100 protein-coding genes and 1 pseudogene (2 of these 101 cut by a window edge) are annotated in these 115,343 nt (G+C 45.2%); 47 read left to right on the forward strand and 54 right to left on the reverse strand.

Translation table 11 applies throughout. The features are described 5' to 3' along the window. The 4 genes from H6F98_RS17345 to H6F98_RS17360 form a co-directional block, all read left to right on the forward strand. On the forward strand, window positions 1-1,470 hold the 3' portion of the coding sequence (locus H6F98_RS17345) for a prolyl oligopeptidase family protein (protein WP_192220059.1). 603 nt of this gene lie to the left of the window's left edge; 1,470 of the gene's 2,073 nt are visible here — the last part of the coding sequence; its start codon lies off the left edge, out of view; the stop codon is at window positions 1,468-1,470. A 67-nt stretch (window positions 1,471-1,537) separates the two neighbouring features. After that, the gene (locus H6F98_RS17350; RefSeq protein ID WP_192219948.1) at window positions 1,538-2,284 is read left to right on the forward strand and encodes a Uma2 family endonuclease; all 747 of its coding nucleotides are present in this window, start codon (window positions 1,538-1,540) and stop codon (window positions 2,282-2,284) included. Window positions 2,285-2,527: 243 nt separating this feature from the next. After that, window positions 2,528-2,908 (forward strand): MerR family transcriptional regulator, encoded by a 381-nt coding sequence (locus H6F98_RS17355; RefSeq protein ID WP_192219949.1) that lies wholly within the window; start codon window positions 2,528-2,530, stop codon window positions 2,906-2,908. Between the two features lie 128 nt (window positions 2,909-3,036). Next, window positions 3,037-4,017, forward strand: a complete 981-nt coding sequence (locus tag H6F98_RS17360) for an aldo/keto reductase (RefSeq protein WP_192219950.1) — start codon at window positions 3,037-3,039, stop codon at window positions 4,015-4,017. Between the two features lie 18 nt (window positions 4,018-4,035). Here H6F98_RS17360 and H6F98_RS17365 read toward each other — a convergent pair whose 3' ends face one another. The 3 genes from H6F98_RS17365 to H6F98_RS17375 form a co-directional block, all read right to left on the reverse strand. After that, window positions 4,036-4,908, reverse strand: coding sequence for an ABC transporter permease (locus H6F98_RS17365; RefSeq protein ID WP_192219951.1), 873 nt, complete (start codon window positions 4,906-4,908; stop codon window positions 4,036-4,038). Window positions 4,909-5,035: 127 nt separating this feature from the next. Next, window positions 5,036-6,046, reverse strand: coding sequence for an ABC transporter permease (locus tag H6F98_RS17370; RefSeq protein WP_192219952.1), 1,011 nt, complete (start codon window positions 6,044-6,046; stop codon window positions 5,036-5,038). Window positions 6,047-6,158: 112 nt separating this feature from the next. Next, window positions 6,159-7,820, reverse strand: a complete 1,662-nt coding sequence (locus tag H6F98_RS17375) for an ABC transporter substrate-binding protein (RefSeq protein WP_192219953.1) — start codon at window positions 7,818-7,820, stop codon at window positions 6,159-6,161. A 616-nt stretch (window positions 7,821-8,436) separates the two neighbouring features. Here H6F98_RS17375 and H6F98_RS17380 point away from each other — a divergent pair. The 3 genes from H6F98_RS17380 to H6F98_RS17390 all read left to right on the forward strand — a co-directional run bounded on the left by H6F98_RS17380 (window position 8,437) and on the right by H6F98_RS17390 (window position 13,400). Further along, the gene (locus tag H6F98_RS17380) at window positions 8,437-10,269 is read left to right on the forward strand and encodes an ABC transporter ATP-binding protein (protein ID WP_192219954.1); all 1,833 of its coding nucleotides are present in this window, start codon (window positions 8,437-8,439) and stop codon (window positions 10,267-10,269) included. A 21-nt stretch (window positions 10,270-10,290) separates the two neighbouring features. Further along, entirely contained in the window at window positions 10,291-10,710 is a 420-nt protein-coding gene (locus H6F98_RS17385) for a hypothetical protein (RefSeq protein ID WP_242058583.1), read from the forward strand. Window positions 10,711-10,946: 236 nt separating this feature from the next. After that, a complete protein-coding gene (locus tag H6F98_RS17390) occupies window positions 10,947-13,400 on the forward strand; it encodes an iron uptake porin (protein WP_192219956.1) in 2,454 nt (817 codons plus the stop codon). A 275-nt stretch (window positions 13,401-13,675) separates the two neighbouring features. On the opposite strand, the gene H6F98_RS17395 is transcribed toward H6F98_RS17390, so the two are convergent. Next, the gene (locus H6F98_RS17395; RefSeq protein WP_192219957.1) at window positions 13,676-15,472 is read right to left on the reverse strand and encodes an NFACT family protein; all 1,797 of its coding nucleotides are present in this window, start codon (window positions 15,470-15,472) and stop codon (window positions 13,676-13,678) included. Between the two features lie 310 nt (window positions 15,473-15,782). Here H6F98_RS17395 and remA point away from each other — a divergent pair, with 310 nt between their 5' ends. Continuing rightward, window positions 15,783-16,046 (forward strand): extracellular matrix/biofilm regulator RemA, encoded by a 264-nt coding sequence (gene remA / locus H6F98_RS17400; protein WP_192219958.1) that lies wholly within the window; start codon window positions 15,783-15,785, stop codon window positions 16,044-16,046. An 18-nt stretch (window positions 16,047-16,064) separates the two neighbouring features. Beyond that, entirely contained in the window at window positions 16,065-16,616 is a 552-nt protein-coding gene (gene gmk, locus H6F98_RS17405; protein ID WP_192219959.1) for a guanylate kinase, read from the forward strand. Window positions 16,617-16,719: 103 nt separating this feature from the next. On the opposite strand, the gene H6F98_RS17410 is transcribed toward gmk, so the two are convergent. Both H6F98_RS17410 and H6F98_RS17415 read right to left on the reverse strand, forming a co-directional pair. Beyond that, the gene (locus H6F98_RS17410; protein WP_192219960.1) at window positions 16,720-17,151 is read right to left on the reverse strand and encodes a hypothetical protein; all 432 of its coding nucleotides are present in this window, start codon (window positions 17,149-17,151) and stop codon (window positions 16,720-16,722) included. A gap of 226 nt (window positions 17,152-17,377) precedes the next feature. Next, complete coding sequence (locus H6F98_RS17415; protein WP_192219961.1) at window positions 17,378-17,974, reverse strand: HD family hydrolase; 597 nt, start codon at window positions 17,972-17,974, stop codon at window positions 17,378-17,380. Window positions 17,975-18,302: 328 nt separating this feature from the next. Between H6F98_RS17415 and H6F98_RS17420 the strand changes: the two genes are divergently transcribed. Beyond that, window positions 18,303-18,767 carry a regulatory protein RecX gene (locus H6F98_RS17420; protein WP_192219962.1) on the forward strand — a complete coding sequence of 155 codons (465 nt, stop codon included), beginning with the start codon at window positions 18,303-18,305 and terminating at the stop codon, window positions 18,765-18,767. 298 nt (window positions 18,768-19,065) lie between these two features. Then, complete coding sequence (locus H6F98_RS17425) at window positions 19,066-19,437, forward strand: hypothetical protein (RefSeq protein ID WP_192219963.1); 372 nt, start codon at window positions 19,066-19,068, stop codon at window positions 19,435-19,437. A 137-nt stretch (window positions 19,438-19,574) separates the two neighbouring features. Here H6F98_RS17425 and H6F98_RS17430 read toward each other — a convergent pair whose 3' ends face one another. Both H6F98_RS17430 and H6F98_RS17435 read right to left on the reverse strand, forming a co-directional pair. Continuing rightward, window positions 19,575-19,736, reverse strand: coding sequence for a hypothetical protein (locus H6F98_RS17430; protein WP_192219964.1), 162 nt, complete (start codon window positions 19,734-19,736; stop codon window positions 19,575-19,577). A 38-nt stretch (window positions 19,737-19,774) separates the two neighbouring features. Next, entirely contained in the window at window positions 19,775-20,059 is a 285-nt protein-coding gene (locus H6F98_RS17435; RefSeq protein WP_192219965.1) for a hypothetical protein, read from the reverse strand. Window positions 20,060-20,241: 182 nt separating this feature from the next. Between H6F98_RS17435 and H6F98_RS17440 the strand changes: the two genes are divergently transcribed. From H6F98_RS17440 to H6F98_RS17460, 5 genes are all read left to right on the forward strand, one after another. Then, a complete protein-coding gene (locus H6F98_RS17440; protein ID WP_192219966.1) occupies window positions 20,242-21,159 on the forward strand; it encodes a LysR family transcriptional regulator in 918 nt (305 codons plus the stop codon). Between the two features lie 45 nt (window positions 21,160-21,204). Next, a complete protein-coding gene (locus H6F98_RS17445; RefSeq protein WP_192219967.1) occupies window positions 21,205-22,098 on the forward strand; it encodes a LysR family transcriptional regulator in 894 nt (297 codons plus the stop codon). Window positions 22,099-22,110: 12 nt separating this feature from the next. Beyond that, entirely contained in the window at window positions 22,111-22,365 is a 255-nt protein-coding gene (locus H6F98_RS17450) for a hypothetical protein (RefSeq protein ID WP_242058584.1), read from the forward strand. Between the two features lie 2 nt (window positions 22,366-22,367). Then, a complete protein-coding gene (locus tag H6F98_RS17455) occupies window positions 22,368-23,117 on the forward strand; it encodes an aspartate/glutamate racemase family protein (protein WP_199348607.1) in 750 nt (249 codons plus the stop codon). 120 nt (window positions 23,118-23,237) lie between these two features. After that, complete coding sequence (locus H6F98_RS17460) at window positions 23,238-24,179, forward strand: DMT family transporter (RefSeq protein WP_192219968.1); 942 nt, start codon at window positions 23,238-23,240, stop codon at window positions 24,177-24,179. Between the two features lie 117 nt (window positions 24,180-24,296). Here H6F98_RS17460 and H6F98_RS17465 read toward each other — a convergent pair whose 3' ends face one another. Together H6F98_RS17465 and H6F98_RS17470 are read right to left on the reverse strand one after the other, a co-directional pair. Continuing rightward, window positions 24,297-24,953, reverse strand: a complete 657-nt coding sequence (locus tag H6F98_RS17465) for a hypothetical protein (RefSeq protein ID WP_192219969.1) — start codon at window positions 24,951-24,953, stop codon at window positions 24,297-24,299. 167 nt (window positions 24,954-25,120) lie between these two features. Next, window positions 25,121-27,025 carry a response regulator gene (locus H6F98_RS17470; protein WP_192219970.1) on the reverse strand — a complete coding sequence of 635 codons (1,905 nt, stop codon included), beginning with the start codon at window positions 27,023-27,025 and terminating at the stop codon, window positions 25,121-25,123. A gap of 189 nt (window positions 27,026-27,214) precedes the next feature. On the opposite strand from H6F98_RS17470, the gene H6F98_RS17475 reads away from it, so the two are divergent. Beyond that, window positions 27,215-28,537, forward strand: a complete 1,323-nt coding sequence (locus tag H6F98_RS17475; RefSeq protein ID WP_192219971.1) for a hypothetical protein — start codon at window positions 27,215-27,217, stop codon at window positions 28,535-28,537. A gap of 333 nt (window positions 28,538-28,870) precedes the next feature. On the opposite strand, the gene H6F98_RS34125 is transcribed toward H6F98_RS17475, so the two are convergent. Together H6F98_RS34125 and H6F98_RS17485 are read right to left on the reverse strand one after the other, a co-directional pair. After that, the gene (locus tag H6F98_RS34125) at window positions 28,871-29,998 is read right to left on the reverse strand and encodes a calcium-binding protein (protein ID WP_192219972.1); all 1,128 of its coding nucleotides are present in this window, start codon (window positions 29,996-29,998) and stop codon (window positions 28,871-28,873) included. Window positions 29,999-30,112: 114 nt separating this feature from the next. Continuing rightward, entirely contained in the window at window positions 30,113-31,735 is a 1,623-nt protein-coding gene (locus H6F98_RS17485) for a calcium-binding protein (protein WP_192219973.1), read from the reverse strand. 377 nt (window positions 31,736-32,112) lie between these two features. On the opposite strand from H6F98_RS17485, the gene H6F98_RS17490 reads away from it, so the two are divergent. After that, window positions 32,113-32,586, forward strand: a complete 474-nt coding sequence (locus tag H6F98_RS17490) for a GFA family protein (protein ID WP_192219974.1) — start codon at window positions 32,113-32,115, stop codon at window positions 32,584-32,586. Window positions 32,587-33,053: 467 nt separating this feature from the next. On the opposite strand, the gene H6F98_RS17495 is transcribed toward H6F98_RS17490, so the two are convergent. The 5 genes from H6F98_RS17495 to H6F98_RS17515 all read right to left on the reverse strand — a co-directional run bounded on the left by H6F98_RS17495 (window position 33,054) and on the right by H6F98_RS17515 (window position 39,360). Beyond that, window positions 33,054-34,733, reverse strand: a complete 1,680-nt coding sequence (locus H6F98_RS17495) for a mechanosensitive ion channel family protein (RefSeq protein ID WP_199348609.1) — start codon at window positions 34,731-34,733, stop codon at window positions 33,054-33,056. A gap of 309 nt (window positions 34,734-35,042) precedes the next feature. After that, window positions 35,043-36,164 carry an AI-2E family transporter gene (locus H6F98_RS17500; protein WP_192220062.1) on the reverse strand — a complete coding sequence of 374 codons (1,122 nt, stop codon included), beginning with the start codon at window positions 36,162-36,164 and terminating at the stop codon, window positions 35,043-35,045. 176 nt (window positions 36,165-36,340) lie between these two features. Continuing rightward, a complete protein-coding gene (locus H6F98_RS17505; RefSeq protein WP_192219975.1) occupies window positions 36,341-37,168 on the reverse strand; it encodes a carbohydrate ABC transporter permease in 828 nt (275 codons plus the stop codon). A gap of 17 nt (window positions 37,169-37,185) precedes the next feature. Continuing rightward, window positions 37,186-38,076, reverse strand: a complete 891-nt coding sequence (locus tag H6F98_RS17510; RefSeq protein WP_192219976.1) for a carbohydrate ABC transporter permease — start codon at window positions 38,074-38,076, stop codon at window positions 37,186-37,188. A gap of 30 nt (window positions 38,077-38,106) precedes the next feature. Then, a complete protein-coding gene (locus tag H6F98_RS17515; RefSeq protein WP_192219977.1) occupies window positions 38,107-39,360 on the reverse strand; it encodes an ABC transporter substrate-binding protein in 1,254 nt (417 codons plus the stop codon). Between the two features lie 210 nt (window positions 39,361-39,570). Here H6F98_RS17515 and H6F98_RS17520 point away from each other — a divergent pair, with 210 nt between their 5' ends. Then, window positions 39,571-39,714, forward strand: coding sequence for a hypothetical protein (locus H6F98_RS17520; RefSeq protein WP_192219978.1), 144 nt, complete (start codon window positions 39,571-39,573; stop codon window positions 39,712-39,714). A gap of 290 nt (window positions 39,715-40,004) precedes the next feature. Continuing rightward, entirely contained in the window at window positions 40,005-42,833 is a 2,829-nt protein-coding gene (locus H6F98_RS17525; RefSeq protein WP_192219979.1) for an adenylate/guanylate cyclase domain-containing protein, read from the forward strand. A 185-nt stretch (window positions 42,834-43,018) separates the two neighbouring features. Here the strand turns inward: H6F98_RS17525 and carB are convergent, their stop codons facing one another. Then, a complete protein-coding gene (gene carB / locus H6F98_RS17530) occupies window positions 43,019-46,279 on the reverse strand; it encodes a carbamoyl-phosphate synthase large subunit (RefSeq protein WP_192219980.1) in 3,261 nt (1,086 codons plus the stop codon). Window positions 46,280-46,546: 267 nt separating this feature from the next. Here carB and H6F98_RS17535 point away from each other — a divergent pair, with 267 nt between their 5' ends. Then, entirely contained in the window at window positions 46,547-47,158 is a 612-nt protein-coding gene (locus H6F98_RS17535; protein WP_192219981.1) for a tetratricopeptide repeat protein, read from the forward strand. Window positions 47,159-47,230: 72 nt separating this feature from the next. Here H6F98_RS17535 and priA read toward each other — a convergent pair whose 3' ends face one another. Further along, complete coding sequence (gene priA, locus H6F98_RS17540; protein WP_192219982.1) at window positions 47,231-49,759, reverse strand: primosomal protein N'; 2,529 nt, start codon at window positions 49,757-49,759, stop codon at window positions 47,231-47,233. Between the two features lie 751 nt (window positions 49,760-50,510). Between priA and H6F98_RS17545 the strand changes: the two genes are divergently transcribed. Next, window positions 50,511-51,635, forward strand: coding sequence for an RpoD/SigA family RNA polymerase sigma factor (locus H6F98_RS17545; RefSeq protein WP_192219983.1), 1,125 nt, complete (start codon window positions 50,511-50,513; stop codon window positions 51,633-51,635). 64 nt (window positions 51,636-51,699) lie between these two features. Here H6F98_RS17545 and larB read toward each other — a convergent pair whose 3' ends face one another. The 8 genes from larB to H6F98_RS17585 form a co-directional block, all read right to left on the reverse strand. Continuing rightward, a complete protein-coding gene (gene larB, locus H6F98_RS17550) occupies window positions 51,700-52,485 on the reverse strand; it encodes a nickel pincer cofactor biosynthesis protein LarB (RefSeq protein WP_192219984.1) in 786 nt (261 codons plus the stop codon). A gap of 102 nt (window positions 52,486-52,587) precedes the next feature. Beyond that, window positions 52,588-53,196: a PIN domain-containing protein gene (locus tag H6F98_RS17555; RefSeq protein WP_192219985.1), complete on the reverse strand. Its 609-nt coding sequence runs from the start codon at window positions 53,194-53,196 to the stop codon at window positions 52,588-52,590. After that, a complete protein-coding gene (locus H6F98_RS17560) occupies window positions 53,180-53,665 on the reverse strand; it encodes a hypothetical protein (protein ID WP_192219986.1) in 486 nt (161 codons plus the stop codon). Before H6F98_RS17560 ends, H6F98_RS17555 begins: the two co-directional genes overlap by 17 nt. Before the next feature lie 88 nt (window positions 53,666-53,753). Then, on the reverse strand, window positions 53,754-55,565 hold the full coding sequence (locus H6F98_RS17565; RefSeq protein WP_192219987.1) for an ABC transporter substrate-binding protein: 1,812 nt from the start codon (window positions 55,563-55,565) through the stop codon (window positions 53,754-53,756). A 69-nt stretch (window positions 55,566-55,634) separates the two neighbouring features. Then, entirely contained in the window at window positions 55,635-57,419 is a 1,785-nt protein-coding gene (locus tag H6F98_RS17570; RefSeq protein ID WP_192219988.1) for an ABC transporter substrate-binding protein, read from the reverse strand. 67 nt (window positions 57,420-57,486) lie between these two features. Continuing rightward, window positions 57,487-59,298, reverse strand: coding sequence for an ABC transporter substrate-binding protein (locus H6F98_RS17575; RefSeq protein WP_192219989.1), 1,812 nt, complete (start codon window positions 59,296-59,298; stop codon window positions 57,487-57,489). A 92-nt stretch (window positions 59,299-59,390) separates the two neighbouring features. Next, on the reverse strand, window positions 59,391-61,172 hold the full coding sequence (locus H6F98_RS17580; protein ID WP_192219990.1) for an ABC transporter substrate-binding protein: 1,782 nt from the start codon (window positions 61,170-61,172) through the stop codon (window positions 59,391-59,393). A gap of 155 nt (window positions 61,173-61,327) precedes the next feature. Then, on the reverse strand, window positions 61,328-61,972 hold the full coding sequence (locus tag H6F98_RS17585; protein ID WP_192219991.1) for an SH3 domain-containing protein: 645 nt from the start codon (window positions 61,970-61,972) through the stop codon (window positions 61,328-61,330). Between the two features lie 290 nt (window positions 61,973-62,262). Between H6F98_RS17585 and H6F98_RS17590 the strand changes: the two genes are divergently transcribed. Next, window positions 62,263-63,555: an ATP/GTP-binding protein gene (locus tag H6F98_RS17590; protein ID WP_192219992.1), complete on the forward strand. Its 1,293-nt coding sequence runs from the start codon at window positions 62,263-62,265 to the stop codon at window positions 63,553-63,555. Between the two features lie 67 nt (window positions 63,556-63,622). Then, window positions 63,623-64,150 (forward strand): RloB family protein, encoded by a 528-nt coding sequence (locus H6F98_RS17595; RefSeq protein ID WP_242058585.1) that lies wholly within the window; start codon window positions 63,623-63,625, stop codon window positions 64,148-64,150. A gap of 42 nt (window positions 64,151-64,192) precedes the next feature. Here H6F98_RS17595 and H6F98_RS17600 read toward each other — a convergent pair whose 3' ends face one another. Then, complete coding sequence (locus H6F98_RS17600) at window positions 64,193-64,822, reverse strand: DUF4352 domain-containing protein (protein WP_192219994.1); 630 nt, start codon at window positions 64,820-64,822, stop codon at window positions 64,193-64,195. Window positions 64,823-65,071: 249 nt separating this feature from the next. Continuing rightward, on the reverse strand, window positions 65,072-66,910 hold the full coding sequence (locus tag H6F98_RS17605; RefSeq protein ID WP_192219995.1) for an ABC transporter ATP-binding protein: 1,839 nt from the start codon (window positions 66,908-66,910) through the stop codon (window positions 65,072-65,074). 91 nt (window positions 66,911-67,001) lie between these two features. Here H6F98_RS17605 and H6F98_RS17610 point away from each other — a divergent pair, with 91 nt between their 5' ends. Further along, window positions 67,002-67,598: a GNAT family N-acetyltransferase gene (locus H6F98_RS17610; RefSeq protein ID WP_192219996.1), complete on the forward strand. Its 597-nt coding sequence runs from the start codon at window positions 67,002-67,004 to the stop codon at window positions 67,596-67,598. A gap of 437 nt (window positions 67,599-68,035) precedes the next feature. Here H6F98_RS17610 and H6F98_RS17615 read toward each other — a convergent pair whose 3' ends face one another. Together H6F98_RS17615 and H6F98_RS17620 are read right to left on the reverse strand one after the other, a co-directional pair. Continuing rightward, window positions 68,036-69,103, reverse strand: a complete 1,068-nt coding sequence (locus H6F98_RS17615; RefSeq protein ID WP_192219997.1) for a Fe(3+) ABC transporter substrate-binding protein — start codon at window positions 69,101-69,103, stop codon at window positions 68,036-68,038. Window positions 69,104-69,409: 306 nt separating this feature from the next. Further along, a complete protein-coding gene (locus H6F98_RS17620; RefSeq protein ID WP_192219998.1) occupies window positions 69,410-70,078 on the reverse strand; it encodes a Fe2+-dependent dioxygenase in 669 nt (222 codons plus the stop codon). A 204-nt stretch (window positions 70,079-70,282) separates the two neighbouring features. Here H6F98_RS17620 and H6F98_RS17625 point away from each other — a divergent pair, with 204 nt between their 5' ends. The 3 genes and pseudogenes from H6F98_RS17625 (at window position 70,283) to H6F98_RS17635 (ending at window position 72,155) form a co-directional block, all read left to right on the forward strand. Then, window positions 70,283-70,618, forward strand: coding sequence for a hypothetical protein (locus tag H6F98_RS17625; RefSeq protein ID WP_192219999.1), 336 nt, complete (start codon window positions 70,283-70,285; stop codon window positions 70,616-70,618). Window positions 70,619-70,851: 233 nt separating this feature from the next. Continuing rightward, window positions 70,852-70,998: pseudogene (locus tag H6F98_RS17630) on the forward strand (DUF167 domain-containing protein); the annotation flags it as partial. A 182-nt stretch (window positions 70,999-71,180) separates the two neighbouring features. After that, window positions 71,181-72,155 carry a 50S ribosomal protein L11 methyltransferase gene (locus tag H6F98_RS17635; protein ID WP_192220001.1) on the forward strand — a complete coding sequence of 325 codons (975 nt, stop codon included), beginning with the start codon at window positions 71,181-71,183 and terminating at the stop codon, window positions 72,153-72,155. A 102-nt stretch (window positions 72,156-72,257) separates the two neighbouring features. Here H6F98_RS17635 and H6F98_RS17640 read toward each other — a convergent pair whose 3' ends face one another. Both H6F98_RS17640 and H6F98_RS17645 read right to left on the reverse strand, forming a co-directional pair. Continuing rightward, a complete protein-coding gene (locus H6F98_RS17640; RefSeq protein ID WP_192220002.1) occupies window positions 72,258-73,139 on the reverse strand; it encodes a M48 family metalloprotease in 882 nt (293 codons plus the stop codon). Window positions 73,140-73,306: 167 nt separating this feature from the next. Next, a complete protein-coding gene (locus H6F98_RS17645; protein WP_192220003.1) occupies window positions 73,307-73,516 on the reverse strand; it encodes a hypothetical protein in 210 nt (69 codons plus the stop codon). Between the two features lie 75 nt (window positions 73,517-73,591). Between H6F98_RS17645 and ubiG the strand changes: the two genes are divergently transcribed. Further along, window positions 73,592-74,347, forward strand: a complete 756-nt coding sequence (gene ubiG, locus H6F98_RS17650) for a bifunctional 2-polyprenyl-6-hydroxyphenol methylase/3-demethylubiquinol 3-O-methyltransferase UbiG (protein WP_192220004.1) — start codon at window positions 73,592-73,594, stop codon at window positions 74,345-74,347. 61 nt (window positions 74,348-74,408) lie between these two features. Here ubiG and H6F98_RS17655 read toward each other — a convergent pair whose 3' ends face one another. Beyond that, entirely contained in the window at window positions 74,409-76,358 is a 1,950-nt protein-coding gene (locus H6F98_RS17655) for a protein kinase domain-containing protein (RefSeq protein WP_192220005.1), read from the reverse strand. Window positions 76,359-76,788: 430 nt separating this feature from the next. Between H6F98_RS17655 and H6F98_RS17660 the strand changes: the two genes are divergently transcribed. From H6F98_RS17660 to ftsH3, 3 genes are all read left to right on the forward strand, one after another. Next, window positions 76,789-77,169 carry a surface-adhesin E family protein gene (locus H6F98_RS17660; protein WP_192220006.1) on the forward strand — a complete coding sequence of 127 codons (381 nt, stop codon included), beginning with the start codon at window positions 76,789-76,791 and terminating at the stop codon, window positions 77,167-77,169. Window positions 77,170-77,219: 50 nt separating this feature from the next. Next, on the forward strand, window positions 77,220-78,020 hold the full coding sequence (locus H6F98_RS17665; protein ID WP_192220007.1) for an aminotransferase class IV: 801 nt from the start codon (window positions 77,220-77,222) through the stop codon (window positions 78,018-78,020). Between the two features lie 257 nt (window positions 78,021-78,277). Beyond that, window positions 78,278-80,116, forward strand: coding sequence for an ATP-dependent zinc metalloprotease FtsH3 (gene ftsH3 / locus H6F98_RS17670; protein ID WP_192220008.1), 1,839 nt, complete (start codon window positions 78,278-78,280; stop codon window positions 80,114-80,116). Between the two features lie 341 nt (window positions 80,117-80,457). On the opposite strand, the gene H6F98_RS17675 is transcribed toward ftsH3, so the two are convergent. Together H6F98_RS17675 and H6F98_RS17680 are read right to left on the reverse strand one after the other, a co-directional pair. Next, on the reverse strand, window positions 80,458-81,504 hold the full coding sequence (locus tag H6F98_RS17675; protein ID WP_396812347.1) for an AI-2E family transporter: 1,047 nt from the start codon (window positions 81,502-81,504) through the stop codon (window positions 80,458-80,460). Window positions 81,505-81,526: 22 nt separating this feature from the next. Beyond that, the gene (locus H6F98_RS17680; protein WP_192220010.1) at window positions 81,527-83,593 is read right to left on the reverse strand and encodes a cation:proton antiporter; all 2,067 of its coding nucleotides are present in this window, start codon (window positions 83,591-83,593) and stop codon (window positions 81,527-81,529) included. A 387-nt stretch (window positions 83,594-83,980) separates the two neighbouring features. On the opposite strand from H6F98_RS17680, the gene uvsE reads away from it, so the two are divergent. Beyond that, on the forward strand, window positions 83,981-84,898 hold the full coding sequence (uvsE, locus tag H6F98_RS17685; protein WP_192220011.1) for a UV DNA damage repair endonuclease UvsE: 918 nt from the start codon (window positions 83,981-83,983) through the stop codon (window positions 84,896-84,898). A gap of 47 nt (window positions 84,899-84,945) precedes the next feature. Here uvsE and H6F98_RS17690 read toward each other — a convergent pair whose 3' ends face one another. After that, a complete protein-coding gene (locus H6F98_RS17690) occupies window positions 84,946-85,191 on the reverse strand; it encodes a hypothetical protein (protein ID WP_192220012.1) in 246 nt (81 codons plus the stop codon). 144 nt (window positions 85,192-85,335) lie between these two features. Between H6F98_RS17690 and H6F98_RS17695 the strand changes: the two genes are divergently transcribed. From H6F98_RS17695 to H6F98_RS17710, 4 genes are all read left to right on the forward strand, one after another. Continuing rightward, a complete protein-coding gene (locus H6F98_RS17695; RefSeq protein ID WP_192220013.1) occupies window positions 85,336-87,612 on the forward strand; it encodes an NACHT domain-containing NTPase in 2,277 nt (758 codons plus the stop codon). A 61-nt stretch (window positions 87,613-87,673) separates the two neighbouring features. Then, complete coding sequence (locus tag H6F98_RS17700) at window positions 87,674-87,931, forward strand: FitA-like ribbon-helix-helix domain-containing protein (RefSeq protein ID WP_192220014.1); 258 nt, start codon at window positions 87,674-87,676, stop codon at window positions 87,929-87,931. Next, a complete protein-coding gene (locus H6F98_RS17705) occupies window positions 87,928-88,356 on the forward strand; it encodes a type II toxin-antitoxin system VapC family toxin (RefSeq protein WP_192220015.1) in 429 nt (142 codons plus the stop codon). The genes H6F98_RS17700 and H6F98_RS17705 overlap by 4 nt, the downstream gene beginning before the upstream one ends. A gap of 11 nt (window positions 88,357-88,367) precedes the next feature. Next, window positions 88,368-88,586, forward strand: coding sequence for a type II toxin-antitoxin system HicB family antitoxin (locus H6F98_RS17710; protein WP_192220016.1), 219 nt, complete (start codon window positions 88,368-88,370; stop codon window positions 88,584-88,586). A 37-nt stretch (window positions 88,587-88,623) separates the two neighbouring features. On the opposite strand, the gene H6F98_RS17715 is transcribed toward H6F98_RS17710, so the two are convergent. From H6F98_RS17715 to H6F98_RS17725, 3 genes are all read right to left on the reverse strand, one after another. Next, on the reverse strand, window positions 88,624-89,487 hold the full coding sequence (locus H6F98_RS17715) for an HIT family protein (RefSeq protein WP_192220017.1): 864 nt from the start codon (window positions 89,485-89,487) through the stop codon (window positions 88,624-88,626). Between the two features lie 153 nt (window positions 89,488-89,640). Continuing rightward, window positions 89,641-90,498 carry a neutral zinc metallopeptidase gene (locus H6F98_RS17720; protein ID WP_192220018.1) on the reverse strand — a complete coding sequence of 286 codons (858 nt, stop codon included), beginning with the start codon at window positions 90,496-90,498 and terminating at the stop codon, window positions 89,641-89,643. 228 nt (window positions 90,499-90,726) lie between these two features. Beyond that, a complete protein-coding gene (locus H6F98_RS17725) occupies window positions 90,727-92,016 on the reverse strand; it encodes a glycoside hydrolase family 10 protein (RefSeq protein ID WP_242058586.1) in 1,290 nt (429 codons plus the stop codon). A gap of 664 nt (window positions 92,017-92,680) precedes the next feature. Between H6F98_RS17725 and H6F98_RS17730 the strand changes: the two genes are divergently transcribed. Then, the gene (locus tag H6F98_RS17730) at window positions 92,681-94,036 is read left to right on the forward strand and encodes an FAD-dependent oxidoreductase (protein WP_192220019.1); all 1,356 of its coding nucleotides are present in this window, start codon (window positions 92,681-92,683) and stop codon (window positions 94,034-94,036) included. Window positions 94,037-94,053: 17 nt separating this feature from the next. Further along, window positions 94,054-94,209, forward strand: coding sequence for a hypothetical protein (locus H6F98_RS17735; protein ID WP_192220020.1), 156 nt, complete (start codon window positions 94,054-94,056; stop codon window positions 94,207-94,209). Between the two features lie 101 nt (window positions 94,210-94,310). Here H6F98_RS17735 and H6F98_RS17740 read toward each other — a convergent pair whose 3' ends face one another. Together H6F98_RS17740 and H6F98_RS17745 are read right to left on the reverse strand one after the other, a co-directional pair. Continuing rightward, the gene (locus H6F98_RS17740) at window positions 94,311-94,883 is read right to left on the reverse strand and encodes an outer membrane beta-barrel protein (RefSeq protein ID WP_192220021.1); all 573 of its coding nucleotides are present in this window, start codon (window positions 94,881-94,883) and stop codon (window positions 94,311-94,313) included. Window positions 94,884-95,015: 132 nt separating this feature from the next. Then, complete coding sequence (locus H6F98_RS17745; RefSeq protein ID WP_192220022.1) at window positions 95,016-96,065, reverse strand: PD40 domain-containing protein; 1,050 nt, start codon at window positions 96,063-96,065, stop codon at window positions 95,016-95,018. Window positions 96,066-96,333: 268 nt separating this feature from the next. Between H6F98_RS17745 and H6F98_RS17750 the strand changes: the two genes are divergently transcribed. Next, the gene (locus H6F98_RS17750; protein ID WP_192220023.1) at window positions 96,334-98,649 is read left to right on the forward strand and encodes an AAA family ATPase; all 2,316 of its coding nucleotides are present in this window, start codon (window positions 96,334-96,336) and stop codon (window positions 98,647-98,649) included. A 99-nt stretch (window positions 98,650-98,748) separates the two neighbouring features. On the opposite strand, the gene H6F98_RS34130 is transcribed toward H6F98_RS17750, so the two are convergent. Continuing rightward, window positions 98,749-98,874 carry a hypothetical protein gene (locus H6F98_RS34130; RefSeq protein ID WP_277927593.1) on the reverse strand — a complete coding sequence of 42 codons (126 nt, stop codon included), beginning with the start codon at window positions 98,872-98,874 and terminating at the stop codon, window positions 98,749-98,751. Between the two features lie 11 nt (window positions 98,875-98,885). On the opposite strand from H6F98_RS34130, the gene H6F98_RS17755 reads away from it, so the two are divergent. The 4 genes from H6F98_RS17755 to H6F98_RS17770 all read left to right on the forward strand — a co-directional run bounded on the left by H6F98_RS17755 (window position 98,886) and on the right by H6F98_RS17770 (window position 100,771). After that, window positions 98,886-99,023, forward strand: a complete 138-nt coding sequence (locus tag H6F98_RS17755) for a hypothetical protein (protein WP_192220024.1) — start codon at window positions 98,886-98,888, stop codon at window positions 99,021-99,023. Between the two features lie 71 nt (window positions 99,024-99,094). Next, window positions 99,095-99,406 carry a BMC domain-containing protein gene (locus H6F98_RS17760; RefSeq protein ID WP_192220025.1) on the forward strand — a complete coding sequence of 104 codons (312 nt, stop codon included), beginning with the start codon at window positions 99,095-99,097 and terminating at the stop codon, window positions 99,404-99,406. Window positions 99,407-99,572: 166 nt separating this feature from the next. After that, entirely contained in the window at window positions 99,573-99,935 is a 363-nt protein-coding gene (locus H6F98_RS17765; protein WP_192220026.1) for a carbon dioxide-concentrating mechanism protein CcmK, read from the forward strand. An 80-nt stretch (window positions 99,936-100,015) separates the two neighbouring features. After that, window positions 100,016-100,771, forward strand: a complete 756-nt coding sequence (locus H6F98_RS17770) for a TIGR04283 family arsenosugar biosynthesis glycosyltransferase (protein WP_192220027.1) — start codon at window positions 100,016-100,018, stop codon at window positions 100,769-100,771. Window positions 100,772-100,850: 79 nt separating this feature from the next. Here H6F98_RS17770 and phnC read toward each other — a convergent pair whose 3' ends face one another. The 7 genes from phnC to H6F98_RS17805 all read right to left on the reverse strand — a co-directional run bounded on the left by phnC (window position 100,851) and on the right by H6F98_RS17805 (window position 107,356). Continuing rightward, window positions 100,851-101,585 (reverse strand): phosphonate ABC transporter ATP-binding protein, encoded by a 735-nt coding sequence (gene phnC, locus H6F98_RS17775; RefSeq protein ID WP_192220028.1) that lies wholly within the window; start codon window positions 101,583-101,585, stop codon window positions 100,851-100,853. Window positions 101,586-101,642: 57 nt separating this feature from the next. Beyond that, window positions 101,643-102,119 carry a GNAT family N-acetyltransferase gene (locus tag H6F98_RS17780; RefSeq protein ID WP_192220029.1) on the reverse strand — a complete coding sequence of 159 codons (477 nt, stop codon included), beginning with the start codon at window positions 102,117-102,119 and terminating at the stop codon, window positions 101,643-101,645. Between the two features lie 57 nt (window positions 102,120-102,176). Beyond that, complete coding sequence (gene phnE / locus H6F98_RS17785) at window positions 102,177-103,031, reverse strand: phosphonate ABC transporter, permease protein PhnE (RefSeq protein WP_192220030.1); 855 nt, start codon at window positions 103,029-103,031, stop codon at window positions 102,177-102,179. Beyond that, window positions 103,028-103,975, reverse strand: a complete 948-nt coding sequence (locus tag H6F98_RS17790) for a phosphate/phosphite/phosphonate ABC transporter substrate-binding protein (protein WP_192220031.1) — start codon at window positions 103,973-103,975, stop codon at window positions 103,028-103,030. Before H6F98_RS17790 ends, phnE begins: the two co-directional genes overlap by 4 nt. A 129-nt stretch (window positions 103,976-104,104) precedes the next feature. After that, window positions 104,105-104,452, reverse strand: coding sequence for a hypothetical protein (locus tag H6F98_RS17795; RefSeq protein WP_192220032.1), 348 nt, complete (start codon window positions 104,450-104,452; stop codon window positions 104,105-104,107). Window positions 104,453-104,563: 111 nt separating this feature from the next. Next, a complete protein-coding gene (locus H6F98_RS17800; protein WP_192220033.1) occupies window positions 104,564-106,840 on the reverse strand; it encodes a glycosyltransferase in 2,277 nt (758 codons plus the stop codon). A gap of 330 nt (window positions 106,841-107,170) precedes the next feature. After that, window positions 107,171-107,356: a hypothetical protein gene (locus H6F98_RS17805; RefSeq protein ID WP_192220034.1), complete on the reverse strand. Its 186-nt coding sequence runs from the start codon at window positions 107,354-107,356 to the stop codon at window positions 107,171-107,173. A 142-nt stretch (window positions 107,357-107,498) separates the two neighbouring features. Here H6F98_RS17805 and H6F98_RS17810 point away from each other — a divergent pair, with 142 nt between their 5' ends. Beyond that, on the forward strand, window positions 107,499-108,326 hold the full coding sequence (locus H6F98_RS17810) for a nucleotidyltransferase domain-containing protein (protein WP_192220035.1): 828 nt from the start codon (window positions 107,499-107,501) through the stop codon (window positions 108,324-108,326). A gap of 49 nt (window positions 108,327-108,375) precedes the next feature. Here H6F98_RS17810 and H6F98_RS17815 read toward each other — a convergent pair whose 3' ends face one another. The 3 genes from H6F98_RS17815 to H6F98_RS17825 form a co-directional block, all read right to left on the reverse strand. Beyond that, complete coding sequence (locus H6F98_RS17815) at window positions 108,376-109,287, reverse strand: phosphatidate cytidylyltransferase (RefSeq protein WP_192220036.1); 912 nt, start codon at window positions 109,285-109,287, stop codon at window positions 108,376-108,378. A gap of 144 nt (window positions 109,288-109,431) precedes the next feature. Next, window positions 109,432-110,034, reverse strand: coding sequence for a precorrin-6Y C5,15-methyltransferase subunit CbiT (gene cbiT, locus H6F98_RS17820; RefSeq protein WP_192220037.1), 603 nt, complete (start codon window positions 110,032-110,034; stop codon window positions 109,432-109,434). 277 nt (window positions 110,035-110,311) lie between these two features. Continuing rightward, complete coding sequence (locus tag H6F98_RS17825; protein ID WP_192220038.1) at window positions 110,312-111,820, reverse strand: aminotransferase class I/II-fold pyridoxal phosphate-dependent enzyme; 1,509 nt, start codon at window positions 111,818-111,820, stop codon at window positions 110,312-110,314. Between the two features lie 383 nt (window positions 111,821-112,203). Here H6F98_RS17825 and H6F98_RS34135 point away from each other — a divergent pair, with 383 nt between their 5' ends. Further along, window positions 112,204-112,488, forward strand: a complete 285-nt coding sequence (locus H6F98_RS34135) for a gamma-aminobutyric acid A receptor, epsilon-like protein (protein WP_192220039.1) — start codon at window positions 112,204-112,206, stop codon at window positions 112,486-112,488. Window positions 112,489-112,544: 56 nt separating this feature from the next. Beyond that, on the forward strand, window positions 112,545-113,636 hold the full coding sequence (ychF, locus tag H6F98_RS17835; protein ID WP_192220040.1) for a redox-regulated ATPase YchF: 1,092 nt from the start codon (window positions 112,545-112,547) through the stop codon (window positions 113,634-113,636). A gap of 269 nt (window positions 113,637-113,905) precedes the next feature. Here the strand turns inward: ychF and H6F98_RS17840 are convergent, their stop codons facing one another. Continuing rightward, window positions 113,906-115,343, reverse strand: partial view of an acetate--CoA ligase family protein gene (locus H6F98_RS17840; RefSeq protein WP_396812371.1) — the 3' portion only. It continues 494 nt past the right edge of the window; only the last 1,438 of its 1,932 coding nucleotides appear in the window; its start codon lies beyond the right edge, outside the window; its stop codon occupies window positions 113,906-113,908.

The following is a 115,343-nucleotide window of genomic DNA, read 5'->3' on the forward strand; positions in this document are numbered from 1 at the left end:
TTAGAAGACATTAACTATTATCATAAGCTCTACTATCACAAGCTAGGTACATCACAGTCCGAAGATGTTCTGGTTTATCATCGCCCTGACCAAAAAGAATGGATGTTTGGGGCTGGTGTTACAGAAGATGGTCGCTATCTGATTATTTCTGTTGATCAAGGAACTGACCCAAAAAACTTAGTTTTCTACAAAGACTTGGCAAATCCAGATTCTCCAGTAGTGGAACTGATTAGTGAGTTTGAGGCTAACTATAGCCTTATTGATAATGATGGTTCAGTCTTCTGGTTTCGCACGGATTTAGATGCTCCTCGTGGTCGGGTGATTGCTATTGATATCAACAATCCAGCACGGAACAATTGGCAAGAAATTATTGCCCAAACGGCTGAAACTCTTGAAGGGGTTGGCGTACTCAATAATCAGTTTGTTGCTGACTACCTGCAAGACGCTCGTTCTTCGATTAAGATTTTTAACCTAGATGGTTCTTTTGTTCGAGAGGTAGAATTACCAGGAATTGGTTCTGCTGGTGGTTTCGGTGGCAAGCGCTATGATACTGAAACGTTCTATACCTTCACGAGTTTCACAACACCACCAACCATTTATCGATACGACATGGTGAGTGGTGAAAGTACAATTTTTCGCAAGCCAACTGTAGACTTTAACCCAGACAATTATGAGACGAGACAGGTTTTTTACAGCAGCAAAGATGGTACGCGAGTACCAATGTTTATCACTTACAAAAAGGGATTGCTGCTAAATGGAAATAACCCAACTCTTCTGTATGGCTACGGTGGTTTCAATATCTCCCTAACACCTAGTTTCTCCGTTGGTAGAGTGGTGTGGATGGAGATGGGTGGGGTCTATGCAATGCCTAACCTACGCGGTGGTGGTGAGTACGGCGAGGAATGGCATCAAGCTGGAACAAAACTGAATAAGCAGAATGTTTTTGATGATTTTATTGCGGCGGCTCAGTGGTTAATTAAAAACGGGTACACTGCTCCTGAGAAAATTGCGATCGCAGGTGGAAGTAATGGTGGTTTGTTAGTGGGTGCTTGTATGACTCAGCGTCCAGATTTATTTGCTGCCGCTTTACCCTCTGTGGGTGTACTCGATATGCTGCGCTTCCACAAGTTTACAATTGGCTGGGCGTGGTGTTCAGATTACGGTTCCCCGGAAAATCCAGAAGAGTTTGAGGCGTTATATGCCTACTCGCCGTTGCATAATCTCAAAACTGGAACAGCTTACCCAGCAACGATGATTATTACGGCTGATCATGATGACCGTGTAGTTCCTGCTCATAGTTTCAAATTTGCGGCGGCTTTGCAAGCAGCTCATGCTGGGGAGAAGCCTGTGTTAATCAGAATTGAAACGAAGGCAGGACATGGTGCAGGCAAGCCAACGTCTAAGATTATTGAAGAAATTGCGGATGAGTGGGCTTTTTTGGTGCGATCGCTAAATATAGAAGTTAGCTAAACGCATTGATACACTAGGTATCTATAGAGCAATTCACATTAATATCTTCGCACTTAGGGTCAAGCCAATGGTTCTCGAAATCCCAGCTAGCAAAACAGAACCAACCGTCACCTGGGAAGCCCTACCAGCCGACTTCTTTTTACCCGATGACCCCGTGGAAAATATTCAACAGCCCGCTCTTGCCGCCGCCCTCACTGATGCACTGGGGGCCGCCGGACGCATCCAGCCAGAGATGCTGATTGGCTCAAACTTCGGGCTAGTTGCAAACGTGAATAAGAAAACTGTGGTCAAAGCACCGGACTGGTTCTATGTGCCCGAAGTGTATTCCGTAGCAGAGGGTACTATTCGCCGCAGCTACACCCCAAACTTAGAGGGGGCACCTGTTGCTATTGTCATGGAGTTCCTCTCCCAAGAAGAGGGCGGTGAACTGTCGGTGCGCTCGACCCCACCCTATGGCAAACTCTACTTCTACGAACAGATTCTACAAATACCCACTTATGTCACCTACGATCCCTACGAACCCAGCTTGGAAGTACGGTGTTTGCAAAATGGACGATATGCTTTACAAACAGCCGATGCCCAAGGGCGGGTGTGGATTCCGGAGTTAGAACTGTTTCTGGGGATATGGTTAGGGGAGCGTCTCCAGCAAACCATGAACTGGCTGCGTTGGTGGGATGGCGCAGGCAATTTACTACTGTGGAGTGCAGAACAAGCAGAACAAGAACGTCAACGGGCAGAACAAGAACGCCAACGGGCAGAGACATTAGCCACTAAGTTGCGTGAGCTTGGAGTTGATCCAGATCAGCTCACCTAAAGCAAGCAACTTATAGAAGAAGGCAAAAGGCAGAAGGCAGTGGACGGAAGGTTTATTAGTATTACGTGGTTGTTTGGGCTGTCAAATCTGTCCTCAACTTTATGGCGACAGTTATAAAACCAATTTAGACGAGCCAGATGTTTTCTGTGGCAAACAAGGCTTGACATCTATAGAAGAACTCGCTACATTCAAATTAACGTTAACGTCAAGGTTGAAACAAGCCAACAAAAGGTGACTGACAAAATGCGGATCGGGGAGCTTGCCGAAAAAGCTGGCGTTACGCCTCGAACAATTCGTTACTACGAAAATTTGGAGCTGCTTGGTCCAAGTGAACGTGAAGGCAAAGGCTTTCGCTACTACACAGAGGTTGAACTTGCTCGACTCCGCAAGATTGATGCGCTCAAATCCCTTGGACTCACCTTGGAGGAAATTGGTAGCATTCTTGACTTGTTCTTTGAGGAGCCAACAGTGTTGCAGGGTAAGCAGAAATTGCTGGAAATGCTAGTCGCTCACCTCAAGGAGACTGATGTCAAGCTCGAAGCCCTAGCGCAGTTTCGTTCTGAATTACAGGCTAATATTGCCAAAATCCAGAACTGGATCGACGAGCAAACCAAAAGCCAGTAATTTTTTTAGACCTAATTTAACGTTAACGTCAACGTTTATACTCAATAAAAAGTATGAATTGAGATTGGTACTGCGAGAATTACCGATTCAGAAGGATTTCGTTAATTGAGAAAACAAGGAGAAAAAACATGAAAAACCGCAAACTCGGAAACCAAGGTTTAACTGTTTCGGAACTGGGACTCGGATGTATGGGAATGTCTGAGTTCTATGGGGCAGGTGATGAAACCGAGTCGATTGCAACGATTCACCGTGCGCTTGAACTCGGTGTGACTCTGCTGGATACTGCTGATATGTATGGTTCTGGCGCGAATGAACAGCTTGTCGGTAAGGCAATTGCGGATCGACGCGATCGCGTTGTGTTAGCCACAAAGTTTGGTATTCTCCGGAGTGAAGACCAGGGATTTCGTGGTGTCAATGGTAGCCCTGAGTATGTGCATCAAGCCTGTGATGCGTCACTACAACGGCTTGGAGTAGATTACATTGACCTCTACTACCAGCACCGAGTCGATCCAACTGTACCCATTGAGGAGACAGTTGGGGCAATGGCTGAGTTGGTACAGCAAGGCAAAGTACGCTACCTGGGTCTGTCAGAAGCCTCTGCCAACACCATACGCAGGGCGCAAACTGTCCATCCGATTACGGCTTTGCAGTCAGAATACTCACTTTGGAGTCGCGATCCAGAAGACGAAATTCTCGCAGTTTTGCGTGAGTTAGGAATTGGCTTTGTTGCTTATAGTCCACTTGGGCGCGGGTTTCTCTCAGGCAGCATTACGAGTCCAGATGATTTGGCAGCAGATGATTTCCGCAGAAGTTCACCAAGATTCCAAGGCGAGAACTTTTACAAAAATCTCCAACTCGTTGAGCGAGTCAAGGAAATTGCGGCGGAAAAAGGCGTTACTCCTGGGCAACTAGCACTTGCCTGGTTGCTTGCCCAAGGTGACGATATCGTACCAATCCCCGGAACAAAACGTCGAGCTTATCTTGAGGAGAATATTGCAGCAACGGAGATTGAACTTACTCAAGAAGACCTTCAGCGTATTGACGAGGTTGTGCCTAAGCAGGTTGTCGCTGGCGATCGCTACTCCGACATGAGTACTGTCAACCGTTGAGGCTTTTGAAGTGCTGAGTTAACGGTTCCCTCGCGGATCGAAAGCATCGCGTAAACCGTCACCCAACAGGTTAAAGGCTAGGACAGTCAACGTGATAAATAAACCAGGGAACAAGATAGTCCAGGGTGAAGAGAGAGAATAACCAGCTTTAAAAGCATCCGAGAGCATCGTACCCAATTCAGGTGTCGGCGGCTGTGCGCTTAAGCCCAAAAAGCCTAACCCAGCCGCTTCTAGAGTCGCTGTACCGATTGAAAGCGTTGCCTGTACTACTAGTGGGGCGAGGCTTGCGGGTAAGATGTGGCGAAAAATGATGTGCCCGGACGTTGCCCCAAATGCTCTTACTGTCTGGACAAATTCTTGTTCCCTGAGCGAGAGTACCATGCTACGAGTGAGTCGAATGAAAATCGGGATTTGTACCAGTCCCACAGCAATCATCACACTGGATACACTGGGACCCGTTACTGTAACAACTGTGATCGCTAAAAGAATTGAGGGAAACGACAGCAAGATATCAGTCAACCAACCAATCAGCGTTTCCAGCCAGCCCCGGAAGTATCCCGCAACCAGCCCTAACAGAACACCGATAATCAGCCCTAGCAATACGGAGACTAAACCAATAAACAGTGAAGTGCGTAACCCGTACCACACTAAGTCGAGGATATCTCGTCCTAAACCATCCGTACCGAACCAATGGGCAATACTTGGGGCTTTTAGACGCGCCGCATAATCTCGGTCTGTTGCTGGATCATACGGATTGATAATAGGAGCGAGTAGCGCCATCAACACGAGTGCAGTCGTTAAGACAAGCCCAATTTTTCCTGAAATCGATTTTGACAATCGTGCGATCGCATTCCAGGTAGTTTCACTCCAAGCGTTTGCCGCAATAGTCATAAAAATTAGTCGTTAGTTGTTAGTTTTTGGTTGTTAGTAGCAAAGATAGACAGTCAGTCATCAGCTTTTTTGTTTTCCTTAATTCATGAACTCTTTCCAACAACTAACAACCAACAACCAATAACCCTTACTGATACTGAATCCTGGGGTCTAATAAAGCGTAGGATAAATCAACAATGAGGTTGATTAGTACAAAAGCAACCGCGACAAAAACGACTCCACCTTGCACAACTGGATAGTCCCGGTTCAGAATTCCTTCGTAAATCCATGAACCAATTCCAGGCCAAGAAAAAATAGTTTCTGTAAGAATAGCTCCCCCTAAGAGTGTCCCAAATTGTAAGCCAATGATTGTTACCACTGGCAGTAAAGCATTCTTCAGTGCGTGCTTGAAAATTACCCAACGCTCAAGCAGCCCCTTTGCCCTTGCTGTGCGGATGTAGTCTTGTGAGAGTACTTCCAGCATTGCGCTACGGGTGATTCGCGCCAGAATTGCTAAGGGAATTGTGCCTAAAGTAAGCGCTGGTAAAATCAGGTGTTTCAAGACATCTTGCAGTGCCTTAAAATCGAACCGAAGTAAGGCATCTAATACATAAAAACCTGTGATCGGTTTAAAGCTAAATCCAGCATCAATACTTAGTCGTCCACTCGGCGGTAGCCAATTGAGGTTAACGGCAAACAGGTAAATTAGGAGTAGCCCTAGCCAGTAAACGGGTAGGGACACACCGAGAAGAGAACCGCTCATCGTCAGGTTATCGACAAAGCTATTCTTACGAACGGCTGCCAAAACGCCAGCAGGAATCCCTAAAATGCTAGCTACTAACATCGCGGCAACAGATAACTCAAACGTTGCTGGCCAACGGATTCTGATTTCTTCTGCAATTGGAACTCCAGTAATGATACTGGTGCCGAAATCTAGACGGATTAAATCCCACAGAAATTTGAAGTACTGTAGCGGCAAAGGTTGATTTAGACCCATACGTTCTCTTAAGGCTTCGACTTGCTGAGGCGTTGCGCGATCGCCCAGCATTGTAAGCGCTGGGTCACCTGGAATTAAGTGCAGGAAGGCAAAAACTAATAACGTAATTCCTAAAATGACTGGCAGCAGGTTAAGCAGACGTTTAGCAATATATCGACCCATGACAATTAGTTGTTAGTTGTTGGTTGTTGGTTGTTAGTCGTAAGTAGTTAAGAGCCAGATTTCAATATTACTAACTACCAATAAATAACTAATAACTAACAACCAATAACCATTACGACTTGGTTACTTCTTCTAAAGGCTCAGAACCCAGGGGGCTGGGAGTCCAACCCGTGACATTCTTGCGTTTAGCGAGAAGGGGTTGTGAGTGAACGATTGGTATACGTACTGCCTCTTTGTTGAGGATTTCATCTACTTGTTTGTAGATTTTTGCTCGTTCTGCTTTATCGCCTTCGGCACGTCCTTCATCCAAAAGTTTGAAGACTTGCTCATTTTTCCAAGTTCCCAAGTCTTGGGTAGCACCTGGCCCAAAGTGAGCATAGTAGAAGTTGTCGGGGTCGCCGTAGTCACCTGTCCAACCAAGCATAAAGGCTTGGAATCCAGGGGGTTTATTACGGTCTTCAAGGTAGGCTGCCCAGTCCTTCGTTTGGAGGGTGACTCTAATCCCAATCTGACTCAGTTCCGCAGCAAAGGCTTCTGCAATCGGTTTTGGGTTGGGGAAATAGGGTCTACTGACTGGCATATACCACAACTCAAGGTCAAAGCCATTGGGAAAACCGGCTTGATCTATAAGCTGCTTTGCCTGTTGTGGATTGTATTGATAGTCTTGAACTTGGTCGGACTGGAACTCTGCTAGAGAAGGTGGGGTAAAGTGAGGGTCGTTTTCACCTAACTCGCCCCAGAAGGCTTTGACAATCTCTTTTTTGTTGATTGCTTGCGCGATCGCTTGTCGCACTTCTGGTTTGGCAAGCGGTTCATAGCTAGGATTCAAAGCAAGATAGCCAACGTTTAAAGAAGGACGCTTGACGGCTTCTAAATTTTGGTCGCTTTGAAGTTCTCTCAATTGGTCAGGGGTGAGATCGACCGTGAAATCAATTGTCCCTGCCCGTAATTGAGCTAACCTTGCTGCTGGGTCAGTGATAAAGCGCATTACCAATTGATTTGATTTTGGTAAGCCTTGCTTCCAGTAGTTAGGATTCTTTTCAAGAACGATGCGATCGCCACTTTGCCATTCCTTAAACAGAAAAGGACCCGTTCCCACAGCCATTGCGGAAGGCGTACCGTAGGAAGCGCCAGCTTTTTTGATCGCATCAGGACTCGCTATACCAAAGTAGCCAGATGCGATCGCATTTGGGAAAGCCGCAAAGGGTTGCTTGAGAACAAACCTAACGGTGTCGGTTCCCTCTGCCGTCACCGCTTGCAGCAGGGAGTTCGGAGATGATTTAAAACCTCCGAACAAATCTGTCCAAATCTCGAAAGTTTTTCCAGCATCACGGTAGCCAAACTCGCTCTTATCGTCCCACCACCGTTCGATGTTAAATCTTACTGCTTCAGCATTGAAGTCAGTACCATCATGAAACTTGACTCCTGGTCTAAGCTTAAATGTCCATGTTTTGCCATCCTCTGAAGCCGTCCACTCCGTCGCTAGACCCGGTTCAATCTCAGTCGTACCTGGCTTAAACTCAATCAGGCGATTGTAGATTTGGTCTTGAACCATGACGGAGTTGCCGTCCGTGATATTGCCTGGGTCTAAGCTTGTTGGTTGTCCGCCTGCACCGTAAACCAACGCTCCGGCTGGTGTGGCGGCTGGGCTAGTTGCTGGAGATGGGTTGTTGCTAGTTTGGCTGGATGGGCTATTACAATTTGAGAGAACAATCGCTAAGCCACAAGCCAGAATCGCCAACAAGATTGACTGCGTTCGCTTCCAATACCTCATTGCATCAGCTCCTTTTTCGAGCAGATTTTTAGCGAGGCGCATGAGTCAAGGATACTACAAATATTACTAATCAAAATCATCTTGATCTGTCGTTAATACAAAGGTAAGTTTCTAATGCTGGCTTACAAGAGTTGCTTAGATTCAGCTTGAGTAATATTGCTTTAAAACCCTAAATACAATATCAGCTTTATGAATTCAAGATTGTAAACTATAACACTGCTCTTCGACCTTTCTAGGTTGATTTAAGTTTAAACATCTTAATAAGAGGCTTGGAGCGGGTGGCTCTAGTGGTTGCTGTAAAATATATCTAAGAGTACAGCTATTTTGACTTTGGTTATGGTAATCATACAGTTTCATTCATCTTCTCTACACTAATAGCTAACCAATCTAAGTGAAGCTAGCGAAACAAAGCATCTACAAATTTGCGACCAAAGCCTCATAAATTGCAGTATTTGATACAAATACAATCAAGGCGTATAGCTTTACTCTTCCATAATGAATTTATACCTTATCGATTTGAGAAACGGCATAGTTAAGCCGATATGATTTAAGAAATAGACGTATTAATATGCAGTTTTAGTTTTGGTTAATAGTTGTTGTAAACAAGTAGAGTATTATGAATACCCCTATTCTTGAAGTTCGTAATCTTTATGTTGAGTTTCCTTCTTCAGGTGAGATAGTACGAGCCGTGAAAGATGTATCCTTCAACCTCGCACTTGGAGAAACAATAGGGATTGTTGGCGAGTCAGGTTCCGGTAAATCGGTAACGTCGCTAGCTGTAATCGGACTGCTGCCGACAGCCGCTAAGGTGACAGGAGAAATCATATTTCGGAATCCCCGCACTCCTAATGCCAATCCCGTCAATCTGCTGACACTTTCTGCTCAACAAAGGCGGACGTATCGAGGTGGGTTAATCTCAATGGTATTTCAGGAGCCTTTAACCTCCCTCAATCCGGTTTATACCTGTGGAGAACAGGTTGTGGAGGCAATCTTACTCCATGAACAAGTTTCTCAAAAAGAAGCGTATCGAAAAGCGATCGCTCTATTTGATGAAGTCAAGCTACCCAACCCCAAAGAGATGATGAAGCGCTACCCTCATCAACTCTCAGGTGGTCAACAACAACGGGTAATGATTGCCATGGCACTCAGCGGCAACCCTGCAATCCTGATTGCTGATGAACCAACGACAGCGTTAGATGTCACAATTCAGGCAACGATTTTACAACTGCTGCGAGAACTACGCGACCGTCGTGGAATGTCAATTCTCTTCATTACTCACGATATGGGAGTAGTAGCGGAAATCGCTGACCGTGTGGTTGTCATGTACCGAGGTCAAGCAGTAGAAACAGCTAAAGTCTATGACCTCTTTGCTAATCCTCAACATCCTTACACGCAAGGATTACTCAACTGTCGCCCACGTCCAGACCAACGACTAAAACGCTTGCCAACCGTGGCAGATTTTATGAAGGTGACAACCAATGCATCAGGAGAATTAGAAATCGTTTCTCAAATCCATAGCCAAGAAGAAAAGGAATTATTACTCGCAGAAGTATCCAGTAGTGCAGTGATAGAACGTTCTCAACAACTGCAACAGCAACAACCTTTACTATCTGTGCGTCACCTCACTAAAGAATTCCCAGTGCGGAGCGGGTTGTTTGGTAAAAAAACAGGATTCAAAGCGGTAGATGATGTCAGTTTTGAGGTCTATCCAGGCGAGACTTTGGGCTTAGTGGGAGAATCAGGCTGTGGCAAAACTACATTGAGTCGTTGCGTTCTGCGTTTGATTGAACCAACGTCTGGTGAAATTATTTTTGATGGCGATTCAGTTTTGGAACTTGATGCTAAGCCACTACGCCACCTCCGCCGCTACATGCAAATCATTTTCCAAAATCCTTATGGTTCTCTAAATGCTAGGCAAACCATCGGAGATGCATTGATGGAACCGATGCAAATTCATAAACTAGGTGGTTCTCCACAGCAACGCCGACAACGCGCAATTGACTTACTCGAACGAGTTGGATTAGGGGAAAGCGCGATGAATCGAATGCCACATGAGTTTTCCGGTGGTCAGCGACAGCGGATTTGCATTGCTCGTACCCTTGCCTGTGAGCCACGGTTTATTATTTGTGATGAGTCAGTCTCGGCACTCGATGTTTCAGTGCAGGCGCAAGTTCTCAATCTCCTCAAAGACTTGCAGCAAGATTTTGGATTAACTTACATCTTTATTTCCCACGATTTGAGTGTAGTGAAGTTTGTCAGCGATCGCATTATGGTCATGAATCGGGGAAAAATTGAAGAAATTGGTTCGGCTGAATCCATCTACAATTCTCCTGAGCAAGACTACACTCATCAGTTAATTAAAGCAATTCCTGATACAAAATTAGAGGATATTCAAGCTAGACAATCAAGCCGTGCTACCGTGGCAGCGAAAGGAGTAGAGGCGAGTTAGATGCACGGGGCGACAAAATTGATGTTTAGCGTTGCGTTGGTGGTTGTTTTAGTCATGACGCTGACAGCTTGTGGTGCAAGTACACCACCTTTGGGGTTAGCACCGAGTAAGCAACTGGTGGAAAAAGCGATCGCGTTTCAAGTCAATCAATCTCAACAGCAGCTAACTCAACAATTACAATCCTCAGCGCAAAAATTTGAAATTACGCAGGTAAAGCTGAAGCAACTAGAACCTCTCTTCGTTGAGAATTTACCTACATACCATATCTTGGGTACCTACACACTCAACGTTAAGCTACCGCAACGGCAACTCGTTCAGGAAAACAATCCTTTTAATATCTATCTACAGCGCCAGAGAGAAGGTAAAACCTGGCGTTTAGCCCTACGCCAAGACACTGGCAAAAACACTCAACCGACTTGGCGCACCTACCTGATTCCGTGAAATTTTGCAGACAACTGTAATCTTTCCCAAATCTTTCCCAAGCTGTAGTAATCTCTTTTTTTCAAATACGCTTAAGTCTTTGTAAAGCCTGATTGTGGTAGGGCAACTTTAGTTGAAACTTGTCCTAGGATTACGTTCAAGTAGCGAAAGCTGTGTATTCATTCTCTAGACGAACTCTTGCAGTGAGAGTTGGCTACATCAATCGTGAACGTTTTGAGTGGGTGTGAGGATAAACAATGATAAATCAAGTATTGTGGCAACGTTGGCTAGTTAACCCAGCTATTTTAGGAGGAGCGATTGTTGCTTTATGGGGCGAGTTGCCCTTTACATCACTTGGTGTCACGCCAGCCTTTGCAATCGAACCTGTTGTAGATACGGCTACTCAAATACCATCAGCAACAGTTACAACTCAGCCTCAAACCGTTGAAACCTCAGTTTCTGTCACTTTACCAACAACGGCATCGACCTCGGAGACCACACTAGAGAACCCTGCTTATTCAGCAACGCTAGAAACAGACAAAACAGACACATCTATTGCACCAACAATTACAGCAACCTCAGAACGTGAAGAAAACTCAGCTAAGTCACCACTGCTAGAAACAGAGACATCTGTGGAGGTTTCTGAGGTACCTGTAGAGGTTAAGGATACGACTCTACTTGAACAAATTGATAACTACAGCAATGAAGCTGGCGTTAGTAGTGTTGAGCAAGTTACCAATGTCTCTCAGCTACGGGATGTTTCTCCCAATGACTGGGCATTTGAAGCGTTGCGATCGCTTGTTGAACGTTATGCTTGTATCGCTGGCTATCCAGATGGTACGTTTCGCGGCAATCGGGCATTAACTCGCTATGAGTTTGCCGCAGGTTTAAACTCCTGTTTGCAACAGATTGAGCGTCTCATTGCTGCCAATACTAGTGAGTTTGTTAGCCGCGAAGACTTAGAAACACTACAACGGCTTATTCAAGACTTTGAAGTAGAACTTGCTGCTTTAGGGACGCGAGTTGATACCTTGGAAGGGCAGGTTGCTTTCCTTGAGGACAATCAGTTTTCTACCACGACGAAGCTTGAGGGAGAAGTGATTCTGGGGTTTGCAGATATCCTAACCGGAGACAATGTCCTTGGTGAAGATGTCGATGACATTGCGGTTTTTGGCAGTCGAACCCGTCTGAACTTTGAAACGAGCTTCACAGGTCGAGATCGATTAAGAACACGATTGGAAGCCCGTGGACTAGAAACCTTCACGGAGCGAACTGCGACGTTCGAGGGAAATTTGGCATTTGCCGATGCCGATGCGGATAATGATGTCGAACTTGAGGAGTTAACGTATACCTTTCCTATTGGTGAAAGTACAGAAATTTTCATTGCCGCTAATGGAGGAGACGCTGAGGACTTTGCCAGCACTGTCAACTTCTTAGATGGCGATGGTGGTTCTGGTGCGCTGACTCGCTTTGGTACTCGTAATCCTATCTACTATCTTGTTGAAGGGGCGGGTATTGGGCTTCGGCAACAACTGGGCGATTCACTAGAGCTGAGTTTGGGGTATTTAGCAGGTGATGCTAACAATCCTGATGACGGCGGTGGTTTATTTAATGGCCCTTACGGTGCCCTCGCACAATTAGTTTATAAGCCAAGCGATCGCTTTCAGATTGGCTTTACTTACATTAACTCCTACAACCGTGAAACCCTTACAGGTAGTCCAGCTTCTAACCCTCGGACAACACTTCGCACCCTCGGAGATCAACCTGTAAACGTTAACTTTCAGCCCGCCCCTGTACCGACAACCCCAATTACTTTTCTCGCCAATCAACAAATCCCCCTTGGCACAGCACTGCCAACCGGAACAACACTTCCTGCCGGAACAACACTTGATGCACCAACAACGCTACCCATTGCGATCACGATTCCTCGACCGGGACCAATACCAGGAGTAATAACCGTTCCCGCCGGAACTACAATTCCTGCTGGAAGCTCCCTTCCACAACCAATCACACTTCCCATAGACTTTGTACTTCCAGCACCGATAACGCCTTCAGCCGATATAGTTCTTCAACCACCAACAACACCTCCTCTTGACCCGATTGTTTTTAACGGCACCATAGGCGAGTTACTGGCTGAACCTAGCTTTGCTGGGATTCCTTTGGGTTTTGACCTCGACATCCCAGTTGTTAGTAATTCTTACGGAATAGAGTTCTCCTGGCAGGCTAGTAAAAAATTTGTTCTGGGTGGCTGGGTCGGTTACACGACATCAATCAACTTATCAACAGGAAATGGTTTAATTACTCGCGGCAGTTTTAATAGTATCAATGGTGCGATTACCTTGGCATTCCCCGACTTAGGTAAAAGAGGTAACCTAGCAGGGATTATTGTAGGTGTGGAGCCAATAGTCCTTGACACAGATATTGATGTCAATCAAGGCTTACAAGATTTAGTCGATCCAGCCAATTTAAATCCCGCCTTAATCGCTGCTGGAGTTGCCTTGTTAAACTCGGCACCAGCAATTCTAGATGTATTAGACGATTTTGATGAGCCAGACCCCGATGTCTCACTGCACGTTGAGGCGTTCTACCAAATGCAGTTGACCGATAATATCTCAATTACGCCTGGGATTATTTGGATCACAGCTCCTGGTTCTCTCGCTACCAACTCTGACTTGGTGATTGGCACTATCCGCACCACGTTTAGTTTCTAGCGATTGTTAGTGGTCATCAGCGGAGCCATCAGCGATCAACTCGAAGCTGACCGCTGATGGCTGACCGCTTTCTGCTATGTGCACATCAATTTATGAGCAATTTGTATCAAAAAAGACCAGCTATAACGGTAGCTGGTCTGATAATAATTAAAAATTATGTTGTCGCTCTACATAGAGAAAGCCCAAGCTGCGCGTTCCCAATTCGGCAGCAGTAAGATTTCTTTGTACTTATCGTAACAGAAAACACGATTTTTCTGTAACCAAAATTTACAGTTTTATAGGGTGTCATCCTCCAAAAGATAGTTGTTGCCTTTTTGAGGACGCCCCCAAAGGATTCGTTCTCGTTTATAAATCGCCATGCCAGGTTTAGCTCCCTTTGGCTTATAGACGTGCTTGGGTTCTGTGTAGACAACTGGAACTTGGTCGCTCTGACGCGCTTGGCTGTAGTGCGCGGCGAGATCTGCGGCAAACTGTAAATCTGCTTCATCAGGTACAGTTCCCGCCTGTAGACGCATGAGGACATGGCTACCAGCAATTTCTTGAGTGTGGAACCAGAGGTCATAATCACCAGCCGTGCGAAAGGTGAGTTGGTCATTCTGTCGATTGTTTCGACCAATCAACAACTCAAACCCACTAGGTGTTCGATACCGATGTGGCTCAGAGACATTGCTGACCTCGCGACTACGTTGTTCTGGGGCATCGAGATAGCGTTGCCCAATCAGTTCCTCGCGAATTTCTTGCAGTGTCTGTAAATCTTCGGGAGTCGCGTAAGTATCGAGTTGGTTTAAGGATGCTTCTACCTGTTCTAAATACTGAATTTCTTCTTGCACATCCTTGAGCAGTGGTTCAACGGCTTTGCGAGCACGTTTGAGCTTTTGGTGGCGCTTGTATAGGGCTTGGGCATTTTGAACAGCATTCTTTTCTGGATTCAAAGGAATCGTCACTGGCTTGCCAGTATCAAAGTCAGCTAGGGTAATGCTCTTCATCCCCGGTTCCCACTCGTGGAGGTGCGCCATTAGTAGGTCAGCTTGTTGTCGTTGCTGGTCGGCTTGGTCAGATTGCTGCAACCGTTCTTCAAAGGTAGAGGCTTTCTGGCGTAATTTTCCTAAAATATTGCCGAGCTTCTGCGTGAGTTGGTGACGCAACTGGGCAAATTCTTGTTGGTTGAGTTCAGCAGTGTAGTAGGAATCCAGTAAGGATTGAACATTCGACACTGGCTCAATCATCCCCCAGCCTAAAACGGTGTATCCCTGAGTTGTCCAGCCAGGTTGGAACTGGGAGGAGTGCGAAGACGTGTCTACTGTTGCAGATTGACTCCCACCGATGTCTTCCCCATTCCCCATTACTTGCAACCATTCTTGCCAACGCTGAAATAGCCGTTGCCAGTCGGAGGTATCAAGGCTCTCGGTAGATTGGTCAGGGTTTAAATCGGCAGCTTGTGCCATCGAACGCACTAGTGCTGGACTTAAACCCCGGTAACTTTTGAGCAATTGACGCTGTAGCGCTCCAGGTACGAGACTCACTCGTTCTTGCCACCGCTCTTGGGATTCGCTCAAATTGGGGGACGTACCAGTAAGGGCGGGTGGTCGTTCGTAGGGTTGACCTGTTTGAATCGGGCGAATGCTGGATTGCTGGGAGCTGACTTGATGAGCAACAGTGATAATCAGATTATCGGCACCTGTGAGGATGACGTTACTGTATTTGCTTATAATTTCGACGTAGAGGTGGAAGCTGGCTGCTTCTCCGGGGCGTCGAGCAAATTGCAGGTCTAGTACACGCTCCCACGGTGCGATCGCTTCTATCCCAATTAGAGCAAGACCTGTTAACTGGTGCCGTAGTTGGTCACTAAAGGTAAAGGTATCTGGTGTTCGGGGGGGTGGGTCACTTAAGCCAATTCGAGCGGCTTGGGGGTGCCAGCAAATTGTTAGCCAACCTCGACTCTTGAGGGTACGCAAGCCAATAGCAATCGTAAAGCGATCGCGTTGATATACCTGTTCAGTGCGTCCTGGCACCCACTCAGAACGCAGCTCACAACAAGCCGCCATCAGGGTAGTAAAGTCAACCGGTTGCATCTACAAGCCGTCTTTTTATTAGTTATGTGAAGCATCTATCTACTTCCATCCTCGCAGATCGATGACTTTGGTTCCTGATTTAGTGGGTGGATTTCCCCTCTGTATCTATGTACAAACCCTTATAAATTTGCCACAAGCGATAAGCTGTTCACCAAAAAAAGCTGACGGCTGAACGCTGATGGCTGATAGTCAAAACCTAAAAATCCGGCTTTTTTGTGGATTTTAGCCTTGTAAGCCTAAATTATTGTGGATACCATGGAGGTTAAATCTCTAAAATCGCTCGTATTGCGGCTCTCGCCGTTAGCTCTTCATGGACATTCAACTGATTAACATCGGTTTTGGTAACATCGTGTCGGCAAACCGAGTCGTTGCGATTGTCTCTCCAGAGTCTGCTCCGATCAAGCGCATCATTACAGATGCACGCGATCGCGGACAGTTAATTGATGCCACATACGGGCGTCGCACTAGAGCTGTAATCATCACTGATTCCAGCCATATCATCCTCTCAGCCATTCAACCGGAAACCGTTGCTCATCGCTTTGTTATTAGCAAAGATGGTCCCAGCAGCAATTAAACCTCTCATTTAGTCAAAATGCAAGTAGGTAAACTCATTGTCTTGACAGGTCCTAGTGGGGTTGGTAAAGGGACTCTACTGCGATCGCTTTTGCAACGTCACCCAGAACTGTATCTTTCCGTCTCAGCAACAACACGCCAACCTCGTCCCGGCGAAATCGACGGACAACACTATTACTTTGTCAACCGTGACAAGTTTGAACAAATGGTGAGTGCAGGAGAGCTTTTGGAGTGGGCGGAGTATGCGGGTAATTACTATGGGACACCCCTTACCCCAGTAGAACGCCAAATTCAACTCGGTCAGTCCGTAATTTTAGAAATTGAAGTGGTTGGGGCAAGGAAAATCTATCACACGTTCCCGACTGCCTTACGCCTTTTTATTTTGCCCCCGTCTTTAGCGGAACTAGAACAACGGATTCGGGGTCGGGGTCAGGATAGTGAAGAAGCGATCGCTCGACGATTGTCCCGTGCAAAAGCTGAAATTGAGGCCGCTGATGAATTTGATGTTCAAATTGTCAACGACGACATGGAGCAGGCGTTGCTTCTCATCGAGGCTGCTATTTTTGGATGATGGTTTTCAGTAGGGAAAAGGGAATAGTTCACGGTGACGAGAAAATCTTCCTTTTTCCCTTGCTGCCCTTAAAATGATTCAGCAACATCAATAAAAAAGCCGCTTAAACTAGGTTCCAGTTATGCGGGTCTTTGAGCTGCTTTATGAAACCTCGTGCAATTAATAAACTAGAAGTCCGAGTTTTCAAGCCAGCTTTGATTAAGTAATATCCCGGCTTAGCTTGTATTCCTTCATACTCGGTTCCCACTCTCCAGGCTCTGCCGCAGTATGTTCTACCTCCTTTTATCGTTACTAAGAGATTTTTTCCTGCCTTTTGTTCAACAGGTAGCATAAAAATCGCATAAACATTATGCCGACCATTCCAAGGTTTAACAATAACTTGGTAAGGGTGACCATACGTTTTTCCTGCCTTAAAATTCGCTAATACAGGTTCTGGACAACTCGATTGGTCATTGAATTTTCTATAGAAAGCAAAAATAATACAGGCAACAAATAAAATTGCTATCAGAGCCAAATAAAATTTGTTAACTTTCATGCAAGTATGCTATGTATTCCCTTAAATTTAATGACACCAGGTATTAGTAGCTACACTCTACACATCAGATTTTTAGGTTTCTGTCAAAGTTTATGCAAGGTGTATAAACTTTTGTTCACGAGTCCATTCAAACATAGCAAACTACTCTTGTGAGGTCACCTTAGGCAAATAGCCGAAAATCAAGTTATTTGGCTGAATCTTGGCAGGATTGTTTATTTTTAACGATTTATGGTGCTGGTTTTAGATACCCAGCGTTTACAGATTCTTCAAGAACTTGTTCTACCAAAGTCCAAAGTTGAGGCGCACCCGTTTTAATCGGCTTCATGCGCTCGATAACCTTGTCAAGCGTAATCCCATGAATTCGCCAAGTACCACCTGCTGTTTGCTGATTATGCAATAGTGGCTGCAAGCGATCTAACGCTGTGGCAAATTGAGCTTCTGATGTCTGTTGGGCTTCAAACTCTTCCCAAAGCGATCGCAATTCTATACCTTGTTCAACAGGAAGCTGTCCAAACAATCGTGCTGCTGCCTGTTTCTCCCGTTCCGCTTTGCCCAAGTTACCTTGAACATCGTAGCAAAATGTATCTCCAGCATCGATTTCTACTAAGTCATGAATCAATAACATTTTAATAACTTGTAGAACATTCACTGGTGCTGGTGCATACTCACTTAGAAGCATTGCCATCATTGCTAGGTGCCACGAGTGTTCAGCACTGTTTTCCCGCCGTGAACTATCGGTTAGAAGCGTTTGGCGTAAAACTCCTTTTAGTTTGTCAATTTCGACAATAAATTGAATTTGTTGAGAGAGTCTGTTGTCCTGCATATTTTTAGAGTCTATTAATAAAACGCTGCTTCTACAGCGTTAGGGATCAGAATATCACTTGTCAATTTTTTTATGGTCAAATCTTGAAGTAATTGATAAATAATCTTCTGCACGAACTCACACTATGTTCCCTACAAAAAGCTAAGACAGAATAGAGGAAATTGGCATTCAAATTTCTCGTTAAAGATAATCATTTTCTCTGAATTACGAGTAATTGGTTGTTTAACCCAACATCAATTTGCTAGTATTAAAAAATCTTCATCATCTCATTTTGCTATTTTTAGCATAAAAAAATCAAATAATCAAACTTAATAATAAATTTAAGGAAATGATTTGTATAGACTATTTCTACCAACTTTTGTCTCGACGAGAATACAGCGCTTATGAACTTATAAAAAAAGCGAAAGAAAAAGGATTTGAACAAAACGATATTACAGAGGCGCTTCAGGAACTTCAAAGTAAAGAGTATCAGTCTGACACACGTTTAGTTGAGAGCATGATTTCCTCCTATCAAGGTAAGTATGGCAAATCTGTGATTAAGCGTAAATGCCGTGAAAAGGGAATTAATGCTGATGTATTTGAGCAAATCTGGGAATCACAAGCAGAGAGTGAGGAGCCAGGAGAACTGGACGATTTAAAAGCGAAGGTGATGCGAAAGTACAAGATTGATGATTTTTTTTCCATCGAACCCAAGACGAAGCGTCAGTTATGGAATTACCTTCAGTATCGGGGGTTCAATCCTAGCGAACTTTTGATTCAGTGGCAGAGGGAACAAGAAGAAGCGGTTGAGTAACTTCAATAAATTATGTAAATTGTACATCAGTCGCAGGCTTAACTACTATATGTATGACTCACTTCGTTACTATATCCCCACAGGTAGTGGTAAGGTGTCATAATTACCGATATCCTAAAAGCAGATCGTCCGCGAACAGAGAAATTGATAGTAGCGCGAAGCGGTGAGGATGTGCGTCAGGCTTCTGATAGTTGTCGCTCTACTCTCTACCTGAGTTTCCCATACGCCTATCCTCTGGATTATTTCATCGCTAGAGAAGCATCTATGGAAAGACGACAATAACTACATAGAGTGCATTATGTTCGCCAAACGTCCCAACACTGAGCCAGACAACTTAGTAATTTTTCCCGCTCAACCTCCCAGAGTAGAGCCGACTTGGCCGGACTATGAGGAATTGTTCTCCCCAACCCAAGTAGAAGCAACAGAACCATTGTGGGAGTTGAGCCAGACCGTCATTAACCGCCGCTGCTACTACAATCAGTATTGGCCCAAGAACACGGTGTTCCGTATCAAAGATGTTGATCTTGAAAATCACACCGTTTATTTGAACTTAATTTATCGCTGGGTGAATGCAGGGCAAGTCCAGCTCATCAAAAATCCCATGCCTCAACAGCCCCCTAAAGGCTTAGAACTAAATTATCTAATTGATGACGATTGCTCTGATTTTTGATGAGTTAGTCGTCAGCTTCAGGGAAGTAGAAACGTTCCACCGGAACGTCTCTAGGACTCGTGTCACTAGCTAACGCTGATGGCTGAAACTGACCTTTTCGTGTGGAGCGAATTAAATCCAAAAGAGCTTATTTTGCTTTACTGGCGGTAAGCAATAAAATTCCCGTAGTAGCAGCTAAAGCGCCAGAAAGTAATGAGAGGATGTACTATCTTACGAGTGACTCCCAAGAGCTTAGACTGAGACTTTTCAAGCTCAGGAGAACTCGCTTTCAAAAGGTGGTCATAAGTTGAAAGTTTCATGTTTTAAATCTCCTGTACTTTACAATTTAAGTTTTGAGTTACTGGTAATAACGTTGCTCAACCCAAACACGCATTTCAGCTTCAGAATCCCGTGTTACAGAGCTATTAGTCACTGGGTCGTAAGCATACCAGTGAGTATTTTCAAAGCGGTCAGTGCTTTGCCAAATTTTCAGCTCTTGCCCTAGAATCAGAGATTCGACTAGATGCTGCCAAATCCTATTTAGCCGTAAAAATAGTCCTGATTTCTTGGTTGGCTCTTGTTCAGTTTCCTTGAGAAGAAGTTCTAGGCTTTCTCTATCGGAATAATTGGTGGAGTTTGTCATAGAGGCTTACCTCAGAGGAGTTCTTCCTGTCTTTTTTCTTACAAATTAAGCTTAACTATTGTTTAATTGACCATCAAAGCATAATTTGCATAACGTGTATGAATAAAATCGATAGATAGATATAGCTGTCGAATTTAGATTGAAATACTTATTCATAATTCAAACAAGTTGCCATCACCCATATGAGTGAAATTAATCCATACAAGTTGAAAATCTCTCAGATGCGAGCTTTAGTTGCCGTAGCGGACTACGGTAATTTCAGTGAGGCAGCCTTGCAATTGGACTTATCGCAATCGGCAGTCAGTCATGCGATCGCCAGTTTGGAAGACGAGTTGGGGGTACTCTTGCTCATCAGGGGGCGTCAGGGAGCGCAGTTAACGCCAGTAGGGGAGCGAGTGATTACTCAGGCGCGTCAGGTGCTTTGTCTACTAGAAGAAATCGTGAAGGAAGCCAATTTAGAAAAAGGCTTAAACGGCGGTAGTGTACGCATTGCCACGTTTCGCAGTGTCGCTACACATATCCTGCCTGTTGTGATTGCCCGGTTTCGGCACAGCTTCCCCCAAATTGCTGTGACAATCATCGAACATCTCGATCATGCAGGAGTGGAGCAAGCGATGCACGACGGGCGGGCTGACATTGGCTTTACGCTTCTTCCTGCTAGTGAGGAATTTGAGACTTGGGAACTTTTGAAGGATGAGTATGTTGTCCTGCTACCGCCGACTCCAAGACTCAGGAAAACTCAAGTGACTTGGGAACAATTAGAAAGCTACCCATTAATCTTGCCCAGTCCCACGGATGCCTTCTATATCCAGCTTCACAATCACTTGCACACTTGGGGATTTCCTCTAAGAGTCACTTATGAGGTTAATGAAGACTCAACGATTGTCAGCATGGTTGTCCAAGGTTTGGGGGCAGCGATTCTCCCCCGACTGGCTGCCGAACCATTACCAGCAGGAGTGCAAGTGTACAGTTTACCCGTTCCCTTAGAGCGAGTCATTGGGGTAGCGATTCTTAGCAATGTGCTTCATACTCCTGCTGTCTTCGCCTTTCTAGATGCCCTAAGAAATGTGGGGCAATTTAGCGAGAAAGCAGCAGTTTAAGGTGGGTAAAGGCAAATCTTGTGAATGAAATTCAGGAGAAACTTGATGAAGCTCTCTCAAATTCGTGCTTTCGTCGCCGTAGCCGATCATTGTAACTTTAGTGAAGCGGCACTGCACTTGGATTTGTCTCAGTCAGCCGTCAGTCATGCGATCGCCTCTCTAGAAGAAGAGTTAGGGGTGCAGTTACTGGCGCGAGGACGTCATGGGGCAAATTTAACGCCAGTTGGGAGACGAGTCATTGAACAGGCGCGTCAGATGTTACAACTACAAGATGCGATCGCAAAAGAAGCAAACCTAGAAAAAGGCTTACAAGGGGGAACAGTAAGGCTTGCAGCGTTTCGTAGTGTCGCGACTCATATCCTGCCAAGTGCAATTGCTCGATTTCGGCGCAAGTTCCCAAAGATTGCCGTAACAATTATTGAACACTTCGATCATGTTGGTGTGGAACAAGCGTTGCGCGAAGGGCGTGCTGATATTGGCTTTACTCATATTCCAGCTACTGATGAATTTGAGGTATGGGAAATTGTGCGAGATAACTATGTTGTCCTGCTACCGCCGACACCTAAATTAAGGAATTCCCAGTTAACTTGGGAGCAATTAGTGAGCCATCCATTAATCTTTCCTTGCGCCAACGATACCTGTTATACCCGGATTCACAACCATTTCCTAGCTTCAGGATTCCAACCGAATATTGCTTACGAAGTCAACGAAGATTCAACAATAGTCAGTATGGTAATGCAAGGCTTAGGAGCCGCAATTATGCCCCTACTTGCTGTTAAACCAGTACCAACAGGAATTCAGGTGTGTAAATTACCCGTTCCCTTAGAGCGAGTAATTGGCACAGCGGTTCTTTCTAACGCGCTTCATACTCCCGCTGTCTTCGCTTTTCTAGATGCCTTGAAGAATGTAGGTCAATTTAGTGAGAAAGCAGCAGTTTGAGGAGCTAATCACTTGATTCCGAATGGAGAAAAAATGCTCTTACCGCTGGAACAAATTATCGTCCCCCCTGGACATCAGTTGTTATTGAGAAATGTTAGTTGGCAGCAGTTTCAAGATATTTTAGAAAGCTTGGGTGAAAGTCGCAGTGCGAGACTTTCTTATAGTCAAGGAATGCTGGAAATTATGACTCCACTGCCAGAACATGAAGATGAAAAACTAATTATAGGAGATTTTGTCAAGGCAATTCTTGAAGAAAGTAGAGAATGAGTATGAAAGTTACTGAACCTAGAAAGCATGAAGTCATTTCGATGAAGACGATTGGATTTCTCGGAGGCATGAGCAGCCAAGCTACTGCTGAATATTATCGCTTAATCAATCAAGAGGTGAAGGCAATTAGGGGTGGACATACAGTTGCAGAAATACTGATGTATAGCGTGAATTTTCAAAATATTGAAGCATTTGTACGGAACGAGCAATGGGAAGATGCGGCTAACTATTTGGTTGACAAAGCGCTGAGGATAGAACGGGGAGGAGCAGATTTTCTCATTATTGGAACAAACACAATGCATCGGGTTGCACCACAGATTGCTTCTGCCATTAAAATCCCCTTAGTCCACATTATTGATGTCACTGCCGAAGCAATTCTAAGGCTCGGACTTAAGACTATCGGTATCCTAGGCACTAAACCAGTCATGGAGGCAGATTTTTACAGAAACAGATTCAAAGAAAAATTTGATATTGAACTGATTGCACCTTCAGACAGAGAGCGCGAACGAGTTGATACAATTATTTTTGATGAATTATGTCACGGTATCATTTCACAAAAGTCTAGAGATGAATACATTAGTGCGATGCAAAATCTTGCTGATAGAGGAGCCGAGGGAATTATATTAGGCTGTACTGAAATTGATTTATTAGTAACAGCAGAGAACTTTTCGGAGTTACCGCTATTTGACACAACAAAGTTACACGTACACAAAGCAGTTAATCTTTGCTTGGGAATCGAAGAAATCGTCTAACTTTGGCAGATAAGCATAGTTTATCAAAGCCTGGTATTTCTCTGGTGTTGTCAGCCACGTAAAAGGGAAAAACCTTTAACGTCAGTAGAATCAGACTATACTTCATGGTCAATTTCAGCGGTGCTTGGCTTTCTGATCGTTTTGCTGTCGTCTGTCTTTTTCTGTTTTCAAAATGTAATTGTCAGGGTTCTATTTAATGAATACCCAATTCTGGGACTCTTTCAAACTGGAGGTTTTGTTACACCTACCCCGCAAAACTCATTTCTCTTGATGTTCATGCGGATGCTGTTAGTCGTGCCGTTGATGGCATTCCTTGCTCCAAAGCTCTATCCTCCGACTTGGAAGGATATTAGACAGTTAGGGAATCTAGAACAACGCACACTTCTACTGCAATCAGTGGGATGTGGGATTCTCATGTTTCTCTATTTAGTCCTGCTCTACATTTCTATCGGACTGATTCCTGCGGGCATTGCTCTAACTCTCTTCTTTAGTTATCCCGTTTTCACTACTCTATTTTCGTGGCGGCTGTTTGGGAGTCGCCCGACTCTCTTTCGTTGGAGTGTGATGGGGTTGATATTACTGGGCAGTTCCCTAACACTGCCCCATTCCCAGACGGCAAATGGATTTAGCTCACTTGGTGTCATCACTGGGATTGCTTCTGGGATAACGTATGCTCTTTATACCGTCATTGCTCAAAAAAGCTTTGAAACGATACATCCTGTTCCCTTTACCTGGATCAGTTTTACTACCACATTAGTCTTATCGGCAGCCAGTCTTCTGATTTGGAATGTGCATGAGGCTCAGCTTGCTTGGCTTCCCCTCTGGATTGGCGGACTTCTGTCTGCGATCGCAACTTTTGCTGGACACCTGCTGAACAACTTTGGTATTCGCCGCATCGGTGCTGCGTCTGCCTCAATGATCAGCGCTAGCAATCCAGCACTCACAGTCATTTTGGCTTGGTTAACAATTCAGGAAACGCTAAATGGTTTGCAACTTGTTGGAGTCGTTATTGTGACATCGAGTGTTGCACTGCTGAGTCGAGAACACCGTTCGTCAAAGTAACGTCGTAGCAATTTGATGTTTTGGTTCATGGCTTAATTCCCCGTACCTCAGAGGACATAACAAGTGACCAATCTAGAAAAACCCCCGTGCAAGCTGCTTATCAGCAAGGCGTAAGCGTTATTGCACTCGCTTATCCAGCACAGACGCAATAGTTTGTAAGGATGTGAGGGGAGTTGTGCGATCTGGGTGAATAATAAAAACCGTATTCAACGTTGTGTCTCTGCGGAAGATGGCAACATCAGTGTTTCCAACATTCTGAATGCTTCCTCTAAACCCGATTGCTGAATTACCAACCCCAGTCAGCTCTATGAATTGTAAGTCTGTTGGTTTTTCCTGACCAAGCACTTGTGTTAATGTGTCTGGACTACTCAACATGGCATCTAAGAAGGCTATACCAAGCGGAGAGCCAGGTTCGCTATTTACAAATACATTAGCAAGCGGTGCTGAAGATACACAAACGAGTTCAACAATCTCTGTATCCTTTTGAAGTGCAAAAGCATTTCCTTGGCTTTCGGAAGGAGTACAATTTCCGATCGCTACTCCTGAATATTCGGTGAATCCAGTTGGTAAATCATCAAGGGTTAGTAATTGTATGGGTGGATTAGCTGCCAATGCAGATTCATTGAGAGTTGAGAAAGTAAACACACAACTCAACAAGATAGCGAGAGTAATTAGTAGCTTTTTCACCATACTGTGACTCTGTGATTGATATTCAGACGGATGCGAGCGATCTTCCTCATTCAAGAGTGCAACTGCGTCTTGTGGCTGCGTCATCTAGCAAAGTTCCTATCTTGCTACTTTTTGCAATGCTTTTACCTCAAATTTAAGGCTTCAGTAAAGTCTGTGTCAGAAACAGACAACACCAGCCAAAAAGCGATCGCTTCCTCTAATTGTCAGATGCAATCCTACAAAGTGCGCTCATAAGCAAATAATGAGCTACTTCACCCAATTAATTTCTGCCAGTTACGCAGGATTCGTACTCGTTCGACGCGATTGAGCACACGCGCAACTAATTCTGGTTCCACAATCGGTTTATTCACGTAGTCATCTGCACCAACAGTAAATACTCGATGTAGTGTTTCTGCATCAGTACGAGCGGATAGAAATAGCACAGGTAAATCACTCCAGTTCGGGTCGTTGCGGACTACCTGACATAAATCAATACCACTTAATTCCGGCATATCTACATCCAGAATCAGCAAATCAGGTGCAGTTTGCTCCAGCGTCTGCCAAAACTGCTGGGGATCATTGAGTAAAGTAAGCTGGAATCCCCAAGGCTCTAGTAAAGTTCGCAAAAATTCTAGTAACTGAAGGTCATCGTCAACAATCAGTAGCTTGACTTCAGGAATGCTCGTTTTTTGCAGCACTTTTGCGATCGCATCTAAAACCTGAGTTGGGGAGACTGGCTTCTGTAAAAAGCTTCGTCCTCCTAAACGCGCCGCTTTGAGGCGCTCGGTAAAGTTCTCTTGCGCTGTAAAAACCACAACAGGAATAGGTGGCTGATAGCTTGCCAATTCTACTAACAGACTGAAACCGTTCTCGGCGGAGTCAGGGAAGCACAGATCGAGTAATACCACATCGGGTTGAGATAAAGCGATCGCGTCTCTCGCTTGAGTAAGGTTAGTCGCTACCTCTGCTTGCATTCCCCTCGCTATCGCTTCTGATTGCAACACCAGAGCAAGGGGTGCATCGTCATCCACGATTAATAACCGAGTTTGTGGCTTTCCATCCGTCGGTTGAGGTGCAGGAGCAGTGCTTCCCGTATCCTTTAACGTAACTGCTGGTTGCTCTAAGGCTTGCCGTAAGGCGACAAGCAGCCCAGAAAGTTGCTCCAACTGAACCGGATTCAGTCCTTCCTCAGCTTGAAGACTCTGTTCAATCTCACGCGACAGACGAGACGCTTCGACAAAGCCAAAACTACCCAGTGAGCCTACTAATGTGTGAGCTTCCCTTACCGCCTGTTGTTGCAATGCTTCCGTGAACGTACCTTCCCGTGATCGCATTACTGCTTGCTCTAAAATTGTGATGCGATCGTAGTACTTGCCCTTAAATCGCTCCCAAATTGTCGAGAGTTCCGGTATAACTGGCGGTTGAGTTTGATGAGCTGCTGTTGTTGAAGAGGGAGCAGGACGTGGGATTGGTGTTGTTTCTACTTCCCGACTTTTAGGTGCTGATTCTGCTGGTTTCAGACGATACCCAAGTCCGTAGACTGTCTCAATCAACTCCGGCGCACCCGCTTTCTTGATTTTCTGACGTAAGCTCTTGATGTGCGCTCTAACAGTATTTTCTGAAGGGGGTTCTTCAAACGACCAAAGATGATCGAGAAGGGCACTCTGGCTGAATATTCGCTGAGTATTGCGTAAAAGAAGCTCTATGAGAGCATATTCCTTAGCCGTAAGACGCAACAGTTCTCCATCGTAAGTCACCTTACAACTACTGGGGTCAAGACGCAGATTTTCCCACTCCAGCAAAGGAGTTCCGATAGAACTGTTACGACGGAGCAACGCTCGAATTCGGGCTAGTAGCTCAGGTACATCAAAAGGCTTGGTTAGATAATCATCCGCGCCGGCATCTAATCCGATAACTTTATCAGTGCTGATATCGTGAGCAGTGAGTAAGAGAATCGGAGTGCGATCGCCTGCTTTCCGGCGCTGCCGACAAAAGCTAATTCCATCTAGCTTTGGCAGCATCAAATCTAGCAAAATCAAATCGTACTCAAATGCTTCTGCTAGTTCCAATCCCTCCTGACCATCTGTCGCCAGCTCAACTAGATAATGCTGATGGGTCAGCGCTTCCTGAAGCAGTTGGGCAATGCTCTCATCGTCCTCTACTAGCAGAATTTTCACAACCGATGGTTACCTAATACCTGTATTTGACAGCAGCATAACAAACAAAGAAAAAGTTGGACATCGCGCAAGAAGTCTCTTTTTGAATGAGGATAAGGAAAGGGGAGAGGTGGGGAGTAAGCCGTACAACTGTCTAAAGTCAGAATTCTATACTTGTAGATAGTAGGGAAATCTTTATTGAGATTAGCTATGGCTCCCGATCCCAAAATAATGAAAGCTGTCGAGCAACTGGGCTACCGCGTCACCGTTGGGGATGTGGCAACCCAGGCTGGATTAAATATCAATCTTGCCCAACAAGGTTTACTTGCCCTAGCCTCCAATGCGGGCGGACATTTACAGGTAGCAGAGTCGGGTGAGATTGCCTACCTCTTTCCCAAAAACTTTCGTTCAGTTCTACGCAACAAGTTCTTACGGTTGCAGTTGCAGGAATGGTGGGAAAAAGTTTGGCGTGTCTTATTTTACCTGATCCGGATTTCTTTCGGAATTGTGCTGCTGCTTTCCATCGTCCTGATTATGGTGGCGATCGCAATTATCGTCATTGGCATTAGTGCAGCTAGCGATAACAACGATTCCGGTGGTGATAGCAGTCATTCCGGGGGGGGCGGCTTCTCCATGCCCTTCTTCTGGTTTGGCCCTGATATCTTCTGGTTTTTCGACCCAGGTTATGATCGGCGCTACTCTCGCCAAGGGGCTGCCTCTCGTTCATCTGAAAAAAAACAGTTAAATTTCCTGGAAGCAATCTTCTCGTTTCTGTTTGGTGATGGCAATCCCAACGCTGATTTAGAAGAACGTCGTTGGCAAGAGATTGCTACTGTAATTCGCAATTCTCGTGGTGCTGTAGCCGCAGAACAGATTGCACCGTATCTTGACAATCTTGGGGAATCGTATCAACGCGAGTCCGAAGACTATATGCTGCCTGTGCTGGCTCGCTTCGATGGGTATCCGGAAGTTAGCCCAGACGGAGAGATTGTCTATCACTTCCCAACCCTTCAAACCACAGCACGACAGCAGTCTGTGCAAGCCGTGCAAGCTTATCTCCGGGAACGGCTTTGGCGCTTTAGTCAGGCAACTAGTGGTCAGGTTATGCTAGCGATCGGGCTAGGTGCTGTGAACTGTGTTGGTGCTTTAATGCTGGGTTCCCTCTTGAGTGGGGGGCAGATTGCCGCACAGTTGGGTGGATTTGTTGCCTTTGTCCAGTCAATTTACTGGTTACTACTAGCTTACGGAATTGGTTTTTTAGCAATCCCACTGATTCGGTATTTCTGGATTCAGCTAAAAAATAAGAGTGTAGAAGCGCGAAATCAAAAACGGCAAGAACAAGCGATCGCACTGAGTCAGGCAGACACTACTGTTCAGAAGAAAATTGCTTATGCTCAGCAATTCGCTGCTCAAAATGTCATTACTGAAGAAAATTTGGTCTACACCAGTGAAAACGATTTACTCGACCAAGAGATAGAGCGCTCAGACCAAATTGATGCAGAGTGGCGACGGCGCTTAGAATCAGGTTCTTGATCGAAGTAGGGGATGATGAGTGTACTGAGGTTTCCGTTACTGCTTCGTTTCCTGTGGCAATACTCCGTTCAAAGGGCTAGCAATATAGCAGTTTTCAGTTGAATGAAGTACAGCAGGACAATAGCAAAGAAGTTCCTAAAGCAATTGTTGAATAAATTGCCGTTGTGGTCAGCCGTAAAGCCTGGTTTTAGGCAATAAAAGCGATCGCGTGCCTCATACAGTGGGGCAGAAAAGCTGACGAATCAAAATCCTCCCATTTCCCCATTTGTCCATCATTCGGTGAAGTGGTCAGAAACTTTTGCCTTGATACACTAGCTTCTGTAGTTATGGTACTTAGGCAAAGATGAAAATATCTGCGTTGGTCATTGCCAAGCCAGTAGAGAGTATGAAGATCTGTACTTGCGCCGTGCCACCAATGCCATCAGCATCAAAGAACAGACCACCTGTAGTGCTGTTGTAGATAAAGCGATCGCTACTATCAGCTGCCGCTGAACCAATGGTGAATTGAGTCTCATTTAGTACAGTTCCCCCAGCCAGTCCACCGCCGAAACCACTAGCTGAGAAACCCAGCAAATCCTCTCCCACCTGAAAATCGGTAATCGTGTCAATGGCTGTAGTGCTGTACTTACGGAGGAAACGGTCAGCTCCAACGCCACCTGTGAGTATATCGTTACCGATGCCGCCGACTATGCGATCATCGCCTCCCTCACCCAGAAGGGTGTCATTGCCCTGCTTGCCATACAAAACGTTGTTGGCATCATTCCCCGTGATGGTGTTGTTCAACTCATTGCCTGTGCCATTGATTGGCTGATCCTGCTCTCCTCCTGCTGGATTCGCTGCTCCTTTGAGCAAAAGGTTCTCCACGTTGGCACTCAAAATCCAAGAGACGGTAGTTTCAACAGTGTCTACTCCAGCATTTACGTCTTCAATGATGCTGTCTGTGACATCTCTAACACGGTAAATATCATTACCCGTTCCGCCATAGAGGAAATCGCCACCACCCGAACCTTCCAAGGTGTCATTACCTGCTAGACCAAAAAGGGAGTTCTGATAAGAATTCCCGATGAGAAAGTTATTTAGCTCGTTGCCTGTGGCATTAACATTGGCATTATTTGCACCACCTAAGATTTGTAGGTGTTCTACATTGGCAGCCAATGTATAACTCACACTTCCCGATGTATTCCCAACATTAAAGATAACCTTGTCTACTAGACCACCATTCACGTCTTCAACAACGTTGTCCAATAGGTTGTCTACGTAATAAGTATCAACACCCGCTCCACCAATGAGGGTATCCGCGCCAGTTCCACCATCAAGGCTGTCATTACCATCATCCCCAAATAGCTCATCATTTCCTGCATTACCATTGAGTGTGTCATTGCCAGCCAGACCTCTAATGATGTCATCGCTGTCGGTACCAAATAAAACGTTATTAGTCGCGTCGCCATTAATAATAGCCATGAGATTTTTCCTTATGTTCAATCGTTCAAAAGCTTGGGAAAAAGTTAGATAATAACTGCCAAAAACAAATTGCAGCTACTGGCAAAACCACTTGCCTTAGTCGAGTAAGAGAGACTATGCGAAGATAAAAATATCCGCGTTGGTCATTGCCAAGCCAGAAGAGAGTGTGAAGATTTTTACTTGTGCCGTGCCACCAATACCATCAGCATCAAAGAACAGACCACCTGTAGCGCTGTTGTAGATGAAGCGATCGCTACTATCAGCCGCCGCTGAACCAATGGTAAATTGAGTCTCATTCAGTACAGCTCCCCCAGCTAGTCCACCGCCGAAACCACTAGCTGAGAAACCCAGCAAATCCTCTCCCATCTGAAAATCGGTAATAGTGTCAATGGCTGTAGTGCTGTACTTACGGAGGAAATGGTCAGCCCCAGTACCACCTGTAAGCGTGTCACTGCCCTTGCCACCAATTAAGGTGTCGTTGCCCGCACCACTCATGAGGATGTCATTACCCGCTTTTCCTATGAGAGTGTCAAGGCTGTAATCTCCCCTAATTTCATTACTGAGTTCGTTACCAGTGCCATACATGGTATCGAGGCTACTAAGCGCATAGAGAGTCAGGTTTTCCACGTTGGCACTAAGTGTCCAAGAAGCAGCAGAGAAAACCAAGTCTATGCCACCATTTGCGTCCTCAACAATGGTGTCGTTGGCATCAGAATATATATCATCGTTATAGATGAGATAAAGATCATTACCATTTCCACCGATAAGGATGTCGTTACCGCCTCCTCCAGTGAGGTCGTCATCGCCATCGCCACCATTTAAAGTGTTGCTGGCATCATTGCCTTGAATGCTGTTGTTGAGAGCATTACCTGTTCCATTTATCGCCGCCTCACCGATCAGATAAAGTGCTTCTACGTTGGTAGCTAGCGTCCAAGTGACGGAAGAGTTAATCGTATCTATGCCACCATTCACACCTTCGATAATTGTGTCGGTGTTATCGCTGATGTAATAAGTATCATTACCATCTCCACCATCAAGGATATCTGAGCCGCCTCCTCCGACAAGACCGTCATCGCCAGCACCACCAAACAGCGAGTTGTTAGCATCGTTGCCAGTAAGACCGTTGTTGAGACCATTACCCGTGCCATTTATCGCTGCATTACCCGTAAGAACTAGACGTTCTAGGTTGCTACCCAGCGTCCAACTGATGCTCGATTCTATAGTGTCGGTATCGTAGTAAGGATTGCTAAACTCAATAACTTGGTCGCCGATGTTGTCAACAATATAGGTGTCGCTACCATTGCCACCCTCCATGCGATCGGCACCCGCACCACCATCGAGAAGGTCATCGCCGAAGCCAGCAAATAGAGAGTTGTTGGCAGAGTTTCCGTAGATGAGGTTGCCTAGATCGTTACCTGTGCCATTTATTGCTGCATTACCCGTAAGAACCAGCTTTTCTAAGTTCTCACCTAGTACCCAAGTAATGCTGGATTCTACGGTGTCGAAACTATTACTATCATTAGGGGCTGTCTCTTCAATCAGATCGCCAATGTTGTCAACAATGTAGGTGTCATTACCATTGGCACCCTCCATGAGATCGGCACCTATACCACCATCTAGAATGTCATCACCCTCTCCCCCATTGAGGGTGTCATTGCCCGCTAAGCCATTTAGGATGTCGTTCTCATCAGTTCCGCTGAGAGTGTCATCGCCATTCGTGCCGTTTCTAGTTGCCATCTTGACATACTCAATTTTGTCCTTTTTTCAGTTAACTAGAATACAAAGCGATCGCACTTCACCCACTTAGGTCACCCGATTGGGTGACCTACAATTTTTTCATCTATCCATAGGCGGATTATTGATTTTAGCAAAGTCTACTTATGCTAAGGAATTAATTTACTTAACCCCCGGCTTAACTGTTTGCTGAGGCAGCAGGTGTGCTTGAACTTAGCTGATTAAACAAAATTATTGGTGATTCGCCAAGTGGTAAGTGATCGTCTATCCGCACGCTATTTAGCGTCAGATTATCAAGGTAGGATAAAAGGCAACTATCTTAAGTTTGAATAAACCCATAAAGTTGGAATTAACTTAAGGGTTACTACCGAGTTTGAAGAATGACAGATGTACTTAGAAAGCCTGTGGCTACTGGCGGTTGTCAGTGTGGAGCAATAAGGTATGCTCTTTATGCCCAGCCAGAGGGTGCTCACTTGTGCCATTGTCGGATGTGCCAGAAGGCGATGGGTAATCTCTTCGCGCCGCTTGCTCCAGTTCGACAAGAAGACTTTGCTTGGACTTGCGGAACGCCAAGATTGTTTCGTAGTTCTTCCGTTGCAGAGCGGGGATTTTGTCCTGAGTGTGGCACACCTTTGTCGTTTCGCGATACCGATAGCGAATGGCTTAGCGTAACAATTGGTAGCCTTGATCAGCCAGATGCAGTGCCACCAGTGATTCATTATGGTGTCGAGCGCCGAGTCGTTTGGCTGCACCTTGCAGATAGGCTACCTGAAGAACGCACAGAAGACGAGCCGTCTAGCAATCGACTTGCCAGCATGGTCAACTACCAGCACCCAGACTACGACAGCTTATAATATCCTCCCCAGGAAGCTAGCACAGTAGTCTCTCAAGGCAAGTCTCAGCATTGATCAACCGATCTATGCATGACTATAAGCCTGTGGCTACTGGCAGTTGCCAAGGTCGAGCAATTTCAAGGCACTCGTGATGAAACTGCAAAAGCCTAAGCGCAGACGTGGAGTAGTTCTCTCTTCACAGGGACAGCAGAAGCTCTCTTTAGCCAGACGGCAATCAGAAACACAATAGAAGAACTAAGCGAACGTACTCGACTATCCGTGAGTACCATCACAAAGGTACTGGAAGCTCGAATTGGAGTTAATAAATAAACCATTGATGCTTTTTTTGCTGCCTTTAGTTTACAGCTAGAGCGGATAAGTTTAACGATACTGCAACTGAATTCCTTAGCCCATTTTCTTGCAAACAAAATTCTTAAAAAAGAGTTTTTCCATTTTTACAAGCTCAAAATCTTTGATAGCAAACGGATTTAATATTCGCGATCGCGATGCTGTCCATTATTGGATGTATCACGATTACCATGATTCTCCTGACTTGGAGCTGTTGACTGCTTTTCTAACCATTGGATAAGGCTATTGGATAACTGACTAAGAGATTCTGTAAGCTGGGGCGAGACTTCTATCGGTAAGTTGCCAGAACGAACGTGCAAGTCTCGCTGAGGAAAGGGAATTTCAACGCCGCGATGACGTAAAATTGCTTCAATCCGAAAGTAGATGTCGCTCTTAATTCGGAATTGCTTACGAGGTTCGTCAATCCAAACCAGCAAATTAAAATCTAGGGAACTTTCGCCCATACCCATGAAGAATACCCTAGGGGCTGGTTCCGCAAGAACGTCGGCATGTTCTTTTGCTGCATCAATCAAAGCACCTCGAACAGTAGTGAGGTTTGAGCCATAGGCAACACCGACTGGTATTTTTAAGCGCGATACAGGAGAGTTGTGTGTCCAGTTAATAACCTCTGATTCAAGGAAACGAGAATTAGGCACAATAATCGAGATTTCATCCAGGGTAAGGATTTCTGTGCTGCGGACGCTGATACGCTCAACGGTTCCCATCTGTTCGCCTAGATCCACAAAGTCACCGACTTTAATAGGACGTTCAAAAATCAGCACCAAACCGCTGATAAATTCCTTGGCGATGCCCTGCAATCCTAAGCCAATACCAACACCTAAGACACTAGCAAAGATAGTTAGGGAACTGAGGTCAAGTCCCCATAGTTGCAGCAGGACAATCGTACCGAGGAAAATGATGCCGTAGGTGGCAATCTGAGCAACAGTTTCCTGGGAACCACGATTTAAGCCTGTTAAGCGTAGGACACGCGATCGCAACAGCTTTTTTGCTGTTCTTGCCAGTATCACTAAACCCGTGAATAGCCCTAGGAGAATTAATAAATCTAAAACTGAGTAGGACTTGTCTCCTAAGGGAATCAACTCAGAGACTAAACTGCCAACAAGAGTATCCTGCATCTGACGGCTTAGTTCCCGTGTTTGGGGGAATAAATTTGTGATGTAAAGGGCTATGAATAGCCACAACGCTAATCGAATGCAAGCAAAGAGAATTCTTACGGCGAGTTCAATTGTCAGGTGTTGGCGGCTATCTTCTGAGTCTTTGACTTCTGGGGGAAGCTTTGGCTGTAGCCAACGCCGCCAAATCCAACCCAATCCCCAACTCAATGCGATCGCAAATAACACACACCCCACGGAAACAAGCATTGCCTTCTGGATATAGGCAGGACGACGTTGCTCTTGTGCCTGCTGTATCGCCTCTTCCAATTGTCCCACCCAAATCTGTGCTTGCTCTTCTGTCGTTCTTCCGGGTGGTGCATCCCCCTGAGTAACGGTAAGTAAGTGAGAGCCATCTACTTGAATAATGGGTAAATCTTGAGTTTCATCAATAGTCACGGATATAGGAGGACTAGGGATTCGGACTTTCTGCTTGAGTAGGCGATTAGCATCCTCCGCTCGTTTTTGGGCACTATATCCTCCAGACGGGCTAACTTCAAACAGGCGGCGTCCATCAAGGACGATGGTAGCAGAGGGAGAGGGGTTGTCCTGACCAAAGACGGGTGTAAACGATAGCAAAACAGCGATCGCCATTGCCACAGCCGCAAGCCGGACAAATCGTCTCGCTAAATATGGGAAGCGAATCATAAAAGTTGTTAGTTGTTAGTTGTTGGTTGTTACAGACTTCAACTATGCCTGATTCCTAACAACCAGTCTTTACTTAATTGCGAAGCCAATAAACCAAACTTTCCTTACATAATCTACAGATAAATCCTTGTGCACCGGAGCTTTAGTGAGGAGGTTTGGGGGAGGCACTCCGTCCCCCAAAAGGGGGGTTTGGGGGGGCTTCCCCCCATTTCCGGGTTCTTCAAGAAACAATATTGTATTTTTTAACTTACATCCCACCCCTTTTAAACCCAACAACCAACAACTGCTTATCAAACCCCTTCATCCATTTCAGCGATTCACAGGTAACGGATTTGCAGTTTCGGGAGTTCGTGCTGTAACCAACGCCTCCTGTTGTTCCGCCAACTGTTTAGGTTTCAGGTAAAGATTTTCCAACAGCACAGCCGCACCAGCCACCCAAGGTGGAACAATTAACGCGCCAATAATGCCTAAAACTTGAGTTCCTCCCAACACAGCCAATAGCTGATACAACGGATGGACTTTCACCGAATTACCAACGAGTAAAGGGTCAAGCACGTAAGTTTCAACATTCTGGATAATCACAAACAACAGTAACACCCAGAAGAACGTTAGCCCACCGTGACCAACTGCAACAATTAAAGCCGGAACTGCACCTAAAATTGGTCCCAAAAAGGGAATCAAATTCGTAAAACCTGCAATTACCCCTAAACCTAGAGCAAACTCTGAAAGCCCCAAAATTCCCAAACCAGCAGTAATTGCAATACCCAAAATTCCCGAAACCAAGACTCGCCCTTGAATGTATCCCCCCATCCGTTGGGTAACTGGCTCGACTTGCGCTTCCAAACGCTCATTCCAAGGATAGGGGAATAAACTGACCAAGCCCTGAATCAATTTCTCAGAACCTGACAACATATAGCCTGAGAGCAACAGGGCAAGAATCAGGGTAAAGAAACCGCCGAGAATCCCTCTAGTGACACTATAAGAACGCACCAACAACTGCTGACTTGAGCGAATCACCCAACCCGTAAGTGCCTGAGGATTGAGTAGTTGGCTAACCGGACTGACTGTTTCTGGATCAGTCAAACCAAAACGAATTGCCAAGTTCTCAATAAGCGATCGCACAACTTCCAGGTAACCGGGTAGTCTCCGAATCAAGCGCTGAATTTGCTCAGCCACTGTCGGCCCAATCAATACCCCTGCACCTGTCAAAAGTCCTATTAATCCCAAATACACCACGATTACCGCTAACCACCGAGGCAACCGCAGCTTTTCGGCACTATCAATAATTGGAGCAAGCGCTGCTGCTACAACTATCGCAATCATTAGTGCTACCAACAAGCTTCGCAGTTGCCACAGTAGCACCAGTAACAAGCCCGTAGTGACAACTAACACCAGGTTAACCAGGGCAACAGTTATACGCTGCTTTGGTATAGTGTTCACCTCTTACTGCCTCCTAATCACAGAGTTTCCCGTAGACCCAAACATCGTAAACTCAAGCTTTGGTCAATTGTGGCAGATTGTAAACTCGTTAGCCTCAGCTATTTGAATGAGCTTTCAGGTCAGCCGCATGATAATATCCCAGAGTATCCGGTACAGGAAAAGAATATCTACTCCTTACCACCTGTAAACGTTACCCCTTTAATAAAATAGCGGTTGAAGAACGCATAAATTAGTAGTGCAGGCAGCGTTAAAACCATAGAAGCCGCCATAATATAATTCCAATAACTAATATATTGCCCCTTAAATGAATTTAACCCCAAGGGAAGCGTAAACATATCCGGGTCAGATAGAATTACAAGCGGCATCAAAAAATTATTCCAAGCTCCCATAAAAATAAAGATAGCTTGGGCAGCTAAAGCAGGTTTTGCCAAAGGCAAGACAATTGAGACAAACATCTCACCCCGACTTAATCCATCTAGCGTCGCAGCTTCCTCTAGCTCTTTGGGAAAATTGAGAAAAAATTGCCGCATCATAAAAATAAATGTGGCATTGACAATATTTGGAATAATCAACCCTTGATAAGAATTAAGCCAGCCAAAATTCTTTAAGATTAAATAGCTAGGAATAAGGGTAATTTGGCTTGGAACCATTAAAACAGCTAAAATCAAGAAAAACCATAGCTGTTTTCCCATGAAATTAATTCGTGCCAAGGCATAACCTGCCATTGAGTTAAATAGAAGATTGAACGCAGTAATACAAATAGCAACAAGAATACTGTTAAACAACCAACGTCCAAATAGTGGCTCTTGAAAAAAGATTGTTCTGTAATTATCTAAAGTAAACTGCTTGGGAATAAAATTCATACCTCCAGAAATGATTTCTGAGAGCGGCTTGAAGGAAGCAGAAAGCGCCCAAGCAAACGGCAAAAAAGTAATAACCGAATACAGAACAAGAGCCGTATAGATAAAAGTTTTCGTTCCAGGTAAATGCTTCATGCTAGCCAGACTGTAGTTTAATTGTCTTCTTTGAATAAATAACGTTGGATAAGTGTAACAACCATGATGATGCTTGCTAGCATCAAGGCAAGAGCAGCTGCATAACCCATATCTAAATTTTTGAAAGCGTACTGATAAATCAGCAATACAACCGTTAAAGTAGAATTATTAGGACCACCAGAACCAGCAGAAAAAATATAAGACTGGTCAAATAGCTGGAATGTACCAATCACACCCATAACAACGATGAAGAATGTTACAGGTTTAAGCAGTGGTAGGGTAATAGAGATAAACTGGTCAAACCGATTTGCACCATCAATCCTTGCTGCTTCATAGAGAGAAACCGGAATGTCTTGTAAAGCAGCCAAGTAAATCACCATATAAAAAGGTGCTGTTGACCAAATATTCATCAACATAATAGATTTTAGAGCAACCATTGGGTCACCAATCCAGTTGTAGGTTGGTAATCCTAGAAAAGCTAAAATATTATTAAATAGACCATTGGAGTTATAAATCCACATGAAGATGAGGGTTAAAACTGCCGATGAAGTAACGGTCGGGAGAAAGAAGATAATCCTAAACAGATTCTTGCCTTTGATTTGAGAGTTAAGAATAAGAGCTAAACCAAGAGCTAAAATCGTCTGAATCGGTACGACAACCGATACATATTCAGCTGTATTTTTTAGAGCAATCAAAACACGCTCATCATCCACCATCCTAAAAAAGCTTTTTAAACCAATAAACCGATAATTTAATTCTCCCAAAATACGGACTTTGTGGAAGGCAATAAATAAAGCATAGATGATTGGTAAAACGACAAATGTTCCAATGACTAAAATTGTCGGAGTCATGAAGGAGTAGCCAGCTAAAGCTTCTCTAAAACTTTCTTTTTTCCAAACTGCTTTCATAGTTGCACTCGATTTAGCGAGATTCCTTGATTAGTTTGCAGCGCGAATTTCCTTGTTAGCTGCTATTTGCGATCGCCTCATTGCTCTCGGTAAGGGTTGTTCACCAATCAAGGCACTGATAAATTGGTTATTGAATTGGGTATAAATAGTTGGAAGATGTTCGCCAGCTTGCCAAATTGTTGCATAACTAGAACCCTTAATAAAGGGAGCATAAAGAGGATTGTTAGCATATCCTAGCTCCGTTAAAACGGATTTACGAGAGGGTAAGCCAATGCCTCCTGTAGATACAGCTTTCATGCCTTCTTTGCTAGTTAAATAAGAAATTAATTGCCAAGCTGCGTCTTTATGTTTGGTTTTTTTATTCATAACGTAAGCGGCTGTAAAAGCAATTGTTCCTTTCTTCCCGTTGATTGTCGGAACTTCTGTTATGCCAAAATCAAGGTTGGGAAATGTCTCTTTCAAGTAAGGGATTGCCCAAGTTCCTTCAATCGTCATCGCCGCTTTGCCTTGACCAAACATATCACTTCCTGAGTTTGCACCGACATCAGAAGGTTGAGCTGAAGAACGCTCTTGGCGATATTGATCAATGACTAATTGCAAGCCTTTTAAGCCTTCGGGTGTAGCAAATGCAGCATAGCCCTTTTGGTCAACAATACTGCCGCCAAAGGCTTTAATCATAAAGGCTAGTCGTGAAAGTTCTGGTGTGATTCCTAAACCATATTGATCGACTCGTCTATCTCTGTTTTTATCAAGAGTAAGTTTTTTTGAATATTGGCGTAATTCCTCCCAATTTGTAGGAGGCTGGGTTATGCCTGATTCTTTAAAAGCGTCTTGATTGTAGAAGAGTGTAAGCGTGGAGAAGTCCTTTGGTAATCCATAAGTTTGATTCTTGAGTTGAAAGGCTTTCAGTAAAGCTGGCTCAAAATCAGCTAAATCAAATTGAGGTGTAATGTAAGGATTAAGAGGTTCTAGCACCTCGTACTTCATGAGTAAAGGCGCTTCAAAAGAATCTAAATAAAAAACATCGGGAGCAGCGTCACCAATTAATCGGGTTTTAATTACATCCATATATTGGTCATTGATGACTTCATGCTTCACCTTGATATTTGGATGTTGGGATTCAAATTTATGCAAAACCTGGTCTAGCAGTTGTTTCTCGGTAGTATTACTTTGCCAACCACTCAGAGTGATGGTGATACCCTCTTGTGTGTTACGAAAGCTACAGCTAGTTAAGGTAATAATTACCAGCAGCAAGAAAATCCAAAAGGAGAGAATTTTTTTCATCGTTAATTTTGCTTAACGGGTAGCATACACAAGCTGAACCCCTATCTTGTCTGAGGTCGAATTTTCTGCTTAATCCCAGTATTTGCTGGGAGTTGTAGTCAAGCAGTGAGATTTAAGTTAGTCAAAACTTCTTTACAAAAAGAGATATGAAGAGAAGAAGTTATTAGTTATTAGCTTATTAGTTCATGGAGAACATTTTAACTTTGTTTGGTGAGGCGACCAGACTTTTTAGGCGATCGCATTGCATTTTGGCTGATGAGTGCGATTTCTTATTCATACCCTCCCAACTTCTCCAGTAATTCTTCCCACATCACGATTTGCTGCTGCAATTGCTTTTCGGGCGATCGCTTGTGACTTCCTGTCCTTGAAACAGTCCTCTTTCTTCTAGCTCATCTCTAAGGAATCGTCTCTGCAACCCTTTGATATCTAAGCATTTGAGTTGATGAAACAACTGATCTGCCCAATATACAGTGGATAGTAGAGCCACTAGCGTTGGAAGCTAAGCAATTCAGAATGCCCTAGCCTAGGATTATCGAGGCTTTTAGCAACTGCCATAATGCAAGTTGTAGGTGCGACAGCTTAGTAACAATATAGATCAGGAGCATCAGTGTCAATGCAAATGCAAACAGAAGCAATTCCTCCAGATGGAAGCCCCACTGCCTAAAAACGAAGCGACGAGGCTCAAGGCACTTCGCCAGCTTCAAATTCTCGATACCGCTCCTGAAAAAGGATTTGATGATATCACCCGTTTGGCGGCGTTAATTTGTGGTGCCCCTACTACATTGGTTAGCTTGATTGATGCCAACCGCCAGTGGTTCAAGTCAAAGGTAGGTCTGGACGTATCGGAAACACCACGTAGTATTGCCTTCTGCGCTCATGCCATTCTGCAACCGGACATTATGATTATTCCGGACGCACGAGCTGATGAACGGTTTGCTACGAACCCACTGGTCACTAATCCTCCCCATATCCGGTTTTATGCTGGTGTGCCTTTGATTACACCAGATGGTCAGGCATTGGGAACGTTGTGTGTAATTGACTATGTTCCACGAGAACTCGAACCTCAACAGATAGAAGCCTTACAAGCCTTAGGTCGCCAAGCGGTAGTCCAACTGGAGCTACGACGTAGTTTAGCGGCTCTGGCACGCACCATTACTGAGCGGCTACAGGGAAAGAAGACGCGCAAGCGATTTTTCAAAAGAATAGCTGGCGGATTGGGAGCGGCAGCGACAATACTGGTTGTGATTGGTGCTATCTCGTACCGGAACACGAGCCGATTTATTGATACGGTTGCGAGAGTAGAAAACAACCAACAGGTTAGTGGAAATATCCAAGATTTACTTTCCCAGCTTACAGAAGCCGAAACTGAGCAGCAGAGCTACCTAATCGCTGGAGAAAAAGCTTATCTGAAATCTTATCAAGCTGCCGTTGCAGACGTTGAGCAAAGCCTCAAGGAACTCCAGCAATTAAGTGCCAAGAATCCCAAACAACAGCAAAAGCTCGATACGCTTGAACCTTTAATTGCCAGGAAACTGGCTTTGCTAAACAAGGGTACTGACTTACGACTCCGGAACTCTGAGGCAGCATTGCAAGTAGTGCTGTTGGCTGAGGGAAAGCAGCTAAGGGATGAGATCCAAAAAGAACTCACACAAATGAAGAACGAGCAAGAGTCTTTGCTCCAGCAGCAGACTGAAATCAGGAGACAGCAAACTGAGCTAATTGCCTTATGGCTCGGCATCTTGCTGGTGCTTATCGTCTTGGCTTGGGTCTACTACTTCATTAATCGAGAAATGGCTGAGCGCCAGAGGGTAGAAGAGACATTAGCAGCAGAGCGTGATTTTGCTTCTGCTGTCTTGGATACAGCGAGCGCTTTGATAGTAGTACTCAATCCAGAGGGGCAAATTATCCGCTTTAACCGAGCTTGCGAAAGGCTTACCCGTTACTCATTCGCTGAGGTGAGAGGTCAGTGTTTCTGGGATTTGTTCATCATTCCAGAAGAAGTGGAGCCAGTAAAAGCAATCTTTGAAGAGTTGCGAAATGGTGAGTTTCCAGACGAGTCAGAAAACTACTGGGTAACAAAGGATGAAGAGCGCCGACTGATTGTCTGGTCGGGTAATGCTCTCAAAAACGCTGATGGTTCGGTTAGGTACTTCATTGCTGCTGGTATTGATATCACCGAGCGCCAGCAGGCGGAAATCGCACTCCGTAGAAGCGAAGCCCAAAATCGAGGTTTCCTAGAATCGCTACAGCAGAGTAAAACCCGATTGCGGAAGCAGCAGACGGCACTGCTGGAACTAGCAAAATGTCAGCCTCTCTACACTGGCGACATCAGTGCAGCTTTTTCTGAGATTACTAAGACAGCAGCACAAACCTTGGACATTGAGCGGGCGAGTGTATGGCTCTACAACAACGACCGCTCGAAGATTCACTGCATCAAACTGCACGAACTTAGTGCCCAACGGTATTCAGAAGGGATGGAGTTAGCGGCTGTTGACTATCCTGGATATTTTCAAGCCTTGCAGTTAGAGCGTGAGATCGCAGCTGATAATGCCTATACTGATTCTCGGACTCAAGAATTTTCGGCATCTTATCTAGCGCCTTTGGGGATTGCCTCTATGTTGGATATGCCGATTCGCCTGGGTGGTAACACCGTAGGAGTCCTTTGTCTGGAACACGTAGGGACACCTCGTCACTGGAAGCTGGAAGAACAGAACTTTGCCAACTACTTAGCGTACATGGCGACTTTGGCGATGGAAGCTAGAAATCGCAAGCAGGCGGAGGAAGCCTTGCTTGTTGAGAAGGAAAAGTCTGAGCGACTGCTACGAAATATCTTGCCGTCTGAGATTGCCTTTCGCCTGAAACACGAGACTGACTCAATTGCTGACCACTTCGCCGACGTCACCGTCCTGTTTGCTGACATTGTTGGCTTTACAAAGTTTTCATCTTGTGTATCGCCCATAGAATTGGTAAAGTTGCTTAACCGAATCTTTTCAACGTTTGACCTACTAGCTGAAAAGCATGGGTTGGAGAAGATTAAGACGATTGGGGATGCCTATATGGTCGTGGGAGGTTTGCCGACTCCTCGTCCCGATCATGTAGAGGCTGTTGCCGAAATGGCGCTGGATATGCAAAGAGAAATTGCCCAATTCAATGCCGAGACGGGTGAGAGGCTCAGCATTCGGATTGGCATCAACACAGGTCCCGTCGTTGCTGGTGTAATTGGCATCAAAAAGTTTATTTACGACTTGTGGGGCGATACCGTGAATACAGCAAGCCGCATGGAATCCCATGGAATTTCCGGCTGCATTCAGGTTACTCAAGCGACTTATGAGCGATTACGAGATGACTATCTGCTTGAAGAGCGAGGGTTGATTCAGGTGAAAGGCAAGGGGGAAATGGAAGTCCACCTCCTTATTGGGAAAAAGTCAAGTACAGGACAAAAGGAACTGTCACAGCGATCGCACTCTAGCTAAGAGGTTCCCTGACAAGTTATAGCAGAAGGCACAAGACAGAAGATTGATTGGTCAAGGTTTCAGTATTTGGCGAGATTCAAGAGTCGCCAAGGCGACTGCTATACTTCACACAAACATATAGTAAGAGCGCACAGCCGTGCGCCCTTACAGATAGTAGTTCAAAAGAATATTTGCGTAGTTCCTTGTTAGTAAATGTAGTCTTGCAATGCCTTCACATCCAACGGCTGTGACTGCAAGGAACGAATGGCTGCCGCCGCCGCTTTTGCTCCAGAAAGCGTGGTAATGATGGGAACTTTGTAAGCCAAAGCTGAACGACGAAGCAAACGCCCATCTACTCGTGCTTCTTCCCCGGAAGGTGTGTTGATAATCAACTGAATCTTCTTATTTTTAATCGCATCCATGACATTGGGACGCCCTTCATGAAGTTTCAAGATCAATTCAACATCTACCCCATGGTCTTTTAGGGCTTTCCTTGTACCTTCTGTTGCGACAATATGGAAGCCTAGCTCCATAAAGTCTCTTACGACTGGGACAACACCGGGCTTATCACGGTCATTCGTTGAGACAAACACGGTACCAGAGAGAGGCAAGTGTTGATTCGCGCCTAATGCTGCCTTGGCAAACGCCTTACCAAAGTCCGTATCAATCCCCATCACTTCACCAGTAGAGCGCATTTCAGGCCCTAGAATTGGGTCTGTACCTGCAAACTTCTCAAACGGCAATACAGCTTCCTTAACAGCTATGTGTTGGAGTATTGGTTCCTTGGTTAAACCCAGAGACTCTAGGGTTTGTCCAGACATAATCCGGGAGGCAAGCCCCGCTAAAGGTACACCCGTTGCTTTGGAAACAAAGGGCACAGTTCGAGAGGCACGAGGGTTGGCTTCTAGGATGTACACTTGGGGCGAATAGCCTTGGGTACCAACAACGGCAAACTGGATATTCATCAGCCCAACTACCTTGAGGGCTTTTGCCAACTGCACTGTCCAAGTGCGAATCTTGTCCACAACAGCGGGTGGCAAAGAAACGACGGGTAAGGAGCAAGCTGAATCACCAGAGTGAATTCCGGCTTGTTCGATATGCTCCATGATGCCGCCAATGACAACCATGCCTGTGTGATCGGCGATCGCATCGACATCTACCTCGATAGCATTCTCCAAGAATTTATCAATCAAAATTGGATGTTCTGGTTCTATCTGCACCGCAAAGGTCATGTAGCGTTCCAGTTCGGCATCAGAGTAGACAATTTCCATTGCTCGTCCACCGAGCACGTAGGAAGGGCGAACCACGACAGGATAGGTAACGCGCTTGGCGATTTCCAGCGCTTCTCCATAACTGCGGGCAAGACCATTCGGTGGCTGTTTGATGTCTAGTTGGCGTAATATTTTTTCAAACCGTTCCCGGTCTTCTGCCGTGTCGATAGAATCGGGAGAAGTCCCCCAAATTTCGGTCTTGAGTGCTTCCTTGGTTTCGGGGCGACTCAAAAATTCTTGCAGAGGAACTGCCAGCTTGAGTGGCGTCTGCCCTCCAAATTGGATAATCACGCCCTCTGGATTCTCCGCTTCAATGATATTGAGAACATCTTCCTTGGTAAGCGGTTCAAAGTACAGGCGATCGCTTGTGTCATAGTCTGTCGAAACCGTCTCCGGATTTGAGTTAACCATTATGGTTTCAAATCCCTCTTTACTCAAGGAATAAGCGGCATGACAGCAACAATAGTCAAACTCAATCCCCTGTCCAATTCGGTTAGGGCCACCGCCTAAAATCAACACCTTGCGGTTATCGGACGGTAGTACCTCTGAGTCTTCCTCATAGGTGGAATAGTAGTAAGGTGTTAACGCTTCAAACTCCGCCGCGCAGGTATCAACTGTCTTGTAGACTGGCACAATGCCCAAATTTTTACGGTAAGCGCGAACTTCGTCTTCTGAAGTTTTGGTTGCAAAGGCAATTTGGCGATCGCTAAATCCCTGCCGTTTAATTCCCCATAACTCCTCTTTGGAGAGCTTTTCTAAGGCAGTACGCTTCAGGAATTTCTCGGTTTCGAGTAACTCCTCCAACTTATCCAAAAACCACGGGTCAATCCCAGTCAGTTCGTAGATTTCCTCCACCGTCATCCCCAGCAAGAAAGCGTGGCGAATCGTGAAAATCCGTTCTGGATTCGGTGTTCTTAAACCTGGGCGGATTTGCTCTAAAGAAGGTAGCTTCTCAGCCTTATCACACCCCCAACCGTAACGCCCCGTTTCAATTGAGCGCAAGGCTTTCTGAAATGACTCGTGAAATGTCCGCCCAATTGCCATTGCTTCCCCAACTGATTTCATCTGCGTTGTCAGCACGGGTTCAGAACCGGGAAACTTTTCAAAGGCAAACCGGGGTATCTTCGTCACCACATAGTCAATCGTCGGTTCAAAAGAAGCTGGTGTCTTTTTGGTGATGTCGTTGGGAATTTCATCCAGCGTGTAGCCCACAGCAAGCTTAGCGGCAAACTTAGCAATGGGGAAACCCGTTGCCTTTGATGCAAGAGCCGAACTCCGGGAAACGCGGGGGTTCATCTCAATGACAATCACATCACCCGTAACGGGATTCACCGCAAACTGGATATTTGAGCCGCCTGTTTCTACGCCAATCTCGCGGATGATTTTAATCGAGGCATCCCGCAGCCGCTGATACTCTTTATCAGTTAGGGTTTGCGCGGGGGCAACGGTGATCGAGTCCCCTGTATGGATGCCCATTGGGTCGAGGTTTTCAATCGAGCAGATGATGACAACGTTATCTGCTAAGTCGCGCATCACTTCGAGTTCGTACTCTTTCCACCCTAGTAGCGATTGCTCAACGAGGATTTGAGAGACTGGCGAGGCATCCAAGCCTACCTGAGCCATTTCTTCATATTCTTCCTGGTTGTAGGCAATACCACCACCTGTGCCGCCAAGAGTATAGGCAGGGCGAATGATTAAGGGATAGCTGCCAATTTCTTCGGCAATTACCTTTGCCTCATCCATGTTATTAACGATTCCCGAAGGACAGACACCGACTCCAATCCGTGCCATTGCTTCTTTAAACAACTGGCGGTCTTCTGCCATCTCAATTGCTGGAAGCTTCGCCCCAATTAGCTCAACGCCGTACTTCTCTAGTGCCCCATTCTTGGCAAGAGTAACGGCGATGTTCAGCGCTGTCTGACCTCCCATTGTTGGTAGCAGGGCATCCGGTCGCTCTTTTTCAATAACCTTCTCCACAATTTCCGGTGTTAGCGGCTCAATGTAGGTGCGGTCAGCGGTTTCCGGGTCAGTCATGATGCTGGCGGGATTGGAGTTTACCAGCACGACTTCGTAACCTTCTTCCCGGAGTGCTTTACACGCCTGAGTGCCGGAGTAGTCAAACTCACTGGCTTGTCCAATGACAATTGGGCCAGAACCCAAGAGTAAAATTTTGTGGAGGTCGTCGCGGCGAGGCATAGTCGATAGTCCGTCGGTGTGTGACAGTTTTAGACCTGACTATTTTAAATGCTCCCACCATCATTATTTGTTGCTGTTTTATCTAAATTTGATGACTTGAGCGATTTGAGTGGGTGGGATGGCGAGAGAAAAGGCTTCCAGATGAAGGGCGATCAACTTCACGGGTAGCGTTAGCGTTGGGGCAGACGATCGCTTTTTCCCTCATGTTCCTAAGCGTTTAGACGTGGGAACAATAAGTGTATAGTCAGGATTAGAGGGTTTTTGCAAGTGTTTAACGCTCAACAAGTGATTGAATCGACTAGTCACTGGGTTGGTATGATTGCGAGTGTTGCGACCATCATCGCTACAATCTTTGGAGTTCTTATCTTTTTCTGTGGCACAGTTGCAGTAACGGATAATCAGGGGACTAGCGGTTGTAGTGGATTTTTAATTTACGATCCATTGTCTAATATGTTGACGTACACTCTTCCAAGTGAAGAGGAAAAAGACTACCTAATCGATAAAATCCACTGCTATCGAGATCAAATTCAGAAGCATCCCAAGAAGGCAACCCTCTACACTAACATAGGAGAAGCTGATCGGCGCTTGGGCGATTTGGAAGCCGCTCGTATTGCTCACAAAACCGCTATAGAGTTAGAACCAACCTTACAAGAAGCCAAGATAGGTCTGGCACTGGTAGAGCAAGACTTGGGTAATACCGCAGAAGCTAATAAGACTATTCAAGAGGCTTTAGCGCAACATAAAAATGCGATCGCTTATCTATTTCAAGGGGCTATTCTTCATAAACAAAACTACATCAATGGTGCAGAGCTAGCGTTTCAACAAGCGATTAGGCTAGATCCCAAGGCGAAAAAGCTGATTAGCATCTGGAAGTTGTGAGATATTAGTTGAGGCTTGTGATTTAGATAAAGCAATTCGGCTCTTACTTGCAAAAATTTAGCCAAGCAAGCATCACATCATATTTAGTGGATCTACATCAATAGTAAGACTGACATCTTTGGGACAAATTGCTCGTAGCTCATTTAAATCTGGCAATTCTACAGATACGTCTGGAGAAAACTTGAGCAAAATTTGCCAACGATAACGACGGGCAACTCGCATGATACTGGCTGGTGCTGGTCCCAATATTTCGTAATCTAACCCAGTAGTACCTAACCAATCTGCTAGCTGTTCTGCGGCATTTTCCACTTGTGCTGCATCCAAACCACTCAACCGGAAAAGAATGAGATGTCCATAAGGGGGATAGTTCAGTGCTTCCCGTTGTTCTAGTTCTGCTTGAATGAAGGATTCATAATCGTGACGCTGTACCGCTTGAATAACTGGATGTTGTGGAGAATAGGTTTGAATAATCACTCGTCCAGGGTCATCGCCACGTCCCGCACGACCTGCCACCTGAGTTAGAGTCTGAAAAGCCCGTTCTGCTGCTCTATAATCTGCTAAATTCAGTAGTCCATCGGCTGAAATAACACCAACCAAAGTTACCTGCGCTAAATCTAGCCCCTTGGTAAGCATTTGAGTTCCAACCAAAAGGTCAGCTTCTCCATTGGCAAAGCGTGTTAACAGTGTCCGGTGCGCTCCCTTGGTTCGGGTAGTATCACTATCAAAGCGGATAAGGCGCAAGTTGGGAAAAGCTTTAGCTAATTCCTGGGCAACACGCTGGGTACCACTACCGAAAAATTTTAAATAGGGAGAACCGCATTCCGGGCAGTTGCGGGGATGGATACGGGTGTAGTTACAGTAGTGACACCGGAGCAACTCAGCCGCGCCTTCATGAGTGTAGTGATAGGACAATGAGACATCACAATGCGGACATTCAACCACATATCCACAACTGCGGCAAGACACAAATGTGCTATGTCCCCGACGGTGGATAAATAAAATTCCCTGTTGTTTCTTAGCTTGCATTTGCTGCAAAGCATTTTGGAGGGAACGGCTAAAAATTGAGCGATTGCCTTGCTGTAACTCCTGCCGCATATCCACTACTTCCACTGGCGGCATCGGTCGCGAGTGAATTCGCTCTGGAAGGGAGAGATAAGAAGTAAGAGTTACGGGGTAAGAGGAAGGTTCTAACTGCTGAGTGCTGAGTGCTGAGTGCTGAGTGCTAACACTCACCCAGGTTTCTAAAGAAGGGGTGGCAGAACCTAAGATTAGGGGGCAGTTTTCTAACTCGGCACGCCACTGGGCGACGGTACGGGCGTGGTAGGTGGGTGCAGGTTGGTCTTGTTTGAAGCTAGAGTCATGCTCTTCATCCAAGATGATTAAACCGAGTTGGGGTAAGGGCGCAAAAATTGCACTGCGGGTGCCAATCACGACTTGTGGCTCACCTGTAAGCATCTGTCGCCAAGTGTCGTAGCGTTCGCCATCGGAGAGGGCACTGTGATAAACGTTAACTTTGTTGCCAAAACGGGCGCGGAAACGGTCTGTGAGTTGAGGAGTTAGACCAATTTCTGGCACTAAGACAAGGGCAGATTTTCCTTGTTCTAGGATAGGTGCGATCGCTTGTAGGTATACCTCTGTCTTCCCAGACCCTGTAACCCCATGCAGTAGAACTTGGGCAAAGCCATTAAGACGATTAATCACCTCTAAAGCCTGACTCTGTGATCGAGTCAAGGCTTTGGCTCCGTCTCCAGCTAATCTTGGTTCTGTCGCTGTGCGTAAGATTTCCCGTTGTTGAATGACAACATAGCCTTTTTGCTCCAGTGCCTTGATTGTTGAAGAACTAGCGTTGGAAATCTGTAGCAATTCTGTCAGCCACAAATCACCGCCACGACGCCTCAGCACCTCCAAAACTTCTCGTTGCCGTCCCGTTAGCTCCAGAGATAACATCCCTGTAGCCAGTGTTACAGCTTGTCTTAATTTTGGACGTGAGGGTTTGGGCTGTTCTAGATAACTTTCAACCCAACCACGTTTAAGTAATTCCCGTAATCCCCGGCTTGCACCTCTCACCTGACGTTGGAGATATTGCCAACTGTAGTCGCCATCGGGTTGAGCTTGGAGCAGTCCCAAGAGTTGACGCGCAGTTGTACCGACAAATGTATCAGCCTGGTTTGGGAGTGCAGAGGGATTGAGGCGAATGCGACGTTGCGATCGCCCTAGCAATCTTGGTGGCAGAGCAACCCGTATCACCGACATCAGTGGCGTGCAGTAATATTGAGCAACTCGCCCCAACAGTAGCCAGTAGGAAGCTGGAAAGAACGCACGACAAATAACGTCTTCGACCTCCCGAATTTTATCTGGTGCCAATCCAGGGGGCGGTGAGTCCGCAATCTGAAATGCGATCGCTCCCATTTGTTGCGCCCCAAACGGGACACTTAAGACATCTCCAGGGTTAACCGATAAGTCTGGCGGTAATCGGTAAGTAAATAGCCCTTGCACTCCGGGACCATCCACCAGCACATCAACCCACTGATTCTGGCTATCACCAAGCTGATAAGACGCTCCACGCTCAGCCAGCACCAGACCCAAATGAGGATTAGTCATATCGTGAACTCTACTTACCAAAACTTCTCGCTGCCACTTGTGGAAGGCTTGTATCAGACTTGTCAATTTTAGCTGGCTTCAGCCGAGAAATCTTTGAGAGTAGAGGAAGCTACAACAGTTGCTCTCACTACGACTCATCGTCCCCTCCTACTGACTCTATGAAAGTACTCGCTTTTCTCACTATTGGTAGAGAGGATAGCCCAAGCGTGTGTGAGATTCTGTGTCTAGAAGCAAAGTTAATTGAAAAAACCAATCATTCAAGCTAGTGGGCAAATATTTGCCTACGTTTCAGTCTCAGTGTCCAAATTTTTATAGGTCTATGGCTGTGAAATGTGAAAATTCTTGTCGGTATCAGGAATTATGACCCCGGCTTAATTGACGGTAGTTCTTCTGTTTCCTGAAGCACACTAGTTTTGTCTAAGCCGTAAAAATACTTAATAATTAGCCTTTTGTAATCAGGGGAACAGCTAACTATTTTACTTCTGATAGCCTTAGAATCAGTGTTTTCGGATTTCTAAAGCTGGGGAGTCAATCATTAAAAGGGTTTTAGAATCTTCCCTTGGATCTAGTTCCGCTTCACGCCTCTCTAGCTCATCCTCCTGCCATTTAGAGTTTCCTGCACTCTTGAGCCACTTTCGGTGTCGCAAACCACTTGCGTCAAGAATCGTTTAATTCTTGTCACCGTATAGCGTTAGTCACAAGAGAGCCACCTTCTCTCAATCTCTCGTACACTCATAACTCGAAGCTCGCCATGAACATTGCTGAATTGAACCAGATTGATAATCTCAAGTCTACAGAAGATACAGATTTTTCTCCTCCTGATAATTTTGAGGTAGAGGAAGCTGACTTGAGTCTTGTAGAAGTTGAATTCTCGGAAGCAGGGGATCATTTGGCAGCCGGACGTGCATCTGGATATCGCAAAACTAGCTCGGATGACACGGTAGGTGCTTTTTTCAAAGAAATGGCACGTTACCCGCTGCTTAAGCCAGAAGAAGAGATTGAACTAGCCAATCGTGTCCAGTTTTTACTGGAAATGGATGAACTCCAACAACGATTGGAGACAGAATTAGGACATAAGCCTAGTAAAGCGGAAGTTGCCAAAGCACTCAATCTTACAGAACGTCAGCTAGAAAGTCGTCTCTACCGCGCTCGTGTGGCAAAGCGTAAAATGATTCGCTCCAACCTGCGCTTAGTGGTATCAATTGCTAAAAGATATTTAAACCGTGGTGTTCCTTTCCTGGATTTGATTCAAGAAGGAGCCTTGGGTTTGAATCGGGCGACGGAAAAGTTCGATCCAAACAAAGGTTATAAATTTTCTACCTATGCATATTGGTGGATTCGTCAGGCGATTACTCGCACGATCGCTAATGATGCTCGAACGATTCGTTTGCCAATTCATATTGTTGAAAAATTAAATAAACTCAAGAAAGCTCAGCGTGACCTCAAGCAAGAACTGCAACGCAACCCCAATGAAGAGGAGCTAGCCCAAGCGTTAGAAATTACACCATCCCACTTGCGTCAGCTACTACAGTTGCGTAGGCGATCGCTTTCTCTCAACCACCGAGTTGGTAAGGGAGAAGATACAGAACTCGTGGATTTGCTCGAAGATAATGATCTGCGTTTGCCAGAGGAGCAGATGAGCGAAACCATGATGCGCCAAGAAATCTGGGATGTCTTAAGTGATGTATTGACAGAAAGAGAAAAAGATGTTATATCACTTCGCTATGGTTTAGCAAGCAGTGAACCCTACACCTTGGAAGAAGTAGGTGGTATGTTCAATCTTTCCCGTGAGCGTGTCCGTCAGATCCAAAGCAAAGCCATGCGTAAGTTACGCCGTCCCCAAGTGGCTCGACGCCTTAAGGGTTGGCTGAATTAAATCCTCTAATCTCAACCAGTAGGGGCGCAAGGCTTGCGCCCCTACAAGTGCTATTGCATGAGAGCTATTGATCAATAGTTGGTTTGAGCTTGTGAGCAGTTCTCAGGATTTGCCCTGCCAAAATCGCTGCCCCAAATCCATTATCAATATTGACAACTCCGATTCCAGGCGCACACGAGTTGAGCATTGTCAGAAGAGGAGCAATGCCGCCAAAACTTGTACCGTAGCCAATACTGGTAGGCACTGCAATCACTGGGCAATCTGCCAAACCTGCGACAACACTAGGTAACGCCCCTTCCATTCCAGCGACGACAATCAGAACATCTGCCTCGGTAACTACGTGTTGATTACTCAGCAAGCGGTGGATACCAGCCACCCCAACATCCCAGAGGCGCTTGACTTGAAAACCACATAATTCAGCCGTTACAGCGGCTTCCTCCGCGACGGGTAAGTCAGATGTACCTGCACAAATAACACTGATAATTCCTGAATATTTAGATTGGATTGTTCCTTGTACTAATGTGCAAATCCGGGCAGTTGGATAGTATTGCAAGCCGGGGACTTTTTCTTGCAGTTTGGTAAAGACATCTGGCTCAATTCGGGTTGCCATAACTAGAGGATTACGCGATCGCATCACCTCCATAATTTGTGCAATTTGTTCAGGCGTTTTCCCTAAGCCCCAAATTACTTCAGGAAAGCCAGTTCTTAAGGTGCGGTGATGGTCGATTTTGGCAAAATCCCCGACTGACTCAAACGCAAGATTTTTCAGTTTGTCTAGGGCACTAGCTGGCGTCACGTTACCAGCAGCAACAGCTTCGAGTAGAGATTGTAGAGCTTCAGGTTGAGTCATTATTACAAAAATTGTTTATTCGGTCACTTTAAATTGATAACTGTTCCCACAACACCTGGTTAGGGAACAGGAGAAAATTATCATTATCCTGTACGAACTAGCTTACAAAGTTGATTGAGAATTCAGCCAACCTAGGAAACTTTCGGTTGTCCTGAAATACTGTTCTACACCAGCGTCCCGCAAAGGCTGCTGAACTTCTAACGCTCCGAATTCTTTGACATTACCACTTAGAAACACCTTAACTTCAGTAGGATGTACGCTTGCATCCTGAAGGATGTTGTACAGAATCAGATTGTCAGTAGGCTCTTTTTCAAAGAAAGCGGTGTTCAAGCTTGTCTGTAACATATTGGCAGTTAGGGCAATGATCTCAGCCTGAGCAGCAAGCTGATCGAGGGCTTGAAATAGACGCTCTTTGATATCGTTAAGTAACCCCCGATTTTCAAGTACAGACTGCCTCACATGGAAAAGGAGAGACTTAGCATAAGGTGAGGTAACGTCTCGTCGTAATTGGCTGATTTGCAGATTCAACTCGTTCTCAAATCGGTTGCGACGCTTTAGCTCCTCCTCTAGCGCTGAAAGAGCTTCCATACAGCAAATGCTGGGGATGGCGATGCGGACTGATGATGGTGGTGTTGAGAGCAAATTGTAGGCTTGAGAGTCGCGTCCTGTAGCAATGCTCATCAAGAAGTTAGTTTCAATATACAGTCTCACCACTTAGTGCTATCCCAGAGTAAGTCGTTCCATCTTCAATCTGCTGTAACAAACCAACTTCCGCTAACTGTTGTGAAGCTGGCGGTGTTTGGGATTTCCAGTGATAGGCTAAGTCACTCAGCCATGCTTCAACTAGCCCCTCTAGGTAATGATGAAATATTCGTATTTCCCCGTATCTGGTTTCATAATGGCTGAGTACAGGGGCAGTCTTAATGTAGCTAACTGGTTCAGACAAATCAGTCCCGTCACAGCGAAAAATCTGAATATCTTCAAAATCAACTAGCATGGCGAAGGGGATCTCTGTATTTGCTGCTTGCAGATACGATTTTACTTTCTCAATGAACCAATCCTTGTGTTGCTTGCCTGCGAGGTGTCTCGCTTTAACCTCAACGAGTAGAATGGTTGTCCCACTTTTGTCTTGGGCAATGATATCAAACGGAATATCAGTGTTCAGTTTTTGGATTTCCATGACCCTAAATCCTACAGCGAGTTGAGTGTCTCTGCCTCATCAGGCTGCTGTTATACCTTCATCCTATGCTAAGTAGATATCAAGCTTGTTAATCGCTGACTTTCAACTCATAGATATTCCAGACAACGCCACCAAGGGCATTGTATTTAACGTTTTGGATGCGATCGCGTACTGCCGACATTGATAATGAATTCACCAGGTAAATCATCGGCAAATACTCTTGCGTAATACGTTGCGTCTCGGCGTAGATGGCTTTGCGTTTTGCTTCGTCTACTGTTTTTGCCCCCTCAACATAGAGACGACCGATTTGGGCCTCCCAATCGTAAACTTCTCTGCCCTCAATCGGTACTTGTCCCTGTTGGGGTTTCTGGTTGAAGGCGTGTAATCCTCCATCTGGTAACCAAACATTAGCCCCATCATGTGGTTCCACACCACCCGTGAAGCCTAAGAGATAAGAGTCCCAGTCTAGGGTGTTGGAAAGTTTATCAACCAGCGTGTTAAATGCGATCGGATTGAAATCGACTTGAATACCAATTTGGCTTAAGTTTTGCTTAATTTGCGCTCCCAATGCTACGCGAGTTTTATTTTCTGCATTGGTAAGTAACGTGAAGCGTACTCGGTTGCCTTCAGCGTCAAGTAATTGTCCTCTATCGTTAAATTTAAATCCTGCTTTTGTTAATAATTCCTTTGATTGCTCAGGATTATAGTCGTAGACTTTTAGACCTTCTTGTTGCGAAATGTAGTAGGGGCTTTGTAAAGAAATTGGTGAATTTTGTAACTCTCCCAAACCACGTAGGGTGTTATTAATCATGCTCTGGCGATCGAGGGCATAGGCGATCGCTTGTCGAAATTCCACTGAATTGAACCAACGAGACTTGATTGGATCAACTAATGGACGTCCCTTTCTTTGACCTTTGTTGAGGTTGAAGGAAAGAAAAAGCGTACCAGGTCTTGCTTCTGCCGTATGAAGCTTAAACTTTCCTCGCTTTTCTTCCCGCTTGAGTAGCCCAAAATGCTCAACAGGCATATATCCCCAACCCTCAGTCAGATCTAAACCCCCAGAACGAAACTGAAGTAAAGCGGTTTCTTGTGATTCAACAATTTGCCAGACAATCCTCTGGATGTAAGGCTGAGGTTTGCCTTGAGCATCTTTGCGCCAGTAGTAAGGGTTTCGCTCCAAAACTACACGTTGACTAGGTGTATAGCTAGCAATGCGATAAGCGCCGTTGACAACAATTTCTTGAGGATTTGCATCTGTTCCCCACGTTGAGGCAAATTTCGGGTTTCCGCTAGCATCTTTAGTAATTACCGATTCGCGGAGAATATGTTTCGGTAAGATAACAATGCCATCTTGTGGTCCAGATGTAATGCGTAAAAAAGGAGCAAAAGGCTCTGGTAGAGTAAATTCAACCCGACGCTCATCCAGCCTTCTAATCTTAGGGAAAGTGCCTGATGTACCAATTTTTAGAACATCTTTTTGATCAGTGGCAATCTCTGGATTAAAAACAATCTCCTCATAAGTAAAGACAACATCATCCGCTGTCAATGGCACACCGTCTGACCACTTCAAGCCCTCCCGTAGGGTAAAAATATAGCGCTGGTTATTGTCAAAACTCTCCCAAGATTCCGCCAAACCTGGCTCAATCTTTCCAGTGAACTCGTTGGCAAAGGTTAACCCCTCAAAGGTGAAAGGAAAAATATTTGGAAACTCGCTTTTTAGGGCGTAGTTGAAGGTTTTTGGATCGCTAATAGTATGTAGCACCAGTTGCGATACTTGAGCCGCTTCTGTTTTTAGCTCTGTTGGGTTACAGCCTCCTAGAGCTAATTCAGGAATCACCCACAAAATCAAGGTTAGTAGTACAGATAACCAACGACGGAGATTCGGCAAGACGGTACTCATATGGCAGTGCTACTCAGCTTTCGACCCATGATAAACTTCTGTCGTTTCTTTGAGAGACAATCTTGACTATTAATCCATCGCTTTCAATTCATAGACATTCCACAGAGTTCCCCCAAGCGCTGAGTATTTTACGCCTTGGATGCGATCGCGTACTGCTGTCAGAGACAGCGGATTCACCAGATGAATAAAGGGTAAGTACTCTTGTGCGAGGCGTTGTGTTTCGGCATAAATTTCCTTACGCTTTGCCTCATCTACCTCCTGTGCGCCTTGGATATAGAGACGACCAATTTCTTCTTCCCAATCTGCTACCTCCCGCCCTTCTATCGGTGGTTGTCCGGGTTGAGGTTTCTGATTGAAGGGGTGGAATTGACCGTCAGGCAACCAGATATTCGCTCCACTATTCGGTTCAATGCCACCAGTAATCAGTCCGAAATAACATTCCCATTCGAGTGTGTTCAGCACCTTGTCGATCATGACGGCAAAATCAATGGGCGTGAAATCGACTTGAATCCCGATTTTACTCAGATCGGACTTAAGCTGCGAACCTATTGAGTCACTGATTCTACTACCTGCTTGGCTCAATAGGGTGAAGCGGACGCGGTTGCCATCTGCATCGAGCAACTGGTTTTTATTGTTGTATTTGAATCCCGCTCCCAGCAGTAATTCTTTTGCCTTTTCTGGATTATAGTCGTAGACTTTTAGACCTTCTTTGGGGGAAAAATAGTAAGGGCTTTGGACAGAGATGGGTGAATCTTGAAATTCACCAAGTCCACGAAAGACATTATTAATCATGGCTTGGCGATCAAGAGCGTAGGCAACGGCTTGTCTAAAGGCAAGCGTGTTGAACCAACGCGACTTAATCGGATCGACTAATGGGCGTCCCTTACGGCGACCTTTATTGAGATTGAAGGTAATAAAATTAGTCCCAAAGTCAGGGCCACCATTTTTAATGGTAAAGTTGCCTCGCTTCTCTTCCCGCTTGAGTAGCTGAAAACTACTAGGAGCAATTTCAAGCAGATCTAAGCCCCCAGAACGAAACTGGATTAAGCCCGTATCGCTCGATTCGACAGTTTGCCAAATTAGGCGTTCAACATAAGGCTGTGGGTTACCCTGAGCATCTTTACGCCAGTAGTAAGGATTACGCCTAAAGATTACCCGTTCATATGGGGTGTAGCTCTCCAATGTATAGGCACCACTGCCAATAATTTTCTTTGGATCTGTATCAGTTCCCCAGGTAGACAGAAACTTCGGCTTTCCGTCTCGGTTGTTAGTGAATACGGCTTCGCGTAGGGCGTGTTCCGGCAAGATTGCTACGCCGCCAACTGTTCGGAGGAAGGGGGCAAACGTCTCTGGCACGGTGAATTCTACACGGCGGTCGTCCAGTTTACGGACTTTTGGTAAAGCACGACTTTCACCAATTCGGAGAACATCTCTAAAATCTGTGGGAATCCGCTCGTTGAAGAAGATGTCATTGTAGGTGAAAACAACATCATCGGTTGTCAGTGGTTCACCATCAGACCACTTCAGTCCTTCGCGCAGGGTAAAGACAATCTGCTTGCTGTCTTCAGAAATTTCCCAAGATTCCGCTAGGGCTGGTTCAATGTCCGCAGTCACTCCATTTTCCGTAATCAAGCCATCGTAAATGTAACCAAAAACGGTGGGTGATGCTTGGTTCATCGCATAGTTAAAGCTTTGTGGATCGCCTGGATTGCGAAACACGATCTGGGGAACTTGGGCAGCTTCGGTTTTAAATTGAGAGAGAGTACAGCCTGAAAGTGCGATCGCCAAAATTGAGGCGAGTAAAACGGAAAACCAACGACGCAGAGTAGTAGTCGAGAACACAGCAGAAATCATGTTGCAGTGCCACTAGGAGTTTTTCGGATGATAGACCAGCTTCCTTTGAGGAGAAATAACCGGGTAATCACTTTATATATTCGTCTGTGAGTTTGAGTTCGTAGAGATTCCACAGACTACCCCCAAGGGATGAGTATTTTATACCTTTAACGCGATCGCGTACAGCCACAAAAGTTAGCGGACTAACTAGATGGATGAAAGGTAAATTCTCTTGGGCGATGCGTTGCCCTTCGGCATAAATCGCTTTGCGTTTGGCTTCGTCCAACTCCTGCGCTCCCTCAACATAGAGACGAGCCATTTCCCGCTCCCAGTCGGCAAATTCCTGTCCTCTGATTGGAGGTTGCCCTGGTTGAGGTTGTGAGTTGAATTGATGTAATCCGCCATCTAAAGCCCAAATTGTGGAACCACCGTGCGGGTCAATTCCAGCTCCGCCAATAGCGCCAAGGTAAGCGTCCCAATTCATCGTGTTGTTGAGCTTGTCTAAAAGCGCGTTGAAGTCAATGGATTGGAAGTCAACTTGAATGCCGATTTTACTTAAATCTCGCAGGATTTGGGTTCCAATAGAGCTGATGCGTCTACCCCCAGCATTAGTCAAGAGTGTGAAGCGCACGCGATTGCCTTTTTCATCAAACAGTTCACCTCTATCGTTATATTTGAATCCCGCCTCCAACAGTAATTTCTTCGCTTTTTCTGGGTTGTAGTCGTAAACTTTTAGACCCTTTTCCGGAGAGAGATAGTAGGCACTGTTCTCCGGAATCATTGAATGTTGCGGTTCACCCAAACCCAGAAGAATGTTGTTAATCATGGTTCGGCGGTCAATGGCATAGGCAACGGCTTGCCGAAAGGCAACGTTATTAAACCAGCGAGATTTCATTGGATCGACTAAAGGCTTTCCGTTACGGCTTCCTTTATTGAGGTTGAAGCACATAAACAGTCTGGTCGTGTCGGGACCACCATTGTGGATCGTAAAATTAGCTCGATTTTCTTCTCGCTTCAGCAGGGCAAACGTTGCAGCGGAAATATCGAGGATATCAGCCTCTTTAGAGCGAAACTGTAATAACGCTGTATCAGTGTTTTCGATAATTTGCCAGACGAAGCGCTCAATATAAGGTAGAGGATTGCCCTGAGCATCTTTTTTCCAGTAGTAGGGGTTACGTCGGAATACTACACGCTGACCGATGCTGTAACTTTCCATCCGATAGGGACCATTGCCGATAATTTTGTCTGGATCGGTATCTGTTCCCCAAGTTGATAGAAACACAGGATTCCCCTGTGAGTCTTTGGTCTTTACCGATTGACGTAGAGCATGGGCTGGCAAGATTGGCGCTCCACCCGCATAGAGAAGGAAGGGTGCAAAAGGTTCTGGTACTGTAAATTCAACTCGGCGCTCGTCTAGTTTTCGCACAGTCGGCAGTGCGTTACTTTCTCCAATTCTGAGGACATCTCTGGTCGGGGCAGGAATTTGTTCATTCAAGTAGATGTCATTGAACGTAAAAACTACATCATCTGCTGTCAGGGGTTTACCATCTGACCACTTCAAGTGTTTTCGTAGGGTAAAGACAATTCGCTTTTTGTCCTCTGAAATTTCCCAGGACTCAGCTTGGGCTGGATTAAGTTCCCCAGTAAGCCCATCTACACTGATTAACCCCTCGTAAATGTAATCGAATACGTTAGGCGATTCTTGACTCAGGGCATAGTTAAACGTTTTAGGGTCAGTGCCAACATTGGCAACAAGTTGGGGGACTTGAGCCGCCTCAGACTTAAATTGAGCGATAAAGTCAGCCGGACTACAGGAACCCAGAGCGATCGCTAAAATCGCAAGAAGTATACCTAAAAACCAATGACGGCGAGTACTGGTCAAGAAGGTAGTAGGGTTCATACTGTAACGTTACTGAGCTTTTTCATATAATCTCATCCTAGTGTTTTCAGCCTCGGATGATTGTCTCGGATGAGTGTGAAGAACAGATTGGGTTAGTTGTCTTCAAGCTTGAGTTGGTCAATGTTCCAGAGTGTTCCCCCAAGTGCAGTAAACTCCACACCCTTGACGCGATCGCGTACTGCTGCTAGCGCCAGTGGGTTCACTAGGTAAATAAAGGGCAAATTCTCTTGGGTAATTTGTTGCGTTTTCGCATAAATCGCTTTGCGCTTGGCTTCGTCTAACTCTTGTGCGCCTTGAATATACAGACGACCAATTTCCTGTTCCCAATCCGAGATTTCTCGACCTTCAATCGGAGGTTGTCCGGGTTTGGCTGGTTGATTGAAGCGATGGGATGCACCGTTGGGCGACCAAATATTAGAGCCATCATTCGGCTCAATTCCTCCTGTAAAGCCAAGGAGATAACATTCCCAATCAATCGTGTTGTTGAGCTTGTCTAAGAGCGTTGTAAACTCGATCGCATTTATATCCACTTGCATACCGATTAGGCTCAAGTTTTGTTTAATCTGAGAAGCCATTGCTTCAGTGCCCCGACTACTTGCACCTGTTAGTAAGCTAAAGCGCACCCGATTCCCCGCTTCATCCAGCAGTTGACCTTTGGCATTGTATTTAAATCCCGCTTGCAAAAGTAATTCTTTCGACCGTTCAGGATTGTAGTCGTAAACCTTTAAGCCCTCTTTGGGAGAAAGGTAATAGGGACTTTGGACGGAAATCGGGGAATTTTGAGGTTCACCTAACCCTCGAAAAATATTGTTAATGATCGTTCGCCGATCAATCGCATAGGCAACAGCTTGTCGAAAGGCAACGTTGTTGAACCAACGAGACTTAATCGGATCTACCAGTGGACGACCTTTGCGCCTACCTTTATTGAGGTTGAACGCAATAAATGTTGTGCCATAATCAGGACCACCGTTGTAGATTGTAAATTTACCCCGTTCCTCCTCCCGCTTCAGCAAGGAAAAGGTTGCGGGGGAGACACCGACAATATCCAATCCCCCAGAACGAAACTGGATTAAAGAGGTATCGGTGTTTTCAACAAGTTGCCAAGTGAAACGCTGGATATAAGGTAGAGAATTGCCCTGAGTGTCTTTCTTCCAGTAGTAAGGATTCCGTTCAAAGACAACGCGCTGGCTGGCGGCGTAACCCGTGAGTCGGTAGGGGCCATTGGTAATAATTTTGTTTGGGTCTGTATCTGTTCCCCAGGTTGAGAGGAATTTAGGATTACCTTTAGCATCTTTGGTGTTGATCGCCTCGCGCAGTGCATGGGCAGGTAAAATGGCAAGACTTGCCGAGCGAAGAAAAGGGGCAAAGGGTTCAGGGATAGTAAATTCTATTTCACGCTCATTGAGTTTTCGCACAGTCGGCAGTGCTTGACTTTCCCCAATTTTTAAACTATCTCGGATTGGTGTGGGAATGGCTTCATTGAAGAAGACATCGTTGTAGGTAAAAATTACATCGTCAGCGGTTAAGGGTGCGCCATCTGACCATTTCAGTCCTTCTCGCAAGGTAAAGACAATTTGCCGCTTGTCCTCAGACATTGTCCAGGATTCGGCAAGTGCAGGCTCTATTTCTCCCCGACCATTTTCAGTGATTAGCCCTTCATAGGTGTAGCTAAAAATGTTAGGCGATTCACTGCTTAAGGCGTAGTTAAAGGTTTTTGGGTCAGTCGTCTGACTAACGACTAATTGTGGTGATGATGCGGCTTGGGTGATGTATTGGGCTGGACTACAGGAAGAAAGCGCGATCGCACAAACTACAGCCAGCGTTCCCGCTAACCAACGTCGCCCAGTTGCCATGAAAATAGTAAAGAGTTTCATAGATTAATTTATACCTATAAGCCGCTTACAAAGTTGACTAGGGCTATAGCCAGCTAAGAAAAGTTAAGGGGCTTAACCCGTCTACTTTGTAGAATATCCTCATCCTAATGCGATCGCCTTGGTAAGAAGGGTATGACTAAGAGCGATCGCTTGTTTCATGAGCAGGTAGTGAAGGGACTTGGACACTGAGCATTTGGTGCAATCCAGCCTTTTAGACCTTTATATTCAACCAAAGCCCAAGTGCGATCGCAACTTAAAAGCTTGACAGTAGTCTGTTCCGGAATCCGACCAACTGTTGCGCTTTGAGTATTGGCACTCTTGTAAACTGAAACTCCCCCAGAACCATAGCCACGAGTACTCGTCCCCAACAACTGCGAGTAAATCCAGCCAGTTCCCTGAAATTCAACTCCTTGAGGGCTTTCTGCGTGAGTTAACTGTACCCAATCGCCTTGGGAGGCTGTAAGATCGACAACCACACCCGCTGTAGTTGTCGGCAAATTTCCGATAATTTTGTAATTGCTACCTGCTCCAGAGCGCACATTCAACCCTTTTGGATCAGTATCAATGACATAGGCAGAAATCTCACAAGTTCGTTCACTGTTTAGACTTTCCGTCAACTGAGTATTAGGTTGAGTTGAAGGTTTAGCCTCAGATGTACTAGATGCTTGAGGTGTTTGCACAGGCGTTGTTGTTGACGGACTCGACGCTTCACTGATTGGAGAGGACTGAGGTAAGTCAGAATCCTGGCAACCAACAGCAAGGCTACCCAAGAATACAGTCAATATTAATAAGCGTCTCATAACAGTCCTCTTATCGCCTTGCTTTAAATACAGAAACTTGATTTGGTTCTATGACTATATTTCGGAGAACGATTGAGCTAACCGGAAGGAGATAACCTTTGCAATTCAACGAATAACCTATGCTCCATTCTGATTTAGCGATTTGGTAAACAGCGCATCTTAAAAACAGTACATATGTATGGAGGTAAGGCAATCTTATACCTTAGCAGTTTAATTCAGTTGCTGCTATCCTCAAGGCAAGAAGCTGTGATTTTTTCACAAATTCTCGCCCTAAGTCTAAAGTCCATGCCATGCTTATCGAATTTAGTGTAGGTAACTACAGATCGTTTAAGGAGCAAGTCACCTTTAGCATGGTGGCAGCTAACCTTGTCGCGAAAGACAAAAAGCTTGATGAAAACAACGTTTTTGAAATAGACGATGATCTTAAATTACTTAAGAGCGCCGCAATATACGGTGCAAATGCCAGCGGTAAAAGCAACATGGCTAAAGCATTAGGCTTCATGAGATGGTTCATGATTAACTCTTCTAAAGAGACTCAAAGCACAGAAAAAATCGGTGTTGAGCCATTTAAGCTTGATACTGAAACCGAAGCCAAGCCATCTTTTTTTGAAATAGTATTTTTAATGAACAATAAAAGATATAGATATGGATTTGAAGCAACTCGTGACAAAGTTGTCTCTGAATGGTTATTTTATGTTCCTAAATCAAGAGAGACTAAACTTTTTGAACGCAAAGAGGACAATATTCGTGTTTCTAAAACATACAAGGCTGATGGTATTCAGCAGAAAACCAGGCATAATGCCCTCTTCTTGTCTGTATCTGCTCAATTTAATGTCCAGATTGCAGAAAGAATTTTGGATTGGTTTACAAACACAGTTAAAGTTGTTTCTGGATTAGATGATAGACGTTATCGAGGATATACAGTTAGTTGTTTGATAGATAACGAAAACAAAGATGAAATTCTTCATTTACTCAAAAAATTAGATTTAGGTTTTAGTAATGTCAAGGTAAAAGAAAGCAAGTTTACCCTTGACTCTTTGCCCAATCAGTTACCAGATGAAATAAAAAACTTTATTTTAAAAAATGTGGAAAAAGAAGCGATATCCGTATCAGTTCAGACCATACACCTAAAAATTGATAGAAAAGGAAATTCTGTATCTACAGAGCTTTTTGATTTAGACGATCAAGAGTCCGAGGGAACACAAAAAGTCTTTGCTTTAGCAGGACCTCTTGTTGACACGCTGAAAGATGGAAAAGTTCTAATCATTGATGAATTTGATGCAAGAATTCATCCTTTGATCAGCCGTGCGATTGTTGAAGTATTTAATTCTAAAGAAACAAATCCAAGTAATGCTCAGTTAATATTCATGACTCACGATACCAATCTACTTAGCAATAAGCTTTTTCGTAGAGATCAAATTTGGTTTACCGAAAAAAATAGATACGGCGCAACAGATTTATACTCTCTAGCAGAATACAAAGTACGTAACGATGCCTCATTCGAGAGTGATTATATTAAAGGTAGATATGGCGCAATTCCTTATATCGGAAATCTGAATCATCTGCTCGACTCCCATGTCTAGAAGAAGGGTAAACTCTCGTGGATATTCACCCAGAAAGGTTAATACGAGGGAAGTCAGGCAGAGATTCTTGATCGTATGTGAAGGAGAGAAAACCGAACCTAACTATTTTGAGGGGTTTCGTGTTTCCAAGGTTGTTGAAATAGATGTGCAGGGTTTAGGAGAAAATCCAAGTAAACTAGTTCAAAGTGCCAAGGAGCTGAAAAAACAAGATGATTATGATCAGGTTTGGTGTGTTTTTGATCGTGATTCTTGGACTGTAGAGGATTTTAATAACGCTATCAAAAATGCTACTGCTCAAGGATTTAAAGTTGCTTATTCCAATGAAGCATTTGAGCTGTGGTATGTCCTACACTTTGAATTTATCGATACTGGTATTCCTCGAAAGGATTATCTTCGTAAGTTGACTTCCCTACTTGGTCGGACATATCAGAAAAACAGTGAAGCCATCTATGATGAGCTATTTGAGAAGCAATCTATTGCTATTAGAAATGCTGAAAATCTTCTTAAACAATACGATCCTCACAATCCAGTCAGAGACAATCCATCCACTACGGTGCATCTGTTAGTACTGGAACTCAACAGATTCATTCAATGAGTAGACTTTGAACAATCTCCTTTTTTCTCCCCAGATATAGTCTTAGTCTAATTTAACTACGATTGGTTCGCAATTGAGAGTTTCTGATGACTTCTGTTTAGAAGCAGAGGCTTCGCAATTAATACTATTAGGCTTAAAAAGAAGCTTCAGTTCTTTCGTTCCTTCTGGCACTTCAAATGCCACCTCACCCTGCTGTTCATCATCTGGGCTGAGTTGACCTGTAGGGCTTTGTACATCATCTAAAGCTCCAGCGAGGAGAGCTACCTCATACTGATTATTTTTACTATCTATCAGCCCAAAAGATACAACGGAAATAGTTTGAGAAGTCTGTCCTTTGTTGGTAATTGTGGTAGATACTACTATCCACTTTTGTCCTTGATTCGGTTTGATTACTCCTTTGCCTTGATGTTCACGTATGCCGTTAACTTTAAATTCCAAATCGAGATTTTTATCTTTAATTGAAATGGGGATATCTATGTCATGTATCGTTTTTGGCAAGGATAGCGGTGAAGGCTTCAGCGCTGTTTCTTCAGAATGCTGACTACTTGAGTGCTCAGTACTTGTCGATTCAGTTGTATTGTGAGGGCGTTCTGTGGAAGAACACGCAGCTATCAGGGCAAGTAGAGTAATTGTTGCTATCCAGCCCATGAGGGCTTTTAAGAATTGATTCATACGTTCTGCGATCGCTCAATTGCACTTCTTCATACAGTTGACGTTCACTCGGCTGCCTAAGCTCCAGGGATATAAGACAATTGATGTAGAAACCTACCTCTACATGGATGCAAGCATTTTGAATGGCTCGTAGCAGTTCTCAGTTAAATGACGTACAGCGAAAAGCCGTGAAACCACGTTGGAGTCAGGAAAACAAAAAAGCTGATAGCTGATAGCTGACAGCTTTCTGCTATGGAACGTCTCCACGGCTCAAGCCCCTAACATCTGCAATTTATACAAACTTGCATATAGCCCATTCTCTTCCAACAGTTCCTCGTGGCTACCCGATTCGATCAACTCTCCTCGCTTCAGTACGAGAATCCGGTCTACGTTGCGAATCGTTGAGAGTCGATGGGCAATAATAATGGCTGTACGTTTTTCTAGTAATCGGTCTAAGGCTTCTTGAATCAACGCTTCTGTACCGACATCCAAACTTGCTGTTGCCTCGTCCAACACTAGGATACTGGGGTCACGAATTGCTGCACGGGCAAAGGCTAATAGTTGCTTTTGACCACCAGAGAGATTAGTCCCTCGCTCCCGTAGTTGAGTATCGTAGCCTTGGGGTAGTTGTTCGATAAAACTAGCAACGTTTGTAACTTTTGCGGCGGTTTCGATTTCTTCAAATGGGTAGGTTTCTCCCAATGTAATGTTGCCCTTAACATCTCCAGCAAAGAGAAACCCCTCCTGAAGGATAACGCCCATATAGCGCCGCAAGTCTGCTTGGCGTAAATCACGAATGTCGATGCCATCAATGAGTATTCGTCCTTTTGTTGGCTCATAGAGGCGGCACAAAAGACGGATAATTGAACTTTTCCCCGCACCTGTGGGGCCGACTAATGCCACTTTTTCACCAGGACGGATAGTAAAGTCTAGGTTTTTTAGAACATATTCATCGGGTTTGTAGCCAAACCAAACCTGTTCAAAACGAATTTCTCCAGTCTGGGAGTTACCGTTTTGAGAGGCAAGAGTTAGATGCTGCTGGACACCATGTTCTGGATCGCGGATTTCAATCGGTTCATCCATAATGTCGCTGATGCGCTCAACTGCGGTGAACCCAGCTTGGATCATGGTGAATTTTTCTGCAAAGCGGCGCAAGGGGTCAAACAGACGCTGTGCATACAGGATAAAGGCTGACAACGCTCCAAAGCTAAGGGTATTTCCCAGGACAAACGAACCACCTAGCCAGAGTACAGCAGCGATCGCAACTAAGCTAATCCATTCTAGTGTCGCGGAAACAGCGGAATCGTGAAAGATGGTTTTGTCTACTTGAGTGACGTAGCGCTGGTTAACCGTGCGAAACATCTCGGCATTGAATTGCTCACGACGGAACAGTTGCACGACGTTCATGCCAGCGATGTTTTCTTGCAACATTGAGTTCAGCGCTGATAGTTCTTCCCTTGCTTTGTAGTTCGCTTTGCGATACTGCTGCTGGAAGTAAATGATTAAACCCATAACAGGTACTAGCATTAGCACCAGCATTAATGCCAGTTGCCATTGCACAAAAAACATGGTGACTGCAATCACCACCATTGAGAGGATGTCACCAATAATCCCAATTGCACCTGTAGAAAAGACATCTCCTAGGGCTTCGACATCGCTGGTGAGTCGAGTAATCAACCGCCCAACGGGGGTTCGGTCAAAAAATCGTGCGGCAAGCGAGGTTACATGATCAAAAAGGTCATCGCGAATCCCTGCTGTCATTTGTTGTCCTACCCTGACTACCAGATATCCCTGAACAGCAACAAAGACTAGCCGAACAATGATAGTCAGTAGCAACAACCCAATAAGTATATTTATCCCCTCAGTTAAGGTGCTGTCTTTTAGAAAAAACCAGATTTGCTGTTCATCACGAAGTAAGGAGACAGCTTGTCCAATGATTAAGGGTTGAACGGCACTTGCTATAGACAACGGCAGCAATAAAGTGATGGAAATCAGTAACAAGCGGCTATTGCGACGGGCATAAGGTACTAACCGCAGGAAAAGCCGCCAGTCATTTTCTCGTACTCGTTGGCTTCGATTCGCCGAGCTAGGTGTTAAAAAACTTGACATTTACTATCTGATTTCTAATTTCTGTAAACAAAAACGGCAAAACGAAACACAAGCTTTCATAATGTAACTTAAAAGGTCTTATGTCATCATCATGCGTGAGATAGAAACAGAGAGACTGCTACTCAGGCAGTTCACAATGGATGATTTAGATGATTTATATTTTATTTATAGTCATCCTGATTTAAGTAAGTATCTGTCCAATGAACAACCGCTTCGCTTAGACCAAACTAGGGCAGCGATTAATTCGATAATAGAAAGCTGGCAACAGCATAAGTTTGGTGTCTGGGCAGTCGTTTATAAAAAACATAGAAAGTTAATTGGTCATTGCGGACTTAAGTTTCTCGAAAACACACCAGAAGTCCAAATTGGTTATTTGCTATTAAAAGACTACTGGAGAAGGGGTTTTGGTACAGAAGCCGCCGCTGCTGTGCTGAAGTATGGGTTTGATGTCGTAAAACTTGAAAGAATTGTTGCGATCGCAAAACCAGAAAACATCGCCTCGCGTCGTGTAATGGAAAAAGTAGGCATGAAATATGAAAAAGATGCCTACTTTTATGAAAACGATGTTGTGTATTATTCCCTTTCACGGCAAGGTTACCAATTAGAAGCTCTGCAACTAAGGGACTTAGGACAGTATGAAGAGCTTACTCTGCCTATTCCCCAACCTCTAGCCCCAGTCCTTGGGTGAATTTAGTTGATCGCTATACTCGATAAACTTGTTGCGGGTAAGGGTATTTAAATACAGCTTGAAGTGTTAGTTAATGTAGTAAAACTAAGCAGAGTTTTTGGGGTTTTTAATCTGAAAGCTCAGATTCATACTGTCCAAAAAGTAGGAACAAAGAGACTACTTTGACAACACCGATGTTGTTTATTGTACGCGATCACGTGCGGCTTTCTAAGCTTTGGATAAGCCAGTTGAATTCATACATAGCAACTTAAATCAGTTGTTGGTTATTTGTTATTTGTATTCTTCAAGAAACAAATAACCAACAACGAAGCGGCGGACGGTTATCCCTCCCCTCACTAGAAGGAAGGGCTTTCCGTCGCTTTCTGTAGCCCTGTCAAAGCGTATTTAGAGACCGAATTTTCGACCCTGTAATCAGTTGCCAAGCAAGATTGATTGACCTACTTCCAGCCCGCGCCATCGACGATTTTAATAACTTCTGGATTATTGCGCCCATAGGCAGCGACATTCACGGAATCAACTTTAAACTTACCCAGTTGAGCAACTATAGGTTCCACTTCTACGCCTTCGACGACAGGGTACTCGTTATTCCCTTCTGCAAAAATCTTTTGAGCTTCTGGGCTAACCAAATATTCCAGAAAAGCAACCGCGTTTTCTGAGTGTGGTGCCGTGGCGACAACACCAGCACCACTGATGTTAACGTGAGTACCGCGTCCCTCCTGGTTAGGGAAGAAAACACCTGTCTTAGCAATGGCTGCTTGATCTTGTGCATCGTCTGACTTAGCAATGCGTGCCCAGTAGTAGTGGTTAACGATTGCCACATCACACACTCCCTTCGCTACCCCTGCAATCTGCTCGATATCCCCTCCTTCAGGTTCCCGTGCCAAATTGCTCACCAGACCTTTAGCCCAGTTTTCGGTTTTCTCTACTCCCTCCGATTCCACCATTGAACCTAAAAGAGACTGGTTGTAGACGTTATTGGAACTGCGGACACAGACGCGCCCTTTCCACTGGGGTTCTGCTAGAGCTTCATAGGTAGACAACTCTGACGGCTTGACGGCATCCTTGTTATAAACAATCACCCTCGCCCGCTTGGTCAAGCCAAACCACAGTCCGTCTGGATGGCGCAGATTTTGTGGAACGGCTGCTTTTAATACCGAGGAAGAAACGGGCTGAAATAATCCTTCTTCCTCTGCCCGCCAGAGACGACCTGCATCAACGGTGATAAACACATCGGCTGGGCTGTTCTTCCCTTCAGTTTTAATCCGCTCGATGAGTTGGTCAGCGTCACCCTCGATCAACTTAACTTCGATACCAGTTTTTGATGTAAATTTGTCGTACAGTTCCTCATCAGTATCGTAGTGACGAGACGAGTAGACGCTGACAACTTTATCATCGTTAGCTGTTCCGACACCTGCTTGCTTGTTTGATTGAGGAGAACATCCAGCAGCTACTAATACAGACAGTCCTGTCAGGGTCGATACTAAAGTACGTCGCGTCAGTTTCATGATTTAATTTACTCTCATCGTGATGCTGTTGATATGAATCTTCAAGTTGGATAATGCTTCAACTTAATGCAAGTCTTTCTTAATTGTTCGCATAACTTTTTGAAAGTATCTGAACTTTGTCAGCTTTGTCAAGAGCGTCTTTCACTACCTATGTCAAGGTTAAGGCGCGTAGGTGGTAGGTTTTAGGGGAAAATCTAGATCAAGACTTGAACAGATTGGACTTCGGGGAAATTCTAACTCCAAGACTCGCCGTTCACCCTACTACCTAACACGCCATAGCTGCTGCATTGAAAGGGGTAGCGTCTATCACTCGGCCCACTTCCGCAGCAAATTCGCATGGCTTTTCGAGATTAAGTCAAACTCGATTGTTTTGCCCTGTTTGGTAAAAATTGCTCTACGAGTCGTGTCTAAATCAAACAAAATCTCTCGTTCGCTTGGCTCACGTACTAAGCTCTGAACCCAACCTACAGCAACTAACCTAACGCCTTCCGTCACAGGCTCCACCCGATGCAGGGTAGAGGATGGGTAAACAATCACTGAACCAGCTTCGAGCTTGTATGCCTGTTCAGCGTCAGTGCTTTCTATCACTAACTCACCCCCCTCATAGGTAGAGGGCGGACTCAGAAATAGGGTGAGGGAAACATCTGAGCGCAGAAAATCTTGATTGCCCATTAATGCGTTATCAATGTGTCGGCCGTAGGACATACCTGCTTCGTAGCGGCTAAATAGCATTGAGTGAATGACTCGCGGTAGAACTGCCATCTGGAATACAGCATGGCGTTTTAGGGCAGCCTTGACTAAATCCTTTAAATCTTTGGCATAGGTAGCCTCGCTCTTGAGTTGAAAATTGTGTTTAACAACTTTCGCGTGCCAGCCTGCGGTAGTTTTGCCATCTACGAAGTCAGTCTCATTGAGACTGGACGTAATAACCTGCAATTCCTCTGGGGTAAGGACGTTGGGGATGGAAAGAATCATCGTGGGAACCCCTATTAACAAACAACCTTTAGGTTGAGTTCAGACAGTAAAGCCTATGGATAAGCTTGGCTGAGGCAAGTAGTTTTACCTCTTTCTCGCAGAATGGCTCAACTTGTTACTTTAACTTTATAGTTGATAAAAGCTAGCAACAGTCAATGTAGCTAGTGCTTCTTTAGTGTGTTGACGATATATAAGGATACAAGAATGCGATCAAAATCTATTGCTTTGTTGCTATCGCTTGGCTTAGTTGCTGGCGTTGGTGCGTGTAATGCCGGTGAAGGTGGCGAACAAACCGAAGAATCTCAAACTCCGGGGGCTGGAGAGGTTGAAGGTAGTGAAGGCGGCGAAGCGGGTCAAGAAGAAACTGAACAGACTCCAGGCGGCGAAGCGGGTCAAGAAGAAACTGAACAGACTCCAGGCGGCGAAGCGGGTCAAGAAGAAACTGAACAGACTCCAGGCGGCGAAGCGGGTCAAGAAGGGTCTGGAGTTATTGAAGGCGGCGAAGGTGGCGAAGGTGGTGAAGGTGGTGAAGGCAGCTAAACGTAAGACTACGTCCAGAGCTTGCTGAAAAACGCTAACTCGAAGACAGTCAAAAAACTGACAGCGAAGCCGAACTGGGTATCAGCTCGTTGTCAGTAAAACGACTAATGGCTTTATTTTTGAGTGACAGTGCTTGTCCAAGTTAAGCAATTTTAGCTGAAATTACCTTGTCGTCAACTTAGCCAACCGCTTCAAAACCTTGGTTCTATAGTTAATCCTACTTGCCCAAAGAACTGAAGTCACCGCCTGTGGATGGTAAGGCAAATAAGGAGTTGATTGAGCTATTAGCCAAGAAGTTTGATGTATCGAAGTCTCAAATCCGAATAAAGTTAGGTTTATCGTCAAGAATTAAGCTGGTTGAAATCGATACTGATTCCTAGCTGAAGCTTGAGGAGCAACCGCTTTATGTGTGAGTGTTTGTACTCGCGTATAAGTTGGTTAGGCGCTCAAAACCACCATCTCACGGGAGAATGAAGAGAGCGATCGCATTAAGCGCATAGTCATGTGTGAGCTAATCAGTATTCGTTCTGCAACTGTGCAGCTACACCAGAGGGATAAAACTATGCCGTGGATGGAATTGAGCCTTGATACAACGCACGAAGCGGTTGATTGGGTTCGTACACTACTTGCTGAGACTCATGAGCTTGGTGATGTTCACATTACAGAATACGCCCAACCGAATCTACCTCAGCGACGTGATCAGGATGTAGCACAAGCCCAGTGGACGTTCACGATTCGCCTATATCTACACCACGATGCTTATTCAGAAGCACAAGTAGAAAAAATCGTTAATCTCCTCTCACCGTTGCACCGCACAGGACTAGCAACCACACCACAGGTGACTGTGGTTGAGGAGAAACCCATACAGGTAGAGGTACCTGACTCCCTGGTTCATCGGATTGGGCAACGATTTGTTGTACTCACTCCCGATGCACCTTATCAATCAGAGGCAGCAGACGAAGTAACCTTAAGATTGAAAACAAGCCTTTCCTTCGGAAGCGGACTACATCCAGCAACTATAGTCAGTCTCAAACTGCTTGAACGGTACATCCTCCCCTCTATGAATGTCCTCGACCTGGGGTCAGGTTCGGGTATTCTCAGTGTTGCGATGGCGAAGCTTGGGGCAAATGTTTTAGCGTTAGACAACGATAGCATCGCAGTGCAGGCAACCCAGGATGCTGTACGTCGTAATGGAGTAGAACAGCAGGTAACAGTGAGGGAAGGGAGCCTGGGACAGGGAAGCAACTTAGGGCATTGGATGGGTGGGGATACCCTCGACAACATACCAACAATTGAGGCTACAGCAAGCTTTGACCTCATCGTCACAAATATCCTTGCACGGGTGCATATTGCCCTTGCCGATGACTTTCAACGGGCACTTCGTCGGACTGATGCCAATGGGGGACTACTCATTACATCTGGCTTTACCGCTGATTATGAGGACGAAGTGACTATGGCATTAACTGAGGCAGGACTCGAAGCCGTCGATTGTGAGCGATTAAATGAGTGGGTAGCCCTTGCCCATCGCCTTGTATAAGCGATTCCACTTCAATTGCATTGATTTAAAGACACAAAAAACCCAGCTTTACTACTGGGTATTAAAGAAGTAGAGATTATTGTTGGCTGAGAGTGTTGACGATTATGCCGCAACTGGGGTCGCTTGCTTTTGCTTAGCTAATTCCAGCAGGCGACGAATGCGTTCTTCCGTAGGTGGATGAGTCCGGAATAGAGATTGCAACCCTTTTGTAGAGAGAGGATTGACGATGAGTAACGGTGACATTGCTGGATTACCGTTCATTGGAATTTGATGCCCCATCGCTTCTAGCTTCTCTAGCGCACTGGCAAGTGCTTCTGGATTCCCAGTGATTTCCGCTGAACCTAAGTCAGCAGAATATTCGCGGGTGCGGGAGATGCCAAACTGAATTAGTGCAGCGGTTAAGGGAGCGAGAACAATCAAAAATAGCAAGCCGAAGGGGTTGCTAGCTTGACGGTTGTCGCGTGTCACTGGACCATAAAGTGCCCCAAACGTCAGAATTCGTCCCAGGAAGGTGATTGCTCCGGCAATAGTACCGACAACCGCTTGAGTGAGGGTATCACGGTTACGAACGTGGGTGAGTTCATGAGCCAAAACGCCTTCAAGTTCTTCGCGTAAGAGCAAATCAACAATGCCTTGCGTCACAGCTACAGCGGCGTGTTCTGGGTCTCGACCTGTGGCAAAAGCGTTGGGGGATTTTGTCGGAACGAAAAATAACTTAGGCATTGGGATGCCAGCTTTCGCACTCAATGAGGCAACCATGTCATAGAGTTCTGGTGCCTGCTGACGCTCAATCGGTTGAGCGTTGTAGGCGGCTAATGCGGCTTTATCAGAGTAGTACCAAGAACTAAAGCTACTGGCTGCTGCAAAGGCAAGTCCCAGGTAGAGTCCCTGCTCATTTCCGACTAAATAGTAACCCCCTAAAACGAGAAGACCACTAAGTAGCCCTAACAAGGCTGCTGTTTTAATTTCATTGATTCCAAACATAAATAGATGGAAAATGGTTGTTATAGATTTTTTTGCGATCGCTCCTTAACTAACGTCTCAGATTTCATGAGGAGCGTGTCTCTATCTATTGAAATAAATCAGGCTATTCCCTTGGGGTATAAATCTAGAGAAGGTATCTAATTTTTTACAGCTAATCATCAAGCAGATTAGGACTCACCTCTCGATGACTTCAATCCAGCTTTGTTATTATCTCCTTCTACATCAGCCGTAAAAAATGCTTGCACCAGTGACCACAAGAACCAGCAAATTCCAAACCCCAAAACGATAAGCATCAAAGGTGCTAACCCAGCAAAGGGAAAAACTACCGTCAGCAGCAACAGAGCAATTAACACTAGTCTTACTAAAGGATTATTCATCTTTACTTTCCTCATCAACTCTCTGTAGTATTTCAGTTTGACTTGAGGAAAGGCATCTAACGAGAGAAGTAAACTATGAAAAAGAATGATTTAGAGTTTTATGACGTAAGTGCAGAAAACTGGTGGAACACCGATGCAAAAATCTATGCACTCTATCATCTCAATCAACCTCGTTTTGCGTTCTTTGACCGTTACGTCAGTGATTGGAAAGGACTGACGGCTCTAGACGTAGGTTGTGGAGGTGGATTTTCCTGCGAATTTATGGCTCAAAGAGGTGTAGCGGTATCTGGTATCGATCAATCGCCAAAGTGTATTGCTAAAGCCAAAGAACACGCCAAAAGTCAAAATCTAGGAATTGACTATCAGCAGGGTTTTTCTGAAAATATTCCTTATGGTGATAATACGTTTAATATTGTCACTTGTGTTGATGTTTTGGAACACGTTGCTGATCTTGATAAAACAGTATCAGAGATTCATCGAGTATTAAAACCGAGGGGTTTGTTTTTATTTGACACCATCAATAGAACCTTAAAATCTAAGATAATCATGATTTGGTTATTAGAAAATTTACTCTCAGAAATCCCTAAAGGAATTCACGATTGGAATAAGTTTATCAAGCCCAAAGAGCTAATAAAGTCCTTAAAGTATAAAGGTTTTGAAAATATAGAAATAAAAGGATTTGATTTATTTGGTAACAATTTACCTCAAAATGACTTAGCCTATTTATATTACAAGAAAACAGGAGGTTTTCAAGCAAGGATTAGTGATAATCCTTCAGTGATGTACATTGGTAAAGCTGAAAAAGGAACTCTTTACTCTTCACAAGAGTAGTTTTTTTAGAAGTGGATTTTAAAGAATACAAATAACAAATAACCAACAACCAACAACTTCTCTATCGCCCTAATTCTTTTCGAGCTTTCTCGCGTAATTTGCGGGCTTTAGGATGGTCAGGCTCGATTTGGAGGGCTTTGTCTAAAGCCGCGATCGCACGATCAAACCGTCCGAGGTTCCAGAGGGCTTCACCCTTAGTACTCCAGGCTTCTGCTGAATTTCGCCTCAGTGCGATCGCTTTATCCAAGGCGCGGATTGCTTCCTCAGAACGACCGAACCCTTGAAGCGCAATCCCATAATCAACCCACGCTTCGGTAAAGTTTGGCTTGATTTTAGTGGCTCGTTCGTAGAGTTGTAGCGCGTCTAGGGGAAGCTTCTGCTGATCGAGGGCGCTCCCTTTGCTCCACAACGCTTCTGCATAGTTGGGTTTGAGATCGAGGGCATCGTTACAAGCAACAATTGCCTCATTAGGCTTCTTGAGATTGTTCAAGCTGTAGCAACGTCCCCAGTAAGCTTCTGCCATATTGGGCTTGAGGGCAATTACCTGATCGTAGAGTTCCAGGGCTTGTTGGGACTCTCCAGCTTGTCGCAAACGCTCAGCTTCCTTCAGGAGTTCTGCTGGTTGCGGCTTCTCCAGAGAGGGAGGGGGGGTTGGACTTTGGACAGCTGAACTGGCAGGGCTTGGATTAGGGCTGGTGGTTGGTGTGCGGCGGTCAACGATTTGATTGGTAGACAGAGAAGATAGCATGGTCTTCCCCATCAAAACGCTTGCCCCCACAGCCGCTAAAGCTACAACGATGGCAACAATTGACCCAGGTTTGCGCCACCATCTCGGTTTTTCCTCTGGTTCTGATTTGGCGGTCGCAGAGTTTGAGTCTGAAGAGTATATCTGCTGGTCTTCTAAAGGTGCTGTTGTATCTAGATTACCGTTGGTAGTCGAGGACATTTCTGGGGCTTGGGTTGGCAGCCAAATGTTTGTAGGTGTTAGCTCTACTTCAGACTCTGTTGGATATTTGTCTACCTCAGAATCTGTCTGTTTCTTGGTACCGGATAGCGACAGTTCTAGGTAGGTAGGTGCTTCTGTGATGTCAGGTATAGGCTGAGGTGGTGGTATTAAGTCCAAAATAGCTGATGGTAAGCTTCGCAGTGCTTCCAGAGCTTCTACGGCTGTTGGGTAGCGATCGCGAAAGTCATAGCGCACCATGCAGTCAAGAATCTCAGCTAGTTCTGGGCTAATCTGTACTGTGTGATGCTCACCTTCTGAATCACCACTGACCTCTCGCCAATTCAGTTCACCTGTCACAGGGTCTTCACCCAGACGCTTGGGGTGGAGTCCGGTTAACGCTTGGATGCCAAGCCGACCAACAGCGTAGACATCACTACTAAAGCGAGGATTCCCAGCCACTTGTTCGTTGGGCATATAGCCCTTCGTCCCAATGGAAATCGTTAAATTTGTCTGCCCATCGTCAGGCTCAACAATCTGCGTGCTGACTTGCTTCACCGCCCCAAAGTCAATCAGCACAATTCTGCCATCCCGTTTGCGGCGGATTAAGTTGGGTGGCTTGAGGTCACGGTGGATAACCTGCTGCTGATGGACAAATGCCAGCACTTGCAGAATATCTTGCAATAGAGCAACCACTTGTGTCTCTGACCACGGTTGACCTGGTACTAATTCTTCAGTAAGCGGTTCTCCTTCAACAAATTCCTGAGCAAGATAAAACTCTTGATTGTCCTCAAAGTGGGCTAAAAGCCGAGGAATCTGGTCATGGCTACCCAATTTGTAGAGGGCTTGAGCTTCTGTATCAAACAGGCGTCTTGCCATTAGCAGAGCCTTGGGGTCTTTCGTCTGGGGTTTAAGTTGTTTAACCACGCATCGGGGGTGACTCGGTAAGTGTAAGTCCTCGGCTAGAAAGGTTTGACCAAACCCACCCGCTGCCAGTTCGCTGATGATTTTGTAGCGTCCACCTAAAGGAGATGGCTCAGGGTTCGTTGGTTGAAGGTCTTGGCTCATCGTTGAACTGGCCTACTGGAAGTGAGTCAAAATCAAACAAGTATTGCGCTTGGAGATTCTTGCCAGAGGATTTAAGCTGCTCTCACATTTAACCCCTATTTAAGTAAATCGTTCTTTGTTAACCGTAGGCTGTTAACTGATAACGGTCAACACAACGGTAGTAAACAAAAAGCGACTAAATTCAATGTGTAAGTTAAATGCACATCAGCTTCTTCTGAATGGTTTGTCTTCAACCCAGAACGGAAACGATGCTTCACTCCGAATGTGATCGACTCCGTTGAACTCTGGGCTGTTCCTGTGAACAGCACTCACACTCTGTAATGCTCAGGTTAACGCAGTCAAGGAATATTCAGCATAGTTAGTATTGTGGCAGTCAAACACCCTGCTCACAGTCTTCCCCTAGACCGAGCATTCGATTTTTGTTCTAGTTATGCTCAAATCCCTGCTTTTTGCCTTGGTTATCAGTATACTCACTAGCCTACCTGCCCTCGCTGAAAACTGGGTTTTTGTGACTCGTAGCCGAAGTGATGTTGACTACTACATTGACACAGAATCTATACAAGCTAGCAATAGCACTTACCTATTCTGGCAGATGTCTGTTCGCTCTGAACCCGATGCAACAGGGATAGTCGCACAAAAGTCTTATATTTCAATGAGCTGTCCTCTACGGGGTTTTCGGGTAAAAGCGATCGCTCGTTTCAATGCCCAAGGAGAATTAGTCAATCGTGAGGAATTTGGGGAAAATGAACCTTTGCAATTTTTTACCTCAGATAGTATTGGAGAGGCATTATGGAAATCAGTGTGTAAGTAGCACCTTTTTTTAAGTAATACCCTTAGAACATTTAAATCTTTAAACTAGAGTTGTTTTGGTACAACGGTCAGTTAAAACAAACAGATTCTCTGGAACTGGCGATTGATGATCCAGGGTTGCTTTATGGTGCAACTGTTTTCACGACCCTGCGGGTTTATCATCAATCCTTAGACAGTCCACTGACGAACTGGAAGAGTCATTGCGATCGCTTAATCTCTAGTTTGCAAACTTTGGGGTGGCAGTTACCTAACTTGCCTCAAATGCGGCAAGGGGCGGATGTATTAAGTGCTTCCTATCCTATTCTCAGAATCACGATTTTTCCCAATGGGCGAGAGTGGATAACAGGGCGTTGTCTCCCCTCTGATTTAGAAAATCGCCAGCAAATGGGCATTACAGCATGGCTAGCGGATGCCCCTGAATATCGTCGTATCCTTCCAATGCATAAGACGGGTAACTATCTCCCTAGTTGGCTTGCTCAACAAGCTTCACAGAAACAAGGAGCAATGGAGGCGATTTTGCTTGATGCCAAAGGGAATTGGTTAGAAACGAGTACAGGTAACCTTTGGGGTTGGAAAGATAACTGTTGGTGGACACCCCCCCTTGAGGCAGGGATTTTACCGGGAGTTGTGCGATCGCAACTGATTTCTTGGCTCAAGAAACAGAATCACCCAGTTCGAGAGGTAGTTTGGGACACGAAGTTGGTGCTGAGTTTTGAAGCGATCGCCTACACCAACAGTGTGGTTGAAGTCATTCCCATTCATACTGTCCTCAAAGCGCTTGGAGAACTAAAGTATGACCCGTTACATCCTAGTCTCATGCAACTACGCAGTTGGTGGCAGATCTTGAGTTGATGCACAGGGCGCGGAAATCATTCCCCTATCTCCCCCTCATCCGGCAAAGTGGTCAGAAACTTTTGCCTCGATGCACTACTGAGTACAAAACTTCCACACTAGCAGCCCTACATACTACCATGGATGAGTACAAGTAGTTGATGAAAGGCTTTTCTAGAGCCAATTGCATCAATTTTTCCTGAGAGACGTTAACATTAGTTAATACAAGACAAAGTTATTCAATGTCCCGCTCCTCAGTATTTGGAGGTAATAAGTAAGTGAATAAGAAGTGGAGAAACGCAGGGCTGTATGCACTACTAGCGATAGTAGTCATCGCTTTGGCAACAGCATTTTTAGACAAACCATCCCAAAGCCGGGACACATGGAAGTACAGCAAGCTAATTAATGAAGTTGAATCTGGCAAGATTGAGACGGTCAAACTCAGTGCTGACCGCACCCGTGCCCTTGTTACCGCTCAAGACGGTCAACAAGTCTTGGTTAACTTGCCTAATGACCCTCAGTTGATTAGCATCCTCGCTAACAATGGTGTGGATATTTCGGTTCTACCTCAGAGTGATGAAAGCTTCTGGTTTAGAGCATTAAGCAGCCTGTTTTTCCCCGTATTATTGCTAGTCGGATTGTTTTTCTTGCTGCGACGTGCCCAAAGTGGTCCTGGCTCTCAGGCAATGAACTTTGGTAAGTCCAAAGCCAGAGTACAAATGGACCCACAGACCAATGTGACGTTTGGCGATGTCGCTGGCATTGAGCAAGCCAAGCTAGAACTCAATGAAGTTGTTGACTTCCTCAAAAATGCTGACCGCTTCACTGCAATTGGGGCGAAGATTCCCAAGGGTGTCCTCCTTGTTGGTCCTCCGGGAACGGGTAAAACCTTACTAGCACGAGCCGTTGCGGGTGAAGCGGGTGTACCCTTCTTCTCCATCTCTGGTTCGGAATTTGTTGAGATGTTCGTGGGTGTCGGTGCTTCCCGTGTCCGCGACTTGTTTGAGCAAGCCAAGACTAATGCTCCCTGTATCGTCTTTATTGATGAAATTGATGCCGTGGGGCGTCAACGGGGTGCAGGTTTAGGTGGCGGTAACGATGAGCGGGAGCAAACCCTCAACCAGTTACTGACTGAGATGGACGGCTTCGAGGGCAATACTGGCATCATCATTATTGCTGCGACAAACCGCCCAGACGTTCTGGATGCCGCACTATTGCGTCCGGGTCGTTTTGACCGACAAGTGGTTGTGGATCGTCCTGACTACGCTGGACGCTTGGAGATTCTTAACGTTCATGCGCGTGGCAAAACCTTGGCGAAGGATGTGGATCTTGAGAAGATTGCCCGTCGTACCCCTGGTTTCACAGGTGCCGATTTGTCTAACCTTCTCAATGAAGCCGCAATCTTAGCTGCCCGTCGCAACTTCACCGAAATCTCGATGGATGAAGTGAATGATGCGATTGATCGCGTCTTGGCAGGACCTGAGAAGAAAGACCGGGTGATGAGCGAGAAGCGCAAAACCTTGGTTGCCTATCACGAAGCAGGTCACGCCCTAGTTGGTGCTTTGATGCCGGATTATGACCCCGTGCAGAAGATTAGCATTATCCCCCGTGGTCGTGCTGGTGGTTTGACATGGTTCACACCGAGCGAAGACCGGATGGACTCTGGTCTATACACTCGCTCTTATCTGCAAAACCAGATGGCTGTCGCTTTAGGCGGTCGTATTGCTGAAGAAATCATCTTCGGTGAAGAAGAGGTAACGACTGGAGCATCCAATGACTTGCAACAGGTTGCTCGTGTTGCACGGCAGATGGTGACTCGCTTTGGAATGAGCGATCGCCTTGGCCCGGTCGCCTTAGGTCGCCAGCAAAGCAATATGTTCTTAGGGCGTGATATTGCCTCAGACCGCGATTTCTCTGATACCACGGCAGCAACAATTGATGAAGAAGTTCGGAGTCTCGTTGATCAAGCGTATCAACGCGCTAAAGAAGTGTTGCAGAACAACAAGCATATCCTTGACAAACTAGCAGTGATGCTAATTGAAAAGGAAACCGTAGATGCTGAGGAACTGCAAGAAGTCTTAGCGAATAACGATGTCAAAATGGCTGCGATCGCGTAGCGTCATCACGTAAAGAGTAGGTAAGGCAACAGTTGAGAAATTACCATTCTCTTTACCTGACACTCTAACAACCACTTCGTTATCAGACCAATCTTAGGGCAGCACGCTAATGTGCTGCCCTTTTTGATTGAGATAAGCAGCAGTGAATTCCTTCGCTGCCTTCGGCTTACCTGTTAATAGCGCTGCCGTGATTATCAAAGCCATGATTATCTCCGATACTCCAAAGGCAAGAACGCCTAAATTGAGAATAAATCCAACCCTCTCCCAGGAGTATCAGCTCTCATATTAGCGATCGCATCGGCAATAATTTCTGTAGCATCTTTGTCCACTACATCTTGGGTTTACTCTCGCTCTCCTTTCATCTCATCAATTTCAAATAAACTAATAATTACTCCTGCAATAGGAATAGAAAGGAAGATTCCTAGCAGTCCTGCTATCCTAGCACCAGCCAGTAAAGCGAAAAACATAACAACTGGATTGATATTAATGGAGCCTTGCATAATTCGAGGCATTAATAAATTCTCCTCAACCTGCTGGAGTAAGATGCAACTGACCAGGATTTTCAGACTTAACCATATTCCTTGAGGTAACAAAATTAACGCCACAAGGCTAATTCCCAACGTAGCTCCGATGCCGGGAATGAGATCAAAAACCCCCACGATTGCAGCTAAAACCAAAGCATACGGTACTTGTAAAATTAAAAATACAATAAAGGCAGAAACCCCGAAGAATACCGACAAGATTAATCGCCCCCAGAAAAATCCTAAAAAGCTCTGCTGAATGGTCGCTGTTAGTTTTTCCCGAAACGGTTTAGGAAAAAGTTTAAGAAAAAACTTCCAAAGCCGTTCTCCATCTAGCAGCATAAAAAATGCAACAACAGCTATTAAAATTAAATCTATCAAGTTTGACAACCATGTTTGTATTGTTCCTAAACCAGCTCCAATCCCTGATAAAGCTTGATTCCGGAGTTGCTCTTCAATTGCTCCCAAATCGACTTGAAGATTCCATTTACTCAGAACCGCTTCTAGTTGTTCTACGAGAGGAAGAACAGAGTTTACCAACACGGTTGACTGACTAATTAGCTGTTGTCCTTGAGACACAATTGCTAAACCAAGTGTAATACCAAGACCTCCAATAATGACGAGACTTAGTAAAAAAACTAATCCCACCGCTACACCGTGAGGCAAAAAACGATGGAGCCATTGTACGGGATAGTTAAGCAAAAAGGCTAAAATAGCTGCGAAGGAAAAAATGACAATTACCGTTTCAAAGTAAGCTAAAACTTGCACGATCGCCCAACCAAGAGCCAGCAATAGCAAGTAACGAATCAACCTTGAGTTACTCAGACGATCGAATAAATTTCTAGTAGGTAGCTCACTCATCTTCATACTTAGAACATAGCTAAGCTCATTAGATAACCATATTGCGTGGGAAATGGACAACAAGTCTAGAAATCTTGGTGTGACTACGAGCAATCGCTTCCGGTGCAATTCCCCAACTGGATAAACCTAATCTATCAGAATAGCTTCCAGCTTTTAATATCAACAGATCATTGGTTTTTAGCATTCTTGAGACTTTACTTACAGCGTTTTCCTTCACTCGCTGAATGGCCACATCTGAGTTCAATCCCAAAGCTTCTAGATTGAAGGACTCACGTTGCGAAGCTGCCCCTATCTGCAATAGTTGTAGGGAGGCTTTAAGTTCCACGGATAGGCTTTGTGCCAGCGCCATTGTTTGCTTAAAAGTAGAGGAGGATATTTCTCTTTCAGAAAAAACTAAAACGATTCGATTTATATTCTCAATAGGTTGTAGAAAGCGAGCTACCAACACAGGTACACTTGAACGAGAAACTACCTTATCAATGACACCTCCAAAGAAATTATCACGAGTAGTAGAGTATCCCTTCCAACCACAAACGATTAAATTAGCATTACGCTCTTGGGCAGTTCGCAAAATTCCCTTATCAACTGAATCATCAACTCGACCAATGGGTTCAACGGCTGTGACAGCCGAGTGAGCAATAGTTTCTGCCGCCATTAGAAGCTGACTGGATCTTGCTTTTGCCTCTGCTGAAATTGGTCCTTGGCTGTCCGTTAAGATATGAAGCGGTAGTAACGTTCCCCCAGTGGATTTTGCCAAAATCAAGGCTAGTTGTAGCAAATTATCTTCAGTGCTGGGGTTAGCGACAGGGACTAAGATTCGATCTCCTAATTGTTGTTTAGCACGACTAGCAGGAGTTGCTACTTCTAACTTCATTTTTGCACCCCAACGGTCTGTAATCGCAGGGGAAGCAATACAAGTAACTAAAATCATGGCAATAATTCCATTGACTGTAGCTTGATCGACCAGTTTAATGTTGTAAGCCACTGTAATGGCTGCCAACGTAGATGCCGCCTGAGCCACTGACAGCCCAAACATCACCATAATGTCAGGGAACTGAAAACGAAACAGCTTCCCTGGTGCCCAAGCTGCCAGAAATTTACTGAGAGCTTCTGCAAAAATCATTACCCCTGCTACTAACAAAGATTGAGGTTGCTTGATTAGAATTGCCGGATTAATCAACATCCCTACCGAAATCAGAAAAAATGGCACAAAGAGAGTATTGCCAATAAACTGAATTCGATTCATTAAAGGACTGAGTTGGGGGATAAGTTGAGTAATTGCAATTCCCGCTAAAAATGCCCCAATAATTGGCTCAATCTCAATTAATTCGGCAGCATAAGACACAACAAATAAGGTTGCCACCACAAAGGTAAATTCGGCTCCTTCATCATGACCAAAGCGACGGAAGAACCAACGCCCGATTTTGGGAACTCCCCATAAGGTGGCAAAGGTATAGAGACTGAGTGAGGGAATTAGGAACAACCAAAAGCTTAGAGTGAGGCTTCCTTGTTGAGCTTTAACAACAATGGCGAGAACGAGCAAGGCTAATACATTGGTAATTAAAGTCGCTCCCAATGTTGCCGTCACTGCTGGCGATCGCATAATTCCCAGTTTAGTCACAATTGGCAGTGCCAGAAGTGTATGGGAGGCAAAACAAGAAGCAACCAGTATTGCGGCTAAAAAGCCGTATCCCAACAACAACATGGCAACTGTACCCAGCACCATTGGTACGGCAAAGGTCGTTAGTCCAAAAATAACGGCTTTATCGGCGTTGTATTTGAGGTCATCTAGGCTCGTTTCCAACCCAGCCATAAACATCAGAAACAGCAATCCCACTGTTCCTAGCAGATTGATGGTGCTATCTTGCTGTAAAAGACCAAGTCCATGCGGACCCACAACCACTCCTGCCAGGATTAAGCCGACAATGCCAGGAAGATTGAACCGCTCAAATAACAGCGGCGCAATTAGCATAATCGCCATAATCGTCAGAAAGACTGGAACTGGATCGGTGATCGGGCTAGATCGCACAGAGGAAGTAAAAAAGTCAGTGAGAGTTCGCCATGAGTTTTCCAAGTTAACCCCGATATTTTCCATAATGTTTTTAATAATTATTTCCTCAAAGGTCTGTTACGGCATTAGGGAACTTCTCCTCACAGATCTAATGGCATAAGTTTTAGCCAAACCAGATATTAATAATTCAGAGACCTTAATGGATTGAGAGTGAAACTTAGAACTCAGCCAAGAGAATCGGCGGCATAGCTAATTTCCGCTCGACACGCTATGAAGCCAATTAAACCTAATACTGGAAATTTTAGCAACCCCACGTTAACTTCTCATTCAAGTAGAAACCCCAACAGGAGTACTATGGGTTAAATATTAAAATCCATTTTTTATTGAGAGTCATTCTTGAGATGGGTGACTTAACCCGAAAGTATAATTATCAATGAAATAGTAGTCATCATAGGAGTGATAATTAGTCTGATGAGCGTGACACCGGAACTAGGATTAGTCTGTATCACAGCATCCAAAGAGGTGCGTTACCGAACAGTCACGCGCAAGCGCTTGCTTTCGTTTCCGGAGTCTGAACAAGAAGAACTGCTCCGGAATTTATATAAGGACAACCTACAACGCTTAAACTTAGCAATCGATTTTTGCCTGAATCATGAGTTAAAACTCTATCGAATTAGCTCGAATCTTTTTCCCTTTGCCGATACAGAGTTGGGTGAAAAGGTACTAGATGAATTGAGTGAAGAACTCCGGAAAATAGGCAATCGGGCGATCTCATCTGGCATTCGTGTGGTTGTGCATCCTGACCAATTTGTTGTTTTGAGTTCGGATAATCCGAAAGTCATTGCAAACAGCATCAAAATTCTTCAGATGCACGCGATGATTATGGACAAGTTAGGATTACCGCGATCGCCTTGGGCGATGATTGAGATTCATGGAGGAAAAAGCGATCGCTCTGAGCGACTAGTTGAGGTTATCCGCAATTTGCCGGAAGGGATTCGCTCTCGATTGGCGCTGGAAAATGATGAATACGCTTACAGTGCCGAGGAAATTTTAGAGGTTTGCGGTAAAGCGGGTATTCCGATGGTATTTGATGCCCATCACCACGTTATTCACGAAAAGTTAGACAGCTACGAACACCCCAGTGTTGCTCAGATGCAAGCCGCCGCAGGTACTACTTGGCCTAAGCAAGAATGGCAGTTGGTGCATATCTCCAATGGGCGTGAAGCGTTTGGTGACCGAAATCATAGTGACTTAATTACTGTGATGCCAAGTTCTTACAGCAATGCTCCTTGGATTGAGATTGAAGCGAAGTTGAAAGAAGAGGCGATCGCAAAATTACGAGAAGAGTGGTTACCTACCCTGGAACCAGCACTAATATCTGCAAAGTGAATCGAAATCCAATAGAGACGTTCCGCCGGAACGTCTCTACTAAAGTCCTACTTTTTCTCTTCCTCCTGATCATCTGATTGAAATAGGTCAGTTGCCTTGCTGCCTAGCAGTCCAAAAATGGCACCGATGCCCATATTCCAGGTAGTATTGCAATTCTCAAAGACACGAATCTGTTGGGGAGATAGGTTGTCTTTGGCAGCAAGCCAGAAGGAGGCTCCACCAGAGAGAAGGGTGAAGCAGACAACGGTGAAGAAGACTTGCTGGAAGGCAGGAGTGAAGTTGAAGTTTTTCATGGGATTTGTGTTCTGGATTAGTTCTTGATGTTGACTCTTCCAGCATCTTTGAAAGTCCTTCAAGCATGGTCAGAGCTAATGTTCGGCTTGTTGTCAGACTTGTCAGATTTGTCAGAATTGAGGGAATAAGATTCTGGTTGAGCTATGGCAAGGCGATCGCTTCAGGCATCTTTACAAGGTATTCAAGACATCAAGAAAGCTCTGAAGCGAAAGAAATGGTCACAGACCTATATCGCTGGTGCAGTGGGTTGCTCTCGTCAGACAATCTGGAGCTTGTTGCAGGGCAAGCCAACGGACTGTGATGTATTCATGGAAGTTTGTGCTCAGTTAGGATTGAACTGGGAAGAGATTGCAGAGCCAGAATTGCCTGAGCCGGAGCAGAACGATAGTCAAGATATTGATGTACTGGTGCGGGAGGTGCGATCGCACTGTGGCGAAGCAATCCTAGACAACTACAGCAAGATTCGATTACCGGACGACACTCGAATTGATGTTGATCTGCTCTATGTGGATGTTTACGTGCTGGAGAAGTTGTCGAGCAAGCGCTATGCTTCGATTTCTGGATTGCTAGAAGGCGTTGAGCAACGGGAGGACTATGAACGGTTAGCGCTAGGACAGCGACAGGAACGACTCCCTGGACAGGAAATCGTCCAACAATTTCCCCGATTGATGGTGCTTGGTAAACCAGGGTCAGGAAAAACCACTTTCTTACGACATCTCGCCGTTGACTGTAGCAAGGGGAAGTTCTTTTGTGATCGAATTCCAGTTTTGATTGAACTGCGGTCTATCAAAGAGGGCAACTCATTTAATCTGTTGAACCTGATCCATCGAGAATTTGGATTGCCAGAACAGGAGCAAACACAGCAAATTCTAAATCTGGGAAAAGCCTTCATCTTGCTGGATGGATTGGATGAAGTCGCCAGCCAGTTGAGGCAGTCTGTCCGAGACCAAATCTACGAATTTGCCAAAGAGTATCGCAAAAACCGCTTTGTTCTCACCTGTCGCACTCAAACGATTGAATACATTGCCGATAACTTCGAGCCGATTGAAGTTGCAAATTTTGATGCTGAACAAGTTAAAATATTTGCCCTTAACTGGTTTACAGCCACCCCTGAAACATCCGGGGAGGCAGAGAGGTGGACAAGTAGGTTCGTCGGAAAACTGGAGGAAAATCAGCAAATTCGTGAGCTAGCCATAACCCCCATCCTACTGACTCTGACGTGCTTGCTATTCATCGCAGAACAAGACTTACCAAAGAAGCAGTCAGAACTGTATGAAAAAGCGAGTAATCTGCTTTTAAACAAGTGGGATAAATTTCGAGATATTCCCAGAGATTACCAGCAGCTATCAGTCTCAGACAAGCAAAAACTTCTGAGCTATCTTGCATTCCGGAAGTTTGAGCAACCCGATAACTTTATTCTGTTTGAGCAGGACGAAATTCAGGGATATATCGCCGAGCATTTAGGGATTGAGGCTGAGGAGAGTGAAACCGTTCTTAAGGCGATTGAAGCCCATCATGGATTGTTGATTGAACAAGCGCAAGGGATTTGGTCATTCTCCCACCTCACGTTTCAGGAATACTTCGCCGCTAAATATATCGTTGATAGCTCTAATCCTGAAGCCGAATTTCAACGACTGCTCACTCACGTCACTCAACCTCGTTGGCGAGAACTTTTCTTGCTGACAGTGAGTATGGTGGAGAATGCTAATAAATTATTGATGCTAATGAAGCAAAAGCAAGAGGAAATTGGAACCTCATTGATTTCAGATAAGCAATTAAAAAAGTTTCTGGGTTGGGTTAATACAAAGGCTTCTTCGGTTAAGGTACCTTGTAAATTTTCAGACAAATGCAATTTCTATTTTGCCCTTGTGCATGACTTCCCACTGGCACGTTACTTAGCTGGTGAGCTTGGATCTAAGCCAGACATTCAGGGTCATGATGACAATATCTTTAATTACGATCTTGCATATAGACATCTTTATGAACTTTATCTTGATCTGAGTCTTACTTTTACACTCTACAGCGAGAACTTTGAAGAATTCCGTCGTGGAATTGAGGGATGCCACAGCGATTTCAGTCGTACTCCTAAACTACATCAAGCCCTTGAACATATCAAAATACACCTTCCTAGGATAGAAGAAGATTTTGAGAAGTTTTTTGATGAGGATTGGCAGAGAGAGAAGCTGTTAGTCGAAGAAACGTTTTGGCAAGCTAATGGTCAGACCCGCCTCAATGAATTGAGAACTGTAATGATTGAGCATCGCAATATTGGGCATGACTGGCAGCTCAGTGAGGAGCAGAAGGAACAACTGAAGCGGTACTACGATGCGAATAAGCTGCTGATGGATTGTCTGAATAGTGGCAATGTCACTCCAAAAGTGAGGGAGGAGATTGAGAAGATACTATTTGCCCATTGCTGAGATTGAGCAGCGTAGAGGATTATGATTTACACAGTACCTCCACCGATCACATAGCTCTGTTATGACGCAAGTGCTGTTAGAGAATCTCAACCCTGTTTTGATTAACCAACTGGAGACCCTTGCACGGCTTCATGGACGTTCCTTGCAAGAAGAAATCAAACACATCTTGCAGCAAGCAGCACAAAGCCAACTCCGCTCATACCATACAGGAGGTGATATGGCGAAAGCTAGAGAAGCAGTAGCCCGTTCTCAGGCAAGATATGCCGGACGCACCTTTAGCGATAGTGCTGAACTCATTCGCGAGGATCGAGAACGATGACTCGGTATGTGGTGGATGCCAGCGTCGGTATCAAGTGGTTTGTTCCCGAAGTTCATTCTGAGGCAGCGCAACGTTTACTATCAGAAAGTTATACTCTGTTAGTTCCAGATTTATTCTTTCCAGAAATTGGCAACATCCTCTGGAAGCGAGTACGCCGTGGCGAGGATACGGCAGAGGATGCCAGACAAACATTTGCGGAATTCAGTGCAGTCTCCATGCAGGTTTATGAGTCTCGCTCTCTAATACCGATAGCTTTAGACATTGCTATCCCGAGCGATCGCACCGTTTATGACAGCCTCTATTTAGCTTTGGCAATCTTGAATCAGTGTTCGATGGTTACTGCCGATCAGAGACTGTTTAATGCCTTAGCGAATAGTCCTTTTGCCAGCAGTATTGCTTGGGTAGAATCTCTAGGTGCAACTTGAACAGACGAAGAATGAAGGACTATCACATCAATGTTTTCTATAGTGAAGAAGACGAAGGTTACATTGCCGATATTCCCGATTTGAAGTATTGCTCTGCATTTGGCTTCACAGTTGAAAAAGCAGTTCGCAAAGTGCTGGATGCGAAGGCTGCTTGGCTGGAAGTTGCTAAAGCGGAAGGTAAGCCTATTCCCGAACCCAGATATCGCCCTGCCATCTATCAGATTAACTAACTTGACAAAGCTCTACAGCCTTTGCCTGAGAAATGATTTAATTCCTAACTTTTCCTTTAGGAATCACACATCTCATTCCGCTTTTAGTACCGACAGCATCACCTTGATAACGAGGAATAACATGAATATTACTATGCATCATACTTTGACCTGCCGCCCTATTGATGTTCATCCCCACATTAAATCCGTCAGGCTGAAATTCTTTATTTAAAATTTCTTGAACTTTGTTGACCATAAACCAGCAAGCAGATTGTTCTTTGAAGGGTAGTTCAAAGTAATTAGCAACATGACGCTTGGGTACGATTAGAACATGACCTTTACTTAAGGGATAACCATCAAAAATAGCATAAGCTGTTGCTGATTCTGTTAGGAAGCTTATGTTTTTGTGAGGGTTACAGAAGATGCAGTTATTAGAAGAGTTTCTTTGACGATTATAGGAAGTGTATTCATATATCTCGCAGCTTTCATCTACGTGAATTGAGTTGAAGGGAAGTTTGACTATACACTGATAGGTAGGTTTCTTGTGGATGTAATGTTCTCGAAAACCTTCCCTTTTTAGGTCTCTTCTCACTGCATAATATGCCTTGCCTCCCGGCTTTAATAGATGAGAAACTTCCATAAGGATATTAGCTTGTTCTTCAGAAGACAAAACGTTTAAAACATAAAAGCAAATTATTGTATCAAATTTTTCATTAGGATATTGCGGGAAATAATAAGGGTCATATCCTGTAATATCAAAGCCTTTCCGCTGCAAGAGTTTGACATCATTGCCAAAGCCACAGCCAAAATCTAAGACTTTACCTTGAAGTAGGTTTTTATTCAATAAAAATTGTGCGGGAAATGACAGGTAGATTCTTTCTATTGCCGTAAGGTGGCTGAATAGATTTTTTTGCCCACCCATATTCAGTAACTAACTGTGAAGTTTACACAGATAGAGTTCCCACAAAATCTCGATTTTGCTCAAAGGATGGCTGACGGAAAGGCGAACTTGCGATCGCATTCATTTGTCGGAGTTATTCATCATCTTGTCTGAAACACTTCGCACTTAGACTTTCTAAGGAGTGGCTGCCGCAAATGTATTACATTGTCCTGGATCGCCCGTCTGAATGCCCTGTTTAAACCAGCGAACTCGTTGGGCTGAACTACCGTGCGTAAAAGACTCCGGAGTAACATACCCTCTTGATTGCTGTTGCAAACGATCATCCCCAATACTGCTAGCCGCATTCAGTGCCTCTTCAACGTCGCCAGCTTCAAGAACTTGCCGCGAACGATTAGCATGGTGCGCCCAGATACCAGCAAAACAGTCTGCTTGTAACTCCAGTCGGACTGAAAGTTCATTTGCTTGTGCGCGATCAGTTTGACGCTGCATTGCATGAACCTTGTCGGAAATGCCCATTAAATTTTGGACATGATGCCCAACCTCATGAGCAATCACATACGCCTGAGCAAAGTCTCCCGGTGCCTGATGCCGAGTCTTCAGATCTTCATAAAAGCTTAAGTCGATGTAGAGCTTTTGATCAGCGGGACAATAAAATGGCCCCATTGCTGCTTTCGCATAGCCACAGGCAGATTCCACCGCACCGGAAAAGAGAACTAATTTAGGCTCCACGTAGGTTGTTCCTTCTTGGCGAAACAGGCTATGCCATGTATCTTCCGTATCCGCCAAGACAACTGAAACGAACTCAGCTAGACGATCATCTGCCGCAGAACCTTGTGTTTGAGGAGCCTCTGAATAAGGACCATCGCTCTGCGATTGCCCTTGCTCCCAGATTACGCTGGGGTCGCCGCCCAAAAGAGCAACAATTAGTGATAGAACAATCGCCCCAATGCCACCACCTACCACAGGTGCCGACATCCGACTTCCACGTCTGTCCTCAACATTGGTGCTTCTACGACCGAATTCCCAGCGCATAACCCAGAGCCTCCAAACTACTTAACCTGGCTAGAAGTAAGTCAGGTGCTATGGCACCCAAGCTAGACCTTTCATAGGTCATTCACCACAAATAGTAGTGATACCCTTCATCTAGATCCTCTGCCAGAGGGACAGCACTGATTTATACCTAGTCCTACTTTGGGATTACTGGGGTAAGGAAAACAAAATAGCTGATAGCTGATAGCTGACTGCTTTGGAGCTATAACGCTACTTCATTGCAACACGGGAAGCGGGGGCGTTGAAGAGAGCTTGAAAATTAGATTGCCGCTCTGTTATCGGTTCTGGTGCCTCGTCCCAAAGACTCTCATAATAGAAGAACGTTACACCCAAGCCGCGATCGCGAGCTGCTTGCACCTTAGACTGAATCAGTTGCATCGGAACTGGCTTATTTCTCAAGCCTGTCAGGACACCAACTCCGGTTGGAATCTTTTGTTGCGCTTCCCGAATTGCGGGACGGGTAATCTGGTTGAGAAAACTTTGCAGATCGGGACGATACACTTGCACAATTAGCTCGTCCACAATACCCTTTCGCACCCAAGTCAGCCAGTCCTGTAGGTAAGTCTTGTACGCCACGTCATAAGGATTAGGGGCAACCGAGAAAATCGCATCGGGCTTTCTCTTTTTTACGGCTTGGTTGAGTTGTGTCATGAACGCCGTAATTTTATTCGCCCGCCAGCGCACCCAAGCGGGATTGTGCGGATCGCTAGGTGCATTCCTCCCGGTTTCTCGTTTGTACAAGGCAAGGGTGTAGCGATCGTAGCCGAATTCATTGGGCAAACTGGTGTGATCGTCAAACTGAATACCATCGACATCATATCGAGTTACAACTTCTAGCACGAGATCGCTAATGAACTTCTGCACGTCTGGATGGAATGGGTTGAGCCATACTACCTCACCCGCTGCACCGATCCAAGTTTGGCTACCGTTCCGGCGTTTCGTCAGCCACTCCGGATGATTCAATGCCAGTTCCGATGTCGGGGGAGTCATGAACCCGAACTCAAACCAGGGAATTGCGAGTAAGCCTTGCTGATGGGCTTGAGCAACGAGGTCAGACAGGGTCTCTTGCCCTTGTAAACCTTTGCGGGCAAAGGGTTGGATGCCTGTCCGTTGTGCTACTGGACTCTCGTATAGCACGTAGCCTGAATTCCACACCACAGGATAGATGGTATTGAAATTCAGCTGCGCCAGTTTGCTCACAGCCTCTTGCAGTTTGGGGCGATCGCTAAGGATGTCATTGTCATTGGTAGTCATCCAAACCCCGCGAATTTCTGGCAAGGGTTGCTGTGCGATCGCACCAACAGGGTTGCCAGCTAGTAATACGGTGATAAATGAGCTTAGAAGAACTAAGGAAAGATACTTGAGCAATTGCCTCTGGCACCGCCCAAGATGCGATCGCCACCAATCTCTAGGAATGAAACACAATTTCATCAGCTTGAATGATAAGTTCGCTATCCAACCACGCAATCGCGTACCTTCGTAACGCAATGAACGATCCATAGTCTACAGGTATTTATATCTACTGAAGAATTGATTAATGAATAAAACTCATTCAATTCACTACTACTTGTCTCTCAGAGGACTACCACTTATGCAGGGTAGATTGGTTGAGGCGGTATGTAGACACAGATGCGATTAAGAGCATGTCAGTGCCAAGAATCTCCTGCTCTCACCCCCCAACCCCCTCTCCCAGTATTGGGAGAGGGGGAGCCAAATTCCACTTCCCCTTTCTCCTTTTCTCTAATTTTGAGAAGAAGTCTGTTCTGTATAGATAAAATTGCAAGTGAAGCACTGGATACATTATCATCAAGCAGAACTAGATAGCCTTATTGAGACTGAATTGAGAGCTGCACAGCCCGAACAGCAACTTTGAGGCACAACTGTTTTTCTACCTCATGAAGGAGCGCTACTATAACTACGGAGTGACTTTTCCTAGCGTAGAGGCTGTTATTCTAAAAACATTGCGATCGAGTAGGCTTGGCAGATTCTATAAAATTTGCACTCAAAAACTTTTGGAGTTATCCTAATATTCGGCTTTAGCACCTAGTCTCAACTAACTTTCCTATGTTGTATAAGTGCTTGACTTGCTTTTATTAAAATTTTAGCTTCGTTACCCCCTAGCGTTGATATACTCTTTATTCTTTAATTACATTTCAGAGGGATTATGCAATTCGAGAACGACATTTATGAAGTAGCTATCATCGGGGGCGGAATCTCTGGAACTGCCTTGTTATATAGCTTGAGCAACTATACCAACATAAACCGGATTGCTTTAATTGAAAAACAACCAGAAGTTGCTTTAGGTAATTCTCATAGAACAAGCAATAGCCAAACCCTGCACTTTGGAGATATAGAAACCAACTATACCTTAGAAAAAGCGCAAAAAGTAAAGGGAGCTGCAAGCTTAGTTAAAAATTATCTTTTGAGAAATGACCCCCAACAGAAAATCTTCAGTAAATATCACAAAATGGTTTTGGGTATAGGGAAAGAACAGATTGAAGAGCTTCGAGAAAGATACAAGGACTTTAAATCACTATTCCCTGGGCTTAAATTAATTGAAAAAGAGGAAATAGAGTTAGTAGAACCTAATGTAGTAAAGAATAGAACGCCTGAAGAAGAAATTATCGCTTTATCTACTGAAGAAGGTTACACAATAGATTTTCAGAAACTAGCTCAATCATTTCTAGGAAAATCAGTTGCCAACACTGAGAAAACGATTGATTTAATGATGGAAACAAAGGTTAAGAGTATCCGGAAAGAAGGAGAATTCTACCAAATTCAGACAGATCGAGACGTAGTAGTAGCTAAGGTCGTTGTTTTTACAGCAGCAGCCTATAGTTTACTGTTTGCCAAATCTCTAGGCTATGGAAAAGATTATGCGCTCCTGAATGTGGCGGGGAATTTTTACCTTGCACCAGGCGTTCTAAATGGTAAAGTTTATACGGTACAGCTCAAAAAAATACCGTTTGCCGCTATTCACGGAGATGCAGAAGTTCACAATCAAAGTAAGACTAGATTTGGCCCTACTGCTAAAGTTACCTTCCTACTAGAATCGCGTAACTATGCTACTTTTGTTGACTATTTCCGAACGGCTGGACTCAGTATCAATGCTTTCTTAAGCTTTTTTAATATCCTTTTAGAGAAAGTGATATTGGAATATATCGTAAGAAATTTTATTTACGATATCCCCTTTGTTGGCAGAAGGCTATTTTTAAGGCAAGTTCAAAAAATTGTTCCTTCAATGCAATTAAGTGACCTACAGCTTGCTAAAGGATATCTAGGGATTAGACCTCAAATAGTTAATCTTAAGACTAAGCGCCTGGAGTTGGGAGAAGCTAAAATTGTCGGGGAGAATATCTTGTTTAATATAACGCCTTCTCCTGGTGCTTCGACTTGCTTACAAAATGCCGAATACGATACAGAAAAAATCTTAGATTTTCTGGGTCAAGACTATACATTCGACAAGAACCGCTTCTTGCAAGATTTAGGGGATGAGCAAGCTTTGACCCAAATAACCTAACTATTAAATAGTTATGGATGCTCAGCTTGAACGGGTCAACGAGTAACTACTACTTGAAAAAGAGATTTAGCTTGAGTGATGATGCGATCGCAGGTGATTCAACAATCCATCAGTGTCAGCAAATGAATCATAGCAAAGTCAGTGCCTGGTTGTTGTCCCAGTTTCAAGCTTGAGTGCTGCTACCCGACCACAACCTGGAGATGGTGATGGTACCCACTCCCCATCCCCGTGATGGTCTACAGGTAAACTTTCAGCAAATGAGTGTCAATGTGAGTTAGAAGCGATAGCCCACACCAAGTTGCAGACTGACAGCCTCTCTTGAGTTATCCTCATAGGCATCAATTCCGACTTTGACATCGCCATAGACAACAACGTTCTGACTGACTCCCGTCTCCACGCCCGTTGTCAACACGACGGAATTCTGATTTCCTAATTGTGTTGATTTGCCATCATTGGTAACAAACGAGTAACCCGCACCCAGGTAGAGGTTGGTATTGTCGGCAACAGGCACATCAACAGTCAGCATCGGCATAATCGCCGTCGCCTCACCGCCAAACAGTACAGCCCCTCGTATAGAAACTGGAGTATTGGGAATCGCGTATCGTCCTTGAACACTGCCGCCAAAGATTTCATCATCTCCATCATCTCCGCCTTCTCCTTCAGAAATTCCGTCATCCGTCACACCAGCGCCAATGCCAACACCAACGTAAGAACCTGGTAGTCCCCTTGTTTGGGCATGAGCTTTACTCGCATCCAACACAACTGAAACGAGCGAGAGTGTACACAGAGCCGAAATTGTGATTGAGCGCAAAGAGAAACAATTAATCAAATGATGTTGCAGTAACATGGGCTTATCTTGAGACTTCTTGCTGTGTGTTAAGTGTTCTTCTGTAGCAGTACTTATCTCTGAGTGCTGTGTACTTATGCAAGAAATCTCATCTAGGTGCGTTACTCACAAAGGTTATTCAGAGACAATACGTCAAGGTTGACGCTTGTGTCCCAGCCAAAGTAGCCTTGTTGCTGAACTTTGAGGAATGTTGGTTACTTTGGTCAACTGGCCCCCTTCCACATCAACAAGGTAAAGAAAATTAGTACACTCTTCATAACCTATGAGCAAAGGCTGATGACATTTACCGTCGTACCCAGCCGCCAAGACAATTTTTTGCCCGTCCGGTGACCAAGCGAAGTCTTGAATCCCACCCGCAGGACTTGCCGGGGGGGCATCAAACAGTGGCTTCAACTGTTTGGTTGCCAACTCCAGAAGCCAGATGGTTTGACTGTTGTAGCTGCTATTAGTTAAGGCGAGATAGCGTCCATCTGGTGACCACTTAATTTTTTCATCATCAGATGGAACCGACTGAATCTGAAGAGGCAAATTATCTTTTGCCTCAAGCAGTACTCTCAGGTTACTCCCGTCCAAGTTGATTTGGTAAAGCGTTTTTGAGCGCTTCAAAGAGTCCCAATGCCAAAAAGCCAAGGTTTTCCCGTCTGGTGACCAAGTGATTTGGTAAACCCCACCCGCACCGAATTTTGTAATCACTTGTGAACGGCGGCTAGCAATATCAAATAGGTAAATATCTTCGACAAGACCCAAGGTTTTGTCTGTACGAGACTCGCCCGTATAAGCGACGGTTTTACCATTGGGAGATAACGTCTGCCAACTACTGGTTAAATCACGCTTGCCTCCGAGTTTTAAGACTTCTACAGAACCGTTGAGACTTACAAGGTTTAGAGCATACAGAAGTCGTTGGCTCTGAGGTGACCAGGAGACAAATGACCTCCTAATCTCTTCATTAATCGGGGTAGAGCCGTTGCTGTTGCTGGTAAACTCCCACTTAGACAGCTTCCAATTTGTTGGATCAACAAAATACCAACCCACACTCTTATTGACCGTGGTAATGTTGATGATGACATCACGCTCTGGGGGCAAACTTGGAACGCTCTTGATCAAAGCGGCGGATAGACTACATCCACCTAAAAATATACTGGTGAGAACGAACAATCCGAGCGATCTTAGATAGGCTTTCATCGTTAAATAGAGGCACAATTGCCTGCCAAGAGACAGAGCCTCAATAAATTTCTACTCCTCAAGCTAAGCTTAGGAATGTAGCGACTAGGCTTGCCTACATTTGGCTTTTCTAAGTGTCACAGAAGCTCTCACAAAAGAATTAGGACGTTCGCCTCACGAAACTCTCTTGGTATTTCTTTCTTATCGTTGCTTTGCACAGTCGCTTCTTAGTCAGTCAATATGAAAGAAAGCTCTTTATTCCTCAGGGATAGTACCACCTCGCTCAGAAATGCTTGAGTTCAACCCAGTTAATAACACCACCCCGATTCCAGAACTCACTGCCCCAGAAATCGAGCAATACCTCGCCAGTGAACTGTTTCGCGGCATTGGAAAGAAAACAGCGGCTCTACTCGTCTCTCACTTCGGCGCAGACACTCTCAACGTCTTAGAACACGCTCGTGAGCAACTCTCTCAAATCCCAACGCTCACGAGATACCGCATCGGCACGATCACGGGGGCTTGGAGGGACTCTCAAACCAATCCAGTACGAGGAGCGATCGCGTGGCTATTAGGACTCTCGACTCCCTTAGGGCTAACCCTGAAACTCTGTGAACGTTACGGACACCAAACTGAAGCAATACTTAAGAGTAACCCTTATCGCATCATTGATGAAGTCGAGGGGATTGGGTTCAAAACCGCCGATGCCTTAGCGCTAGCGATTGGCATTTCCCCTTCAGGTATTGAGCGCTACTCTCAAGGAATCCTCCAAGCGTTAAAAGATGGGTTGAGCGAAGGACATTGTTTTGTCCCTGAATCCCAATTACTGATTCGAGCTTTGGAACTGCTCACTTGTCCTAAGTCTACTCCTGACTCCTCGGATGTGCAGGCGGCAATTCAATCGGGCATTGCTAACCAAACCCTGGTAGAAGGCAACTCCAATGGCAGTATCTACCTTTATAGAGTCTACCGAGCCGAACTCAATGTCGCTTTACTCGTTAAAGCGTTCCTGACTGGTCAACAGCAGCCGACTGAACATCTCGAACACTGGTTGCATCAGTGGGAACAAGCGTCTTTCCGAGAATTCAATCGCCTTTCAACCGAACAGCGCTCTGCCCTTTTCATGGCTTGGGCGCACCCCTTGAGTATCCTTACAGGTGGTCCCGGACGCGGTAAGACTCACATCCTCAAATACTTGGTGCAGTGGCTTTGTGCAAAAGGGGTGAAACTCGCGCTTGTCGCGCCAACGGGTAAAGCGGCTAATCGAATGAGAGACGCGACTGGATGCGAGGCACAAACGATTCATCGCCTTCTACAGTGGCAGGGGCATGGTCAATCTTTCCGTTACAACCAGAACAATCCTTTGCCGATTGACTGGTTGATTGTAGATGAATTTAGTATGGTCGATTTGTTCCTATTTAACTCCCTGCTGAAAGCGTTACTACCTACCACAAGAATCTTACTCGTCGGCGATTTCAACCAACTGCCCAGTGTGGGCGCTGGGATGGTGCTGCGGGACTTGATACTGTCGTCCCTTATCCCAACGACGCAATTGCAGACTATCTATCGGCAGCAGCACGAAAGCCCGATTGTCTACGCGGCCCAAGAGGTACTCTCTGGGAAGGTGCCAGCACTGCATCAGTTCAACCAGCCTTCTCAATGGATGGATGTCGGGGACTGTGCGATGCTGTGTCGTCCCACTCCTAATTCAGTAGCAGATGCCATTGTTGAATTGGCGCTCCAGATGAAAGCCGACAACATCGATTTGAACCAACAGTTGATGGTGTTAGCACCTCAAAAACAGGGACCTGCCGGAGTCAAAGCCCTAAATGCTCGAATGCATCCCATTTTTAATCCAAAAAAGGATGGGGAGCCAGAAGTGGTTACGGGAGAGGTAGTGTACCGAGTCGGCGATCGCGTGATTCAATTAGTCAATCGTTACGATACGACTCCGGCGGTGATGAATGGAGAGAGTGGTTGGGTCATTGCCGTGGAGCCTAAGCAGAAACGGGTGACGGTGGAATTTGAGGGCGGTGCGATCGTTGAGTACTTACCTGGTAATTTTGAGCAGATTATGCACGCCTACTGTCTGACTTGCCATAAGTCCCAAGGCAGTGAATTTCAGTATGTGATTATGCCCTTAGTGCTATCCAACCGTCGAATGCTCACCCGTCAGTTACTTTACACCACCATGACCCGTGCAGTTGGGACGTTTATTGCGGTGGGACAACTTGAAGCACTTGCCCAGGCGGTGGTGGCAGACAAACCCGCTCGTCGTTACACGCAGTTAACGACGTTCCTACTTACACCAGAAGCCGATTTGACGGGTGCTATTAGGGGCTTGGGTGCTGGAGGTGGATTAAACCAAAAGAAACAAGGATTGTCCGTCACCATTGCTAGCCGCTTGCGCGAGCGGAAGCTTTCTGCGACGAAAGGGCAGATGACGTCTATTGGCAGTCTCGCTCTACGGCTCTATGAGGATAAGTTTGGACATCGCCCGCCAAAACAACTGGAAGTTGTGGAGGGAATGCGGTTTAAGACGTACCACTACCCCGTTGAGGCGGTGGACTTGATTGATCGAGCGATTGACTTGGTTTTGAACGCATAAACTCACCGTGATTGGCTCTTTTAAAAGTCTTCACTATTGGTTCGCGTTCCTGAGTCGATTAGCAACAATTAGAGTGAGCTTGCGAAAATCAGACAGACGTTAATGGAATCGCCCTTCGTTCCCCCAGTCTTTGAGAAAGCTCTGGACAATCGTTTGAATCGTATCAAAATAACTAGCGATCGCCTTTCCATGAAATGCTGGATACATCAGGCAAAGAATTACCATTTACTTCTTTTATGCAGGTTGCTGTGAGTGATGAAGAAATGCGATCGCGTGTAGAGGCACTTGGAAGAAAAATTAGGAAAGAAGATGGCGTTGCCAATGCTGTTGCTGCCTTCCAGCACTACCTCCAAGAGTTGGAGCAAGAAGTCTAATGAACTCCCCGTGATATCAAGAAGACCCGTACAATTAGTGTCAAGCATTTCATTAATTCAGGAGAGCAGCAATGCCAGCGGCGGTTGGAACGATTGAAACAGTAGGTTTTCCTGCTGTACTAGCAGCAGCAGACGCTATGGTCAAAGCTGGCGCTGTCACGCTTGTTTATTATGGTCTTGCAGAACGAGGTAACTTTATCGTTGCTGTGCGGGGGAGAGTTGCTGAGGTAAACGTTGCTGTTGCAGCAGGGATTGAAGCCGCAGAGAAAGTCTACGGGGGTGAAGTTGTTTCGCACTACATCATCCCGAATCCGAGTGGCAATGTTGTAGATGTGATGCCCATCGAATATACAGCGGAAGTCGAACAGTTCAGAATGTTTTGAGTCACTTAACTTTGTTCAACTTCTGCATACTAAAATACGTCAACCTAAGAGTCCAAAGGCAGGAAACATTAAAGATAATGGACATTGCTCTCAAAAGGTGGGGCAAGCTTCGTACAATTAATTGTCTTTACAAATTTCAACAACAAATTCAGGAAGGAAATTAGCCATGGCACTACAGGCGGTAGGATCGATTGAAACCAAGGGCTTTCCTGGCGTGCTAGCAGCAGCAGACGCCATGGTCAAAGCTGGGAGAGTCACTTTAGTTGGCTACCTGAGAGCGGGTAGCGCTCGCTTTACCGTGAATATTCGAGGTGATGTATCCGAGGTGAAAACAGCGATGGAGGCTGGGATTGCGGCAGTAGAAAAGACTTACGGAGCTAGCTTGGAAACCTGGGTAATCATTGCTCGTCCTCATGAAAACGTTGAAGCCGTTCTGCCAATCGGCTACAACGATGATGTGCAACAGTACCGAGATGCTGTTGAAAACCCGATCATCGGTGGACCAAGAAATGGTGGTCTCCAGCGGTAATTAAATCACATTAAGGAGAGCCAAGTGTAGCGGGTAGCTCTCTATCTGCTACACGGTGAAACATTGATTTTGGATTAGTAATGTCTCGCATCTCCATCATCATTCCCACTCTGAATGAGGCAGAGTGCTTGGAACGTACCTTACGACAGCTAAGCATCCTCAATCCTCCTGCTTACGAAGTTCTGGTGGTAGACGGTGGCAGCGAAGACGAGACAGTTGCGATCGCACAGCGTTACTGTAAAACACTCGTCTGCTGTAGCCAAGCGCGTGTCATTACCGCTGAGGGGCGTGGGCGTTCAGTACAGATGAATCAAGGCGCAGAAGCAGCAACGGGAGAAATCCTTTGTTTCCTACACGCAGATACTTCTGTACCCGATGATGTGGTAGCCGTAATTGAGCGAACTCTGGCAGATAAAACGATTGCTGGTGGTGGGTTTATTTCCCTAATGGCAGGTTCTGGTACAACACGCTGGGGAGTGTCCCTGCACAACTATCTCAAAACCTATTATGCCCCGTTGATTTTTCGCCCTTACTTATTTTTTAAGGGGTTGCGCTTGCTGTTTGGCGACCAAGTAATGTTTTGTCGCCGTGCTGATTTCTGGGCAGTTGGTGGGTTTAACAGTGCTATCCCAATCCTGGAGGAAGCTGATTTGTGCCTCAAGCTAGTGCAGCGAGGACGAATTTACCAAGTCAATCGGATTGTGCAAAGTAGCGATCGCCGTGTGGCACACTGGGGTTCTCTCAAGGCAACCGGGATTTATCTATATATCGGCTTTCTCTGGGGTTTAGGTGTCTCCCCCACCTACCTCAAGCAGTTTTATGAAGATATCCGCTGATATAGCAATCAGCAGTCAGCTTAAGAGCGGTCAGCTTTGGGTCAAATCGGCTCACTTTTAAGTGCCTTGTAAAGTGTTTTCACGATTTATAAACGCGGTTGACATCAGATGTACTTAATTGGTGAGTTGGTACATCTAGCACCAGCTTTCCTGCTTGAATGCCGAGAATGCGATCGCTATATTGCCTTGCCAGTTCAACTTGATGGAGATTGCAGATAACGGTCAACCCCTCTTCAGCGCAAAGCGATCGCAATAAACCCAAAACGGCATGGGCTGTCTTTGGATCGAGACTGGCAATCGGTTCATCAGCGAGAATTAAAGAAGCACGTTGGGTTAAAGCCCGTGCGATCGCAACCCGCTGTTTCTGTCCACCCGATAATTGGTCGGCACGTTGAAAGGCGATATCTAGCAGTTGCACCCGTTCCAAAGCCGCCATTCCTTCCCGTAGCAAGCTGTTCGGAAAAAGCCCAAACAAACAACGCCATAAGGGTAACTCCTGCAAGCGTCCTCCCAAGCAATTCTCCAAAGCACTACGACGGCGCACCAGATTAAATTGCTGGGCAACGGTGGCAATTCGAGCGCGGCTTTCCCGTAACTCCCTTGCCGAACAAGTCATCAAGTCTCGTCCCTGAAACCACACCTTCCCTCGATCAGGTCGTAATAGTTGGAGGATGCAGCGCAGTAGTGTTGTTTTTCCAGCACCACTCGGCCCCAAGATTGCTGTAAACGTATGGGGTTCGACAACAAAGTTGATATCTTCAATGGCGAGTGCGCCACGGTTGTAGGATTTTGTCAACCTTTCAACTGTAAGCATTGATGTTTATTCTTCTTTAGAGAGCAGTTTTTGAACAAAAGAAAAAAGACTTATCTATCAAGTTTCCAGGTCAGAGTTTAGTTTTCTGGGTGTCCTAGATCCGATGTTTCTTTTCTGCAAAAAATATCTTGTATGGTTTTCAGGAAAATTCTGCAAAGCCCCAAAAACCTGATAACCAAGCTTTTCATAAAACCCACAGGCTTGAAAATCAAACGTATCAAGGTAGGCATGACGACAACCACGATTGATTGCCTCTTGTTCTGCTCTAATTACTAACTCACGTCCATATCCTTGGTTCCGAATAACTTGGGAAATCCATAAATGACTGATGAACAGCCAATTCCAGTGTGTGTAACCATTTAGTCCACCGATAACTTCGCCCTGGCTGTTCCGTACAAAAATGGTCAGCTTTCTCCAATTCTCTTTCTCCGCTTGGCTGTCATTATAGAGAACAAGATTCCTTATAAGTAAACGAATATCTGCGTCTGAACAATCATTTTCAACTGTAATTTTATGATTTACAATGTCGCTCATTCTGATTAAAGCTATGATGACTCTCTAAAATCAGTAACACCTAATAAAAACTAATCACTATCCCAAACGTTGCCGTAGATAGGCACTAAGGGCATCAATCAGGCTAACCATTGTCAAAATTAAGATAAGGATAGTAGCAAGTCGGGGAAAATCGAGCAGTTTCAAACTGACCAGTAATTCGTACCCAATACCCCCAGCACCAACAATACCCAGAATTACCGAGGAGCGAACGTTAAACTCCCATAGATATAAGCTAATCCCAACTAGTCCCGGCAGAGCTTCGGGCAATACCGCAAAGGCAAACGTGCGGAGTCGGTCAGTTCCTGTTGCTTCAATGGCTTCAATCGGTTCAGAAGGAATGGTTTCTAGGACTTCGGCATAAAGTTTTGCCATCGAACCTGTTGTGTGAAAGGCTACTCCCAATACACCTGCAAATGGGCCTAAGCCGACAATGGAAACAAATAACAGTGCAAAAATTGCGGTATCAATTCCTCGTAGAAGATTGGAGAACCCCCGCAGGAGTGTAGCTAGCCAGGGTAAGGGGGTAGTGTTTCGTGCCACTAAGAGGGCAAAAGGAACTGCAAATACAATGGCTGCACCTGTACCAACAATTGCGATCGCTAAAGTTTCCCAAATTGCCTCCAAAAAAGACGGCAATTCCGTGAAGTCGGGCGGCCAAAGCCTTATGATCCAATCAGCAAGGCGAGGCAGTCCTTGTAAGAATTCCTGCGGAGAGACTTCTGCGGTTTGGAGGCTAGCCACTAGCACGGCTACCGCCAACAATCCCCAAAATCCTTGTTTCAATAAGCGCCACAGCCCTCCACGCCGATGCTGCTCTGCTTGCAAAATTGCTTCAAAGTCTGGCGTGTAACTTTTTTCTTGAGCGTTTGAAAATGGCGCTCCTTCGGTCATTTCAACTTGCCTACAGATTTACCTGCTGCTTGGATCGGTGCATAGTTGCTGCCATCAGAGGTAACGAAGCCTGTGTAATTTTCTGGTAAAAACTTCTTGGCTTGTTCAGGTGAAAAATTCACCAATACCTGCTGTAGCTTCGTTTTGATATCCTCTGGAAAGCCGCCTCTGACAGCAATGGGGTCATTGGGCAAAGGCTCAGATTGCCAGATAATCTTGATTTTCGACTTGTCAATTCGCCCGGTACTAGCCAATACATCCAGGTTCCGGTCGTAGTCCGAAGCAATATCGGTTTGTCCACTCATTACTGCGATCGCTTGCGCGGCGTGGCTTGCTCCCTCGTTGTAGTCAAACACTGTTTTTGGATCGAGGTTGCGACGCTTAAATTCTGCTTGAGGAATCAGCCAACCAGAAGTTGAGCCAACATCTGCAAGACTCAGTTTTAGCTTATTCCCCTCTTTGCTTTGGGCAATTGCCTCATCCAGGGTATTAAACGGGGCATCAGCACGAGCCATCAAAACAGAATTATAAGTAGGCTTGTCTTTGTATTTGACTGTTGCGATCGCTTTAATGGATGGCTCATTGTGATTGGAAAGAACATATCCCCACGGGCCTAACCAAGCTGCATCCAAAGTACCAGAACGTAGCGCTTCAGAGATACCCACCCAATCCTCTGTTACCGTAACCTTCGCAGGGAGATTCAAGCCCCGTGCTAATTCATTGAACAGCGGCTCAAACTGTTTGCTGTTCTCACCTGGAGTTGGGAAGTAGGGACCAACTCCAAACTTCAACTCAGTCAGTTGAGTAGCAGAATTACTGGCAGCCGTTGGAGACGTTTCAACTTTGGGCTGGCTACTACAGGCAACCACGACTATTAAGGTTAATACACCGAAAATAAGGCTTTTCAGCCAGCGTTTCACTGAAATTTTCTGGAAGTCACTCATGAGTTAGTTGATGCAGTTAAGAGTGTTTCGGCTCGAATGAGAGTAGGCAACAACCGAAGTCGATTGCCTTATAGGTTTGACAAATCCCTCTTGGGGAAGGATACGAGGTACTGAATTTAGCATATTAACCTAAGTCGAATGGCACTGACTTAAGCCACATTGATACCTTTGTCGGTTGGGGCAAAAATCGACTGCAAGCAAGAGACACCATGAACTGCCGTACACAACGAAAACCTGAAAGTCTCTTTCTCCCCATTCTCTATTCCCAACTTTCAAGATAGGTCTATTGATGAGGTTGTTCACTAGTGCTAATTGCTCATCTGGGTGGGTTTGAGCCTCAATGTCTACTTGCTGAATGTCGCCAAGCCATTGGTTAAGGGTTTGCGCTGACTCTGCTTTCCATGCCCGATAATTCACTCGTCCTTGAGTATCAACGTACTGGCGTAAAAGCTTGCCCCAGGTAGCAAAGTTAATCATGGTTAGCTAAGAACCTTGTCTTGATTCGGCTATTACGGAGGGTGTCGCTTAGTGCAAGAAGGCAGGAGGACTATTGCTACAGTAAGCTTTTAACCTTTTCCAACTCGATAGTTATTTCCGCCACCCTGCACTTAGTAGATTTCGCCGTTTATCGAATAATACTCTGGGCTTGAGCAAAATTTTAAATAGCAGGAAAAGCGATCGCAATTCTCCTGGAGTGTCCCGACGTTGCCATTGCCCAGGACGGCAAAATAACATTTCTACTAAACGCCGTTGTTGCTTAACGGGAGGAGTGTCGAAGGCTACCTGTAGAGTAGAGAATAATTTCTCTTGGCTGGTTTGGGTTACTACTCCAGATAGTTGCAATTTCTCCTCCATCATTTCCAACTTTGCTGGCAGAGTTTCTAATTTCTCTAGGGGAAGTGGAATCGCTTGGGTCAATTTGATGGACGCGCCAATTTCTGAAATTTCTGTTGTAATACCCCACAAGGTTTGATTAGCGACCTCAACGCGCACGACTCGCTGCAAATCAAACCACTCATAAACATCCTGTTTCGGGACATCCAGCAAAATTAGTAAGGAGATGCCTATTAGTAATAGGTTGTAGGCGCTCCAAATCCATCCTAAACTGATACCTTCAAACAAGTCTTGCTGGTCGGGAGCCATTGTGTGCATTGAGGGCGAATACAGGAGTGCCATTCCTAAGTTGTGCCATAAGCTGATGGCTGTAGCGATGAATAGGATAATTAGAGGCCAAGCCAAAGCCCAATTAAACACAAAGCGATCGCGTTTTATTCCTTTGGGTGTCACTTTAAATCCTTTAGAAAACGGATTCAGCATTACTTGAATTACTGTTAGCGCTAAGGGAAAACAAAAGGCTAGAGAGTAAATATCTGAGAGTAAAGCTGATCGAGAACGATAGTTCAACCAGGAAAAAAACGACAACTGCACGAGGTAGTAAGGTAGGAAAAAATACAGTAATTCAATTAAAGAGGTTTGCATCGGAATCACACCAAAGAATGAATAAGCCAGTGGCATGATGAGAAACCCCACCCGTGAGAAGCTGGTGAACCAATGCAGTAATCCTTCTAAATGCGCCAACCTTTGAATGGGTCGTAATCCAGGAATTGTTAAAGGATTTGTCTCCAGAAAAAAAGCCTGTAAAGTACCCCTTGCCCACCGTAGTCGTTGAGCGACATGGGCAGCAATATTTTCTGCGGCTAACCCAGCACTTAATTTTTCATCTAAATAAATTAGCTGATACCCAAGGGCACTGATGCGAATGCCAGTAAAGTAATCTTCACTCAATGAATTGGTCACAAAACCACCAGCCGCTTCAAGGGCACACCGTCTGACGACAAAGGATGTTCCGGCACAGACAACCCCACCAGCACCATCCCGAATTGGCTGGATTTGCCGATAAAAGACTTCTTCTTCGGGAGTTAAGACATCTTCTAAGCCTAAATTGTGAGCGATTGGGTCAGCATTGTAGAAACTTTGGGGCGTCTGGACTAAGCCAATCTTCTCATTTTGGAAAAAGCCAACGGTGCGCGTGAGAAAGTTTTTGGTAGGAACAAAATCAGCATCGAATACAACAATTAATTCTCCCTTGGTTTTTGCGATCGCATGGTTTAAGTTTCCGGCTTTGGCATAGCGACTCTCATTGCGAGTTATATAAACACAGCCTAATTCAGAGGCTAATTTTTTAACCTCTGGACGCTTGGTATCATCAAGTAAGTAAACTGTTTTGTTAGCATAATCAATTGCCTGACAGCCAATGATTGTCCGGCGCAGGATAAAAACAGGCTCGTTGTAGGTTGGAACTAAAATATCAACGGAGGGTGTATACCTACCCGACATTACAGCTAAGGCGACCTGCGATGCTTGTTGGCTACGGTCTTTGACATTCAGCATTAAAAATAGCTGAATGGTACTGCTAAAGAGTACTAACATTTCTAAGAAAAATAACCACAGACTAAAGACACCATTGAGGGGATTCGATAAATTCAGGGTAGAAAGCGATCGCCACAAAACATAGCGCCCCATCAAGCCCAGCAAAATTCCCACAACCAGCCAGCCCGACCAACGACGAGGACGAGGTGAAATCTTCATCACCACAAAGATTCCGACAAGCAAGCCAAACGTGGGCAGCAGTAAATACTTCTGATGAGACGTTGGTGCTTGTAGCCAGATTGGCGGATTTTCCTGCAACACTTTGAGTTGGGCAAATACCTGCGTTATTGTCCCTTCTCCAGCTAACCAAGCCGCCGCTACGACAATGGCACTAAGCACAATGCCTAGCATCACTAGTGTTGCCACACGCAGCCGGAGAACCCGCCTAAAGAGACGATGCCTTGAATGAAAGCGCATGAACTGTGAAACTGACATTTCTTCCTTTGCCGCCTTAACGCTCAAGTTACCGAGAGAAATTGTTTCAAAAGTTTACAATTCGGTCTTACTGCAATGATAGCGAGTGATGGCAGGTAAACAGGAGAGCATCGTCAGTGGAAGTCTCCCAAGGTCAGCTCAAAGTTAAAGCAGTTGTCGTGACAATGTTTGATGAGGGAGACGATGTAATTGGTGAATCAGGGGAATTTAAGTAGGGTATGGTGCGATCGCGAAAATTTGAATATCGTTTAGCCTTAAAAGGGGTTTCAAGCCGTTGTTATGGGCAATGGGAAACAAAAAACACCACAACGAAGCTTTATGGAGTCCTCGTTATTTTGCTATATCTGCTGACAGTGTAAGAATTTGCTGAACCTCATCATGCTTTCTCAATTCGTAACCGTCCCCTTCTAGACAAATTTCACAGGGAAACAGGTTTTCGTCCTCATGATGGCGTAAGGAGTAGGATGAATTTCCTACCTCATTGGGAATATTTGTTAAGGCTATAGTTAAATTCATTGATTATTCTGTTTCGACCTCTAGGTTGAGGCTAGGTTGAGTGTTCTATATCACTATTAAATAATGAACCAAGCTTTTGCCTATCCAACTACCTTCACTGTAAGAGGCAAGCAAAAGCCGCGAAACCTTTGGCGACGGTATTATGCAATCTCACGCACTTCAAGAAAACGAACTCGATCCGAAAACTCGCACCTTCTATTGCCAATTAATGGATATTTTGAGTAAATCTCAAATGCCGTTTCTCGTCGGTGGCGGGTATGCTTTCGTTCGTTACACGAGAATTGCACGACAGACGAAAGACTTAGACCTTTTTGTTCGTCCTAATGATTGTTCACGCATTTTAGAGTTTCTCGCACAGCAGGGCTATCGGACTGAGATGACTGCTTCTCACTGGTTGGGAAAAGCTTTTTCTAGCGATAGCGAGGACTTTGTTGATCTGATCTTCAAGTCTGCTAACGGTTTGAGTGAGGTTGATGATCTCTGGTTTGAACATGCCGTTGAAGAGGACGTTCTGGGAATGTCTGTGCTAATCTGCCCGGTGGAGGAAATGCTCTGCTCAAAGGCATTCGTGATGGCACGCGATCGCTTTGATGGTCCAGATGTTGCACACCTACTGCTTGCCTGTAGCGAGCAAATAGATTGGTCGCGCCTACTTTATCGCTTTGGTGAGCGCTGGCGAGTACTCTTGAGCCATTTGATTCTCTTTGGCTTCATCTATCCTGGAGAGCGATCGCTAATTCCAGACTGGGTTATGAAAGAGCTGTTCCAACGTCTACAACAGGAGTTAGACAGTGCCCCTCCGACAGAAAAACTCTGTCAAGGTTCGCTTTTATCGCCATTGCAGTATCAAATTGATGTCGAGAAATGGGGATATCAGGATGCACGAGTTTCTCCTAAAGGTGGTATGACACCCGCAGAAATCTCCGATTGGACAGCTCATTTGAAGGAAGAAAAGGAAGAAAAAAGCTGATGGTTGATAGCTGACAGCTTTCTGCTATGAATTATTTTTCTAGAGGTTCCTAACCTAATAAGAATGGTGGCAGAAGAGGCAACAAGAGAGTCACGAAATAATAAACTAAAGGCGCAGTAAAGACATAGCTGTCTGTCCGGTCTAACATTCCTCCATGCCCCGGAATTAACTGTCCTGAATCCTTTACCCCAGCATCTCGTTTCATCATTGACTCGGTTAAGTCTCCAAGCAAGCTAGCAATACCAACGAGGGTGCCTAAAATAATGCCACTGACTTGCCAGCTAGGCCAGTGTAGATACCAAGCCCCAACTATGGCGACAGCAATACTACCTGCAACACCAAAGATTGCTCCTTCAACTGTCTTTTTGGGACTAATAATCGAAAGGCGAGTACGACCAAAAAATTTACCAAAAAAGTAAGCCCCAATATCTGCTGCCCAAATGCAGCCAAAGCCTAATAGTGTTGCCGTCAAGGCTTCCGGTAGGGCACTAAAGTCAGTCCATGAGCTAGGCCAGTACCCGCCTAAAGGAAGGTTATTAGCAGAAGCTGTAGCATCAAGAGGAAGGGATGACGCATGTGTCAAGCCGACTCGTAAACGAACCCAATAGCTGGGGAGATAGCCACCATAGAGTAATCCCAAAATTGAAGAGGCAACATCAGCAATCGTCGCCATCTTGGGTTGGAAGAGAAGGTAGAAACAGATAAAGGTGCCTGCTATTGGAAATACGGCATCTGTGAGAGTCGGTGAAAGGGTAGCTGTAACCAATAGCAGCAGACTTACAACAATCGTACTTTTGGCAGCTGGTTCAATTCCCTTTGCCCGAACCAGTTGAAAGTATTCCAATAAACCCAGGTAGACAATAATGGAAAAGCCAAGGGTAAAGTACCATCCCCCAAGAATGATCATCCCCAAGGCTAGGGCGATCGCAATGATTCCACTTAAAATTCGGGGCCAAGACATAGGATGCTTTAGTAGAAGACAGTTGGGTCAAACTGTCCAGATTAAGAGGGGCAGGGTCAAACAAGAGAGATTATTACAATCTCATCAAACGAAAGCATATACTTTTGCTTACTTTAACGAATTCACGGCAAACTGCAATCTAATCTAATCAAGCTTTTCACCGCTCAAGATAAAAATTGGATCAACAGCGGCAAAGGTTTGATGGGTGCCTCGTGTTTCCAAGCGATTAACGGCTGATTGAACGACTTCAATGTTGCGAGCGTGTAACTCAGCAAAGCCTTCAGACAAAGCATAGAGACTTTCTAGATTAGCCGCTGTTGCGACGACTCGACCGGAGGGTCGTAAGTATTGCCAAACTTCCTTAAGAATTTCCTTAATTGCACGTCCTCCCTCAATGCAGATACGGTGAGGCGATTGAGGTAGGTCTTTCAGGCATTCTGGGGCACTCCCTTCAACAACTTCGACATTGTAGACCCCAAAGCGATCGCAGTTGCGCCGAATTAAATTAGCCACGTCCTCATCTCGTTCTATCGCAATAATCTTACCCTTGGGACATAATAATCCTGTTTCTACTGTAATTGTGCCCGTCCCAGCACCAATATCCCATACTAAGGAGCTAGGTTGCAGCCGTAAGGCACAAATCAAGAGCAACCGTACTTCTCTCTTACTAAGAGGAATACCTGGTAACCGCTCAAATAAATCATCAGGGATGCCTGGTGTAACATAAGGCCAGAGTTCAGAAGGCATTTTGGCGCTAAGAAGATAGCGAGAGTTTTCCCTAGGTTAACCCAAGCCCTACTGGGAATTGTTCATCACATAGCAAAAGGCAGAAGGCAGAAGGCTTTTATGTTTATTACTAATACGTGGTTGTTTGGGTCGTTAAAGAAAGTCCTAACCTTTATGGCGACAGCTATACCTCGTGCATTTATCTTGTCTAGGGATTTGCGAGGAGGATGTCACTAAGCTTTCGGTAAAATCTGCACCGTTCTATCACTAACAACTAACAACAATCACCTAACAACAATCACCTAACAACTTTCAATGTTTTGAAACTGGGGTCGCTGCAACCCGTGATTTGACCCCCCAAGGTAAGGACTTGTTGTAGGTATTCAATCGCAGCGGGATTGATGACTTCTCCAGGCATTAAAGCAGGAATTCCAGGAGGGTAGGGACAGACTAACTCAGCACTGATGCGGTCTAAGGTTTGCTCAAGGGGTAGTGTTTCAGTTGGGGAAAAGAAAGCGTCACGCGGAGAGATTGCAGGACTGATGGTAAAGGATGAAGGATGAATCAATAGCAATTCTGCTTTCCATTTTTGGAAGACATCTTGCAATGGCGTGATGGAGTTTGGATGGTATTTATTTTGAGTAATCGTAGTGAAAGCATAGACTAACTGCTGAATATCAGCTTCTGTATTACCTAAACTAATGATAAAGGTGAGATGTTGAAGTGTCGGCAGTTCCGCAATCACACCAAGTTGTTGATGAAAAATTTCATCTGCCTCAAATCCGCTCAACCCTAACTCCAAAACTCTTACAGTGAGACGGGTTCGGTCGAGGGCAAATAAGCCTGGGCTTTTTACAGCGTCTAAAACCGATAGTCCAGGAATCTGGCTAATTTTCTTCCTCGCATCATCAGCTAGCTGCAAGGTTTGGGTCATCAGTTCTTCTCCGTGCAGTGCCATTTGTTGCCGTGCCGCATCTAACGAAGCGAGGAGTAAGTAGCTAGGACTGGTAGATTGGACTAACTGTAATGCTTTACTCAATCGTTCTGGCTCTACTCGTTTACCTTGGAGGTGCAGCATCGAGGCTTGAGTCATCGCACCAAGAATCTTGTGAGTTGATTGCACCGTTAAGTCAGCACCTGCGGATAAGGCGGAAGGTGGCAAGTCTGGATGGAAGGCAAAATGAGGCCCGTGAGCTTCATCAACGAGTAAAGGGATGTTGTATTGATGAACCAGCTTAGCGATCGCATTAATATTTCCACAAGCACCGTGATAGGTTGGGTACACCATCATCACAGCCTTGGCATCGGGATGTTGCTTGAGAGCTGCGGCTACGGCAACTGGTGTGATACTGTGGGCGAGGTCAATGGCAGGGTCATATTCCGGGTTAATAAATACAGGCACTGCCCCAGAGAGAATTAAACCTGCGATCGCAGATTGATGAATATTTCGAGGTAAGATAATTTTTTCCCCTGCACCACAGGTAGCTAGGATTGCCGCCATCACCCCAGCCGTTGAACCATTAACGAGAAACCAGGTTTCCTCTGCCCCAAAGGCTGCCGCCGCTAATTCCTGCGCCTCTTGGATGACCCCTTCAGGAGCAAACAAGTTATCCAAACCTGGCAACTCTGGTAAATCAGCAAGAAATACCAATGCGCCCAACAAATCTAGTAGCGGTTGAGGGATTCCTTTTCCCTGCTTGTGTCCTGGTGCATAGAAAGGCGCATGATGCTGATGAGCCGCTGTCCGGAGAGCGTCTACCAAGGGTGTTCTAGTCTGTGATTGTCGATGAACGTGGCGATTAGTCATAGGCGATATACAAGGGGAAGCCCACTTACAAATCGTATCTAACTGCTCGTGAGATGCTTTTGCTGTGTTGCACGAGCGACAATGCCCCCATACGGATTGATGTTCTCTACAAACCTTGCTCTATGTAGCCGTTAGTTGAGACTACACACGTTTGTTAATTCAGTTTTCGACAAAAAAAACGAGGTGACAGGAAGTCGTCTATCTAAGCCCTGAGTTTTGCCTTGGCTTGCCCTGAATTGCAATTAATTTAGGTCTGCTGTTATAAGATTATCCAAACTCACTGTCTTTTGCTAAGTGCTTTGAAGGTGTAGCCATTTGGGGAGATGTGAGGTTTTAAGATTCCCTCTAAAGTAGTAAGGTCAAATCATGGAATTAAACATTTGATGATTAACCCAAGTCCGCAACCCACTCCGGGTCCACAAATCCCCGGTACAGAGCCAACGCCCTTACCATCCCCAAATCCTCAGCCATCACCTGATCCAATACCCGTACCTGAACCCGTACCCAGTCCAATTCCTCAACCGGCTATCCCAGAACCCGTACCCGAACCCGTACCCAGCCCAATTCCTCAACCTGCTGTTCCAGAACCTGTGCCGGAGGTCGTTCCCTCCCCGATTCCTCAGACAGTACCCACGCCAATTCCCCAAACAATTCCTGAACCCAAATAAAATTAAGATGATTTAAGTTTCATCTAACTGCTGATACAACTCATCCTCAAACTGCCATGCTAAGAGCCGGAATAGTTGGACTACCCAACGTTGGCAAATCGACCTTATTTAACGCCCTAGTTGCCAATGCCAAGGCTGATGCGGCGAACTTCCCCTTCTGCACGATTGAGCCGAATGTCGGTGTTGTTGCTGTACCGGATGAGCGGTTGCAGGTTCTCGCCAAAATTTCTGACTCTGAGCAAATTGTGCCGACTCGTGTGGAGTTTGTCGATATTGCGGGTTTAGTCAAAGGGGCAAGTAAAGGCGAAGGATTGGGCAATCAATTCCTCGCCAATATCCGAGAAGTCGATGCAATAGTTCATGTTGTGCGCTGCTTTGATGACGATGATATTATCCATGTCTCTGGTTCTGTTGACCCAGTGCGAGATATCGAAGTGATCAATCTGGAATTAGCGCTATCCGACTTATCTCAAGTTGAGCGCCGCATTGAGCGCACCCGTAAGCAAGCACGTTCTAATAAAGATGCTCAGTTGGAACTCGAAGCCCTAGAAAAGCTAATTGCTGGTTTGAATGAAGGTAAATCCGTGCGGCACATTCACTTAAGTGAAGAAGAAACGGAAGCGGTGAAACCATTGGGGTTACTGACGAGTAAGCCTATCATCTACGCCGCGAATGTGTCTGAAGATGATTTAGCAACAGGCAACGAATGGGTAGAGCAAGTGCGGCAGATTGCAGCAACAGAAAATGCCCAAGTTGTTGTTGTTTCTGCTCAAGTCGAGTCAGAACTTGTTGAGTTACCAGAAGAAGAGCGAGCGGATTTCCTAGCATCCCTTGGTGTGGAAGAAGGCGGGCTAAAATCCTTGATTCGAGCTACTTATGAACTTTTAGGCTTGCGTACCTACTTTACTACTGGCCCAAAGGAAACCCGCGCCTGGACAATTAATGCTGGCATGAAAGCACCGCAAGCCGCAGGTACAATTCACACTGATTTTGAGCGGGGTTTTATTCGAGCAGAAACAGTTGCCTATAAAGACCTTGTGACATCTGGTTCGATGAATGGTGCCAAGGAGAAAGGTTTACTGCGCTCCGAAGGTAAAGAATATGTAGTGCAAGAAGGGGATGTGATGCTTTTCCGGTTTAATGTGTAGGGTGTCACAAAGTAACTTAGCTCTGGTAAAGCGCTAAATCACTTTATACCTTAAGAAATAAAGATTCACCGATTCTTCTTCTATCCAGATTTAACAGCCCAAACGACCACGTACCAGTAATAAACCTTCTGCCTTCTGCTATATCAAGCTGCACAATGCAAGCTATATAGACAAAGAGTCAGTGCCTGGAAGTAGAAATCTCAGCACTGACTCTAACTAGCCCCAACCTTAGTTTCTAGAAGCCATCACATCTTGCAGTGGAGCAAAGATTACAAAAGGGTGCCAATTTCCTTTAAATGCACACGGGTAAATGGTTCAGTAGAACCAAGTGTGTACTGTTCCACCAAGCCCTTACGTCGGATTGAGACATTATCTCCTTCCCTGACAACAACGGTAGAGTCATCAAAGACATCCCGCGTTAGGATCATCTCTGTTTCTGTGGGATTATCTAGAACTACCATGTTGCTTCCGTGGTAAAACATCCCATCCTGTTCCAAAACATCCTCCCCATACTCAGCGATGAGCAAGTCAAGCTTGGGATGACGCATCAAATTTTGGACATTGCTGTTGTAATCCTTGTTCAGAATTTTTTCAGAACGGTTCACAAAGACGGCTTCCCGACAAACCGCACCAATTATCCACTCTGGATGTTGGAGAAGAATATGGTCAATTGTTTCCTGAAGGTCTGGGACTGAAATCCGATTGAAGGTAATAATCGGTATTCTTGCATCTGCCTCAGACTCAAAGAATGTGTCAATGATGTGTGAAGGTACATCAACACTCTCACCAATTGCAGGTCTTAGATGCATGGAAATCCCTGGTGCTGAATTGATTTCCAGAATGCCAAAGTCTCCAGATTTCCAGGATTTTGCCAGACTCTGAGCAATCACATCAATGCCAAGGCAAGTGAGTCGAAAGTGTTGGGCAATGTCTTGTGCCAGGACAATATTGTCAGGATGAATTGTACGAGTTGCATCAATACTTAAGCCACCTGCTGAGAGATTAGCGACTTTGCGAAGGTAGACTATGCGCTCTTTTTCAATCACGCTATCTAATGACAAGCCTTGTTCCTCTAGAAACCGTTCCATTGACTCATCAGTTTGGATCTTTCCAAGAGGTGAGGTTGGTGTATCAATACGTGCAGGTTTGCGGTTCTCACGCTTGATCAATTCAGCAATTGTTGAGTGTCCATCTCCCACAACCGAAGCAGGACGGCGTTCAGTCGCCGCGACAAATCTACCGTTGACACAAAGCAGACGAAAATCGGCTCCTTTGATACTCTTCTCGACGATGATTTCTTCGGGTTGACCCTCAACAATTGCGTCAACCGCTCTACCAAAGGCAAACCTCAGCTCCTCGGCATTTTGCACATCCGCTGTTACCCCAATCCCTTTGTGACCAACTACTGGCTTAACAGCAACTGGGTAACCAATCCTGTTCGCTACTGCTAAAGCCTCCTCACGAGAGACAACAATGCCACCTTGAGGAACCGGAAAGCCTAATGTGCCCAGGATAGTCTTGCAGTCATCTTTACGAGTGGTAAAGTCCGAATCGAGATGGCTATCACAATCAAAGGTTGTCGCTATGCCACGAACCTGTTTCTTTCCATAGCCATATTGCATCAGCCCTTCTTCCCACAGATAAAAAGCGGGAATGTTTTTGTCGAAGGCGGTTCTATATAAGGCGTAGACTGTAGGACCACCGTAG

Origin of the sequence: Microcoleus sp. FACHB-SPT15 (assembly GCF_014849525.1) — a bacterium.
GTDB classification, from domain to species: Bacteria; Cyanobacteriota; Cyanobacteriia; order Cyanobacteriales; family Coleofasciculaceae; genus Symplocastrum; species Symplocastrum torsivum.

Excerpts from the sequence above, each read along its gene's own strand:
- H6F98_RS17350 (WP_192219948.1), top strand. The coding sequence starts at position 1,538 with ATGGTTCTCGAAATCCCAGCTAGCAAAACAGAACCAACCGTCACCTGG.
- H6F98_RS17355 (WP_192219949.1), top strand. The coding sequence starts at position 2,528 with ATGCGGATCGGGGAGCTTGCCGAAAAAGCTGGCGTTACGCCTCGAACA.
- H6F98_RS17360 (WP_192219950.1), top strand. The coding sequence starts at position 3,037 with ATGAAAAACCGCAAACTCGGAAACCAAGGTTTAACTGTTTCGGAACTG.
- H6F98_RS17365 (WP_192219951.1), bottom strand. The coding sequence starts at position 4,908 with ATGACTATTGCGGCAAACGCTTGGAGTGAAACTACCTGGAATGCGATC.
- H6F98_RS17370 (WP_192219952.1), bottom strand. The coding sequence starts at position 6,046 with ATGGGTCGATATATTGCTAAACGTCTGCTTAACCTGCTGCCAGTCATT.
- H6F98_RS17375 (WP_192219953.1), bottom strand. The coding sequence starts at position 7,820 with ATGAGGTATTGGAAGCGAACGCAGTCAATCTTGTTGGCGATTCTGGCT.
- H6F98_RS17380 (WP_192219954.1), top strand. The coding sequence starts at position 8,437 with ATGAATACCCCTATTCTTGAAGTTCGTAATCTTTATGTTGAGTTTCCT.
- H6F98_RS17385 (WP_242058583.1), top strand. The coding sequence starts at position 10,291 with ATGTTTAGCGTTGCGTTGGTGGTTGTTTTAGTCATGACGCTGACAGCT.
- H6F98_RS17390 (WP_192219956.1), top strand. The coding sequence starts at position 10,947 with ATGATAAATCAAGTATTGTGGCAACGTTGGCTAGTTAACCCAGCTATT.
- H6F98_RS17395 (WP_192219957.1), bottom strand. The coding sequence starts at position 15,472 with ATGCAACCGGTTGACTTTACTACCCTGATGGCGGCTTGTTGTGAGCTG.
- remA (WP_192219958.1), top strand. The coding sequence starts at position 15,783 with ATGGACATTCAACTGATTAACATCGGTTTTGGTAACATCGTGTCGGCA.
- gmk (WP_192219959.1), top strand. The coding sequence starts at position 16,065 with ATGCAAGTAGGTAAACTCATTGTCTTGACAGGTCCTAGTGGGGTTGGT.
- H6F98_RS17410 (WP_192219960.1), bottom strand. The coding sequence starts at position 17,151 with ATGAAAGTTAACAAATTTTATTTGGCTCTGATAGCAATTTTATTTGTT.
- H6F98_RS17415 (WP_192219961.1), bottom strand. The coding sequence starts at position 17,974 with ATGCAGGACAACAGACTCTCTCAACAAATTCAATTTATTGTCGAAATT.
- H6F98_RS17420 (WP_192219962.1), top strand. The coding sequence starts at position 18,303 with ATGATTTGTATAGACTATTTCTACCAACTTTTGTCTCGACGAGAATAC.
- H6F98_RS17425 (WP_192219963.1), top strand. The coding sequence starts at position 19,066 with ATGTTCGCCAAACGTCCCAACACTGAGCCAGACAACTTAGTAATTTTT.
- H6F98_RS17430 (WP_192219964.1), bottom strand. The coding sequence starts at position 19,736 with ATGAAACTTTCAACTTATGACCACCTTTTGAAAGCGAGTTCTCCTGAG.
- H6F98_RS17435 (WP_192219965.1), bottom strand. The coding sequence starts at position 20,059 with ATGACAAACTCCACCAATTATTCCGATAGAGAAAGCCTAGAACTTCTT.
- H6F98_RS17440 (WP_192219966.1), top strand. The coding sequence starts at position 20,242 with ATGAGTGAAATTAATCCATACAAGTTGAAAATCTCTCAGATGCGAGCT.
- H6F98_RS17445 (WP_192219967.1), top strand. The coding sequence starts at position 21,205 with ATGAAGCTCTCTCAAATTCGTGCTTTCGTCGCCGTAGCCGATCATTGT.
- H6F98_RS17455 (WP_199348607.1), top strand. The coding sequence starts at position 22,368 with ATGAAAGTTACTGAACCTAGAAAGCATGAAGTCATTTCGATGAAGACG.
- H6F98_RS17465 (WP_192219969.1), bottom strand. The coding sequence starts at position 24,953 with ATGACGCAGCCACAAGACGCAGTTGCACTCTTGAATGAGGAAGATCGC.
- H6F98_RS17475 (WP_192219971.1), top strand. The coding sequence starts at position 27,215 with ATGGCTCCCGATCCCAAAATAATGAAAGCTGTCGAGCAACTGGGCTAC.
- H6F98_RS34125 (WP_192219972.1), bottom strand. The coding sequence starts at position 29,998 with ATGGCTATTATTAATGGCGACGCGACTAATAACGTTTTATTTGGTACC.
- H6F98_RS17485 (WP_192219973.1), bottom strand. The coding sequence starts at position 31,735 with ATGGCAACTAGAAACGGCACGAATGGCGATGACACTCTCAGCGGAACT.
- H6F98_RS17490 (WP_192219974.1), top strand. The coding sequence starts at position 32,113 with ATGACAGATGTACTTAGAAAGCCTGTGGCTACTGGCGGTTGTCAGTGT.
- H6F98_RS17495 (WP_199348609.1), bottom strand. The coding sequence starts at position 34,733 with ATGATTCGCTTCCCATATTTAGCGAGACGATTTGTCCGGCTTGCGGCT.
- H6F98_RS17505 (WP_192219975.1), bottom strand. The coding sequence starts at position 37,168 with ATGAAGCATTTACCTGGAACGAAAACTTTTATCTATACGGCTCTTGTT.
- H6F98_RS17510 (WP_192219976.1), bottom strand. The coding sequence starts at position 38,076 with ATGAAAGCAGTTTGGAAAAAAGAAAGTTTTAGAGAAGCTTTAGCTGGC.
- H6F98_RS17515 (WP_192219977.1), bottom strand. The coding sequence starts at position 39,360 with ATGAAAAAAATTCTCTCCTTTTGGATTTTCTTGCTGCTGGTAATTATT.
- H6F98_RS17525 (WP_192219979.1), top strand. The coding sequence starts at position 40,005 with ATGGAAGCCCCACTGCCTAAAAACGAAGCGACGAGGCTCAAGGCACTT.
- carB (WP_192219980.1), bottom strand. The coding sequence starts at position 46,279 with ATGCCTCGCCGCGACGACCTCCACAAAATTTTACTCTTGGGTTCTGGC.
- priA (WP_192219982.1), bottom strand. The coding sequence starts at position 49,759 with ATGACTAATCCTCATTTGGGTCTGGTGCTGGCTGAGCGTGGAGCGTCT.
- H6F98_RS17545 (WP_192219983.1), top strand. The coding sequence starts at position 50,511 with ATGAACATTGCTGAATTGAACCAGATTGATAATCTCAAGTCTACAGAA.
- larB (WP_192219984.1), bottom strand. The coding sequence starts at position 52,485 with ATGACTCAACCTGAAGCTCTACAATCTCTACTCGAAGCTGTTGCTGCT.
- H6F98_RS17560 (WP_192219986.1), bottom strand. The coding sequence starts at position 53,665 with ATGGAAATCCAAAAACTGAACACTGATATTCCGTTTGATATCATTGCC.
- H6F98_RS17565 (WP_192219987.1), bottom strand. The coding sequence starts at position 55,565 with ATGAGTACCGTCTTGCCGAATCTCCGTCGTTGGTTATCTGTACTACTA.
- H6F98_RS17570 (WP_192219988.1), bottom strand. The coding sequence starts at position 57,419 with ATGATTTCTGCTGTGTTCTCGACTACTACTCTGCGTCGTTGGTTTTCC.
- H6F98_RS17575 (WP_192219989.1), bottom strand. The coding sequence starts at position 59,298 with ATGAACCCTACTACCTTCTTGACCAGTACTCGCCGTCATTGGTTTTTA.
- H6F98_RS17580 (WP_192219990.1), bottom strand. The coding sequence starts at position 61,172 with ATGAAACTCTTTACTATTTTCATGGCAACTGGGCGACGTTGGTTAGCG.
- H6F98_RS17585 (WP_192219991.1), bottom strand. The coding sequence starts at position 61,972 with ATGAGACGCTTATTAATATTGACTGTATTCTTGGGTAGCCTTGCTGTT.
- H6F98_RS17590 (WP_192219992.1), top strand. The coding sequence starts at position 62,263 with ATGCTTATCGAATTTAGTGTAGGTAACTACAGATCGTTTAAGGAGCAA.
- H6F98_RS17600 (WP_192219994.1), bottom strand. The coding sequence starts at position 64,822 with ATGAATCAATTCTTAAAAGCCCTCATGGGCTGGATAGCAACAATTACT.
- H6F98_RS17605 (WP_192219995.1), bottom strand. The coding sequence starts at position 66,910 with ATGTCAAGTTTTTTAACACCTAGCTCGGCGAATCGAAGCCAACGAGTA.
- H6F98_RS17610 (WP_192219996.1), top strand. The coding sequence starts at position 67,002 with ATGCGTGAGATAGAAACAGAGAGACTGCTACTCAGGCAGTTCACAATG.
- H6F98_RS17615 (WP_192219997.1), bottom strand. The coding sequence starts at position 69,103 with ATGAAACTGACGCGACGTACTTTAGTATCGACCCTGACAGGACTGTCT.
- H6F98_RS17620 (WP_192219998.1), bottom strand. The coding sequence starts at position 70,078 with ATGATTCTTTCCATCCCCAACGTCCTTACCCCAGAGGAATTGCAGGTT.
- H6F98_RS17625 (WP_192219999.1), top strand. The coding sequence starts at position 70,283 with ATGCGATCAAAATCTATTGCTTTGTTGCTATCGCTTGGCTTAGTTGCT.
- H6F98_RS17635 (WP_192220001.1), top strand. The coding sequence starts at position 71,181 with ATGCCGTGGATGGAATTGAGCCTTGATACAACGCACGAAGCGGTTGAT.
- H6F98_RS17640 (WP_192220002.1), bottom strand. The coding sequence starts at position 73,139 with ATGTTTGGAATCAATGAAATTAAAACAGCAGCCTTGTTAGGGCTACTT.
- H6F98_RS17645 (WP_192220003.1), bottom strand. The coding sequence starts at position 73,516 with ATGAATAATCCTTTAGTAAGACTAGTGTTAATTGCTCTGTTGCTGCTG.
- ubiG (WP_192220004.1), top strand. The coding sequence starts at position 73,592 with ATGAAAAAGAATGATTTAGAGTTTTATGACGTAAGTGCAGAAAACTGG.
- H6F98_RS17655 (WP_192220005.1), bottom strand. The coding sequence starts at position 76,358 with ATGAGCCAAGACCTTCAACCAACGAACCCTGAGCCATCTCCTTTAGGT.
- H6F98_RS17660 (WP_192220006.1), top strand. The coding sequence starts at position 76,789 with ATGCTCAAATCCCTGCTTTTTGCCTTGGTTATCAGTATACTCACTAGC.
- H6F98_RS17675 (WP_396812347.1), bottom strand. The coding sequence starts at position 81,504 with ATGAAGATGAGTGAGCTACCTACTAGAAATTTATTCGATCGTCTGAGT.
- H6F98_RS17680 (WP_192220010.1), bottom strand. The coding sequence starts at position 83,593 with ATGGAAAATATCGGGGTTAACTTGGAAAACTCATGGCGAACTCTCACT.
- uvsE (WP_192220011.1), top strand. The coding sequence starts at position 83,981 with ATGAGCGTGACACCGGAACTAGGATTAGTCTGTATCACAGCATCCAAA.
- H6F98_RS17690 (WP_192220012.1), bottom strand. The coding sequence starts at position 85,191 with ATGAAAAACTTCAACTTCACTCCTGCCTTCCAGCAAGTCTTCTTCACC.
- H6F98_RS17695 (WP_192220013.1), top strand. The coding sequence starts at position 85,336 with ATGGCAAGGCGATCGCTTCAGGCATCTTTACAAGGTATTCAAGACATC.
- H6F98_RS17700 (WP_192220014.1), top strand. The coding sequence starts at position 87,674 with ATGACGCAAGTGCTGTTAGAGAATCTCAACCCTGTTTTGATTAACCAA.
- H6F98_RS17705 (WP_192220015.1), top strand. The coding sequence starts at position 87,928 with ATGACTCGGTATGTGGTGGATGCCAGCGTCGGTATCAAGTGGTTTGTT.
- H6F98_RS17710 (WP_192220016.1), top strand. The coding sequence starts at position 88,368 with ATGAAGGACTATCACATCAATGTTTTCTATAGTGAAGAAGACGAAGGT.
- H6F98_RS17715 (WP_192220017.1), bottom strand. The coding sequence starts at position 89,487 with ATGGGTGGGCAAAAAAATCTATTCAGCCACCTTACGGCAATAGAAAGA.
- H6F98_RS17720 (WP_192220018.1), bottom strand. The coding sequence starts at position 90,498 with ATGCGCTGGGAATTCGGTCGTAGAAGCACCAATGTTGAGGACAGACGT.
- H6F98_RS17725 (WP_242058586.1), bottom strand. The coding sequence starts at position 92,016 with ATGGATCGTTCATTGCGTTACGAAGGTACGCGATTGCGTGGTTGGATA.
- H6F98_RS17730 (WP_192220019.1), top strand. The coding sequence starts at position 92,681 with ATGCAATTCGAGAACGACATTTATGAAGTAGCTATCATCGGGGGCGGA.
- H6F98_RS17735 (WP_192220020.1), top strand. The coding sequence starts at position 94,054 with ATGCTCAGCTTGAACGGGTCAACGAGTAACTACTACTTGAAAAAGAGA.
- H6F98_RS17740 (WP_192220021.1), bottom strand. The coding sequence starts at position 94,883 with ATGTTACTGCAACATCATTTGATTAATTGTTTCTCTTTGCGCTCAATC.
- H6F98_RS17745 (WP_192220022.1), bottom strand. The coding sequence starts at position 96,065 with ATGAAAGCCTATCTAAGATCGCTCGGATTGTTCGTTCTCACCAGTATA.
- H6F98_RS17750 (WP_192220023.1), top strand. The coding sequence starts at position 96,334 with ATGCTTGAGTTCAACCCAGTTAATAACACCACCCCGATTCCAGAACTC.
- H6F98_RS34130 (WP_277927593.1), bottom strand. The coding sequence starts at position 98,874 with ATGGTAATTCTTTGCCTGATGTATCCAGCATTTCATGGAAAGGCGATC.
- H6F98_RS17755 (WP_192220024.1), top strand. The coding sequence starts at position 98,886 with ATGCAGGTTGCTGTGAGTGATGAAGAAATGCGATCGCGTGTAGAGGCA.
- H6F98_RS17760 (WP_192220025.1), top strand. The coding sequence starts at position 99,095 with ATGCCAGCGGCGGTTGGAACGATTGAAACAGTAGGTTTTCCTGCTGTA.
- H6F98_RS17765 (WP_192220026.1), top strand. The coding sequence starts at position 99,573 with ATGGCACTACAGGCGGTAGGATCGATTGAAACCAAGGGCTTTCCTGGC.
- H6F98_RS17770 (WP_192220027.1), top strand. The coding sequence starts at position 100,016 with ATGTCTCGCATCTCCATCATCATTCCCACTCTGAATGAGGCAGAGTGC.
- phnC (WP_192220028.1), bottom strand. The coding sequence starts at position 101,585 with ATGCTTACAGTTGAAAGGTTGACAAAATCCTACAACCGTGGCGCACTC.
- H6F98_RS17780 (WP_192220029.1), bottom strand. The coding sequence starts at position 102,119 with ATGAGCGACATTGTAAATCATAAAATTACAGTTGAAAATGATTGTTCA.
- phnE (WP_192220030.1), bottom strand. The coding sequence starts at position 103,031 with ATGACCGAAGGAGCGCCATTTTCAAACGCTCAAGAAAAAAGTTACACG.
- H6F98_RS17790 (WP_192220031.1), bottom strand. The coding sequence starts at position 103,975 with ATGAGTGACTTCCAGAAAATTTCAGTGAAACGCTGGCTGAAAAGCCTT.
- H6F98_RS17795 (WP_192220032.1), bottom strand. The coding sequence starts at position 104,452 with ATGATTAACTTTGCTACCTGGGGCAAGCTTTTACGCCAGTACGTTGAT.
- H6F98_RS17800 (WP_192220033.1), bottom strand. The coding sequence starts at position 106,840 with ATGTCAGTTTCACAGTTCATGCGCTTTCATTCAAGGCATCGTCTCTTT.
- H6F98_RS17805 (WP_192220034.1), bottom strand. The coding sequence starts at position 107,356 with ATGAATTTAACTATAGCCTTAACAAATATTCCCAATGAGGTAGGAAAT.
- H6F98_RS17810 (WP_192220035.1), top strand. The coding sequence starts at position 107,499 with ATGCAATCTCACGCACTTCAAGAAAACGAACTCGATCCGAAAACTCGC.
- H6F98_RS17815 (WP_192220036.1), bottom strand. The coding sequence starts at position 109,287 with ATGTCTTGGCCCCGAATTTTAAGTGGAATCATTGCGATCGCCCTAGCC.
- cbiT (WP_192220037.1), bottom strand. The coding sequence starts at position 110,034 with ATGCCTTCTGAACTCTGGCCTTATGTTACACCAGGCATCCCTGATGAT.
- H6F98_RS17825 (WP_192220038.1), bottom strand. The coding sequence starts at position 111,820 with ATGACTAATCGCCACGTTCATCGACAATCACAGACTAGAACACCCTTG.
- H6F98_RS34135 (WP_192220039.1), top strand. The coding sequence starts at position 112,204 with ATGATTAACCCAAGTCCGCAACCCACTCCGGGTCCACAAATCCCCGGT.
- ychF (WP_192220040.1), top strand. The coding sequence starts at position 112,545 with ATGCTAAGAGCCGGAATAGTTGGACTACCCAACGTTGGCAAATCGACC.